Annotated in this window: 107 protein-coding genes, 1 tRNA gene, 2 pseudogenes and 1 CRISPR repeat array; of the genes and pseudogenes, 51 read left to right on the forward strand and 59 right to left on the reverse strand. The window is 58.2% G+C overall.

Annotated features, from left to right (window positions below; genetic code table 11):
* Positions 1 to 120: 120 nt before the first annotated feature.
* The 3 genes from ACVWYY_RS03210 to ACVWYY_RS03220 all read right to left on the reverse strand — a co-directional run bounded on the left by ACVWYY_RS03210 (position 121) and on the right by ACVWYY_RS03220 (position 3,326).
* Entirely contained in the window at positions 121 to 1,491 is a 1,371-nt protein-coding gene (locus ACVWYY_RS03210; RefSeq protein ID WP_457402873.1) for a cytochrome c biogenesis protein, read from the reverse strand.
* Between the two features lie 111 nt (positions 1,492 to 1,602).
* The gene (locus tag ACVWYY_RS03215) at positions 1,603 to 2,352 is read right to left on the reverse strand and encodes a cytochrome c biogenesis protein CcdA (RefSeq protein ID WP_457402875.1); all 750 of its coding nucleotides are present in this window, start codon (positions 2,350 to 2,352) and stop codon (positions 1,603 to 1,605) included.
* A gap of 80 nt (positions 2,353 to 2,432) precedes the next feature.
* Entirely contained in the window at positions 2,433 to 3,326 is an 894-nt protein-coding gene (locus tag ACVWYY_RS03220) for a prephenate/arogenate dehydrogenase (RefSeq protein WP_457439591.1), read from the reverse strand.
* Between the two features lie 509 nt (positions 3,327 to 3,835).
* Between ACVWYY_RS03220 and ACVWYY_RS03225 the strand changes: the two genes are divergently transcribed.
* A complete protein-coding gene (locus ACVWYY_RS03225; RefSeq protein WP_414330450.1) occupies positions 3,836 to 4,234 on the forward strand; it encodes a hypothetical protein in 399 nt (132 codons plus the stop codon).
* Here ACVWYY_RS03225 and ACVWYY_RS03230 read toward each other — a convergent pair.
* Positions 4,231 to 6,150: an ABC1 kinase family protein gene (locus ACVWYY_RS03230; RefSeq protein WP_011432269.1), complete on the reverse strand. Its 1,920-nt coding sequence runs from the start codon at positions 6,148 to 6,150 to the stop codon at positions 4,231 to 4,233. The genes ACVWYY_RS03225 and ACVWYY_RS03230 overlap by 4 nt on opposite strands.
* Positions 6,151 to 6,362: 212 nt before the next feature.
* Between ACVWYY_RS03230 and ACVWYY_RS03235 the strand changes: the two genes are divergently transcribed.
* On the forward strand, positions 6,363 to 7,241 hold the full coding sequence (locus ACVWYY_RS03235; protein WP_457439593.1) for a CPBP family intramembrane glutamic endopeptidase: 879 nt from the start codon (positions 6,363 to 6,365) through the stop codon (positions 7,239 to 7,241).
* A gap of 266 nt (positions 7,242 to 7,507) precedes the next feature.
* Positions 7,508 to 9,682 carry a caspase family protein gene (locus ACVWYY_RS03240; RefSeq protein WP_457439595.1) on the forward strand — a complete coding sequence of 725 codons (2,175 nt, stop codon included), beginning with the start codon at positions 7,508 to 7,510 and terminating at the stop codon, positions 9,680 to 9,682.
* Here ACVWYY_RS03240 and ACVWYY_RS03245 read toward each other — a convergent pair.
* Positions 9,679 to 10,374: a DUF1614 domain-containing protein gene (locus tag ACVWYY_RS03245; protein WP_457402882.1), complete on the reverse strand. Its 696-nt coding sequence runs from the start codon at positions 10,372 to 10,374 to the stop codon at positions 9,679 to 9,681. The genes ACVWYY_RS03240 and ACVWYY_RS03245 overlap by 4 nt on opposite strands.
* Positions 10,375 to 11,127: 753 nt before the next feature.
* Between ACVWYY_RS03245 and ACVWYY_RS03250 the strand changes: the two genes are divergently transcribed.
* Positions 11,128 to 11,400 (forward strand): hypothetical protein, encoded by a 273-nt coding sequence (locus ACVWYY_RS03250; RefSeq protein WP_011432262.1) that lies wholly within the window; start codon positions 11,128 to 11,130, stop codon positions 11,398 to 11,400.
* On the forward strand, positions 11,397 to 12,065 hold the full coding sequence (locus tag ACVWYY_RS03255; protein WP_457402884.1) for a putative CRISPR-associated protein: 669 nt from the start codon (positions 11,397 to 11,399) through the stop codon (positions 12,063 to 12,065). Before ACVWYY_RS03250 ends, ACVWYY_RS03255 begins: the two co-directional genes overlap by 4 nt.
* Positions 12,066 to 12,165: 100 nt before the next feature.
* Here ACVWYY_RS03255 and ACVWYY_RS03260 read toward each other — a convergent pair whose 3' ends face one another.
* Complete coding sequence (locus ACVWYY_RS03260; protein ID WP_011432260.1) at positions 12,166 to 13,560, reverse strand: malic enzyme-like NAD(P)-binding protein; 1,395 nt, start codon at positions 13,558 to 13,560, stop codon at positions 12,166 to 12,168.
* An 8-nt stretch (positions 13,561 to 13,568) separates the two neighbouring features.
* Between ACVWYY_RS03260 and ACVWYY_RS03265 the strand changes: the two genes are divergently transcribed.
* On the forward strand, positions 13,569 to 14,156 hold the full coding sequence (locus ACVWYY_RS03265; protein ID WP_011432259.1) for a chromophore lyase CpcT/CpeT: 588 nt from the start codon (positions 13,569 to 13,571) through the stop codon (positions 14,154 to 14,156).
* Between the two features lie 4 nt (positions 14,157 to 14,160).
* On the opposite strand, the gene ACVWYY_RS03270 is transcribed toward ACVWYY_RS03265, so the two are convergent.
* The 8 genes from ACVWYY_RS03270 to ACVWYY_RS03305 all read right to left on the reverse strand — a co-directional run bounded on the left by ACVWYY_RS03270 (position 14,161) and on the right by ACVWYY_RS03305 (position 20,504).
* Positions 14,161 to 14,463 (reverse strand): hypothetical protein, encoded by a 303-nt coding sequence (locus tag ACVWYY_RS03270; RefSeq protein WP_457402886.1) that lies wholly within the window; start codon positions 14,461 to 14,463, stop codon positions 14,161 to 14,163.
* Between the two features lie 107 nt (positions 14,464 to 14,570).
* On the reverse strand, positions 14,571 to 15,182 hold the full coding sequence (locus ACVWYY_RS03275) for an ATP-dependent Clp protease proteolytic subunit (RefSeq protein WP_011432257.1): 612 nt from the start codon (positions 15,180 to 15,182) through the stop codon (positions 14,571 to 14,573).
* Entirely contained in the window at positions 15,130 to 15,477 is a 348-nt protein-coding gene (locus ACVWYY_RS03280; RefSeq protein WP_414418101.1) for a Uma2 family endonuclease, read from the reverse strand. The genes ACVWYY_RS03275 and ACVWYY_RS03280 overlap by 53 nt, the downstream gene beginning before the upstream one ends.
* Before the next feature lie 37 nt (positions 15,478 to 15,514).
* Positions 15,515 to 15,784, reverse strand: coding sequence for a hypothetical protein (locus tag ACVWYY_RS03285; protein ID WP_457402888.1), 270 nt, complete (start codon positions 15,782 to 15,784; stop codon positions 15,515 to 15,517).
* Between the two features lie 17 nt (positions 15,785 to 15,801).
* The gene (locus ACVWYY_RS03290) at positions 15,802 to 16,437 is read right to left on the reverse strand and encodes an ATP-dependent Clp protease proteolytic subunit (protein ID WP_414349574.1); all 636 of its coding nucleotides are present in this window, start codon (positions 16,435 to 16,437) and stop codon (positions 15,802 to 15,804) included.
* A gap of 127 nt (positions 16,438 to 16,564) precedes the next feature.
* Positions 16,565 to 19,039, reverse strand: coding sequence for an ATP-dependent Clp protease ATP-binding subunit (locus ACVWYY_RS03295; protein WP_011432255.1), 2,475 nt, complete (start codon positions 19,037 to 19,039; stop codon positions 16,565 to 16,567).
* 118 nt (positions 19,040 to 19,157) lie between these two features.
* Positions 19,158 to 19,231, reverse strand: a tRNA-Arg gene (locus ACVWYY_RS03300).
* 175 nt (positions 19,232 to 19,406) lie between these two features.
* Positions 19,407 to 20,504, reverse strand: coding sequence for a tocopherol cyclase family protein (locus ACVWYY_RS03305; protein WP_457439597.1), 1,098 nt, complete (start codon positions 20,502 to 20,504; stop codon positions 19,407 to 19,409).
* Positions 20,505 to 20,708: 204 nt separating this feature from the next.
* On the opposite strand from ACVWYY_RS03305, the gene ACVWYY_RS03310 reads away from it, so the two are divergent.
* The 4 genes from ACVWYY_RS03310 to ACVWYY_RS03325 all read left to right on the forward strand — a co-directional run bounded on the left by ACVWYY_RS03310 (position 20,709) and on the right by ACVWYY_RS03325 (position 26,345).
* Positions 20,709 to 22,019 carry a CmpA/NrtA family ABC transporter substrate-binding protein gene (locus ACVWYY_RS03310; RefSeq protein WP_457439599.1) on the forward strand — a complete coding sequence of 437 codons (1,311 nt, stop codon included), beginning with the start codon at positions 20,709 to 20,711 and terminating at the stop codon, positions 22,017 to 22,019.
* A 521-nt stretch (positions 22,020 to 22,540) separates the two neighbouring features.
* Positions 22,541 to 23,368, forward strand: coding sequence for a nitrate ABC transporter permease (gene ntrB, locus ACVWYY_RS03315; protein ID WP_011432252.1), 828 nt, complete (start codon positions 22,541 to 22,543; stop codon positions 23,366 to 23,368).
* Positions 23,369 to 23,436: 68 nt separating this feature from the next.
* On the forward strand, positions 23,437 to 25,434 hold the full coding sequence (locus ACVWYY_RS03320; protein ID WP_457439601.1) for a nitrate ABC transporter ATP-binding protein: 1,998 nt from the start codon (positions 23,437 to 23,439) through the stop codon (positions 25,432 to 25,434).
* A gap of 71 nt (positions 25,435 to 25,505) precedes the next feature.
* Positions 25,506 to 26,345, forward strand: coding sequence for an ABC transporter ATP-binding protein (locus ACVWYY_RS03325; RefSeq protein ID WP_457439603.1), 840 nt, complete (start codon positions 25,506 to 25,508; stop codon positions 26,343 to 26,345).
* Positions 26,346 to 26,420: 75 nt separating this feature from the next.
* Here the strand turns inward: ACVWYY_RS03325 and ACVWYY_RS03330 are convergent, their stop codons facing one another.
* Positions 26,421 to 27,212 carry an ADP-ribosylglycohydrolase family protein gene (locus ACVWYY_RS03330; protein ID WP_457439605.1) on the reverse strand — a complete coding sequence of 264 codons (792 nt, stop codon included), beginning with the start codon at positions 27,210 to 27,212 and terminating at the stop codon, positions 26,421 to 26,423.
* A gap of 103 nt (positions 27,213 to 27,315) precedes the next feature.
* Positions 27,316 to 28,284 carry a CRISPR-associated ring nuclease Crn3/Csx3 gene (crn3, locus tag ACVWYY_RS03335; protein WP_011432248.1) on the reverse strand — a complete coding sequence of 323 codons (969 nt, stop codon included), beginning with the start codon at positions 28,282 to 28,284 and terminating at the stop codon, positions 27,316 to 27,318.
* Positions 28,285 to 28,449: 165 nt separating this feature from the next.
* Here crn3 and ACVWYY_RS03340 point away from each other — a divergent pair, with 165 nt between their 5' ends.
* On the forward strand, positions 28,450 to 29,871 hold the full coding sequence (locus ACVWYY_RS03340; RefSeq protein ID WP_457402902.1) for a TIGR03985 family CRISPR-associated protein: 1,422 nt from the start codon (positions 28,450 to 28,452) through the stop codon (positions 29,869 to 29,871).
* 11 nt (positions 29,872 to 29,882) lie between these two features.
* Positions 29,883 to 30,509, forward strand: coding sequence for a CRISPR-associated endonuclease Cas1 (gene cas1 / locus ACVWYY_RS03345; RefSeq protein ID WP_457388323.1), 627 nt, complete (start codon positions 29,883 to 29,885; stop codon positions 30,507 to 30,509).
* A 274-nt stretch (positions 30,510 to 30,783) separates the two neighbouring features.
* Positions 30,784 to 31,123: a CRISPR direct-repeat array (repeat unit 37 nt; unit sequence GTTGATCCCTACCTTTTCCCCGCAAGGGGACGGAAAC).
* A gap of 379 nt (positions 31,124 to 31,502) precedes the next feature.
* Here cas1 and cas6 read toward each other — a convergent pair.
* Complete coding sequence (gene cas6 / locus ACVWYY_RS03350; protein WP_041437102.1) at positions 31,503 to 32,645, reverse strand: CRISPR-associated endoribonuclease Cas6; 1,143 nt, start codon at positions 32,643 to 32,645, stop codon at positions 31,503 to 31,505.
* 559 nt (positions 32,646 to 33,204) lie between these two features.
* On the opposite strand from cas6, the gene cas10 (ACVWYY_RS03355) reads away from it, so the two are divergent.
* The 11 genes and pseudogenes from cas10 (ACVWYY_RS03355) to ACVWYY_RS03405 all read left to right on the forward strand — a co-directional run bounded on the left by cas10 (ACVWYY_RS03355) (position 33,205) and on the right by ACVWYY_RS03405 (position 43,695).
* Positions 33,205 to 35,415: a type III-B CRISPR-associated protein Cas10/Cmr2 gene (gene cas10 / locus ACVWYY_RS03355; protein ID WP_457402976.1), complete on the forward strand. Its 2,211-nt coding sequence runs from the start codon at positions 33,205 to 33,207 to the stop codon at positions 35,413 to 35,415.
* Positions 35,415 to 36,137, forward strand: a complete 723-nt coding sequence (locus ACVWYY_RS03360; protein WP_011432243.1) for an RAMP superfamily CRISPR-associated protein — start codon at positions 35,415 to 35,417, stop codon at positions 36,135 to 36,137. Before cas10 (ACVWYY_RS03355) ends, ACVWYY_RS03360 begins: the two co-directional genes overlap by 1 nt.
* Positions 36,137 to 37,368: pseudogene (gene csx10 / locus ACVWYY_RS03365) on the forward strand (type III-D CRISPR-associated RAMP protein Csx10). The gene ACVWYY_RS03360 and the pseudogene csx10 overlap by 1 nt, the downstream one beginning before the upstream one ends.
* A complete protein-coding gene (locus ACVWYY_RS03370) occupies positions 37,365 to 37,805 on the forward strand; it encodes a hypothetical protein (protein ID WP_414344023.1) in 441 nt (146 codons plus the stop codon). The pseudogene csx10 and the gene ACVWYY_RS03370 overlap by 4 nt, the downstream one beginning before the upstream one ends.
* Before the next feature lie 3 nt (positions 37,806 to 37,808).
* On the forward strand, positions 37,809 to 38,456 hold the full coding sequence (locus tag ACVWYY_RS03375; RefSeq protein ID WP_457402903.1) for a hypothetical protein: 648 nt from the start codon (positions 37,809 to 37,811) through the stop codon (positions 38,454 to 38,456).
* Between the two features lie 19 nt (positions 38,457 to 38,475).
* Positions 38,476 to 39,327 (forward strand): type III CRISPR-associated RAMP protein Csx7, encoded by an 852-nt coding sequence (csx7, locus tag ACVWYY_RS03380; protein WP_011432239.1) that lies wholly within the window; start codon positions 38,476 to 38,478, stop codon positions 39,325 to 39,327.
* A 166-nt stretch (positions 39,328 to 39,493) separates the two neighbouring features.
* Positions 39,494 to 40,468, forward strand: a complete 975-nt coding sequence (locus ACVWYY_RS03385) for an RAMP superfamily CRISPR-associated protein (RefSeq protein WP_457402905.1) — start codon at positions 39,494 to 39,496, stop codon at positions 40,466 to 40,468.
* On the forward strand, positions 40,465 to 40,917 hold the full coding sequence (locus tag ACVWYY_RS03390) for a hypothetical protein (RefSeq protein WP_011432237.1): 453 nt from the start codon (positions 40,465 to 40,467) through the stop codon (positions 40,915 to 40,917). The genes ACVWYY_RS03385 and ACVWYY_RS03390 overlap by 4 nt, the downstream gene beginning before the upstream one ends.
* A 122-nt stretch (positions 40,918 to 41,039) precedes the next feature.
* Positions 41,040 to 42,026 (forward strand): RAMP superfamily CRISPR-associated protein, encoded by a 987-nt coding sequence (locus tag ACVWYY_RS03395; protein WP_457402907.1) that lies wholly within the window; start codon positions 41,040 to 41,042, stop codon positions 42,024 to 42,026.
* Positions 42,027 to 42,036: 10 nt separating this feature from the next.
* On the forward strand, positions 42,037 to 42,789 hold the full coding sequence (locus ACVWYY_RS03400) for a hypothetical protein (RefSeq protein ID WP_457402909.1): 753 nt from the start codon (positions 42,037 to 42,039) through the stop codon (positions 42,787 to 42,789).
* A 9-nt stretch (positions 42,790 to 42,798) separates the two neighbouring features.
* A complete protein-coding gene (locus tag ACVWYY_RS03405) occupies positions 42,799 to 43,695 on the forward strand; it encodes a putative CRISPR-associated protein (protein WP_457402911.1) in 897 nt (298 codons plus the stop codon).
* A gap of 1,136 nt (positions 43,696 to 44,831) precedes the next feature.
* On the opposite strand, the gene ACVWYY_RS03410 is transcribed toward ACVWYY_RS03405, so the two are convergent.
* The 7 genes from ACVWYY_RS03410 to ACVWYY_RS03440 all read right to left on the reverse strand — a co-directional run bounded on the left by ACVWYY_RS03410 (position 44,832) and on the right by ACVWYY_RS03440 (position 51,214).
* Positions 44,832 to 45,518 (reverse strand): VanW family protein, encoded by a 687-nt coding sequence (locus ACVWYY_RS03410; RefSeq protein ID WP_457402913.1) that lies wholly within the window; start codon positions 45,516 to 45,518, stop codon positions 44,832 to 44,834.
* A 1-nt stretch (position 45,519) separates the two neighbouring features.
* The gene (locus tag ACVWYY_RS03415; RefSeq protein ID WP_457439608.1) at positions 45,520 to 46,344 is read right to left on the reverse strand and encodes an anti-sigma factor domain-containing protein; all 825 of its coding nucleotides are present in this window, start codon (positions 46,342 to 46,344) and stop codon (positions 45,520 to 45,522) included.
* Between the two features lie 48 nt (positions 46,345 to 46,392).
* Positions 46,393 to 47,034, reverse strand: a complete 642-nt coding sequence (locus ACVWYY_RS03420) for a sigma-70 family RNA polymerase sigma factor (RefSeq protein WP_457388306.1) — start codon at positions 47,032 to 47,034, stop codon at positions 46,393 to 46,395.
* An 83-nt stretch (positions 47,035 to 47,117) separates the two neighbouring features.
* The gene (locus tag ACVWYY_RS03425) at positions 47,118 to 47,735 is read right to left on the reverse strand and encodes an ABC transporter permease (protein WP_414344038.1); all 618 of its coding nucleotides are present in this window, start codon (positions 47,733 to 47,735) and stop codon (positions 47,118 to 47,120) included.
* Entirely contained in the window at positions 47,732 to 48,700 is a 969-nt protein-coding gene (locus ACVWYY_RS03430; protein ID WP_457402978.1) for an ABC transporter ATP-binding protein, read from the reverse strand. The genes ACVWYY_RS03425 and ACVWYY_RS03430 overlap by 4 nt, the downstream gene beginning before the upstream one ends.
* Before the next feature lie 26 nt (positions 48,701 to 48,726).
* A complete protein-coding gene (locus tag ACVWYY_RS03435) occupies positions 48,727 to 49,626 on the reverse strand; it encodes a glycine betaine ABC transporter substrate-binding protein (RefSeq protein ID WP_457385174.1) in 900 nt (299 codons plus the stop codon).
* Positions 49,627 to 49,969: 343 nt separating this feature from the next.
* The gene (locus ACVWYY_RS03440; RefSeq protein ID WP_457439610.1) at positions 49,970 to 51,214 is read right to left on the reverse strand and encodes an HhoA/HhoB/HtrA family serine endopeptidase; all 1,245 of its coding nucleotides are present in this window, start codon (positions 51,212 to 51,214) and stop codon (positions 49,970 to 49,972) included.
* A 284-nt stretch (positions 51,215 to 51,498) separates the two neighbouring features.
* Between ACVWYY_RS03440 and ACVWYY_RS03445 the strand changes: the two genes are divergently transcribed.
* Positions 51,499 to 52,206 carry a hypothetical protein gene (locus ACVWYY_RS03445; RefSeq protein ID WP_457439612.1) on the forward strand — a complete coding sequence of 236 codons (708 nt, stop codon included), beginning with the start codon at positions 51,499 to 51,501 and terminating at the stop codon, positions 52,204 to 52,206.
* Between the two features lie 25 nt (positions 52,207 to 52,231).
* Here the strand turns inward: ACVWYY_RS03445 and ACVWYY_RS03450 are convergent, their stop codons facing one another.
* The 6 genes from ACVWYY_RS03450 to ACVWYY_RS03475 all read right to left on the reverse strand — a co-directional run bounded on the left by ACVWYY_RS03450 (position 52,232) and on the right by ACVWYY_RS03475 (position 55,986).
* On the reverse strand, positions 52,232 to 52,921 hold the full coding sequence (locus ACVWYY_RS03450; RefSeq protein ID WP_457439614.1) for a V4R domain-containing protein: 690 nt from the start codon (positions 52,919 to 52,921) through the stop codon (positions 52,232 to 52,234).
* Positions 52,922 to 53,109: 188 nt separating this feature from the next.
* Positions 53,110 to 53,580, reverse strand: coding sequence for a phycobilisome protein (locus tag ACVWYY_RS03455; RefSeq protein WP_457439616.1), 471 nt, complete (start codon positions 53,578 to 53,580; stop codon positions 53,110 to 53,112).
* Positions 53,581 to 53,604: 24 nt separating this feature from the next.
* On the reverse strand, positions 53,605 to 54,192 hold the full coding sequence (locus ACVWYY_RS03460; RefSeq protein WP_457385156.1) for a hypothetical protein: 588 nt from the start codon (positions 54,190 to 54,192) through the stop codon (positions 53,605 to 53,607).
* Positions 54,193 to 54,253: 61 nt separating this feature from the next.
* The gene (locus tag ACVWYY_RS03465; protein ID WP_414406980.1) at positions 54,254 to 54,529 is read right to left on the reverse strand and encodes a hypothetical protein; all 276 of its coding nucleotides are present in this window, start codon (positions 54,527 to 54,529) and stop codon (positions 54,254 to 54,256) included.
* A 47-nt stretch (positions 54,530 to 54,576) separates the two neighbouring features.
* Positions 54,577 to 55,257 (reverse strand): V4R domain-containing protein, encoded by a 681-nt coding sequence (locus ACVWYY_RS03470; protein ID WP_414344053.1) that lies wholly within the window; start codon positions 55,255 to 55,257, stop codon positions 54,577 to 54,579.
* Positions 55,258 to 55,500: 243 nt separating this feature from the next.
* A complete protein-coding gene (locus ACVWYY_RS03475; RefSeq protein WP_414331883.1) occupies positions 55,501 to 55,986 on the reverse strand; it encodes a 2Fe-2S iron-sulfur cluster-binding protein in 486 nt (161 codons plus the stop codon).
* 585 nt (positions 55,987 to 56,571) lie between these two features.
* Between ACVWYY_RS03475 and ACVWYY_RS03480 the strand changes: the two genes are divergently transcribed.
* Positions 56,572 to 57,105, forward strand: a complete 534-nt coding sequence (locus ACVWYY_RS03480) for a phycobilisome rod-core linker polypeptide (RefSeq protein WP_457402921.1) — start codon at positions 56,572 to 56,574, stop codon at positions 57,103 to 57,105.
* On the opposite strand, the gene ACVWYY_RS03485 is transcribed toward ACVWYY_RS03480, so the two are convergent.
* Positions 57,102 to 58,112: an ABC transporter substrate-binding protein gene (locus tag ACVWYY_RS03485; protein ID WP_414344061.1), complete on the reverse strand. Its 1,011-nt coding sequence runs from the start codon at positions 58,110 to 58,112 to the stop codon at positions 57,102 to 57,104. The two genes, ACVWYY_RS03480 and ACVWYY_RS03485, sit on opposite strands and share 4 nt — an antisense overlap.
* Positions 58,113 to 58,287: 175 nt before the next feature.
* Here ACVWYY_RS03485 and cobA point away from each other — a divergent pair, with 175 nt between their 5' ends.
* The 3 genes from cobA (at position 58,288) to ACVWYY_RS03500 (ending at position 61,439) form a co-directional block, all read left to right on the forward strand.
* Positions 58,288 to 59,790 carry a uroporphyrinogen-III C-methyltransferase gene (gene cobA / locus ACVWYY_RS03490; RefSeq protein ID WP_457402923.1) on the forward strand — a complete coding sequence of 501 codons (1,503 nt, stop codon included), beginning with the start codon at positions 58,288 to 58,290 and terminating at the stop codon, positions 59,788 to 59,790.
* A gap of 117 nt (positions 59,791 to 59,907) precedes the next feature.
* Positions 59,908 to 60,732, forward strand: coding sequence for a 1,4-dihydroxy-2-naphthoyl-CoA synthase (gene menB, locus ACVWYY_RS03495; protein WP_011432215.1), 825 nt, complete (start codon positions 59,908 to 59,910; stop codon positions 60,730 to 60,732).
* A gap of 5 nt (positions 60,733 to 60,737) precedes the next feature.
* Positions 60,738 to 61,439: a DUF1614 domain-containing protein gene (locus tag ACVWYY_RS03500; protein WP_457402924.1), complete on the forward strand. Its 702-nt coding sequence runs from the start codon at positions 60,738 to 60,740 to the stop codon at positions 61,437 to 61,439.
* 111 nt (positions 61,440 to 61,550) lie between these two features.
* Here the strand turns inward: ACVWYY_RS03500 and ACVWYY_RS03505 are convergent, their stop codons facing one another.
* From ACVWYY_RS03505 to ACVWYY_RS03555, 11 genes are all read right to left on the reverse strand, one after another.
* Positions 61,551 to 61,775 (reverse strand): FeoC-like transcriptional regulator, encoded by a 225-nt coding sequence (locus ACVWYY_RS03505; protein ID WP_457402926.1) that lies wholly within the window; start codon positions 61,773 to 61,775, stop codon positions 61,551 to 61,553.
* Between the two features lie 3 nt (positions 61,776 to 61,778).
* Positions 61,779 to 64,070: a Fe(2+) transporter permease subunit FeoB gene (feoB, locus tag ACVWYY_RS03510; RefSeq protein WP_457402928.1), complete on the reverse strand. Its 2,292-nt coding sequence runs from the start codon at positions 64,068 to 64,070 to the stop codon at positions 61,779 to 61,781.
* The gene (locus ACVWYY_RS03515) at positions 64,067 to 64,561 is read right to left on the reverse strand and encodes a ferrous iron transport protein A (RefSeq protein ID WP_099812437.1); all 495 of its coding nucleotides are present in this window, start codon (positions 64,559 to 64,561) and stop codon (positions 64,067 to 64,069) included. Before ACVWYY_RS03515 ends, feoB begins: the two co-directional genes overlap by 4 nt.
* Positions 64,562 to 64,854: 293 nt before the next feature.
* On the reverse strand, positions 64,855 to 65,826 hold the full coding sequence (locus tag ACVWYY_RS03520; RefSeq protein ID WP_414421451.1) for a DUF3685 domain-containing protein: 972 nt from the start codon (positions 65,824 to 65,826) through the stop codon (positions 64,855 to 64,857).
* The gene (locus tag ACVWYY_RS03525; RefSeq protein WP_457402931.1) at positions 65,784 to 66,356 is read right to left on the reverse strand and encodes a hypothetical protein; all 573 of its coding nucleotides are present in this window, start codon (positions 66,354 to 66,356) and stop codon (positions 65,784 to 65,786) included. The genes ACVWYY_RS03520 and ACVWYY_RS03525 overlap by 43 nt, the downstream gene beginning before the upstream one ends.
* Before the next feature lie 410 nt (positions 66,357 to 66,766).
* Positions 66,767 to 67,726 (reverse strand): RAMP superfamily CRISPR-associated protein, encoded by a 960-nt coding sequence (locus ACVWYY_RS03530; RefSeq protein WP_457402933.1) that lies wholly within the window; start codon positions 67,724 to 67,726, stop codon positions 66,767 to 66,769.
* Positions 67,660 to 68,364, reverse strand: coding sequence for a type III-B CRISPR module-associated Cmr3 family protein (locus tag ACVWYY_RS03535; RefSeq protein ID WP_457402935.1), 705 nt, complete (start codon positions 68,362 to 68,364; stop codon positions 67,660 to 67,662). Before ACVWYY_RS03535 ends, ACVWYY_RS03530 begins: the two co-directional genes overlap by 67 nt.
* 39 nt (positions 68,365 to 68,403) lie before the next feature.
* Positions 68,404 to 68,775, reverse strand: coding sequence for a type III-B CRISPR module-associated Cmr3 family protein (locus ACVWYY_RS03540; protein WP_457402936.1), 372 nt, complete (start codon positions 68,773 to 68,775; stop codon positions 68,404 to 68,406).
* A gap of 310 nt (positions 68,776 to 69,085) precedes the next feature.
* Positions 69,086 to 70,948: a type III-B CRISPR-associated protein Cas10/Cmr2 gene (gene cas10, locus ACVWYY_RS03545; RefSeq protein WP_457402938.1), complete on the reverse strand. Its 1,863-nt coding sequence runs from the start codon at positions 70,946 to 70,948 to the stop codon at positions 69,086 to 69,088.
* A complete protein-coding gene (cas2, locus tag ACVWYY_RS03550; RefSeq protein WP_457439618.1) occupies positions 70,888 to 71,145 on the reverse strand; it encodes a CRISPR-associated endonuclease Cas2 in 258 nt (85 codons plus the stop codon). Before cas2 ends, cas10 (ACVWYY_RS03545) begins: the two co-directional genes overlap by 61 nt.
* A gap of 52 nt (positions 71,146 to 71,197) precedes the next feature.
* A complete protein-coding gene (locus ACVWYY_RS03555; RefSeq protein ID WP_414344071.1) occupies positions 71,198 to 71,464 on the reverse strand; it encodes a CRISPR-associated endonuclease Cas1 in 267 nt (88 codons plus the stop codon).
* 103 nt (positions 71,465 to 71,567) lie between these two features.
* Here ACVWYY_RS03555 and ACVWYY_RS03560 point away from each other — a divergent pair, with 103 nt between their 5' ends.
* Positions 71,568 to 71,828 carry a hypothetical protein gene (locus ACVWYY_RS03560; RefSeq protein ID WP_457402940.1) on the forward strand — a complete coding sequence of 87 codons (261 nt, stop codon included), beginning with the start codon at positions 71,568 to 71,570 and terminating at the stop codon, positions 71,826 to 71,828.
* A gap of 312 nt (positions 71,829 to 72,140) precedes the next feature.
* On the opposite strand, the gene ACVWYY_RS03565 is transcribed toward ACVWYY_RS03560, so the two are convergent.
* Both ACVWYY_RS03565 and ACVWYY_RS03570 read right to left on the reverse strand, forming a co-directional pair.
* Positions 72,141 to 72,977, reverse strand: coding sequence for a SpoIID/LytB domain-containing protein (locus tag ACVWYY_RS03565; RefSeq protein WP_457402942.1), 837 nt, complete (start codon positions 72,975 to 72,977; stop codon positions 72,141 to 72,143).
* A gap of 164 nt (positions 72,978 to 73,141) precedes the next feature.
* Positions 73,142 to 74,458, reverse strand: coding sequence for an MFS transporter (locus tag ACVWYY_RS03570; protein ID WP_457402944.1), 1,317 nt, complete (start codon positions 74,456 to 74,458; stop codon positions 73,142 to 73,144).
* 231 nt (positions 74,459 to 74,689) lie between these two features.
* On the opposite strand from ACVWYY_RS03570, the gene yidD reads away from it, so the two are divergent.
* Entirely contained in the window at positions 74,690 to 74,959 is a 270-nt protein-coding gene (yidD, locus tag ACVWYY_RS03575) for a membrane protein insertion efficiency factor YidD (RefSeq protein ID WP_011432210.1), read from the forward strand.
* A 17-nt stretch (positions 74,960 to 74,976) separates the two neighbouring features.
* Here the strand turns inward: yidD and ACVWYY_RS03580 are convergent, their stop codons facing one another.
* Positions 74,977 to 75,360, reverse strand: coding sequence for a RidA family protein (locus ACVWYY_RS03580; protein ID WP_011432209.1), 384 nt, complete (start codon positions 75,358 to 75,360; stop codon positions 74,977 to 74,979).
* 183 nt (positions 75,361 to 75,543) lie between these two features.
* Between ACVWYY_RS03580 and ACVWYY_RS03585 the strand changes: the two genes are divergently transcribed.
* Both ACVWYY_RS03585 and ACVWYY_RS03590 read left to right on the forward strand, forming a co-directional pair.
* Entirely contained in the window at positions 75,544 to 75,894 is a 351-nt protein-coding gene (locus ACVWYY_RS03585; protein WP_011432208.1) for a phenylpyruvate tautomerase MIF-related protein, read from the forward strand.
* Between the two features lie 80 nt (positions 75,895 to 75,974).
* A complete protein-coding gene (locus tag ACVWYY_RS03590; protein WP_457402946.1) occupies positions 75,975 to 76,721 on the forward strand; it encodes a TVP38/TMEM64 family protein in 747 nt (248 codons plus the stop codon).
* A gap of 473 nt (positions 76,722 to 77,194) precedes the next feature.
* Here the strand turns inward: ACVWYY_RS03590 and gshA are convergent, their stop codons facing one another.
* Positions 77,195 to 78,349, reverse strand: coding sequence for a glutamate--cysteine ligase (gene gshA, locus ACVWYY_RS03595; protein WP_414374961.1), 1,155 nt, complete (start codon positions 78,347 to 78,349; stop codon positions 77,195 to 77,197).
* 328 nt (positions 78,350 to 78,677) lie between these two features.
* On the opposite strand from gshA, the gene ACVWYY_RS03600 reads away from it, so the two are divergent.
* The 5 genes from ACVWYY_RS03600 (at position 78,678) to ACVWYY_RS03620 (ending at position 83,071) form a co-directional block, all read left to right on the forward strand.
* The gene (locus ACVWYY_RS03600; RefSeq protein WP_414350140.1) at positions 78,678 to 79,979 is read left to right on the forward strand and encodes a hypothetical protein; all 1,302 of its coding nucleotides are present in this window, start codon (positions 78,678 to 78,680) and stop codon (positions 79,977 to 79,979) included.
* Between the two features lie 57 nt (positions 79,980 to 80,036).
* Positions 80,037 to 80,489: a hypothetical protein gene (locus tag ACVWYY_RS03605; protein WP_414374957.1), complete on the forward strand. Its 453-nt coding sequence runs from the start codon at positions 80,037 to 80,039 to the stop codon at positions 80,487 to 80,489.
* A gap of 137 nt (positions 80,490 to 80,626) precedes the next feature.
* Positions 80,627 to 81,928, forward strand: coding sequence for a gamma-glutamyl phosphate reductase (locus tag ACVWYY_RS03610; protein ID WP_457402948.1), 1,302 nt, complete (start codon positions 80,627 to 80,629; stop codon positions 81,926 to 81,928).
* A gap of 135 nt (positions 81,929 to 82,063) precedes the next feature.
* Positions 82,064 to 82,705 (forward strand): hypothetical protein, encoded by a 642-nt coding sequence (locus tag ACVWYY_RS03615; RefSeq protein WP_011432202.1) that lies wholly within the window; start codon positions 82,064 to 82,066, stop codon positions 82,703 to 82,705.
* Positions 82,706 to 82,708: 3 nt separating this feature from the next.
* Positions 82,709 to 83,071, forward strand: a complete 363-nt coding sequence (locus ACVWYY_RS03620; protein WP_457402950.1) for a DUF3493 domain-containing protein — start codon at positions 82,709 to 82,711, stop codon at positions 83,069 to 83,071.
* 26 nt (positions 83,072 to 83,097) lie between these two features.
* Here the strand turns inward: ACVWYY_RS03620 and ACVWYY_RS03625 are convergent, their stop codons facing one another.
* Complete coding sequence (locus ACVWYY_RS03625) at positions 83,098 to 83,466, reverse strand: hypothetical protein (RefSeq protein ID WP_148202802.1); 369 nt, start codon at positions 83,464 to 83,466, stop codon at positions 83,098 to 83,100.
* Between the two features lie 237 nt (positions 83,467 to 83,703).
* Between ACVWYY_RS03625 and psaC the strand changes: the two genes are divergently transcribed.
* Complete coding sequence (gene psaC / locus ACVWYY_RS03630; RefSeq protein ID WP_011432199.1) at positions 83,704 to 83,952, forward strand: photosystem I iron-sulfur center protein PsaC; 249 nt, start codon at positions 83,704 to 83,706, stop codon at positions 83,950 to 83,952.
* A gap of 186 nt (positions 83,953 to 84,138) precedes the next feature.
* On the opposite strand, the gene nadD is transcribed toward psaC, so the two are convergent.
* Positions 84,139 to 84,747 (reverse strand): nicotinate-nucleotide adenylyltransferase, encoded by a 609-nt coding sequence (gene nadD, locus ACVWYY_RS03635; RefSeq protein ID WP_011432197.1) that lies wholly within the window; start codon positions 84,745 to 84,747, stop codon positions 84,139 to 84,141.
* The gene (ruvA, locus tag ACVWYY_RS03640; RefSeq protein ID WP_457402952.1) at positions 84,744 to 85,358 is read right to left on the reverse strand and encodes a Holliday junction branch migration protein RuvA; all 615 of its coding nucleotides are present in this window, start codon (positions 85,356 to 85,358) and stop codon (positions 84,744 to 84,746) included. Before ruvA ends, nadD begins: the two co-directional genes overlap by 4 nt.
* A 166-nt stretch (positions 85,359 to 85,524) precedes the next feature.
* Here ruvA and ACVWYY_RS03645 point away from each other — a divergent pair, with 166 nt between their 5' ends.
* From ACVWYY_RS03645 to lspA, 3 genes are all read left to right on the forward strand, one after another.
* The gene (locus tag ACVWYY_RS03645; protein ID WP_457388863.1) at positions 85,525 to 86,328 is read left to right on the forward strand and encodes an ABC transporter permease; all 804 of its coding nucleotides are present in this window, start codon (positions 85,525 to 85,527) and stop codon (positions 86,326 to 86,328) included.
* A 156-nt stretch (positions 86,329 to 86,484) separates the two neighbouring features.
* Positions 86,485 to 86,709, forward strand: coding sequence for a hypothetical protein (locus ACVWYY_RS03650; protein ID WP_148202686.1), 225 nt, complete (start codon positions 86,485 to 86,487; stop codon positions 86,707 to 86,709).
* A gap of 267 nt (positions 86,710 to 86,976) precedes the next feature.
* On the forward strand, positions 86,977 to 87,501 hold the full coding sequence (gene lspA, locus ACVWYY_RS03655; RefSeq protein ID WP_457402954.1) for a signal peptidase II: 525 nt from the start codon (positions 86,977 to 86,979) through the stop codon (positions 87,499 to 87,501).
* Between the two features lie 89 nt (positions 87,502 to 87,590).
* Here lspA and ACVWYY_RS03660 read toward each other — a convergent pair whose 3' ends face one another.
* Both ACVWYY_RS03660 and cruF read right to left on the reverse strand, forming a co-directional pair.
* On the reverse strand, positions 87,591 to 88,631 hold the full coding sequence (locus ACVWYY_RS03660; RefSeq protein WP_457402956.1) for a threonine aldolase family protein: 1,041 nt from the start codon (positions 88,629 to 88,631) through the stop codon (positions 87,591 to 87,593).
* A 47-nt stretch (positions 88,632 to 88,678) separates the two neighbouring features.
* The gene (cruF, locus tag ACVWYY_RS03665; RefSeq protein ID WP_457402957.1) at positions 88,679 to 89,740 is read right to left on the reverse strand and encodes a gamma-carotene 1'-hydroxylase CruF; all 1,062 of its coding nucleotides are present in this window, start codon (positions 89,738 to 89,740) and stop codon (positions 88,679 to 88,681) included.
* A 277-nt stretch (positions 89,741 to 90,017) separates the two neighbouring features.
* Here cruF and ACVWYY_RS03670 point away from each other — a divergent pair, with 277 nt between their 5' ends.
* On the forward strand, positions 90,018 to 90,857 hold the full coding sequence (locus ACVWYY_RS03670) for a M23 family metallopeptidase (protein ID WP_457402959.1): 840 nt from the start codon (positions 90,018 to 90,020) through the stop codon (positions 90,855 to 90,857).
* An 89-nt stretch (positions 90,858 to 90,946) separates the two neighbouring features.
* On the opposite strand, the gene ACVWYY_RS03675 is transcribed toward ACVWYY_RS03670, so the two are convergent.
* Together ACVWYY_RS03675 and ACVWYY_RS03680 are read right to left on the reverse strand one after the other, a co-directional pair.
* The gene (locus ACVWYY_RS03675; RefSeq protein ID WP_457402960.1) at positions 90,947 to 91,612 is read right to left on the reverse strand and encodes a hypothetical protein; all 666 of its coding nucleotides are present in this window, start codon (positions 91,610 to 91,612) and stop codon (positions 90,947 to 90,949) included.
* Positions 91,613 to 91,869: 257 nt separating this feature from the next.
* Entirely contained in the window at positions 91,870 to 92,418 is a 549-nt protein-coding gene (locus ACVWYY_RS03680; protein WP_457402962.1) for an NUDIX hydrolase, read from the reverse strand.
* A gap of 146 nt (positions 92,419 to 92,564) precedes the next feature.
* On the opposite strand from ACVWYY_RS03680, the gene trpE reads away from it, so the two are divergent.
* Complete coding sequence (trpE, locus tag ACVWYY_RS03685) at positions 92,565 to 94,085, forward strand: anthranilate synthase component I (protein WP_457402964.1); 1,521 nt, start codon at positions 92,565 to 92,567, stop codon at positions 94,083 to 94,085.
* A gap of 3 nt (positions 94,086 to 94,088) precedes the next feature.
* Positions 94,089 to 94,919: a phytanoyl-CoA dioxygenase family protein gene (locus tag ACVWYY_RS03690; RefSeq protein ID WP_457402966.1), complete on the forward strand. Its 831-nt coding sequence runs from the start codon at positions 94,089 to 94,091 to the stop codon at positions 94,917 to 94,919.
* Positions 94,920 to 95,284: 365 nt separating this feature from the next.
* Here the strand turns inward: ACVWYY_RS03690 and ACVWYY_RS03695 are convergent.
* Positions 95,285 to 95,468, reverse strand: a pseudogene (locus ACVWYY_RS03695) (hypothetical protein); the annotation flags it as partial.
* Positions 95,469 to 95,794: 326 nt separating this feature from the next.
* Between ACVWYY_RS03695 and chlG the strand changes: the two are divergent.
* Positions 95,795 to 96,901, forward strand: a complete 1,107-nt coding sequence (chlG, locus tag ACVWYY_RS03700; RefSeq protein ID WP_414332050.1) for a chlorophyll synthase ChlG — start codon at positions 95,795 to 95,797, stop codon at positions 96,899 to 96,901.
* A gap of 184 nt (positions 96,902 to 97,085) precedes the next feature.
* Complete coding sequence (locus ACVWYY_RS03705) at positions 97,086 to 97,547, forward strand: hypothetical protein (protein WP_414343398.1); 462 nt, start codon at positions 97,086 to 97,088, stop codon at positions 97,545 to 97,547.
* A 385-nt stretch (positions 97,548 to 97,932) separates the two neighbouring features.
* Here ACVWYY_RS03705 and ACVWYY_RS03710 read toward each other — a convergent pair whose 3' ends face one another.
* From ACVWYY_RS03710 to ACVWYY_RS03725, 4 genes are all read right to left on the reverse strand, one after another.
* Complete coding sequence (locus ACVWYY_RS03710) at positions 97,933 to 99,321, reverse strand: MFS transporter (protein WP_457439621.1); 1,389 nt, start codon at positions 99,319 to 99,321, stop codon at positions 97,933 to 97,935.
* A 79-nt stretch (positions 99,322 to 99,400) separates the two neighbouring features.
* The gene (locus ACVWYY_RS03715) at positions 99,401 to 100,141 is read right to left on the reverse strand and encodes a Uma2 family endonuclease (protein ID WP_011432178.1); all 741 of its coding nucleotides are present in this window, start codon (positions 100,139 to 100,141) and stop codon (positions 99,401 to 99,403) included.
* A gap of 40 nt (positions 100,142 to 100,181) precedes the next feature.
* Entirely contained in the window at positions 100,182 to 101,567 is a 1,386-nt protein-coding gene (locus ACVWYY_RS03720) for an aspartate ammonia-lyase (RefSeq protein WP_457402982.1), read from the reverse strand.
* A 41-nt stretch (positions 101,568 to 101,608) separates the two neighbouring features.
* The gene (locus ACVWYY_RS03725; RefSeq protein ID WP_011432176.1) at positions 101,609 to 101,920 is read right to left on the reverse strand and encodes a hypothetical protein; all 312 of its coding nucleotides are present in this window, start codon (positions 101,918 to 101,920) and stop codon (positions 101,609 to 101,611) included.
* Between the two features lie 310 nt (positions 101,921 to 102,230).
* Here ACVWYY_RS03725 and infC point away from each other — a divergent pair, with 310 nt between their 5' ends.
* The 4 genes from infC to raf1 all read left to right on the forward strand — a co-directional run bounded on the left by infC (position 102,231) and on the right by raf1 (position 106,559).
* Entirely contained in the window at positions 102,231 to 102,737 is a 507-nt protein-coding gene (gene infC, locus ACVWYY_RS03730; protein WP_457388865.1) for a translation initiation factor IF-3, read from the forward strand.
* A 15-nt stretch (positions 102,738 to 102,752) separates the two neighbouring features.
* Positions 102,753 to 103,217, forward strand: a complete 465-nt coding sequence (bcp, locus tag ACVWYY_RS03735; RefSeq protein WP_011432174.1) for a thioredoxin-dependent thiol peroxidase — start codon at positions 102,753 to 102,755, stop codon at positions 103,215 to 103,217.
* A gap of 126 nt (positions 103,218 to 103,343) precedes the next feature.
* The gene (locus ACVWYY_RS03740) at positions 103,344 to 105,290 is read left to right on the forward strand and encodes a serine/threonine-protein kinase (protein WP_457402970.1); all 1,947 of its coding nucleotides are present in this window, start codon (positions 103,344 to 103,346) and stop codon (positions 105,288 to 105,290) included.
* 165 nt (positions 105,291 to 105,455) lie between these two features.
* The gene (gene raf1, locus ACVWYY_RS03745) at positions 105,456 to 106,559 is read left to right on the forward strand and encodes a RuBisCO accumulation factor 1 (protein WP_457402972.1); all 1,104 of its coding nucleotides are present in this window, start codon (positions 105,456 to 105,458) and stop codon (positions 106,557 to 106,559) included.
* Positions 106,560 to 106,645: 86 nt separating this feature from the next.
* Here raf1 and proB read toward each other — a convergent pair whose 3' ends face one another.
* Positions 106,646 to 107,761, reverse strand: a complete 1,116-nt coding sequence (proB, locus tag ACVWYY_RS03750; RefSeq protein WP_041436197.1) for a glutamate 5-kinase — start codon at positions 107,759 to 107,761, stop codon at positions 106,646 to 106,648.
* 180 nt (positions 107,762 to 107,941) lie between these two features.
* Between proB and ACVWYY_RS03755 the strand changes: the two genes are divergently transcribed.
* Positions 107,942 to 108,384 (forward strand): RNA-guided endonuclease InsQ/TnpB family protein (locus ACVWYY_RS03755; protein ID WP_457439623.1); only part of this gene is annotated, 443 nt, incomplete at its 3' end.

A 108,384-nucleotide genomic window follows, 5' to 3' on the forward strand; every position in this document is an offset into this window, starting at 1 on the left:
TTTTCTGCTTTGCTTTGGCTACCATGTTGGCAGACTCGAAAGTAAACAGAAAGATCAACTGGTAGTAATCCGTACTGAACATATTATACATTATTATTATTTTCAGTATAGTTGAGCTTATTATTGACTAGAGTCATGCTCCACCAAGCGGTCGAATTCTCGCTCGAAGGTGACCAAGGCCCGGTTGGTTTTGCCCCCCAAGTAGAGCCCCGTCTCCGTTTGCAAAGCCCAGATTTGGCTGTAGCTGAAGTAGCTCATCACCACCCCCACCATCAACAGGCCAAATCCGAGATACACCGCAGGGATCCCTGGATCGGATTTAATTTGCAGTCCGGTAGCGCCGATCACCTCATCCAGATACAGAGTGAGGGGGTTGGGGAAGCGTTGGGGAGCGACCTCGTCGAGGGCCAAGCTCATGCCTTGGCGCAGGGATCCCATCCATTGCCCTTCAGTGTCGTAGAGCAGGGCTGTCCCCTGCAAATCCGGCAGCAGCAGCGTGAGGCCCTGGCTCATGTCCGGCTGGGTGGGCACAAAAGCGCCCCAGAGTTTGTTGCCTGCCTCGGTGCGCACCGGCACCACCGGGATTTGAAAAGAGGGGCTATTGTTGATGCGGATGCGGATGCTGTCGATGCTCCAATCGGCTTGGTAAAGGGTCACACCCCGGTAGGAGAGAGGATGGTTGACGGAAATGGTCTGACGTTTAACCTCCTGACCCTGATCCAAGATCGAGAGGTCGGAATAAAACTGCTTGACACGGCCATCGGCAGCGTAGTCAATCCAGAAGCGATTGGCCCGAATTTGCCAGGTGGGCAAGTGAGCGCGAGCCAGATCCCCTGCTCCGGTCAAGTGTTGAATAGAAGCCACGCCGCCGCTGGGAATGAGTTCTTGGGCCTTGAAGCCGCTAATGCTGCCCCAAATCGCCCCCAGCAAGATCAGCAGCATGCTGACATGCACCAAGATGGGGCCGATCCTGCCGATTAACCCCTTGCGGGCGTAGAGGTAATGGCCCTCCTGAAACACCAGATAGCCCTGTCGACGCAACTGCTGCGGCAGCCCTTGTAAGGATTGTTGGGGCAGATACGTCCAAAAGGGCAGGCGCTGAAAAGACTGCGGACGGGTGAGATAGCTCCAACGGCGAGCCACCTTGAGCATTGGCCACTGGCGCGTAAAGGAACAGGCGATAAGGCTGCTGCCGAACAGGATCAAAATGGCCAGAAACCAAGGGGTGCGGTAGACGTGATCCAATCCCAAGTTCAGGATCACCCGCCACGTGAGAAAGCCAAACAGGGCCGGATGCTCCGGATAGTGGGCTTGATAAAAAGCCGCTGTTTCCTCTTGCTCAATTACCGTGCCGGTGGCGCTCAAAACCGCAATCGCCAACAAAAGGCCAATGGCCAGGCGCAGATCCGCCAGCAGCGGCAGCAGCTCATGACGAAAGTACCGCCGCAGCGAGGAAACCCAGCGGGCAAGCGGGAGAGAGTATATGACCATGAGAAGTTTGTCGGCTCAAGATTCAGACCGCTGCTCTTGCCAGGCAAGGTGCAGTCCCCAACAGGGTGCTGTAGGTGTAGCCCCATCTTAGCCTGCAGAAGCAGGGATCCCTTAGGCCCAAGCCGACAAGATTGTTACGCTGCCGAACCCCACCAACATCACCCCACTGGCGTAGGTGAGCCAGCCCGACCAGCGCCGCAAGGCCAACAGTTGCTTCACCGCTCCGGTAAACACCCCCGCCAGGAGCAGGGGAAAGGCCAACCCCAGCCCGTAAGCCAGCAACAGCCCACCCCCTACCCATGGCTGCCCTGTGGTGGAAACCCAAGCCAGCAAAGCCACCAAAACCGGCGTACTGCAGGGAGAGGCCACCAGGCCAAAGGTTAACCCCAGCAACACTGCCCGGCCTAACCTGGGCCATTTCCCGGGGATCTCGAGGCGGTTAAACCCATCGGGAAAACGCAGGGGGAGCACCTCCAACAAGTTCAGCCCCATCAAGATGGCAATTCCCCCCGCCACAGTGGGCCCAAAGGATCCCGTTTGTCCGTAAACGCGACCCAGCAAAGCTGCCGACAAACCCAGCAGGGTCAGGGTAAAAGCCATGCCAGCCGCAAAACCCAGGGATTGAGCCCAGACCTGCAGCCGCCCTTCCCCAGCCGTTTCCTCAGAAGCGGGGGTGTAGCCGCCGATGTAGGCGATGGTCACCGGCAGCATAGACAGCGTGCAGGGGGAAAGACTGGTGAGCAAGCCCGCCAGACCCACCACCAACAGACTAACGGGAGAAAGGTGCTGCAGTTGAAACTGAACCAGCTCAGTTGCCCATTGTTCCAGTTGGTAAAGCCAAAGCTGAGCCGTGCTCAACATAAGCTCGATCTGTCCACATAAGCTCAAGGTAGCATGAACTCCCCCGCCCCCCTGGGATCCCCAGTCTTGGGGGAGTACGTCTACTGTCCATTCCCACCGCGCAGGTTGTGAGGAATTCCGCGAGGATGGTTGACGGGGAACTGCTGCCATTCCTGTTGAGCTCGTTGCAGCACCAGGAGCAATTCGTCCCACCTTTCGCCATCGATCAACTGCTCTATCTGTCGCAGCTGAGCTTGGTAGCTGCTCAGGGCAGTCAGCAGCGCCTGCCGGTTGTGGCGGGCCATCTCCAAACCCAATTGCGGGATCCCTCCGCCAACACGGCTGGTATCGCGGAATCCGCTGCTGGCCAAAGTGCGGGCCAATTCCAGAATCGCGGGATCCCCTTCTTGGCTAACCGCTGCGATCAAACTGGCGCTGACCATAACTGGCAAATGGCTGATCCAGGCCACCGCTCGGTCATGGCGGGCGGGATCCGTGAGGACAGCTTCTGCGCCAATGGCAACAACCAGCTCTTTCATTGCATCGAGAGCCTGAGGTTGGGTCTCGGCGATGGGAGTGAGCACGTAGGGCCGCCCCCGAAACAAGTCAGCTTCTGCCGCTTGGATCCCTTGCAGGCTTTTGCCGGCCATGGGGTGCCCCCCCACAAACCAGGGCCACAATTCGGTTGCCGGAGCAACGATGGGCTGCTTAACCGAGCCGACATCGCTCACCACGGTTTCTGCCGACAAATAAGGCAACAGGGCGGCTAGCGTGGCCAACACCTGCTCCAGAGGGGTACAGATCAGCACCATTTGCGGATCAAAGCGAGCCAACTGGGCCAACTCGGTTCCACAGCCTTGGACAGCACCCCGTTCCAGAGCCTGTTTGCAGGTGGCCGGGTTGCGGCTTATCCCCCAGACGGGATATCCCTTTTCGGTCAGTTTGAGGGCCAGGGATCCGCCGATCAACCCCAACCCGACAATGGCAATGCGCATAGTATCTCAGTAAGCCAGTGAAACTCCTTTTTGGACACCACCAACAACCGCTTCCAGGTGTAGTAGGAGGCCGCTCCCGTAGCTCAGCGATACTCGCCACCGGCGGGCAAGCCTAGTTCCTTCCGAAGCTCCCGCCGCAGCAGCTAAATTCTCGGCCAGGGACTGTCCACTTGTCCATTTTTAAGTCAATATAGGGGTAACATCCGGGCTTGCTTGCCCTGCGGATTCGTGGTAGCCAAACTGGCCTCCGACAGGAAAAACAAGGGCAGGCCTTGGATGTATTGGCAGGAGCTCGGCCCGCTGTGGACTGCTGTTGCGCCGAAGGGATCCCAGCCTTTCGTGCCGGCTCAGCGCAGTTCTTCTTCGCTTACTCAAGAGCAGGTGTCCCTCTTCTCAGCGATTCTCCAGAACTGTACCCATCGAGCCACTTTCACAGCGGGCTCGGCTTTTGGCCTGCGAGTTCCCGCTTTAACCCCCGTTGGGGAGCACTCTGTCGTTTAGGAGATTCTATGCCTAGTGAACCCAAAACCCGCAAGAGCCGTGAAAGCACTAACCCGCGCCCGCGCGACCGTCGTCGTGAATCGGCCAAAGGGAGCAAAGGGGCAGTTTCAGCCACCCATCTCTCCTTGCCGAAGTTAATTCAAGAGAATGCGGTGCTCCAATCTCGCAGCCAGTTGTTATTGATGTACAGTGACTTCCAAACCGAAATGCCCAACGATGGCAAAACCGGTGTGGGCACCTGGCTACAGTCTCGACTCAAGGAGCACGGCATGCCCAGCCTGCTGCGTTTTGGCCCCCGCTCCCGCCCCCAGGTTTTCCGCCGCGATGAATTTTCCGAGTGGATTACGCTGGCTCTGGCCTCTGTTAACCCCAACAGCGATACTGCCCCCCAAGAGCACCTGAGCTAGGCCGGAAGGGGAAGTTGAGCGGTAGAAGCAGAGGTTGCTGGCCCAGGGATCCCGCCACGCCCGTTGAGGGAAGAGGGTGAACTGGGCTTTTCTGTATCCGGCAACAGCAGGTCGCGGATGAGGCGGGCTGCCGAGCGTTGCAACCAGCGGGAGGCCAATTGACGGCCCAGTTGTTGAGCTTCCGGTTTGGCAGCCACCTTGGCAACAATCGGCAGAAGCTGCAGCGGCTGAAAGCTCGGGTTGCTGCTGAGGAGTTCCCACAGACGCTGCAAATGAGCCAAGCCATCTGAGCCACCCTGGGATCCCGAGCTGGAAAAGAGCACATCCACTAGGCGCTCCCGCAGGAAAGCGCCCCGCTCAGAAAAGATAAAATCAACGGCCTTTTCCAGGGATCCCTGTAGATCAAAATCCTCGCTGTTGACGGCGTTGCGCAGCAGGTTCTCCAGGCGGTTCCAGCGAAATTGCCCCTGGTTAAACAGCAGCTCCCGCAGGGATACGCGCAGCTCCGGGGCCGGGTCGGTGAGCAGGCGCTGAGCCACGTAGGGATAGGCCACGCTCAACACCTTAAAGTTGGGATCCAGGCCGATGGCGATCCCTTCCAGGGTGAGCAAAGAGCGGATGATCAAGGCGTAGTAGGCGGGAACTCGAAAGGGAAAGTCGTACATCACCCCCGAGAGCCGATCGGTGATGCTCTTGAAATTCAGTTCGGAGACCGATTTGCCCATCGCTTCGGCGAAGACAGCTTCCAGAGCAGGGATGATGGGAGTCAGGTCGGTATCTGGATCCAGGAACTCCAAGTCCACGTAGTCTTGGGCCAGCCCGGCAAAGTCTCGGTTTACCAAATGCACAATCGCCTTGATCAGGCCGTAGCGCTGATGGGGCGCGATGGTGCTCATCATGCCGAAATCGATATAGGCCAGCCGCCCGTCGTACATGGCCAAGAGGTTGCCCGGGTGGGGATCGGCGTGGAAAAAGCCATTTTCCAAAAGCTGCTTGAGGGAGCAATTGACACCGATCTCGATCAGGTGTCGCCCATCCAGCCCCGCAGCAGCGATTTTGTCAACCTGAGTCAGCTTGATGCCATCAATCCACTCCATCGTCAGCACCTTGGTGCGGGTGTACTCCCAGTAAATTTTGGGAGCGTAGATGGAGGGGTGACGGTACAGCGCCAGGAACCGCTCGGCATTGCGGCCCTCCTGCGTGTAGTCCATCTCTTCGTAAAGGCGCCCGGCAAACTCATCGACGATGCCCACCAGGTCGCTGCGGATGCGGCGGAAAGTGCGTTTGGCCCAGGCGGCCAGGCTGCGGACAATATACATGTCGAGAGAGATGCGCCCAATCAAGTCGGGCCGCTGCACCTTGACGGCGACTTTCTCCCCGCTGTGCAAGTAGGCCTGGTACACTTGCCCCAAGCTGGCGGCGGCAATCGGTTCAGGGCTGATCTCTCGAAAGATTTTGTCTATGGGTTTGCCGATCTCCGACTCGATGAGGGCAAAAGCAATGGCATTCTCGAAGGGGGGCAGCTCATCCTGCAGTTTGGCCAGCTCCTCCAGAAACAGGGGCGAAACCAGATCGGGACGGGTGGAGAGGGCTTGGCCGATTTTGATGGCTGTCGGCCCCAATTCCGTGAGGATCTCCCGTAGCCGGGCCGCATGTTTCGGGCGATTCTTCAGTTCTACTCCCCGCCAGCGATCCCAAAACACCCAGGCCAACAAGCCCAAAAAGGGGGTGATCAACTGAAACAGGCGCCGCACCACCAGATCCCAGCGCCCTCGATATTGCTTGGCCAACTGCTCTGGGTCGTAACGCAAGCTTGGCTCAGGAACCACCCCCAGATCTGCCGGAGGGATGGAGACAGCCCCAGAACCCAAGCCATCCTGCCTCGCTGCTATTGTCACTACCGGTGTTGCGCCCATAGATGCCCCAACGGATTCCGTAACACATCTTAACTTGCTGGCTCAGCCTGGCGACCCTCGGAGACAGCCACCAGCCTGCGCGATTGGGTTTGAAAAGGCGGGACGAACCTTCGGAATAAGGATCTTCAGTCTTCTCCCCGAGGAGTTGACAGCAGCCCACCTCTGGGGATCCCCGCCAAACCTAAAATGGGAAAACTGCGCTCTCTGCCTCTGTGTCTGGATCTCCCCCTCTACGGCCTGCCGAGCCGAGTGTGACCGGATTTGCAGCCCTTAAGGCGCGCCACGTGCTGTTGGCCTTCTTGGTGATCAACCTGGGGGTAGGCTTGGGAGCCATCGCCTTGGCCCAGCTGTTTCATCTCCCATCTGACGATCCTCTGCTGGCCGACTTTGTCTATTGCGCTACATTTGTCCTCACCTGTATCTGGAGCTGGCGACGGGGGCAGCAAGCCCATCTGCAGATGAGACGGCTGTGGGGCAACTGGCGGGCTGCTATTCCTTGGGGATCCCTGCTGCGGGTGGTGCCGGCTTTGCTGGTGCTCTCCCTGGGCACAACTTTGTTGATGCTCTACCTGGTATCCCTGCCTGCGCCGGAGCTGGCGGAGTCGATGCTGCACTCACTGGGGGAAGAGGATGGAGAAATGGCCTGGCCGCAGGTGTATCAGGGGTTGCGCTGGCTCTCGATTGGGGTGGTGGCCCCCATAACGGAGGAGTGGCTGTTTCGCGGCATCTTGCTACACCGCTGGGGCCTCAAGTGGGGCCTCTCCAGAGGTCTGCTGGCTTCTTCTGGGGTATTTGGCCTGCTGCACCCCAACCCCGTCGGGTTGACGGTGTTCGGCCTGGTGATGGGCCTGTTCTACCTGCAGACCCGCTCCCTGACCTTGCCTGTCTTGGCTCATGCCTTGAACAATCTCTTGGCTTTAGCGCTGGGATCCCTAGGAGGGGGAAGGATGGAACCAGCTGATCCAGTCGGGGCTTTCCACCTCTACTTTGGCCTGTTCTGTCTGGGGATAGCTGGGTTCATTTTGGTTCCCTTCGTCCGCTTCCATTGGCCGGAGCGTGGGGCTTGCTTGCCCTATTTCCTGAACCGCTGAGTATTGACTTCCTCACACTTTCCCTCCTGTCTGACGGACTTGTCTGACAGAAGAGCGCTGCCGTGGGATCCCCATGGGAAGTAGCGGAGGTTTGATTGATAAGGAATGCAAAGAAAACGCCAAAAACTGTCACTCGATCTCGGGAAAAAGCTGTGTGGATGGGGATATCCTGAAATAGGCAGCAACAGATTCCAGTGCAAAGTTTAGCTGTGGCTCGCTGGCCGATGGGGTAGTCGTTGGGCCGGGGGTCAGCCCAGAGGGTCAACATGGAAAGGCGGTCTTTTCTGCAAAAACTCCTCCTGGTTGCTGCCGGTCTTGGCCTATCCCCTGGCTGGTTGAGGGGCCGGGCTAAGCGATATGGGCAAGCTTTGGCGGCTGGCTCCCGCAAGCTGGCTGTTCTCATCGGTATTAACCGCTACCTTGGCGAGGGATCCGCGCTACAAGGGTGTTTGACAGATGTGGAGTTGCAGCGGGAGCTACTCCTCTATCGCTTTGGTTTTGACCCGGCAGACATTCTCACCCTTACCGATGGGGCAGCCACGCCGGCTGGGATCCAATCGGCCTTTGCAGAGCACTTGGGGGGTCAAGGTCACACGGCTGAAACGGTAGTGGTGCAGTTTAGCGGCTATGGCCAGTGGCGGCTGGGATCCGCGCCCAACTGTTGGCAGCCGGTGCTGCTGTTGTCTGGCTCTGAGGGAGTGGCAGCAATGGAGCTAGACAGCTTTTTCCGGCTTTTGGAAGGCTTGGGCACTGCCCAGATCACCACCCTTCTGGACTGTGGCTTTACCTATGTCTCGCCGTCGGTGCGAGGCAACTTGCAACTGCGTTCCCGTCCCCCAGCCGCGATCTCGGACTCCAAGGACTCCGTCCCGCTGGCGCGATCGGAGCCGCAGCGGGTTTGGCCGTCTCCGCCCAAGGGCTTGCTGATTTCGGCCACCACCCCGCAAGACTTGGCAGCAGAAGCCGCTTGGCCAGGATTCTATGCTGGGGTACTCACCTATCTGCTGACGCAGTACCTGTGGGAAACCACGCCTGCCACTCGTCTGCTGGTGGCCTTTAACCAAGTGGTTAGCCGGCGAGAGCTGGGCCTATTCGCCTGCCAACGCCCCACCTTGGAAGGCAAAGACACTGCTCGACACATCCACCCCTATTTTCTTGCGCCCACGCAGGCAGGGGTGAGCGGGGTAGTCCAAGAAGTGAAGGGGAATCGGGCTCAGGTGTGGTTAGGCGGGATCCCATCGGCGGCCCTGTGTGGTTTGCAGCCGGGTACTCTTTTGGTTCCCATTCCCGCCGATCCTTCCGCCTCTTCGCCGACGCCGCTGCTCATGCGTTCTCGCAGTGGGCTGTTGGCTCAGGTTCAGATGGCCAGTCCGGAAGGGCAGCTTCCCCCTGTGGGCACACCTTTGCGGGAGCAGCTGCGCGGCCTCTCCAGCACGCTCAAGCTTTTGGTTGGCCTAGAGGAGAACCTGGGCCGCATTGAAAAGGTGGATCTGACCAATGCCATTGCCGGCTATAGCTGGATGGAAACGGCCAACCCCCGCGAGCGACAGGTGGACTGTTTGTTGGGCCGCATCACCCCGGAAATGGCCGCTGCTTTTAGGACTCCGTCCCGCTGGCGCGAACGGTCGGACACCCTGCTCAAGCCTCTGGAAGTGAACAGCTACAGCCTGTTCTGGCCGGGGCGAGAATTGCTCCTGAATTCTTGTGGCCCGGCAGGAGAAGCCGCAGCAATGGCCGTCCAGCGGTTAGCTCCCCGTCTTGCCCATCTGCTGGCTGCCAAACGTTTGCGCACCACTCTCAATGCGGTTTCCTCTTCCTTGGCGGTGGTGGCGGAGTTGGCTGTCAAAGGTAGAGCTGCCAATCGCGCCAGCGGGACGGAGTCCTTAGCTCCCTCGTTGGCGGCACGCCTTGTCCAGTCCGCAACTTCCGCTCCTGCTGAGGTGGGTATGCAGCGGTTTACGCGAGGGGATCCCTTGCATCTCACCCTTTGCAACAACAGCGATCAGCATCTGTTCGGCTACCTGTTGCTGATCGACCCGACCGGACAACTGCACCTGCTGGCCCCCCTGCCTCAGGACAACTTCACCACACCTCTTCGCTTGGAAGCCAAGAGCAGTTTAACTTTGCCACCCTTGCCGGAGGTCGATGGCGAGCTGCGCTCTGCTGTGAGCTCTGACTTGCTCACCTGTCATGCCCAAGGGCTGACGGAGCTGTTGTTTGTGGCCAGCACCCGCCCCCTGTCCGCCAGCTTGGAAGCCCTCAAGGCTATGGCCCGCAAACTGGGGGTAGCCCGTTCGCCGATGTTGCTCAATGGGCCGCTGGAATGGACGCAAACGCTCCTCGAGGAGTTGACTCAGCGTGCCTCCGAAGGGGATCCCGACTTGCGTTGGCTGGATCCCGCCCAATCCATCACCCTTTCCCTTACCTATTTGCTGGTTTAGCTCAGCAGCAGGGCAAACAAGCCACAGAGGGCAATACCATCGAAAACCCCGGCCCCGCCAATGCTGAGAATGCCTGAGCAATTGCGCCGCAACACCTCCGGCAAGTGCAGGAGATCCGCCCCGATAAGGGTACCCAAAACCCCGCCGGCAAAGGCCACCGCTGGCGCCTGATCCCCAGCCCAGAACAAAGCGGCCAAGGCTGCTGTAGCTGGGGCAATTAGAGGATTCATCTGAATGCCGATCGCGCCAGCGGGACGGAGTCCTTTCCCGGGCACCACGTGGGAAGCATAGTAGCTGACCAAGGTTACCAGCGCCGTTACCGCCAGGATCAGCACGCTATCGGCCCGCCCAAATTGGTATAGGGCCAAGAGCACCGGGATCAGCCCCCCGCCCACGTTTAAGGCAATCACCGTCTCCTGGGAAAGCTTGGTCAAAGGGATCCCCCAGAACTGCCGCATCCACAAGCTAGCTAGGTCTTCTACCAGCGTCACCTCGCATTTCACCCGATAGAGGAGAATATTGACCGAGCTGCCCACCAGGATGGCCAGCAGCAGTAACAGCGCTCCCTCCCGCGAGAACCCCAGCTTTCCCACCGCCAGCGCCACCACATCCACTGCCAGCCCCAGCCAGAGGAAAGGCAGCAGCAACACCAGCATGAAAAACAACAGCAGCGAGACCGGCAGGTAGAACATGGCAGGGATCCCAACTTTTCTTCAGCCTATCAGGACTCGGTTCAACTTTTCTCAGCTGCGTGCCCCCTGAGAAAGTTAGGTTTGCAACTAAACTTTATTCGTTTCAGGATCTCAAAGGCCAAAAATGAGGTTGCGAATATCCCGATCGCGTTAGCGGGACGGAGTCCTTGAAATATTGCGGCCAGCCCTCCAGTCGCCAGGAGTTTTAGCCATAACGATTTGATAGCGCGGATCTCCATAAAACCGAATTTTGATGTGATTAGATTCTTCAACAGTCTCGAAGCAAAGGTCGCGCAGATACTGTTCAGTATGAATGTTCCACTTGCGGTAGTCTCTGAAGATGTAGCCCTACAGGACAGGCCGGCAGAGGTGCTGCAGATCCTGGGCTAGGCATGGCCCGCTACTACGGGAATGGGGGGATGCCTGCTGGCGAGACTCCGCCACACCAGGGATCCCAGCCCAACAGCCACTCTGGTCGCAGGGACGCCGTTCCCCAAGGCGCGGCAAACGAGCCCCAGCAGGACAGACCACAGCAAAACAACCAATACCCACAAGACTAGACCCAACAGCGGGCCCGCCAAGCCTGCTTCCAGATTGGTCAAAAACTGAAGGCCACCATCACCAACATCAAGGGCAACGAAGTTACTTTCCAGATTTGAAGATATCAGAGAAGATAGCAGAATCGGCAAAGTCCAGCTGCTCTGGGCGCAAAGCAAGACAGAGCTCTCGAAAAATTTGAGTTAACCGCCTATCATGCAGACCATCATCATGACTGTGGGCACCTCCTTGCTCACCAACCTTGACAAAGACCTGCAGCCGCAGCGCCCCTGGGTGGGACAAAAAACCATCGGGGATCCGGAGCAAGCGCTGGCCTGGATGAAAAGAACCGATCTGGAGCTGATCAGCGCCGATCGCGCCAGCGGGACGGAGTCCTTAACCAACACCTACTACCGCCTGGATCCCACCCCCGGCGATGCTTTGGTTCTGCTGCACTCCGCAATGGGCTGGAGTGTGCCCGGATTTTGAAGCTCTTCTTTGAAAGAGAACTGGGCCAACAACAGGTTTCTCTGGTGCCCCTTCCCGGCATCGACTACGAGCTAGAGGGATCCTCTCTGGAGCGGATGGCCGAGCTGTTGAAACAGTTGGCAGAGAGCGCCAAGGGGATCGTCACCTTTGCCGCCACCGGTGGGTTCAAAGCCCAAGCCATGATCATGGCTGTGGTGGGCAGCCAATTGGGGATCCCAGTTTGCTACATCCATGAGCAATACAAGTCTTTGGTCTACCTGCCCTACCTACAGCCGGAAGTTCAGCCCCGGATCCCTCGGGCAGGTCTTCCCGATCGCGCCAGCGGGACGGAGTCCTTTTCAGGCCGACCTCGCTCCGAAGTCATCCAGCTGCAGGTCGACAGCAGCCACCACCGTCCTCGCAGCTGGGTCAAGGTGGAAAAACTCCTGCGAGACATTCCCTGGGTGGATCTGGTCCGCTACGACCCGCACGCTTACTCTGCCCCCAAAAACAGCCTCAAAGCTGCAAACCGCAAAACAGAGGACGGCCGCCACATTCTGTGGATCCACCTCCACGAGAGCCAGGACACCCACCTTGCTGTCAGGGTAGAGACCACCGGTTACACCCCTGAGCACCTGGAGCAGGCCGCCGCTGAGTTGCGGGAGCGCTTGGGTCGTCTGGTGTGAGTTCCCCCCAGGGAAGGAACAGGCCAAGATCCACCCCCGGCCTTTCGCGAGGTGAGCGCGGGGCATTTTGTGGCTTGTCACCTGGTGCCCTAGGTAGCCCTCAAGGGATCCCGGCCACGCCGGTTTGGCGGGCAGCCTGGATTACCGCAGCGGCCACCTGAGGAACCACCCGCCCGTCGAAGACCGAGGGGATGATCCACTGGGGATCCAACTCTTCGGCAGGGATCAAGGCAGCAATGGCCTGAGCGGCAGCCACACACATCTCGGTGTTGATCTGCTTGGCGCGGCAGTCGAGGGCGCCGCGAAACACGCCCGGAAAGGCCAGCACGTTGTTGATTTGGTTGGGGTAGTCGCTGCGGCCCGTGGCCATCACTGCCACCCGATTGCCCACCAGCTCCGGCTGGATCTCGGGCACCGGGTTGGCCAGGGCAAAGACGATGGGATCCGGTGCCATTTTTTCTACCATCTCCACTGTCAGGGCATTGGCCACGCTCACCCCAATAAACACATCCGCTCCCACCAAGGCTTCCGCCAGGGATCCCTTCTCCTCGACGGCAATGGCCGCCTTCTCGGGGGTGAGATCGGAACGGGAGCGGCTAAGGATCCCTTGGCGGTCGCAGACCAGGATGTGGGCTGCCCCGGCCCGCCGCAGCAGTTGCGTCACGGCAATGCCGGCTGCCCCGGCCCCGTTGAGGACAATGCGCACCTCGTCTAGGCTCTTTTTCACCACTTTCAGGGCATTCAGCAGCGCCGCCAGCACCACAATGGCGGTGCCGTGCTGATCGTCGTGAAACACCGGCAGGTTGAGGCGGGCCTTGAGCTGAGACTCAATGGCAAAGCAGCGAGGGGCGCTGATGTCTTCCAGGTTAAAGCCGCCAAATCCCGGCGCCAGGCGCACCACCGTCTCTACAATTTCCCCCACCTCCTGAGTGGCCAGGCACAGAGGAAAGGCATCGATATCGGCAAAGCGCTTGAACAGCGCCGCCTTCCCCTCCATCACCGGCAAAGCTGCCTCCGGGCCGACATTCCCCAAGCCCAGCACCGCACTGCCATCGGTTACAATGCCTACACTGTTGCCCTTGATGGTGTACTCATAGACCGCGGCGGGGTTGGCAGCAATTTCTAGGGAAACCCGCCCCACCCCCGGCGTGTAGGCCATGGCCAGATCGGCGGCGCTCTCCAGGGGGCTTTTGGCCACCACCTGCAGCTTTCCCCCGCGGTGCAGCTCAAAGGTGCGGTCCACCACCCGCTCCACCTTCACATTGGCCAAGGAGGCAACGGCGGTGTAAATTTGCTGAGCATGCTCGCTGCTGACGGCATCTACACAGATTTCTCGCACCGTTTCTGCTGCCGATTGGTGGATGAGATCGATCTGGCTGAGGCTGCCTCCCACTTCCGCAATGGCCTGGGTGACGCGGGCTAGGGCTCCCGGCTGGTTGAGCAGGCGAATGCGCAGGGCAATGCTATAGCTAGAGCTGGGGGTAAGTTTTGTCATAGCTCCCTATGGTAGACGAAAAATCCGCTTCCGACTTGCACACCCTGGCCAACTGGCTGGAGGGCTACTACAGCAACCGCACCCAGGCGATGGCAGAGCCGGTGTGGTTTGTGCCGGTCAGCCTTTGGTACGTGCGCCTTCCCCACCTGTTCTCGGAGGGGATCGGCTTTTTTACCGAGCAATTTAACCAGCACACGCCGGGCCAGTTTTATCGCAGCCGGGTGCTCCAGGTATTGGGGGATCCCTTGCGGATCGAGAACTACAAATTGCGGGATCAAGCAGCTTGGGCAGGTGCCTCTCAGGATCCGCAGCGCTTGGCGCAGCTCTCCTTGGCCGACCTGGAGCATTTGCCCGGTTGTCGCATTTTGGTGGAAAAGCGCCCAGACTGCTACCACGGCGAAATGCTGCCAGGTGGAGAATGTCGTCTGAACCCCGGGGATAGCACCTATATCCACATCGAGTTCGACCTCACCCCCAGCGAATTCATCACCTGGGATCGGGGCTTTGACGCCGCCACTGGCCAACAAACCTGGGGATCCCGCGCCGGACCCTACCGCTACCAAAAAGGGATCCCACCGGCTCCTCTTCAGGTCTGAACCTTCAAAACAGGAAGGGAAACAGATCTCGAAACCCTTTGCGCAGCCTGAGCAAAAAGATCAGCCGCTCCACCTCTGGAGAGACAGATCCGGTTTCGGGCCGAGCTGCCAAGGCTTCCTGGAGTTCTAGAGCTTCGGCGGCGGTGAGGGGCTGATTATCGACCGGAGAGCGAGCCCGCAAATCTGGCTGGGCCCGCAACACCTCTTCCGGGATCTCATCGGCAGGGGGCAGTGCCCAAGCTTCCGGCCAAAGCAGCAGCAGACCCGCGCAGCAGCCCAGTCCTGCACTCCAGAGCCGTTGGCCCATCCGACCGGTTCTCCTAGCGTTGTCCACTGAACTCCACCCCTTGAAGGGATCCCTCCCAACCTTTCCCAACCCCTCGACCTGTTGCTGGGGGAAAGGGGGGGATCCCTTTAGCTGGCCATGGCTTCCGAGCGCTCTTGGATCACCCGATCCACGATGCCGTAAGCCTGAGCTTCCGTGGCCGAGAGGTAAAAGTCTCGCTCCACATCCCGCTCGATTTTCTCCAGCGGTTGGCCGGTGGTTTGCGCCAAGATCTCGTTCATGCGTCGTTTGACTCGCAGAGTTTCGCGGGCGCGAATTTCAATGTCGCTGGCTTGGCCTTGGATCGTGCCCAGCGAAGGCTGGTGCAGCATGATGCGGGAGTGGGGCAGGGCAAACCGCTTGCCCTTGGTGCCAGCAGCCAACAAAAAGGCTCCCATTGAAGCTGCTTGGCCCACGCAAACCGTAACGATATCTGGCTTGATGTGGTTCATGGTGTCGTAGATGGCCATGCCCGCCGTCACAGAGCCACCGGGAGAATTGATGTACATCACAATGTCCTTTTGCGGATCCTGCGAGTTGAGGTAGAGCATCACCCCCACGATGGTATTGGCCAAGCTATCGTCAATGGGCTCGCCGATAAACAAAATCCGCTCTTGGTACAGGCGATCGTCAAGGCTAATCCACTGGCTATAGGGCTCGCCGGGCAAACGGTAGGGAACCCGAGGCACTCCAATCGGCATAAGTTTCTCCTGGCAAAGTATGAAACACAGAACGACGCGCTTGTAAGATATCTTCCGCGCTCAAATCCAGCTGGGGCAAAACCGAGGAAACAATGCGTCCAGATCCAGTTTTGACCTCGCCTTCGTATTCTCCGCCAACCCAGCGCACCGCGGAAACGGACTGCTTGGCTGGATCCACAATCCAGTATTCCGGGATCCCACGGGCAGCGTAATCTTTGCGCTTGTCTTGATAATCGTGTTTTTCATTGTCTACTCCGGGGGAAACGACTTCCACCACCAACAGCGGCAGGGGCATGTGCAGGCAAGGATTCCGCAACCGTTTCCCAGCAAGCTCACATAGCGGGATGCAAAGCCATCACCTCTGGATTGCGAAACCGAGCCTTGGCTGCGGGCACTTCGACCTCAACTTGGCCCAAGCTCAGGCGTTGGATGGGCAAAAACTTGGGCAATTCCGCAACCAGAAACAGCTCAATGAGGGTGTTCATACGCTCCTCGGCTTCCCGAATGGACCCGTCTTCAGGTTCAACCCGTCCTTCATAAAGCCCGTCCGTGAGGCGTAGGTACTCCCCCACCGTCAAAGGCTGTACGGGAACTTGAACCATCGACGGATCCCTCTGCTTCAGTTTTTGGCTGTTGCCAACTTCGGCACGCCTTTGGAACTGGTCAGCACCTGATCGATGAGGCCGTAGGCTTTGGCCTCTTCTGGGGTCATGAAAAACAGCCGCTCCGTGTCCTTCTTGATGCGCTCCATAGGCTGGCCCGTGCTGCGGGACAGTTGCTCCAGCATCATGTTGCGCAAAGTCAGAATCTCGCGGGTGCGAATTTCGATGTCGCTGGCCTGTCCACGGGTGCCCCCATAGGGCTGGTGGAGCACGATCGTGGCATTGGGCAGACTGGCCCGAAATCCTTTGGCTCCTGCTGCCAATAACATGGCCGCCATCCCAATGGCATTGCCGATGCAGATAGTATGCACAGGCGGCTTGATGTAGTTCATGGTGTCCAGAATGGCAAAGGCCGCTGTGTCGTAGTTATAGGTGCCCGTCGAGTTGATGTACATCTTGATCGGCTTTTCCCGATCCTCGTACTGCAGATACAGCAGTTGCTCGATGATCAGCTTGGTGACGTTGGCATTCGACTCCTCTGCAAGGGGCAAGCCCAGGTAGACAATGCGCTCCTGCAGCAGCAGCGAAGCCAAATCTGGGGGTGGGGTACGAACCGGAGCGCCGCCATAGTAGTAGTAGGTCGATTGCACCATGCCAGAGATCTCCTACGCCTGGGTCTGTTCAACTGAAAAACACCAGAAAAACAACACTTGAGGACCACAAGGGATCCGCAGCATCCCAACGGATCCCTTGCAGTCTGAGGACCTCTCAAAGCCAGCTTTACTCCGCCCCTTGAGGCAAGAGAACCCGCTCCGGCTCCGTGACCAGCACCTTGGGCTTGCGCTCCTCATCCACATCGATGAGCACCTCCGATCCCTCCCGGACATGCCCAGTCAGGATCTCTTCCGCCAGGATGTCTTCCAGCAGGCGTTGGATGGCGCGGCGCAGCGGGCGTGCCCCGTAGCTGGGGTTATACCCCTCCTCCACCACCAAGTCTTTGAAGCGGTCGCTGACCGTAAGGCGGATTTTCTTCTCCGTCATGCGGTCAAACACTTCCTTGAGCAGGATGTCGGCAATCTGCTTCACCTCATCCTTGGTCAGTTGCCGGAAGACGATGATCTCGTCCACGCGGTTGAGGAACTCCGGACGGAAGTACTGCTTCAGCTCCTCATTCACCAGGTTGCGGATGCGGTTGTAGTTGGCATCCTCGTCGTTGGTGTTGAACTCGAAGCCGAGGCTGCCGCCGCCCTTCTCGATGACCTTCGAGCCGATGTTAGAGGTCATCACGATCAGGGTGTTCTTGAAGTCCACCGTGCGGCCTTTGGCATCGGTCAGGCGGCCATCCTCCAGGATTTGCAGCAATAGGTTAAACACATCCGGGTGCGCCTTCTCGATCTCATCGAAAAGCACCACCGTGTAGGGGCGACGCCGCACCGCCTCGGTGAGCTGACCCCCCTCGTTGTAGCCCACATAGCCCGGCGGGGATCCGATCAGCTTGCTGACCGTGTGCCGCTCCATGTATTCCGACATGTCGAGGCGGATCATGGCCGACTCGGAGCCGAAGAAGTAGGCTGCCAAAGCCTTGGTCAGCTCGGTTTTGCCCACCCCTGTTGGGCCGGAGAAGATGAAGCTGGCGATGGGGCGGTTGGGATTTTTCAGCCCCACCCGAGCGCGGCGGATGGCCCGGGAGATGGCCCGCACCGCTTCGTCTTGGCCGATGATGCGCTGGTGCAGGGTTTCTTCCATGTTCAGCAGCTTCACTGACTCGCTCTCGGTCAGCTTGGCCACCGGCACCCCCGTCCAGGCGCTGACCACTTGGGCCACGTCCTCTTCGGTTACCTCGGGCATTTCGCTGCGGCTGCTCTCCTCGGCTTTTTTGGCAGCGGCAATGGCGCGGATCTGCTGCTTGATCTCCATCTCCCGATCCCGCAGCTCACCAGCCTTGTCGAAGTTCTGGGCCCGCACCGCAGCGTCTTTCTCCTTGAGCACTCGCCGCAACTCTTGATCCAGCTCCCGGGCCGCCGGGGGCAGTTGAGAGTTGATCAGGCGCACCCGCGAAGCAGCCTCGTCGATCAAATCGATGGCCTTATCCGGCAGGAAGCGGTCGGAGATGTACTGGTCGGCCAGCTTGGCGGCTGCATCCAAGGCCGCATCGGAGATCTTCAGCTTGTGGTGCTGCTCGTAGCGCTCCCGCAAGCCAAACAGGATCTCGATGGTCTCGGAGACCGTCGGCTCGCCCACCATGATGGGCTGGAAGCGGCGCTCCAGAGCAGCATCCCGCTCGATGTGCTTGCGGTACTCATCCAGGGTGGTGGCGCCGATGCACTGCAGCTCGCCGCGGGCCAAAGCAGGCTTGAGGATGTTGGCGGCATCAATCGCCCCTTCGGCAGCCCCGGCCCCGATCAGGGTATGCACCTCGTCGATGACCAGGATGATGTTGCCGGCATTGCGGATCTCATCCATGATTTTCTTGAGGCGCTCTTCAAACTCGCCGCGGTACTTGGTGCCGGCCACCAGCAAGCCAATATCCAGGCTGATCACCCGCTTGTCGGCCAAAATATCCGGCACATCCCCCTGCACGATGCGCTGGGCCAAACCCTCGGCGATGGCGGTTTTGCCTACCCCCGGCTCGCCAATGAGGACGGGGTTGTTCTTGGTGCGGCGGCCCAGGATCTGGATCACCCGCTCGATCTCCCGCGTCCGACCGACCACCGGATCCAGCTTGCCCTCCTGGGCCAGTTGGGTGAGGTTGGAGCCGAATTCGTCCAGGGTGGGCGTTTTGGTGCGGCTGGAGGATCCCCCCCCCGCCGTCACTTCGGCGGTCTCGCCCAACATGCGGATCACCTGGGTGCGCACCTTGGAGAGATCCACCCCCAGGTTTTCCAAAACGCGGGCTGCCACCCCTTCCCCTTCTCGGATTAGGCCCAGGAGCAGGTGCTCAGTGCCGATGTAGTTGTGGCCGAGCTGGCGGGCCTCTTCTAGAGAGAGTTCCAGCACTCGCTTGGCGCGGGGAGTGAAAGGGATCTCGACGGCCACAAAACCGGATCCCCGACCGATGATTTTCTCGACCTCAATACGGGCGTCCTTCAAGTTCACTCCCATGGACTTGAGAACTTTGGCGGCGACCCCAGTGCCCTCGCCGATTAACCCCAACAAAATTTGCTCGGTGCCAACGAAATTGTGACCTAACCGTCTGGCTTCTTCTTGGGCCAGCATGATCACCTTGATGGCTTTTTCTGTAAAGCGTTCAAACATGATCCTCGGGCTCCCTACGCCTGCATCAAGGCGGACTTGATAGGGGTAATCCTAGCACAAGTTCAGGCGAAACCAAGGGACGGTAAATACCCCAGACGGAAGCTGTCTGGGGCCAAAACGCGCCTGGAGAGATTTGAACTCCCGACACCGTGGTCCGTAGCCACGTGCTCTAGTCCACTGAGCTACAGGCGCAAGAGGGGCGGGCCAACCACGGTTGACTGTCTGTCCATACTATCTGTCCATAGTTACTCAGATACTATCCAGTACTATCCAGAGACAGAGATGGACATCTATCAATGTGGCTTAGGCATTCTAGCACAAGAGCGTTCTTTGGAAAGTCCAGCGGGGGTGTAGATATCCGCCAGCGTTAACATTGCCCTTGCCAAGGTTGCCGGACTTCTCCCCCCACTTCGAGGCCGGCTTGGGAGCTGGTGGCCTTGATCACCGGCGTCCAGACTTGGCCGTTGCGCTGCCAAAGCTGTAGGTGCAGATGCCCTGCCAGGGTATCCCGACAGTTGCGCTGCATCCCTTCTGGGCCAGGGGCGAATACAGTTTGGCCAGGCCGCCGCGTGTGCCCTTCCAGCCGAATACACCAGAGGGCGCTCTCTCCCCGGATTCGCCAGGATCCCCAGGGATCCACTTGCCAAGTCAGATGAGCTTGCCCAGGCCGCCATTCCAAAAAGGGCTGGGATCCCCATCCATGCAAGCTGATCAGGGCCACTTCTTCGGGGCGGGTGAGCACCTGCCGCTCAGCTCCGGCACAGGTGAGGCTGAGACCGGGATGCTGGGGAAAGGCGTTGCACTGGATCCAAAACCAGCGGCGAGGAAAGTTTTGGCCCCAATTTTTTTCGGCGTAGGCGGGAGCCTGCTGAAATGCATAGCGCCTGCCTCTCCACTCCACCCAGCCGGTGGCCAAGCCATGGCTCATGAGGATCTGCCAGCCCGGCTCAAAGATGGGCAGATAAGACCAGGCTCCCATGGTGGCTCGGGGTGGGATCCCATAGGCAAAACGAGGCTGAATGCGGTAGAGCCAGCGAATAGGCTCAGAGCCCAAGGGATCCGGCAAAATCCCCTGATTGAGGTGGGCGGTGTATTGGTAGCCACTGGCGGTGCGCTGGAAGAAGGTGAAGGGATCCTGAAGGCCGCGACAGCCAGGGTCTGGGATCCCTGAGTGCCCCAAGGCCAGATGGGTTGAGCTGGCCCAAAAGCGGCGGGGATTGGGGAAGGTGCGCCAATGCAGCTCCTCCTCCGGCCCCAACACCTGAGCCATGCCCCCGCGCTTGGGATCGATGGCGTACATGAAGGCAAAGCTAATGGGCGGATCCCCGGGCAAGGTGACGCGGCTGTACCAGCCCTCAAAAAACCGCTCTGTGCAGCCATCCCAGTGATAGCCGGCATGGGGCAGGGATCCCCAATCTGTTGAGTTGTTTTGCCCAGAGCAAGCCGCCGTTGGAGGAAACGCCATTGAGACCTAAGCCATCGCAACAATGATAAACGGAAGTCTATGCTTACCAAAATAATAATTGTATTGTTTCTATATTTATTTGCCCTTAGGATATCAACCAAGCTGAGATTTAAGGATTTCTTGAGATTTCACGAAGGAAATCCGTGGGTCAGGCGACTTGAACCGGAAAGCTTCCATCTTGCCTTCACATATCCTTTCGATGAGGTGAGCATGACGTCACGTCGTAACTTTTTGCTGTCTGCGGGTGCGGCCACCGTGGGTGGACTCGTGAGTGGCAGCTTAGCACGGGCCAGCACAGGCTACTGGGTTGCCCAGGCCAGCGGCCCAGAAACCCCCAATCTCAGGTTAGGCTTTATACCGATTGTGGAGTCTGCCCCCCTGATCATCGCCAAGGAAAAGGGCTTTTTCGACAAGCACGGCATGACCGGTGTAGAGGTGTTAAAGCAGGCCAGTTGGCCGGCAGCCCGTGACAACGTGGTCATCGGCTCAGCGGGTGGGGGAATCGACGGTGGCCAGTGGCAGATGCCGATGCCTCACATGATCCACATTGGCGCCATCACCAACAATCAGCCGGTGCGCATGGCAGTTCTGTGTCAGTTGATCACCCAGGGGAACGGGATTGCCATTGCCGGAATGCATGCTGGCAAGGGTTTGGGGCTGGATATCTCGGGAGCCGCGGATTACATCAAAAACTTCAGCGCCAGCAACAAACGCAAATTCAAGGCCGCTCATACCTTCCCCAACGTCAATCAAGATTTTTGGATCCGTTACTGGTTTGCTGCTGGGGGGGTAGATCCGGATCAAGACATCGACCTGTTGGCGGTTCCCTCTGCCGAAACGGTGCAGGGAATGCGCAATGGCACCATGGATGCTTTTAGCACCGGGGATCCCTGGCCCTACCGGATTGTGGCCGATGGGATCGGGTTTATGGCGGCTCTTACTCAACAGATTTGGCCCTTTCACCCCGAAGAATACTTGGCCATTCGCGCCGACTGGGTGGAGCAAAACCCCAGAGCCACGCAAGCGGTTTTGATGGCGGTGATGGAAGCGCAGCAATGGTGCGACGATCCGGCCAACCGAGAAGAACTGACACGCATTCTCTCAGGGCGTGCCTACCTGAATGTGCCGGTTGAAGTTCTCACCCCTCCCTTTCAAGGCAACTACGAATTGGGAGACGGCAAGCCAGCTGTTCAAGATTTCAATGCCGGGCCCTTGTACTGGGAAGATGGCCGAGGCAGCGTCTCTTACCCCTATAAGAGCCATGACCTTTGGTTCCTGACGGAATCCTTGCGTTGGGGCTTCCACGCTCGCTTCCTTCCCGATCTGGATACTGCCCGTCGTCTGGTGGATGAAGTGAACCGTGAAGATCTCTGGCGTGAGGCCGCCCAGGCACTGGGGGTGAAGAACATCCCCAACAACACCTCGCGGGGAACAGAGCGTTTCTTTGACGGTGTGGTGTTTGACCCACAGGATCCGCAGGCTTACCTGAACAGCCTGAAAATCAAAAGGGTCTAGCTGAATAGCTTGATTGGGCCAAGTTCCTCACCTTCTTTCGCAGGAAGTCCATGGCTTACCGTTTCCTTGTTCGAATCTCTCGCGCGACAGGGATCCTGCCTACCTGTGGGATCCCACGAGGTCGAAAAAAGCTGTGCCGAGCTTTCTGCCCAAACGATGGAAAGTTGATGGATGCTATGAGCCTCGCACTTTTTGAATAACTTTGAATGCTATGTTGAGGATCGGCTATGTTGGCTCTACTTCACGTTCCGCGCGAACTCTTCAGGGATCCTCCTTTTGAGAGGCCGGCCCAGCCCCGCTGGGACAAGCTCATCCTTTCAATAGCCGTAGGAATCCTGAGTTTTCTGATTGTCGTGAGAGTTTTGTTGAGTTTGCAATCCCTGTGTTTGCCCATCCAACGAAAAGGCAAGGCCGATCCAAGCTCATGCTCTGTCTCCAACACGGTGTAGAACCCCTCGATCGGGGCGTTCCAAAAGCGCAACACCAGAGAACCTTGTAAAACCCTATCCTCTCCAGGAGCTATGACGACAACACTTTCTTCTCCGGCAAAATCTGCAACGGCGAAGTTCGATTTGGCGAAGTACCGAGATCAGATTCTCCCCCCTGTGGTGGGCATTGTTGGATTTCTGCTCATCTGGCAGATCTTGGCCAGTGCCAACCTAATTCGGCTGCCGGGGCCTTGGGATGTGTGGATGGACGAGCGCAGCCGATATCTGATCCTGCATCCTTTGTATCGCAACAGCGACCTCGACCAAGGGCTGCTGCGCCAAACCTTGGCCAGCCTACAAAGGGTGGCCATCGGCTATTGCAGTGCCGCTTTGGTGGGCATCACGTTGGGCATTTTGGTGGGAAGCAGTGTGTGGATCAACCGAGCTTTGGATCCCATTTTCCAATTTTTGCGCATGGTAGCTCCCTTGGCTTGGGTGCCCATATCTTTGGCTGCTTTGCAACGCAATGAGCCGGCTGCCCTGTTCGTTATTTTTATTACCTCAATTTGGCCCATTCTCATCAACACGGCTGTAGGGGTGAGACAGATCCCGGAAGACTACATCAACGTCTCCAAAGTGCTCAAGCTCTCCAAAGTGGACTTCTTTTTTAAGGTGTTGCTGCCCTCAGCCCTGCCCTACATGTTCACAGGTCTGCGCATCGGCATCGGCCTGTCTTGGCTGGCCATTATTGCCGCAGAGATTGTGATGTCGGGTGTGCCGGGGATCGGCTTTTTCATCTGGGATGCCTACCAGCAGAACTACGTTACGGAGATCATCGTTGCCGTCATCTACATCGGAGCGGTGGGATTGCTTTTGGATCGCCTGATGTCTGTTTTGCAAAACAAGATAGCCAACCAATGATGTGTTGGATGTGTTGTCAGTATGTGGTTGGTTTGAGGCTAGACGGGTGATAGGTTGGGAGGTTTTCTGTGTCTGTATTGGTCAGTGTGGAGCAGGTGGAAAAATCTTTTGCTCTGCCCGGAGGGCAGGAATACCTTGCTCTGAAAGGGATCGATCTGCAAATCCATCGAGGGGAGTTTGTCTCCTTAATCGGCCACTCCGGCTGTGGCAAATCCACCCTATTGAACATGGTGGCGGGGCTGTCTTTGCCTACGGGGGGGATCGTGGCTTTGGATGGGCATACCATCACCGCTCCCGGCCCCGATCGCATGGTGGTGTTTCAGCATTACTCGCTTTTGCCTTGGCTAACGGTTCGGCAAAACATTGCGCTGGCGGTGAATGCCGTTCTTAAAAAGCATTCTCCAGCCGAGCGTCAGCAGATCGTGGAAGAGCACATCGATCTGGTGGGTTTGCGCCACGCAGCAGATAAGCTCCCAGCCCAATTGTCCGGGGGTATGAAGCAGCGGGTGGCCATTGCCCGTGCCCTGGCTTTGCGGCCCAAAGTGTTGTTGTTGGATGAGCCATTTGGCGCTTTGGATGCGCTCACGCGCGGGAACTTGCAAGAGCAGTTAATGCGCATCTGTGAAGAACATCAGATGACCACTCTCATGGTCACCCACGATGTGGACGAAGCGGTTCTTCTGTCAGATCGTGTGGTCATGCTCACCAATGGGCCGGGATCCCGAATTGGGAACATTTTGACCATTGACATTCCTCGGCCCCGCCGTCGGCTGGATGTGGTCAACCATCCCAGCTACTACAGCTACCGCAGCGAGATCATCTACTTTTTGAACCAACAAAAACGCATCAAGCAATGGCGTGCTCGCCGAAGCACTGTGGTGGCCAGGCATGGCTTGGAAAAGATCAACTTGGAGATCGGCTTTGTGCCCCTCACTGCCTGCGCTCCGTTGGCTGTAGCTAAAGAAAAAGGGTTTTTTGCCAAACACGGCTTGGAAGAAGTGAATTTGGTGCGGGAAACCAGTTGGCGAGGGATCCAAGACGGCATTCAGGGAGGTTATCTGGATGCGGCCCAAATGCCCGCCGGTATGCCGGTGTGGATGTCCTTGGGTGGAGGGGATAACCCGCCTCAGCCGGTGGTTACGGCCCTCACCTTGACCCGCAACGGCAATGCTATCACCTTGCACAAGCGGTTCTATGAGCAAGGGATCCACACCCTCAGCCAGTTGAAGGCTTACATTCTGGATAGTCCCAGCCGTCGGCTTACCTTTGGGGTGGTGCATCCCAGCTCTATGCACAATTTGCTGTTGCGCTATTGGCTGGCAGCCGGCGGGATCCACCCGGATCACGATGTGGTACTGAAAACGCTGCCTCCGGCCCAGATGGTGGCCAACCTGACAGCCGGCAACATCGATGGGTACTGTGTGGGAGAGCCCTGGAATTTGCGGGCAGCCTTAGAGGGCAGTGGCTTTACGGTGGCTACAGATCTGGAGATTTGGCTGGGCCATCCCGGCAAAGTGTTGGGGGTGCGAGAAGATTGGGCCAGAGCCTACCCCAACACCCACATTGCCTTGGTGAAAGCGCTGTTGGAAGCCTGCCGCTACTGTGAAGACCCGGCCCATCACGACGAGATTCGCGAGCTGCTCAGCCGCCGCGCCTACCTGAGCACCGACCCATCCTACATTCATCTGGGGGATCCCCAGCGTCTAATCTGTGACTTGGACAGGCCGATGCGGGAATATGCCCACCACCGCTTCTTTCTGGGAGCCGGCAACCGTCCCAGCCGCACCGAGCATTTGTGGATGGTGAGCCAAATGGCCCGCTGGGGGGATCTGCCCTTCCCTCGCAACTGGGTGGAGATCGTGGAGCGGGTGTGTCAGGTGGGGGTATTCAGTACGGCAGCCCGCGAGCTGGGGCTGGATGTGTCTTACCAGCGGCAGCCCATTCAGTTGTTCGACGGGATCCCTTTTAATGGCGAGGATCCCCTGGCCTACCTCAACAGTTTGGCGATTAAGCACGATATTTATGTAGCCGAGGTTGCCTTAGATCGTCGTCCTGTGTTGCTCTAGATACCCACTTGGGCGCCCTTGCAAAAGCACATTCCCCGTTGTGAGAAAATCATGAGTTGGAGCACCCTACGATGACTGCCCTCTTGACAACCTCTACCCCAGCGAACGTAGCCGCAGAACCCTACCTAAGCCTTGAGAATGTCAGCAAGACCTACTCAACTCCCAAGGGGGATTATCCCGTCTTGCGAGATATCAACCTCAGTGTGAACGAGGGAGAGTTTGTCTGCTTGGTTGGGCATTCCGGCTGTGGCAAAACCACCCTGCTGAATATGGTTTCCGGATTTGCCCAGCCCACCAGTGGCTCGGTGAAGCTGAAAGGGCAGCCGATTACAGCTCCTGGCCCGGAGCGCATGGTGGTGTTTCAAGGGTATGCCCTGTTGCCCTGGCTCACAGTTTATGAAAACGTCTATTTGGCCGTTCGGTCGGTATTTCCCCACAAGAGCCAGTCGGAAAAGCATCGAATTGTGGAAGAACATTTGGATTTGGTGGGGCTGGGGGAAGCTGCTCAGAAATATCCCTCGCAAATTTCGGGAGGGATGAAACAGCGGGTAGCCATTGCCCGTGCACTGGCCATCCGTCCAGAAGTGCTGATTTTGGATGAACCCTTCGGAGCCTTGGATGCCATTACCAAAGAGGAGCTTCAAGAGGAGCTGTTGCGCATTTGGGATGAACATCGCTGCACGGTTTTGATGATTACCCACGATATTGATGAGGCGCTGTTCTTGGCCGACCGCTTGGTACTGATGACCAATGGCCCTGCAGCCACCATCGGGCAGATCGTGACCATTCCCTTCCCGCGCCCCCGGGATCGCGAGCGGATTCTTGAAGATCCGCAGTACTACCGCCTGCGCAACTCGGTTCTCAGCTATCTCTACGGCCATGAAGCCAACCCAGAGGCGGCTTACCGGTAAATCCAACCTGGAGCAGTTGACGGAGCGAGAGGGCGACAAGGCAACCCAAAACCCAAAAACCACACACCTTGGCCATCAGGTGCAGCCCCTGGTCAGGCGATCCGCAAACCTCTCTTGGAACTCGCACACAACGCTGTGCAACCGCTCGTCCAAAACGGCCAGCGTCTGGGATGCGATCTCGTCCGGCACGCCGCCGAAAAACGCCTCCGCAATGCCCCCGGCAATGCAGGCCATGGTGTCTGCGTCTCCACCAAGGGAGATGGCGTTGCGCACTGCGTCTTCAAAACCGTCTGCCTCTAGGAACGCGATGATCGACTGGGGCACCGAGCCCTGACAGGAGACATCGAAGCAGTAGTGCTCCCGGATATCGTCCAGCCGCTCGGATAGGCAGTATCCGAACTCTTGCTCGATGTACGTCTTGATGTCGGCCTTAGTGTACCCTGACCGGGCGAGAAACACGGCGGCTGCCGTAGCCTGAGCGCCGCGGATGCCCTCCGGGTGGTTGTGGGTTACCTCGGCACTGGCCCGCGCCTGGGCCAGCACTTCTTCCAGCGTGTTGCAGGCGATGCCAATGGGGCTAACCCGCATGGCGGCTCCGTTGCCCCAACTGTAGTACGGCTCACGGCAGCGATGCTCGGCCCAGTGGATGAAGCTGCTCCCGTACCCAGCCTCTGGGTAGGCGTGGAAGTACTCATGGTACCAATCGACGTAGCTACCGCCCCGCAGCAGCCGCTCGGCCACAGCGACCGTCAGAACCGTGTCATCGGTAAATTGGCTGGCCTCGACGAACAGCGGAAAGTTCTTCGTTTTGGTGCCCGAGTGCTCATGGACAGAGCCGATAACATCCCCGGCAATGGCTCCCAGCATCAGTACCCTCTCCTTTTTCTTTTCCCAGTTCTCAATCTCCCGGTTCTCAATCTCGCCGTTTCCGAAAAGGCTCGCCCGCCCATCCAATTCTGAATCCGCACCCCTAGGCAATCAAGCGGCGCACCGCCCGAAGCAGCTCCGCGGGGGGAGGAGAGTTGGGATCCCAGCGAATTTCCAACTCAGGTGAGTCTTTGAGCACTTGAGGAGGGCCGGGCGAGGTGTGCAGGATGGCCACACAGCGCAAATTGCCCCGGTCTCGACAAAACTCGTGCCAGAGAGGGATAGCCTCGGGATCCCGGCTGACCACCAGGTAGTGGGAGCAGGCTTCCAGGATCGGCTGCTTTTGCGGATCCACCTTGCCGCCCACATCCACAATCACCAAGCTCTTTTGCCGGCGCAAAGCCAGAATGGCCTGGGCATGGAAGCTGAAAAATTCGGGGGTAAAAGAGCCCCGGTACTGGTGCTTGAGGATCTTCGCCTCTTCTGGTGGCAAGTCTAAAGTCCAATTGCCTTCCCCATCCCAATGGGCCCGTTGCAGATAAATATCGGGATGCTCCGGCAGCAGAGCTTCGAAGAGGGCGCGGGCAAGACGGCTTTTGCCACTGTCGGGGGGGCCCACCACCATCACCGCCGCTGCCAATTCTGTTCGCGTCAGCGGGCCGTAGGCCTTGCCCGGCCTTCCCTGCACCCAGGGGATGACCTGGCCCACCCGCACTTCGGGGGTATGGCTGGAGACCACCACCGCGCCCAAGCGTGGGTCATAACAGGCCACCCAACGGGTGAAGTGGCACTCATGCACCAGCCAGCCATACAGCCAAATGGGGGCCCGCCCCGTCAGAACCACCCCCAACTGGGCATTGATCCCGGCAGGCAGCTGAAGCTGAGCCAAATCCTCTGGAAAAACCAGGCGATCCGGTCGGGTCAGCTCAATTTCGATGACCTGAAAAGACAGTTCCGAAGAATGGGATCTTCGAGGGTCCAAGGACTCCGTCCCGCTGGCGCGAAAGGACTCCGTCCCGCTGGCGCGAGCGGCCAGACAGCCGGAAAGCAAATGCAGTGCCACAGCAGCCATGGGCAGATTTGACGAGACAGGTTGACTTCAGTATGGAAGAGATTGGAAGTGGAAGGTTCCAACTCATGTCAGAGTGGTCAGGCTCTCACTTGCGCCTTGCTCCAAGAAAACCCCTGGCCTGGAGTGCCATCAACTGGTTGACCTAAGAACCGAGGGAACTGTCGGATGAGCGGATTTGAGCTGCCTTTGACGGTGGAAGTGTTGCGTTGGTTAGCGGGCGGTCAGTTGGCGGAGCGCCTGGAGCGGGCCGTGCGCCTGTGGGTACTGCTCCACTGCCTCCATGGCGAAAACCGCTGGCCAGACCTGCCGGAAACCTTTGGCTACACCCACATCCGGGATCGCTTGCTCTCACCACGGCACCCCAAGCAGGATCTGGCACAAGGGATCCCTTCACCCTGTCCTGATGTTGACTGCATTTGCTGGAAACCCTTGAGGTTTTGGCTGAAGGATCCCAACCTATTGGCCGCCTTAAAAGCAGAAGTTCCCGATCTGGAAGCGCTGCTATCTGCTCAACCCTTTCACAAGACCCATCGCACACTGCGCAAAGAGCTGGATTACCTGGCTGCCCGGGGTTGGCTGCAACAAATTCAGGCCAACTCTAGGCGGAGAGATAATTTTCGCTGCCGTGCGCCGGGGGATCGTCCCCAACTGCCCGTATCTTCATCGGCTTTGACCTTATCGGGCCATCAACTGGAACAGATCTATCACATCCTCAGCGATGTGGCCTTTGTACATCCAGATGTGCAGGTTTTGCTGGATGAAATCTGGGAAAATCAAAGGACTCCGTCCCGCTGGCGCGATCAGCACTCGCAGCGGCGGCTGTTTGTGTGGTTTGAGTACATCCTCTCAGACGAACAGCAAGAACGGGTGGATGAATATCAAAGCCAGCTAGAAGCCCTTTGGGCCAACCCAGAAGCGGGGGTGATCGGTTTTGACTACGCCACCCGCCAACATGGGATCCGACACGTTCTCACTTACCCAGTCTGTTTGTTCTATGCCCGCCGCGCCAAGTATTTGGCAGCCTTTGGCCAGCTCCCCACCCCCGAGGGATCCCTGGGCTGGCACAATTTTCGGCTGGATCGGATCCAGTCTGAGCGCTTGGCGGTGATCCCCTGGGGCGATCCTTCTATCCCGGCAGAGCTGGCAATCCGCAAACGGCAAAAGAAGCTGCCCAGCCCAGAGGAAGTCCAAGCAGCATGGGAAGAAGCCTGGGGATCCGATTTTTACCTGCCCAAGGCATTGTTGATCCTTCGATTTTCCCCGGAGTTTGCCCGTCGCTATGTGGAAAGCACAGTGCGACATCCCACCTTCCAGCCCATTGCCTACGAGCGGATCCCGGCTTTGGTGCAGCAGGCAGTGGCGGATGCGCGGGAGCGCGAACAGATTTTGAACATTGTCCGGCAAAGGCCGGCCAGCGACCGGTACTTCTGCGCCTGGGCACGGGTGGGAGATACCAATTTCACCATGCGCCTGCGGGATTGGCGGCCCAACGGCGAGGTGATCGCTCCCCTGGCCTACCGGGAACAGATGGCTCGAGAAGCTCAGGCAGAGCTGCAGTTTTATCGCCCCGACCTGAAGCTTTCTTGACCTTCCTGCCCATGACCACCCTCTACCTAACCGAGCCGGGGACTGTGGTTCACTGCCAAAACCAAACCCTGCTCATTCGCCGCCGTGGTCAAGAGCAGCTTTGCCGCCTTGCGGAGGTGGAGCTGGTGGTGGTGTTGCCCGGGATCCAATTGACCAGCGCAGCTTTGGCCCAACTGCTGGATCGAGGCATCGAAACCATTTTTTTGCGTGCGGATGGCGGTTTTCGCGGTCGCCTGCAGGGATCCTTCTCCACCAACTCTGAGATCCGTCTGGCCCAGTATCAGCGGGCCTACTCCCCCTGGGGGCTGAGGTGGGCCAAGGTGATTGTGCGCGGCAAGATTCGCAACCAACGGGCAATTCTACAACTGCACAACCGGGCTACCCGCGGCCAAATTGCCCCCTTACAGGAGGGTATTGATGTTATCGCCGCCTACCTGCAACAGTTGGATCGCTCCGTGTTCGAATGCCCACTGGACACTGCAGAGTTGGAAAACAAGCTGGAACAGTCGTGGTTGCCCCTGCTGAATCTCAAGGAAGACAGTCTGCGGGCCTACCCTTTGGATGCCGCGGCCAAGAAGCAGGCCAAAGTCTTCGGGGGGCCTCCCCCCTATGAGCCGCCGGACTACCTGATCTTCTGAGGCTCTCCACCGGGCCGAAATTGTAAAGTTTTGTGCGCGATCTGTCGGGGCGAGCCATCACCAGCCTGACTCTGCCGGCACGAGATTTTAAGGGAAACTTTAGATCTTTTGCCCCGATTGGCCCAAAAACGTGACATGATGGCCGTAGCAAGCTCAATTTCCCCGCTTGCGCTTGGCCGCGAGGACAATGTTAATATCTGTGTCGAGGAATCTCCGTACTCCCTCGCGAACGCACCTTGAAAACCTCATGAATTCAGGCTTTTCCGAGGGTAGGGTTTATCCCTACCTTTTCCCCGCAAGGGGACGGAAACGTTTTATAGAAGAGGCGAACTCCCCGGGCTGTGACCTGCGTTGATCCCTACCTTTTCCCCGCAAGGGGACGGAAACGTCTTTGCACGAGATACAAAGAACTCTTTGTTTCCCGTTGATCCCTACCTTTTCCCCGCAAGGGGACGGAAACGAAGACTACTCCAATAAGGAGGGTAGGCTATGTACAGTTGATCCCTACCTTTTCCCCGCAAGGGGACGGAAACTAGTACTTGGTCACCTCGGGTGGGGAGTAAAGCCCCTCCCATCCGTTGATCCCTACCTTTTCCCCGCAAGGGGACGGAAACTAGAGAGAAGCGAGTAATGAGCAAAGAGAAGTGAGGTTGATCTCTACCTTCTCCCTGCAAGAGCATGCCTCTAACCCCCAAAACCCTGAACTTTGCTGAATTTACTGAGCTTTAGGCGGTTTGGCAAAAGTCATTGAGAGGGATATAGTAGACCAAGTTTCCCCCTGATCCTTGAGTCCACCGCAACGGTTGCCGGGAAGTGAAGGGGGAAAGCGCTCGGGGGGTATTCCTCAGGGCTTTGTGGGATACCGCCTTCCTGCTTGGACTCCGTCCCGCTGACGCGAACAGAGATAGGCAGGATGCAATCGCTTCTTTCCTGAACCATGTTCAGGAGAGTTCAGCGTGAATGTATCAGGCTCAACAAAGTACCTCAAGTCATCTAGGGAAGACTGCTCGACGAGTAGTCCTGGGATCCAGACTGGAGAGAGCGGCGGGCCAGCTTGGCATAGGTCTTCACCGTCTCGTAGGGCATCTCCAAATCAGCGGCGATCTGTTGTAAGCTCTCTCCACCTTCGCGGCGGGCCAGGATCGTCGCCCACAGTTGGGCAGTTTTTTCGGCGCGGGATCCCCCTTGTCGTTGCCGCTGGCTGAGAAAGAGGGCGCTCAGCTCCTCGATCCGCTGGGCCACCTGCTCTTCCCGGGAAGGGACAGGGGAGGCGGGTAGCTCTTCGGCCAACCAACCCAGGCGGGTTTGCCCTAGCCCAAAGGGGGTTTTGTGGCCGGTGCCGCAGTAGGGGGCAAGGTGGATCAGGGCTTGGAGCTGCTGCTGCAACAGCTCAGGCGCACGGGAGGAGACAGCCAACTGCACACAGCCGATGAATCCCGTCACGGATCCCTGGCGACCTGCGGTGGTTTTGACCGATTCCAGACGGTGCCGCTGGATGATCACTTCCCCATCCACCCAATCCAGAAAAGGCTCCGCCTCGATGGGCAGACCGGAAAAATCGTTCCAACGGCGCAGATAGCTGTGGAACAGGTTGCGAGGGATCGGCAGCGGCAGATGGTGGCCCCGGTGGCGAAAGCTGGTGGGCGAGACGAAGGAAAGGCTCCAGGAGCGGGGGGAAAGAGGCTGCTCCAACAGTTGACGATAGGTGCGCGGGGGGATCGAGATCTGCCATCCCAGGATCTGCAGCGGGGATCCCCGCAATTCCAGCCAGGTGGGCAGCCGTTGGCACCACCCTCGCAGCCACTCCACCACCGGCGGGTTGAGGCCGGTGATCCACCAGCGGAAGGGGAGATGAGGCGGGATCAGCGGTCGCCCCCCCTGCTCGCGGAACGGCCCCATCAGCCGGGAGAGGGTAAAAGGTTTCTCCGATTCTCCATCGTGCAAATAGGCCGATAGCTGCGGGTCTGTCTCTTGCACCTGGCTCAAGAACCAGGCGTGCAGCCCTTTGGCATAGTGGGGATCCAGCAGGTAAGACCGAGGAGCCTGAACTTCCAAGGTGATCCCCACCAACTCGGATCCCGTCGGCCACTTGCCGTTCGCTTCTCTATCAGCAGATGGCTCTGAGAAACTCAGCATAGGCACAGCCCATTCCCAGTCCACAGCAACAATCAACACAAAACCCAACTTTCCATTGAGAAAATTTTAGAAGGGATCCCTTCTTATTGGGTTTACTCTCGAATTGCCCGTTGTACAGGCAGAAAAAATCTCACAATCTGAAGAAAGCCTTGAAATCGTCTGCAACCCATCGCACTCGATCTATACTGCTAGCAAGCTAGAGGACTGAAAACCATGAGGCGAGAGCGTTTATCGGATATGGCTGAAACAATCGGTAACCTCAATGGCATCTCTCGGCTTGATTCGATTGGTTACCCACCCAACCGGCAAACCCTTTTTTGAAGGGCTTTGGTCTTCCGCGAAGGATTAAAAATCGAGGCCAATTGCCCCCAGCCTTTAGGGATCTGTCCGTCGCAGCCGATGGAAGCCCTGTCCAAGACTTGTCTTCCTTTTTCGCATTTCGCAGGTGCTGCTCATGACCCCTACTTCTGCTCCCTCTCCCGTTCCTGTTGCCTTGGCCTGGTGCCTGGTGTGGGGAGAACAGCGGGATCCCCAGTTTGCCCTGGAGACCTTGCAGCAGATGCGGGCCGCCGTTCGCGCCGACAACGAGGCCGGGATCCCAGAAGAGCTACGGCCCATTTTGGCTCAGGTGCGCCAATTTCAGGAGAGCATGGCGGCGAAGACCTTTCCCAGAACCCCGGCGGAGCTGCAATCCCGCTACCCGGAGCTGTGGCAGCAGACAACCCGCATCGGCTTGGTTTACGGGGGGGCCACCAAGATCAAGAGCTATGTCTTCGAGTCGGCCAAGCTGTCGGAAATCCGCGGGGCCTCCGCTTTGTTGGATCGCATTAACCTGGTGGATCTGCCCGCCTTTTTCGGGGATCCCGAGCAAACCTACCTGGGATGGGAAGGTTTGGGGAAAGAGTCTCAAGCAGAGCTGAGGGCCTATGTGGCCGAGCAGATCCGGCCTTGGCTGCAGCAGCACTACCCGGCCTTGGCGCAAGCCCTGATCCCGGAGCTCATCATCTACTCCACCGGGGGCAATCTCCTGGCCTTTTGCCCGGCGGCCCATGTGGACGATCTCTGTGAGGCCATCGAGCGGCGCTACACCGAAGAAACCCTCACCGCTAACGCCTGCGCCGTGGGATCCGCCTTTCGGCTGCTGGAACTGCGCTACGGCCTGTTGCGGGATCCCATCGAACGCACCCCCTGGCTGGATTGGCTGGCGCAACACAAAACCCATCCCCTGGTGAGAGCCTATTTTGGGGATGGCAGCGAAGCCAGATTTCAAGACCGCAAAAGTTTCAACGAGTTGGTGGGTTACCTGGCCGCCCGCTTCAACCACCGCCGCAACGGCAATCCGGATCCCGGTCGCCCCAGCCGCGCCCATCCCGCCTTTTTTGAAACCCATCCCTACCTGCGCCGCGACAGCACCGACCGTCGCCCTGCCATCGCCAAAGCCGACCTGGTCGATCAGCCCTGGCTCTCGGAAGCCACCGCTCGCAAAGCCCTGGTGGGTCGCCAGGCCAAGCGCATTGAAACAGGCAAGCAAGGGTGGTTCCGCAAGTTCCCCACCTGGGATCCCGGCTTTGTGGAAAGCTGGGTAACGCGATTTGCCCGCTTTCTCAACTCTCCCGCCGGCGAGCCCTACCGGGAGCGCTATTTGCAGCCCCATCAGGGATCTGTCCAGGGGATCGGCGAGGCCCAATCTCTACGGGAAGTGGCCAACGCCAGCCTGGGCAGCCAGGGCTTTGTGGCTTACCTTTACGCCGATGGCAACGACATGGGGGGCTATGTGCAGCAGATCCAAACCCCAGAAGCCTACCGACAATTTAGCCGGGATGTTTCCGAGGCAACGGAAAAAGCCGTTTACCACGCCCTCGCCCAGCACCTGCAGGCCCATCGGCTGCACGGCCTATCCCCAGATCCGGAAACCGGCAGAGACCGCAACGGCGAGTGGATCCACCCCTTCGAGATCCTGACCATCGGCGGAGACGATGTGTTGGTGGTGGTGCCTGCCCACAAAGCCCTGGAAATTGCCGCCACCTTCTGTGAGCAGTTTGAGCAGCTCCTGCTGGACACCTCGGCAACCTATGCAGCTCAATCTTCCGGCAAGGTGCCTCACCGCTACCCGGCGGCAGATCGGAAGCTCTGTCGGCTCTCCGCCTCGGTGGGGGTGCTGATCGCCTCGGAAGACACCCCCATTTACTACGCCGAAAAGCTCACCGAACAACTGTTGAAATCCGCCAAGAGCTACGCGAAAAAGCTGAAGCCCAAAGACAAGGACTGCTCTGTGGCCACCATCGACTTTCTCTCGTTGAAGTCGGTCGCCCTGGTTGCCTCCAGCATCCAGGATTTTCGTCGGGAAGCTCTGGAGATCCGCCAGAACAGCCACACCCTCAAGCTCTACGCCGGCCCCTATACCGTCCCGGAAATCCACGGGTTGCTGAGAACGGTACAAGCCCTGCAGGAGGCCAATTTTCCTCGCTCCCAGCTTTATCAGATTCGCAGCTTCTTGGAAAAAGGCAAACGCACCGCCACCCTCAACTATCTCTATTTCCGCAGCCGCCTGGGCAAAAAGGGGCAGCCGCTGATGGAGGCTTTTGAGCGCACCTGGTGCAAGGCCAAAACCAACGACGGCCACCTTCCCCCCTGGATGTATGTTGAGCCACAGGTATCCTCGTCAACGCCAACCTATGAAACCATCTGGCGGGATCTGGTGGATTTGTACGCCTTTGTGCAAAAACAGCCCCAGGCCGAGGGTCGGCCCGTTCTGGCGGAGGTGGAGTGATGGTGAGACTGGCAGAGCTGCCCCAAGCGGGGCGAACGATCACCTCTATCCCTTTGAGGGCCACCCTCGCCTCTGCCCTGGCGGTGGGAGCCGGCGGCTCCAGCGGCTCCCTGGCGGATAAGCCCCTGCTCAAAGATGCCTTTGGCAGGCTGATCATTCCCGGCTCCCAACTGAAGGGGCGGCTGCGCCACGAGTGCGAGAAACTGGCCCGTGGCCTGGGCTGGGCCATTTGCCGCTCTCCCGACCCAGAGCGCATGTGTCCGCAGCGGGAGGGCAGCGCAGGAAATTTCCACCGCCCCGAATACCAGGTGGAGGGCTATGCCGGATCCCATTGTCTGGTCTGCCAGATATTCGGCAATCCGGCCCTGCCTGCCCGCCTGTGGGTGGAGGATCTCGTCTGCGAGGTGCCGCCAGCAGCTCTGGAACCAACCCTTCGCCCTGGGGTCACCCTCAACCGCCGCCGCCGCACCGCCGAGGATCAGCGGCTCTACCTCATTGAGACCTCTCCCGCGGCTGAGCTGACTTTTTCCGGATCCCTGCAGCTTTTGCCCGATTGCCCTTCCTGGGGCAAAACTCTCCTGTTGGCGGCCCTGCACCACCTGATCGCGCTGGGGGGCAGCAAATCCGCAGGTTTGGGCTGGCTGCACTGGGATCCTGGATCCCTGCAGGCTCTCCAGCCCACCGCAGCCGATTGGGCTTTCTTGGCCCAGGGAGGGAGCTGATGGAAGCCATTCAACTCACCCTAACGGCTCAGTCTCCCTTGGCCATCGGTCGGCAAAAGCCGGGCGGCTCCATCAGCGAGGCCCAGGATTACATTCCCGGCAGCGTGATTCGCGGTGCTCTGGCCGACCTCATGCTCAGCCAAACCCAACATCGCCCTGCCGAGGCGCTGGAAGGAGATTTGGCCGCCCTGTTTACGGCAGCTCGGCCTGCTGTGTTTACCCACGCCTATCCGGGATCCGGCAGCAAGGTCTTGCCGGCCACGGCCTTCAGCTCGAAAAACAATCCCGGCTTCCGCTCAGAGGCGGGCAAAACGGGGGTGTTCGACACGCTCCTGGATCGCTTCTGCTCACAGCGGCTGGGGATCCCGTTCGATCCCACAGAGCCGGACGGTTCCGGGGGAAGAGTGGAGCCCTTCGGGGGGTTCTACAGCCAGCAGGAGTCTGACCTGGGGCCCCGCTACGAACGAGCTGCTGTGTCCAAACGCCTGCTCACGCGGGTGGGGATCAACCGTCGCCGCGCCACTGCTGCCGACCAAATCCTCTACAGCCTAGAGGTGATGAACGAGGGCAAAGCCCGCCCCAATGGGCATCTGGAGCGCTCCCTTTTCAGCGGCTACATCTACCTGCGGGATCCCGAGCTGGCCGAGACCCTCACCCGCTACCTCAACGCCCACGCCCACCTGCTGCGCTTGGGAGGAGGGGTGTCGCGGGGATTGGGCCGGGTCAACGTCACGGCTCGGCGTCTGGCTGCTCCCCGGCCTTCCCTGGCCCAGCGGGTGGAAGCCTTCAACCAAAAGCTGCGGCAGCGCTGGCAACAATGGCAGGTGTTCGGGGATCCCTGGCAGCCCCTTCCGCCGGAGCGGCAGTATTTCTCCATTGGGCTGCAGTCGGGGGCCATTCTCAAAGAGCGCTGGCAACGCACCACCGTGCTCACCCCCCAGATGCTCCAGGAAGAGGCCAACTGCGAAGATGGATCCCTGGCTTTGGAGCTGGCCTTCAGCAGCTACGCCTATGTCTCCGGCTGGAACGCTGCCTGGGGTCTGTTCAAAGATGTAGAATTGGTAACCACGCAGGGCAGCGTCTTTCTGCTGAGCACCACGCAACTGGAGCGTTGGTCCCGATTTTGGCGGAGATGGAATACTGGGGGATTGGCGAACGCACTGCTGAAGGATTCGGCCAAATCGAAGTTTGCAGTCCGTTCCATCATCATTTCTGGGAGAACCCGCTATGACCTTCGCCACCAGCGAGATCACATCGGAACAAGAGCTCAAGATCCAACGGCAAATCCGGCTGGCCGAAGATGATCTGGTCGCCAGAATTCAAGCCGCCTTGGATAACTTCAGAGGTCTCAACAGATTGGAAGAGGCCCAATATCGCAACCTATTGCACGTGGCAGCTTCCACCGAAAGCTCAGAGGTGATCAAGAACTTTTTGCGCTACCAGGTGGGGCGCGATGACAAGTGGGGGCGGGGCAAAGACTCTTTGGCAGAAGCCATCATCAAAGACATCGACAACTGGATTCATCAAAGGGCTATAGCCATCGCCAGGGAAGCCGGAATTGAAAGAGCATCCCCCAAAGTCAACGAGATCAAAATTGACTTGATTCGGCGCTACCTGGGCTATGGGGCCCGCTACCTCAAGTACAAGCGAGAGGGAGGAGGATCCTAGACCGTGACCTACAGCAGTTTTACCCTTGAGAGAGCCATTTCGACCTTTCAGCTCAGGTCAAGAATCATCCATGGCCTGTTTGCAGAGGTTCCACCGACTGAGTGCTCCGATTACTTGAAAATAACCCTAGATCGCTATCTCGGCTTGGCCACCTCGGTCAACAGCGAAAAAGCCCGCTCCGAGTTTATCATCGCCCCTGTGCTGGGAGAGGTGAAGTACCTATGTCGGGATCAAATCTCGCTGTTTTCCGGCAAGGAATTCAACGTGGATCCCGAGAGGGGGTTGGTGGGCCTATGCGACTACATCATTTGCCTATCCCCTCTCCAACTCTACATTCAAGATCCGGTGGTGATTATCGTTGAGGCCAAAAAAGAAGACTTGATCGGGGGTCTGGGCCAGTGCGTTGCCGGTATGGTGGGGGCACAGGTCTTTAACAAGAACTCCAATTCTCAAGTAGACAGTGTCTATGGAGCAGTAACCTCAGGAACCAACTGGCGATTTGCAAAACTCGAGGGTGACCAACTCTTTATCGATGACAGGGAGTACTTTATCTCAGAAATTGCTCAGATCCTAGGGATCCTCTTGAGTTTTATTAGGGGCTCCGTCTCGCTTCGGGAATGGCAAACCTCTGCAGTACAAGCCTTAACTTGAGCAGCCATTTGAGGGAACAATGTTCGACGTTTTCAAAAACCGCTTGGAAATCACCGGCACCCTCACCACCGTGACCGCTCTGCACATCGGGGTGGGCCGCTCCACCGAACCCATCGGCTCGGATTTGCCGGTTCTCAAGGATGCGCTGGGCCGTCCGCTCATTCCCGGCTCCAGTTTGAAGGGGGCGATGCGCTCTCGCCTGGAAAGTTTCTTGCGGGGCATCAACCCAGAGCTGGCCAGGGATCCCGGCGAATTGACCAGCAGCGAGCAATTTCAGATCATCAACCAAATTAAAAATGACTACAAAGGGGACGATGCGGCTCTGACTCAAAAGCTCATTGAGGCCACCGACTGGGTCTCGCAGGTGTTTGGATCCCCTTGGTTGGCCGGCAAGGTGCAGATCCGAGATTTGCCCGTGGTGCCGGAAGCCTGGTTTGGCCAGTACCAAGAGCGGGATGGCGTGGCCATCGATCGGGATACGGAAACGGCGGCAGATGGCAAGCTGTACGACTTGCAAGTGGTGCCTGCCAGCACCCCCTTCCGGTTTCATGCCGTCGTCGAAAATGCCGAGGAATGGGAACTGGGCCTCTTGGCCATTGGCCTGCACCAATTGGAAACGGAACAGATCCCCCTGGGAGGGGGGCGCTCCCGTGGCTTGGGGGTTGTCCGCCTGCAGATCTCGGCAATCTATTGGTTCGACTCGGAAGGGGATCCAAGACGGCTGCTGGCCTACCTTCAAGAGCTGGTGGCCGGATCCCGACAGCCGCTCAGCCCGGAGCAGGCTGCCGCTTTGCGCCAAGACTGGGTGGAAGCCCTGGTTGCCAAATTAACAACGGCCTCTCAACGGCAATCGGTCGGCCCCCGCCGCTAGCCCTATTTCATGTCAGGAGGGATCCCGATGGTCTTCATGGACTCTACAACGGTTGGCGATACGGTCAGCGTTTTCCACCCCTATCGGTTGACAAACTGGACAGACTGCTTGCCGCCCCAAGCCCCTCAACCAAAAGCTCCTGTTCTGGTGTGAAGGATCCCAGGCTATGCACAAACGCTACGTTAACCATTGCACCCTCTGCCTCACCCTCAAGCCCGATGGCCCTGTTCTCATCAAGGCGGGCAAAGAAGGGGCTGACCCGACGAAGCCGGATATGGAGTTCGTCGAAACCTATCACGGCGGCGGGCGAACGGTCTATTTTCCCGGCAGCTCCCTCAAAGGGGCAATTCGCGCCCATGCGGAGCGCATCGTCCGAACGGTGGGCAGCGACAGACGTCCTGAGGGGGGAGGCTTCAAACTCTGGGCCAGCGATCCCCTCGACCAAAAGGCCAATCAATGGCTGGAAAAAATTGAAGAGCCCCACCAGGTTTACGCCCTTTCTTCCTTTACGGATCAGATGTTCGGCAACACAGCCATCGCCAGCCGGGTCCGCATCGAAGATGCCTATCCCAAGCCGGGAACCCCTCTGCGCCTGGAGGAACGTAATGGGGTGGCCATCGACCGCGTCTTCGGCTCAGTGGCGGTGGGGCCGTTCATCTATCAAGTGTGCGTAGAGGGATCCTTTCAAACCAAGATCCACCTGAAAAACTTTACCCTGGCCCAACTGGGTCTGCTGGGACTGGCGTTGCGGGATCTGGATGAAGGCTGGTTTGGCATCGGCTTTGCCAAGTCCCGCGGCATGGGCACCGTTCGGGTTGAGTACGAGTGGGCGGTGGTGGACTATCCGGGCTGCCTGGTGGATGAGGCAAACAAGCAGATTCGACTGCTGGGATCCCCCCTGACCTGGCCACAGGGATCCCTGTTGGGGGCGGGCGAATTTTTAACCCCCGAAGAGGCAGGCAAATACGGCTTCCCCAAACCCGATTGCCAAGCGGTGCCGGTGGGAGCGGAGCCAATGCCTTTGGGATTTGGGGCGCGGCTGACCTGGGATCAGACGTCTGAGGCCAAGGTGGAACATCTGCTCGCCACCGCCGTAAACAGTTGGGCCAAACTCCTGCAAGCGGAGGCCAAAGCCGTATGAAACCAGCCTACGTCGCCTCCCTCAAGATTCAAGATGGGGCAGAGTCCTCGCTTTCCCAAGTGCTCTCGGCTTGTTTTTCCACTTCTGAAAAAACCTACTCCTTTCTGCGCTGGCCCCATCGAGTCAGCGGCATTCAGGTGGGGATCCCGGCGGATCCCGTCTGTCCAGAGGGGCAAGTTTTCTCCCAACAAGGGGAACTGCGCTGGAAAAGCACCCCCCACGGCTGGGATCTGCTGTATCTGGGGATCCAAGCTCCCCCGGACTCCTTTATCCCTCTGCCGGGAGAGTGGCGGTGGGAGGATCACGCAGCCGACCTGTACGGATCCCAAAATCGAGAAACCCGCTTTCCCAAGCCCCTCAGCCATCCCCAAGATCTCAAGGTGGGCCAGCGCTACTTCCGAGATGAGCGAACTGCCCGCGTTCACTTTATTGCCCTGATTCCGAGGTGACCATGACCCCCCAAGGCCCTCGCCCATTGCCCAACCAGGCCGCATCTGCAAGATCGTCTGCCGGCAACAGCAGTCGAGGTGGAGGCAAACCAACCGTGTTTCCCAGTGGAGGCAAACCAACCGTGTTTCCCAAACCCTACGAGCTGATCCCGTTTCCCACCCAGCGCCCCACGCTGGAGCGGCCCGCCGGCCACGCCCAGTTCCATCCCGATAGGTTGCACGGCACCCTCTTCCTCACCCTAACGGTGCAGACTGCCGTCCACATCTCCACCGGCCACTTGGCCTTGGGCAGCGATGTCGGGGTGAAAGGGATCCCGGTGCTCAAAACCATGACCACCACTCCCAACGGAAGGCTTAAAATCCAGGGCAGCTCCCTCAAGGGGGCCATCCGGGCCATGTACGAGGCGATCACCAACAGCACCCTTGCGGTGATGACGAGCCGGTACAAAAATCAGATCCCCCCGGAGCGGCACCCCTGCCGCAACAAGGAGCAGCTTTGTCCGGCCAGCCGCGTTTTCGGTGCCCTGAACTGGCAGGGATTGGTGGAGTTCAGGGATGCCATTGCCACCAGTGCCGGATCCGGCGGCGGATCCCTGCCCCCCCTGTACCGTCCACGCCCGGATCAGTGCAAAGCTTATTTTCAGAGGGAAAACGGCAGAGTCATCGGGCGCAAGTTCTACTACACCCACAGAAACGCGTTGCAGAACAGTTCAAGGGGAACGCCCACCCAGCAAGCGATACAAAACACAGTTTTCAAAACCCAAATCCACTTCAAAAACCTCACCCCTGCCGAGCTGGGCACCTTGCTCACGATTTTGGGGCAGGATCCCAACCATCCCATGCTGCTGAAGGTGGGGGGCGGTAAGCCCGTGGGCCTGGGATCCCTGCAGGTCACCCTCGACAAGATCGAGCGGCCCGGCAACCTAAAAGATCGCTACAGCCGCTACGATCCCCCAGAAGCCGATACCCTGGAAGGAAAACGCCTCCAAGCCTTTGTGCAAGAGCAAATTCAAGCTGCCCAGGGCTACATCTTGCCCGAACAACTCAAGCGATTGGCCGCCATCCTGAGTCCCACTGCTCTGCGCGAGCCGCCCACCGGAGTGTACTGAGGGTTCCCCCATGCTGTCAGACACTGTCGATCTCAGCCCCCAATCTTGGGATCTCGCCCACGGCATCGCCCTGACCTTGGCCAAGGAAAGGGTGGATGTCAACGAGTTGAGCAAATGCGTCGCCTATCTGCGCTCGGTTGCCCATCACCCTGACGCGGGATCCCGCTTTTTCCGATTCACCGGCGAGCTGGTGCGGGAAAATGGCCTATGCCGTACCCAACAAACCAGAAGGTACCATCAGCTCATTGACGAAACCTGCAAAAGGTACTTGCAACCTCTGCAAGACAGGCCGGCGGAGATGCTGCAGATCCTGGGCTGGGCAGCCCGGCTGGCTCGCTACTACAAGGATGGAGGGATCCCCATTGGCGAGATTTCACCACCTCAGGGATCCCAACCCAACGACAACTCCGGTCACAAGGACTCCGTTCCCCAAGGGGCGGGAAACAAATCCCAGGACGACAGACAACAACAAAACCATCAACACCAACAAGACCAGGCCCAGCATCAGGCCCGCAAAGCCTGCTTCCAGATCGGGCAAAAGCTGAAGGCCACCATCACCAACATCAAGGGCAACGAAGTCACCTTCCAGATTCTGGACACAGACACCAAGCTCACCCAGAAGGAGCCCAAACGGGCGGGATCCCTCTCGGTGGGGCAAGAGGTGCAGGTGGAAGTTCTGGGTCTAAAGGAAGATGGCAGAATCCGCAAGGCCAAGCTGCTCTGGGCGCAAAGCGGAACAGAGCCCTCGAAAAATTCGAGTTAACCGCCTATCATGCAGACCATCATCATGACTGTGGGCACCTCCTTGCTCACCAACCTTGACAAAGACCTGCAGCCGCAGCGCCCCTGGGTGGGACAAAAAACCATTGGGGATCCCCAGCGTGCTCTGGCCTGGATGAAAGAAGCAGACCTGGAATTGATCAGCGCCGAAACCAACACCTACTTGCGGCTGGATCCCACCTCGAATGATGCCTTGATTTTGCTGCACTCAGAAACCCCCGACGGATTGGAGTGTGCCCAGATTTTGAAGCTCTTTTTTGAGCAAGAGCTGGGTCAGCAGCAGGTCTCTTTGGTTCCCCTTCCCGGCATCAACTACGAGCTAGAGGGATCCTCTCTGGAGCGGATGGCCGAGCTGTTGAAACAGTTGGCAGAGAGCGCCAAGGGGATCGTCACCTTTGCCGCTACCGGCGGGTTCAAAGCCCAAGCCATGATCATGGCTGTGGTGGGCAGCCAATTGGGGATCCCAGTTTGCTACATCCATGAGCAATACAAGTCTTTGGTCTACCTGCCCTACCTACAGCCGGAAGTTCAGCCCCGGATCCCTCGGGCAGATCTCCCCGATTCAGGCCGAGATCGCTCCCAGATCATCCAAATCCGAAGCGATGCCAGCCATCACCGACCCCGCAGTTGGGCCAAAGTGGAAAGACTCCTGCGAGACATTCCCTGGGTGGATCTGGTTCGATACGATCCACACGCCTACGCTGCCCCCAAAAACAGCGTCAAAGCCTCAAACCGCAAAACCGAAGATGGCCGCCACATTCTGTGGATCCACCTCCACGAGAGCCAGGACACCCACCTCGCTGTCAGAGTAGAAACCACCGGCTACACCCCCGAGCACCTAGAGCTGGCTGCCACCGAATTGCGGCAACGCTTGGGCCGTCTGCTTTGAGTGTTTCCATGAATCCCGCTTCCCCAAAGGGAAGTGACTTATCAGGTATAGGGTTTTTGCTACGCAAACCTACATAAAATAAGGTATCGCATTCGGAACAACGGTTGATCCGGGTGGCGTGGAAGTTGCTTGCGGCTCAGGATCGGTTCCATTAACAGGAAATTACCGAGTACAGCGTATTCGCTTCGACCATCATCCGTTTCAACTACCCCTGCCAAAAGTGCCAGATCAGATCTAGATCATCACGCCTGCAGTTATTAAGCTTGTCTGAGACACATATTACGAACAACGCGAAAAAAGGAAGTAATATGGTAGAACATGAAAGCCTGAATACACCAACCAAACTTCTCCTAGTTGGAGTGGAGATCCTTTTTGTCTGTGCCCTGTTTCTCATGCGTCTTGGAGTCGCCGGTTGGCTTCTAATGATGTTTGGAGCGCTGCTTATTTTGCTGCTTACTTTATGGGCATTTGTGCATATAGCTTTGATGATCACATTCATTAGCGTTTTTGAATCAAGAAAGAGCGATATTGCGCTCTACCTCGCGACTCATTTTTTCTATCTTTGGGCCTGGTTATTTCAATTCGATGGCGATGATACCAGTGTAAAGTGGACTATTCGTCTCCTCCCATGCACGAACTTTCTGGAGCCTCTCCTCCGGAAATGGGGCGGAGTTCTATTTTTAACCACGAGTATCGCTACATTTGTTTGCTATTTGATAATCTTCATTTTAATAGTTATTCGCTTGGCTCGATTAATTTTCCATTGAGTTTTCATTAATTCCACTGCCCCGAAAGGAAGCGACTTCCGCCGATTATAACCCTTGCCCAGAGCGGGATCCAGGGGCCTAGATCGACAGGGTCTCGTTTAAGGACTCCGTCCCGCTGGCGCGAACGGCTGCAATTTCCCCTTATTTTTCTCCGCCGAGGGGCCTGAAACCCTTGCCCAGAGCGGGATCGACCGGGTCAACGGAAGAATCAGGGTTTGAGGCTTGTCGCCGACCCTGTCGCTAACCATGTTGGTGTAGAAATTAACATGGATCCCTGTGTGGAGGTTGCTGGGGAGCTGCTCCTGAGACGCTGAAGCAGAGGGCCAATGGGGCGAAAAAAGGACTCCGTCCCGCTGGCGCGATGAGAGGCTAGGGAGCAACGACATAGCGATCTTGGGAGAGGCGCTCGTTACCCCGATACACGCTCACCTGCAAATGCTGGGGATCCAGCCGGTGCCCCTCTACACGGATGGGTGGGATCCTCAGGGCGTGGCGGGATCCCCGTCCCAGCACGGACACAATCAGGTTTTGGCCGCGGATCTGAACTCGTAGGCGCACCGGCCAGGGGAAAGGGTTGCGCAGCTTGAGGTCGGCCAAGCCGTACCAAACGGTGGCATCTAAGCCAGGGGGCACCGACTCTACCTGCCGGTAATGGGGGTGCCTCTCCACCACCTCCAGCCCTGCCAACAGAGCGGCATTGTAAAGGCTAGAGGACACCTGACAGATTCCTCCCCCAACCGAATCCAGGGTTTCGGCCACCATAAACACCGGCGCGGGCACATAGCCTCGTTCCAGGCTGCGCGGCCCCACCACTTGGTTGAAGGAAAAAATCACTTCTGCCTGTTCCTGTGAGCGTGTCGCAGGCATGATGTAAACTCCATCCAGGCTTTGGACGGCTCGGCGAATGTTGTGGAGCTGAGAAGGGGTACGCTCCCGCAAAGAAGTAACGTATTGGCTTAGGGTTGTTGGCGTGGGATCCGTCCACCACAAGGCCAGAAGGGCCAGTAGCGCCCCCACCAGCACAGCCAACCTCCGCAGGTCAACCCTTCCTCTCACCTCACACCTTGCCCGTCAGAAGGGGTTTCAAGGACTCCGTCCCGCTGGCGCGAGCGGGCAGTTGGCGGGAACCGGTCGCGACCAGCAGCTCTTGGGCGCGGGTACCTGCCGGCAACGTGCGGGATGGGCGTAGGGCCACCAGAGCAGAGCCTTGAGCATCCACCTGAAAGTCACCACAGTGGAGGAACTCGCCATTATCCAGCTTGAGCCAGAGGGAGTAGCGCTCCCCCGCCACCGGTTGGGGCAGATCCCGTGCGGCCAAGATAACCTCCTGCCAGTCTCCTGGGCGAAACAGCACATTGGCCGTCCCCACCTCCCCCTGCAAATGCACCAGACGGGATCCCGGCTGTTGCAGGAGATGAGACAATGCTCGCACCGGCTCTAACTGGGCTAGTTGCAGTGCTTGCCGCAGTCGCCAGTTGTCTAAGCTGAGCAGAACCAAAATTGCCGCCACCAAGCCTCCCAACCAGCGCCACCCCACCCCAAAAGCAGGCAGTGGAGAGTGAAGGGGGACTGCCATCTCCTGCTCGCGTAAGCCGATAGCCCCCACCTCTGCCATCACCTGGTCGCGCAAGCTGGCAGGCGGGAGTACTCCTGGCAATCCGTAGGGCAACAATTCCAAGGTTTCTTGCAAGGCTTGCAGTTCGGCCACCAGCCGAGGGTCTTGAGTTAGGCGTGCCTCTAGAGCACTCGCCTGCTCGGGAGACAAGTCCCCCAGCAGATAGCCGGCCAGTTCTTCCCGTTCCTCTGTTAAAGGGGGCGAGGTGGATAAGGACTCCGTCCCGCCGACGCGAAAGGACTCCGTCCCGCTGACGCGATCAGACATGGCCATCCTGACGACAGAACTCAACTCCAAACCTAGGACGCGGTCCCGCTAACGCGAGCAGAAACCCAGAAGGGCGCGCAGGGATCCCCGCAATTTGCAGAGAGCTTGGCGAGAGCGGGTCTTAACCGTCCCCAACGGGATCCCCAATTGGCGAGCAATGTCCGCCTGGCTCAACCCTTGGTAATAGAGCAACTCCAGGATCTGCCGTTGGTTTTCGGGCAATTGGCTGAGGGCCGCTTGCACCGCTTGCCGCCGCTCCTCGATGGAAACCTGCTCAAAAGGGAACCGAGTCTTGCTATCGGCGCTGAGAATGGTCTGCCAGCGTTTCAAAAGAAGTTGGTGGCTGCCCTGAGAACGCAGACGGTCAATGGCCCGCGAGCGGGTCAGGATGCACAAAAAACTGCTCAGGGATCCCCGCCGCTCGCGCGACTCGGACGGAGTCCTTGGATCACAGCCAACCTTGCGCCACAGCTCGACAAACACCTCCTGAGTCAGGTCTTCTGCCTCGGCCACGTGGCCCAGGATCTTGAAGGCCAGCCCATAGACCAAGCCGGCATAGCGATCGTAGAGCGCAGCCAGAGCAGCAGGTTGCCCCGCCTTGAGCGCTTCCATCAGCTCCCAATCGGCGCGGGATGACCAATCTCTCACCCGCTCACGCCAGCGGGACGGAGTCCCTGGTTGCTCACCCATGCTACACCCAGTTTCGCCCCACACAACTAGAGGATAAACCTGCCCGATCGCGCCAGCGGGACGGAGTCCTTAAGTCTACCCCCTCAGCCACGACGGGCCGCCCATTCCAGGCTGAGCAAGGCTGTGTTCACCAGCAAGGCCAGGGATCCCACCGCCAGGGATCCGGCCCAGATCTTGTCGTAGCGACCGGCCTGGGCAATGCCATCGAACAGCAGGGTTCCCAGTCCCCCTGCCCCAAACTTGGCGCCCACGGTGGCAATGGCAATGGCCACAATTGCCGCCAGCCGCAGCCCTGCCAAAACAATGGGCAGCATGAGCGGCACCTGCACCTGCCACCACCGTTGCCAGAGGTTCATCCCCATGCCCTTGGCAGCTTCCAGGATGGCAGGCTCGACCGAGCGCAGGCCCACGCAAAAATGGCGCACCAAGATCACCTGCGTGTAGATCACCATCGCCACCACCACCGAGCGGGCATTGAGGCCAAGCCAGGGCACCAACAAAATGATCAAAGCCAGGCTGGGCACTGTGTACAGGATGCTGAGGATCCCCATGACCGGCAGGGCCAACCAGCGCACGTGGTGAACCAGCAGAGCCAGCGGCACCGCCAGCACCACCGCCATGCCCAAGGTCATCCCCACCATTGCCAGATGCTCTTGGGTGAGCTGCCACATCAGGCCGGGGTGGTTGAGGAGATAGCTCACGCGGATCCCCCCTCCAGCATGGCCAAGCTGCGAATGTGATCCAAGGTCAAAACGCCGATGGCCCGCCCGTCCTCCCACACCGTCAGGGCTGCCGCCCCTGTGCGCAACAGCAGGGACAAGGCTTGCCGCAAAGTGGCCTGGGGCCTCACCATCGCTCCCTCTTGGATTTTGTGGTTGTGCGGGATCCCGGCCATCGCCGTTTCCACCCGCAGCACACTCAACTGCCGTACCATGTCATCTGCCCCCAGCAGTTCCCTGACAAAGGGAGTAGCCGGCTGGGTGAGCAGCCGAAAGGGAGTGTCGAACTGCACCACCCGCCCCTTCTGCATCACCAAAATGCGATCCGCCAGGCGCAGCGCCTCTTCCACATCGTGGGAGACGAACAGGATGGTTTTTTTCAATTGCCGTTGCAGGCGCAGGATCTCCTCTTGCAGCTTGCTGCGGGTAATGGCGTCGATGGCCCCAAAGGGCTCGTCCATCAGCAGCAGCCCTGGATCCCCGGCCAGCGCCCGAGCCAGACCGACCCGCTGTTGTTGTCCACCCGACAGTTGGGCAGGGTAGCGGTTTCTGTACTCATGGGGGGGCAAATTAACCAAGCTGAGCAGCTCGTCCACCCGCTCGCGGATGCGCTCCTTCGGCCACCCCAAAAGTCGCGGCACTACCGCCACATTCTGGGCCACCGTCATGTGGGGAAACAGCCCCGATTGCTGGATAACATAGCCGATCCGCTGCCGCAGAGCCGTGATGGGAAACTGGCGGATATCCCGCCCGTCCAAGCGAATCTGCCCTTGGGTGGGATCCAGCAAGCGATTCACCATTTTCAGAAGGGTGGTTTTGCCGCAGCCAGAAGGCCCCAGGATGACCACCAACTGGCCCGATTCTATGGAAAAACTGCACTCCTCCACAGCCGGCTGGGAACTGTGGGGAAAGCGCAGCGATACCCGCTCGAACTCGACGGTGCTCACCTCAGGGTCTCGTGCAACAGGCAAGGTTATTTCTTGAGAATGCCGGCTTCCACCAAGAAAGTTCTGGCCACCTCCGCCGGCTCCTTGCGGTTGCCGCTCACCTCGTAGTTCAACCGCTGCATCACCTCGTCCGTCAGCAGGGGGGAAAGGGCATTTAAGGCAGCGGCAATGCCGGGGTTGGCCTCTAGGGTGTCCTTGCGCACCACCGGCGCCACCTGGTAGGGGGGGAAAAGCTGCTTGTCATCCTCCAGCAGCACCAGGTCAAAGGCGGCAATTTCTCCATCGGTGCCGAAGGCCACTGCCACATCCGCTTCCCCATTGACCAAGCCCTGGTAGCGGAGGCCGGGATCCACTGCTTTGTAGGCCTTGAGCCGGAAATTACCGTAGACGGCTTGGATCCCAGGTAGGCCATCCTCGCGGGCTTGAAACTCCGGCGGCCCGATCATCACCAGCTCGCCCGCTTTGGCCACCATGTCCGAGATGGTGGCGATGCCCAGCTCAGCCGCTCTAGTTCGGGTCATGGCCAGGGCCTGGGTGTTGTTCAGGGGGGCGGGATCCAGCCAAATCAGTTGGAACTGGCTCTCGTACTCGCGGGCCACCGTCGCGTACACCTCTGCCGGGTCGCCGCTGCTGGGCAACTTGAGCACTGTCAGCAGGCCAGTGCCGGTGTACTCGGGGTAGAGATCGATCTCGCCGCTCAACAAGCCCGCATGGGCTACCGGTGTTCCGCCCAGGTTGAGCTTGCGCTCCACCGTGAACCCTGCCGCCTCCAGGGCTAAGGCGTACATTTCCCCCAAAATAAACTGCTCGGTAAAGTCCTTGGAGCCGACGGTAATGGGCTTGGCGAGGCCCCTCTGGGGAGCGAGAACAAGAACCGCCAGCCCCGACAGGGCCAGCAAAGCCAAGCGACGAGTGGTTTTCAGCATAGACAAGGTGAGAAGGGATCCCAGGCTAATGACAAGAGGCCCTGCCGAGAGCGTTCCGGCCTGGGCCAGGAAGTTTCGACTGTTAAGTCACCATTAAACCATTATTTTCCCTGAGCCGTAACTGCAAGAACCAACCGTAGAGATCGCCAGTACGGTCACTGCAAGTTGGTTTGAAATAGCCCAAGTGTTCAGCACCGCCCCAGCCCCTCTCCCAGGGGAAGAGGGAAGTTCACCCCCATTGAGAACAACCCTGCTGTGTCGCTGGGGTCAAGGACTCCGTCCCGCTGGCGCGATCGGAGGAGTGGTGAACAACGTCCAAAAGGACTCCGTCCCGCTGGCGCGATCAGCCTCCGCTGGGGGCCGGGAAAGAGCCTGTTACCGCGCGGATCTTCTGTCGCCGCCCGGCTCGCTCGATCTCCAGCTCCAGGGTGCTGCCCACCTCAGTGCGCTCCACCTCCTGTTGCACCTGATCGGCTGTGGTTACGGCACGACCATTGATGGAGAGAATGACATCCCCAGACCGCAGCCCTGCCCGTTCCGCCGGGGATCCCTGGATGACTTCGCCGATCAGCACGCCCTGATCCACCGTTATCAAAATGCGGCTATTGGGATCCTGGTTGAGGCGCTCCTTCAGCTCTGGAGTCAGCGTCAGCATGCGGATGCCCAGGTAGGGGTGATCCACCTTGCCGCGAGTGATCAACTGATTGGCCACCCGCTGGGCCGTCTCAATGGGGATGGCGAAGCCCAACCCTTGCGCTCCCTGGATGATGGCGGTGTTCACCCCTATCACCTCCCCTTGAGCGTTGAGCAGCGGGCCGCCGGAGTTGCCGGGGTTAATGGCCGCATCCGTTTGGATAAAAGATACCCGCTTGTCAGGCACCCGAATCTCCCCGCTGGAACGGCCCAAAGCGCTGATGATCCCAGCCGTAACGGTGTTATCCAAACCCAGGGGGTTGCCGATGGCAATGGCCCACTGGCCCGGCTCCAGGGTTTCCGAGCGCCCCAGCTTCACGGTCGGCAGGTTCTGGGCGTTGATCTTCACCACGGCGATGTCCGTAACCGGATCCGAACCGATTACCTGCCCATCAAAGCTGCGGGTATCCTTGAGCGTCACCGTTACCTTGTCGGATCCCTCGACCACATGGGCATTGGTGATGATCTGGCCGTCTGGGCTGATGATGAACCCAGAGCCGGTTCCCTGCTGTCGCCGCTGCCGAGGGATGGAAGGGATCGCTTGGCCAAAGAAATCCCGGAAAAAGGGATCGCTGAAAAACTCCTCCGGAAGAGGGGCAGGGGCGCGCACCGTCCGCTCAGCATCGATGCGAACCACCGCCGGCCCCACCTTTTGCGCCACATCGGCGATGAAATTCAGGTTCAGTTGGGGCGGGGTTGCCGTCGTCTGGGCAGATACCCCCTTGCCCCCCACCAGAGCCGCTCCCAGCCCAATGCCCAGCAGCACCAGCAGCACTGACGAGAGAAGAGACTTCCAAGTGGAGATGGCAAAAGGCTGGAAAGAGGATTGAGCAGGTTGGGCGGAAGCTTCTGACCCGGGAGAGGGCTGGCCCGGCATGGATGTGCTGCGCTTCATAGCTACAAGAAGAGGGTTGGGATGCTGCAAGACTTCGGCCCCACGCAGGGGGAGAAACCTAGGGCCTAATCTAACATGGACAGCAGGGATCCCAGAGTGGGCAACCCTAGCGTTTTTCCGTACTTCTATCTGGAGCGAAGAGCAGCGGAATCTGCTCACCTGAGGTAGCCCATTTCCATTCAGTTGGCTTTGATCAAGATAGGTAAAAGATAGGTAAGGCCCGAAAGGCTCCCGGTTTTGTCCGGTTTGCAGCTAGCGTAGGAATGATGAATGGGGGTAAGACCATGACCAACCCAGCCAGCCGCCTGTTGGCTCCTCTGCTTGGCGGATTGCTCTCAGCGCAGATGGCCGCCCCAGTTTTGGCCCAAATGGGGCCCTTGCCACCACCGCCTCCTGGAGAAGGATGGCGTCCTGTGAATCCTCGCCCCCTTCCCCCTGGCCCTCAACCCCTGCAGCCGAGCCAACCCTTTCAATTGCAAACCACTCTGCTGCTGCGCTCCGGGGATCTAATCCAAGCGGTGCATCGCTCTCCAGAAACCCTCTTGATTGCCCCTGGGGAAACCCGTGCCGTCAGCCTCAGCCTGGATACCCCTCTGCGGGACATCTACGGCAACATGGTCGTCCCGGCAGGGGCTGTTTTGGAAGGCCAATTTCAGCCGGTGAGCGGCGGCACCCAGTTTGTCTCGCGGGCCCTGATTTTCAACGGCCAATCCTACCCCCTCTATGCCCAGAGCCAGGTTATCCCGCTGCGCAAGGATCCCCGCCACACTTCCGGGGAAGCGATTGTGCAAGATGCCTTGATTGGGGCAGCTGCGGGGGCCATCTTGGGAGGCTTGTTCGGCGACCGCGTGATCTCGACGGAGAAAGTGCTGGGTGGAGCGGCGGCAGGGGCTGTCATCGGCAATGTAACGGCGCCGGAAGTGGCGGTGATCGACGCCAATGCCAACTTGACTCTGACGGTCACCCAAGATTTTCAGCCCTACCTGCCCTAGCGAGCCCCTGAAAACAGCTCTGGCCCTAGGGACTGGCCGTGAGCCGATCCAAAATCTCCTCGTGGGAGAGGCCCTTGCGCACCCACTCCTCGCAGTGGTGCAGCCGCTGGGCCGTACCGATGAGGAAGCGGTTGAGGTCGGCCCCTAGGGATTCGCAGGTGGTCTGTACGCAGATGAGATCCCGCCCCGAAAGCAAGGAGAAGAGGCTGGCCAGCATTCCCGCCTCCAAATATCCGGCAGGCTCTCGCCGTGCAGAAGGTTCCTCCGGGTTGAAGCTGGCGCGAGCGGCAAGGGCAAACCCGGAATTGCGGATCCCGGCCTGAACCAAGCCGTGGTCGGCGGCGGAAAAATCCAGCTCCAGGCGTCCCCAACCGTGGGTGGCCCAGAGATCGCTGAGGGCATCCAGGAAGATCCCCATCGGCAATTCCTGCAGCGGCTGCTGGTAGTAGCCGGAAAGCTCGTCTTCAATACGGCGGAAAAACGCCTCTCCCCAATCGCGGCCACAGTTGTAGAGAATGACGCGGGTGGCTTGGCCGGTTTCGTAGCGCAGGCCGGAGTAGAGAGCTTCCAGCAGGGGCATGGGAAAGGCCGCCAAGCGGTATCCTCCGCGGCTGTAGAGCAGTCCGGTGTGGATGTCGGGGCGGATGTAGTGGGCGGGGCTGAAGCAGTGTCCGGGCAAGATCTGGTCTTGCAGAATCTCTTGCAGGGAGATCATGGCTATTCTCGCAGTCAGGTGGACAAGAGGGCGGGGATGGATAGATTGGGGAGCGGCTGGAATTTTTGGCGTGAGGGAATGAATGATTAAGGAGTGAGCTGTATAAGCTGTATACAGTAAATCGGGAGAAGGAGGTCGCTATCGGAGGGCGCAGGGAACTTTGGTGAATAGATTGAGGGCGAATGGACCTAGTTAACCAGCATGGATTTGGCCAAAAGCAGATAAGGACGGATCATCTCGCTCTCTTCTGCCCCAAAGATGTGGGTCAGGGAGTCGAGCATTAACTTGTAGGCAGGCTGGCATTGGTCGCGCATCTTGAACGATTTCAGGATCGTCTCCAGCCAGTAGAGCAATTTATCCCGCAGATAGTCTTCGTCGTTGAGCAGCATGGCCATGCAGCAGTAGCGCCACACCATGCTCAGATCCCGGCGGCAGCGCTCCCAGGCCAGGTGACCATGCTGGCGGATTAAATTCGGCATCATCGGCTGAAACTTCTCCATCACCCGATCCAGCAACTCTTGTTCTTTGGCCTGCAGAACCTGGTAAAGGCGTACCCGCCTCGGGATCCCTTCCACGTAGGCGTGTAGAGTTTTCAACTCATCTGGGCGCAGATAGCGGCCCTCACTTTGGTGCATCAGCTCGGCAACCCTTGAATTCATAGATAGAGCCTCCTTCAGTGGGCTTCACACAAACATTTCCGCCAAGGTGAGAGCCCTCTCCGGCGGAACTGTGGGCAGGTCAACCTCCATCTCAGAAGAAGAAGGGGAAGGAGATTGGGCCTGAGAAGTGGCGCAGACAGCTTGTAGCTCTTGCCAGTAGGGGGCAAGCAAACCCTGCTGATCCGCTGGCAGGGATCCCTGAACCACTGCCCGTAGCTGAGCGAGCGCTTGCGGCAACCCTAGGTACTGTTCCATCGCACCAAGAGTTACCTGCTGCACAGGGGTGGGATCCCCCAGCAACAGACTCAGGCCCAGGGAGCGCAAACAAAAGGCCAATTGACGAGCCAAGAGGCGCTGAGCCGGGGTTAGAGAAGGTTCTGCCCCCTCTCTGGCGGGATTGCTGCTGGGCAACGCTGTCGCGACGGGGGTTGGCCCCTGCTGTTGCAAAACCTTTTGGATCCAGGTCAGCTCTTGCTGTTGTAAGACTTGGTAGAGCTCCAGCCGTTCTTCAAAAGAGAGCGAGTAACGAATCAGGTCTTGCAGATCGTCGGGTGTTAGGTAACCCCCTTCTCGATCGGCAATGCGCTCCGGCCAAGAGTGAAGGTCATCCATGGGTGAAGTCTCCTTAAAAACAGAGGGCAAAACAAAACCGAGATCCCTGAACAAACCAGAGCTAGAGCAAAGCTCCGCCAAACAAGGCGGCAAAATCCTCAAGGGTAAAGGGATCCTCCGCTGGCAATTCCGGCACCGGCTCCACCCATGGGCGGATGCCCGACCAATTGAAGCCGGCAAAAAACTGGCCCACCGACTGGGCAAAGAGCATGGGGGACTGCGGCGGCGGCTCTTGAGCAAAGGGAGCCTTGGCCGGGGGTCGGTTATCCCAGTTCAACCCCTGCAAGAAGAGCATCAGGGGCTGGGTTAGATCTCGAGCAGGATCTAGGGTGAGCATGTCAGCTTCTCCAAAGCGCTGAGGAACGACAGAACCACAAGCAAGCCTTACATTTGCTGTAAACGCTGCTCGATCTCGCGGGCGCTGGCCCCTTCGGTGATCCAAAAATTGGCGGCATCAATGCGTTCTTGCCCGCCCAACAGGAACTTGCAGTAGGTTTCCCCCATGGCGTAGCACTGGATCTCGATGCAGGCCAGCTCGCGGGAAGTCATAGCGGTGAAAAACCCGGCAAATAGCCCGGCATAGAGATGGCAAACCGGCTTGCCCACATCCCCTAGGGTGCGAGCCACCATCGAGTCAAACAAGTTGATAAACAGGAAGCCTTTTTGTTTGGATTCGGTTTCCACCTCCCACTTGCCCCAGCCCTGAGCCGTAAAAGGCCACCACCAAGTCTCCAGCAAAAACAAAAGGTTGGACTGTTTTACGCCAATCCCATACTCCCGCTCGTACCACTCGGAGAAGTGCTTGGCATCGCGGATGCCCCAATCTCTGCCAATGGTGTACATCACCGCCGCCGAAGCATCTCCCACTTCCCGTTCCAGGCCTGTTTGCAAGCCCACAATAAAGTCTTCGCTCAACAGCAGATTTTGGGTGTTGTTCCAATCGATAATCGTGCCCTGATCTCGGTTGAAGCGAAAGAAATCGCGGTAACTGTAGTGGGCATGCTTGTCGCGGCCCACAGGCAGGGTGACTGCAGGACGGGGATCCGGTCGAGATGTGGTGGCCATGGCGCTCTCCTGATAAAAAATGGATAATTCTAGATTGCAAAGCAACAGGATTTGGTGGGATTTGTAGGGATCAACTGGGCCAGACAATGCCAATGAGTCAACAAAATGAATGGCTAAGCATTCGATAAACTTGGTCAGCTATCTGAGGGATCCAACATTGTTCAATCCTTGGTTGATTGTCTATAAGTTGTCTATAAGACAATGCCCGCTGAGCCCAAGGGATCCCTGAATATCGACAATCCATCAAACTTCCCGAGTTTGGGCCAGCGTATTGCCAATGATGCGGAAGTCCTCATTTTCTAGCTGCTTAACAGTAGAGCGAGTGATGATCTTGCCCTGCTCCACCAAAACCTTCCCCGTCCGTGGGTGCAGCAGGTCTTGTTCGGCCCGCCGACCGATGAGCACTTCGATATCCCTCAGCGAGTTCACGTACATCCCCGGCGGCAGCTCCACCACCACGCCATCGGAAACCACCCGCGCCTGACAGGCCAGCCGGGAATTGCTGCGGGCGCTGGTAATGGTCTCCAGAGTCTTGGCCTCGCGGGGGGTGATGGGAGTGAGGCTTTCCATTCCCTCTTTGACGTAAACATGACAGGTGGCGCAGAGGCCGCGACCGTTACATTCCCGCGAAACCTGCAGCTCCTCCGACAAAATGGCCGACAGCAGATTGCTGTAGGTATCGACCTCTGAGACGCGAGATAAAGGCTCTAGCCGGATTTGTTTAACCATAGACGGGATCCACATTAAGGGCAGACAAAAAACCCCGGCGGGCAGGATCTACTGCATAAGCAACGCAAACCAATCACAAAAATTGATTGATCCCTTCCCCTGCAGCCCCCTTGCAGGTCTACAGCAACACCTGAGTCCCCAGTCAATCAAACCAGAGCACTTCACCAGAGCACTTCAAATGATGAGCCCTGCACCTGTGACCCTGGGAGAGGCTGCATTCTTTACTTAACTTATATTCTGGATCTGGAGCAGGTTATTCTGGATGGAAGTGTCATAATACTTAACTACGAATAAACACGGAATTTTTTTATCGGCTAGAAAGTTACAAAGTGAAATCACGTAAATTGGAGAAAATGACAATCCTTTCGTAAATATTTATCGCAGATCTCCCCCGGTCGTTCTGTCGGCAAGGTAAATCTTAAGTAGAACCTTCACGGTCTTTTATTGGCAATTTTGTTACAGAAGGATGTGCTGAAGTTTGCCGTAAAAGCGTATTGAGCCATTCGCTACTCTCTTGGCCATTTCTTTAAAATAGCCCCTCGTTTTGTCTGTTTTTGTCAGTTCTGTCGATTGGGAGCTAGGGTTATGGAATCGCGCCAGCGCCGGCAGGATCCGCAAACGTTGCAAAACCTGTTGCGGGCTGCCTACCAACAGCTTTTGGAACGCCAGCCCTACCAGCACGAGAAAACAGGAGAGCTGGAGAAAATCGAGCAGGACTTCTTGCGGGGGCGGATCGGGATTAAGCGCTTGGTTCGCCAGATTGGGGGATCCCGTCTTTATCAGCGGCTGTTTTTCAGTGCCGGCTGCAACACCCGCTGTGTAGAGCAGGGTTTCAAGCACTTTTTGGGGCGGGCCCCGGCCAGCAAAGCTGAGGTGGCCACCTACCACGATATTCTGGTGCACCAGGGCTTGCAGGCCATGGTCAATGCCTTTATCGACTCGGAGGAGTACCGCCACCATTTCGGCAACGACCATCTGCCCCACCCCCGCCAACGGCTGAGCGGCCACCCACCTTTGGCCTACTTGCTGACAAACCAAATGCACCGGCGCCATGAGCTGGGGATGCAGGGATCCCCGCTTTTGCACAGTTTGGCGGCGATGGAAGTGGGGATCCCTTAGGCAGTGGGGCCGGGGAGGAAGTCGAGGGTATAGGCTTGGCGAACCTCCAGACCCGCTGCGCCGATCCCCAGGGCCACCATCTCCTGAAAGTAGGTTTGCCAGCGCTGGTGGGTCATGGCGCCGATCCCCAGCGTGGCGGCATCTCCACTGGTGAGAAGGCCGTAGTCTTTTAGGGCTTGGTGGGCGTAGGCCAGGAGGGCCTCGCTCATGTTGGGGTTGTCTTGGCGGATGAGGCGATTGCCGGGGCGGGGATCCTCTAGGTAGCTCTGCCAGCCCTGGATGGAGGCAGCTACAAATTTTCGCACCTGCTCCGGGTGCTGTTCGGCAAAGGGGCGGGTGGTCTCCAGGGTGGTGGCGTAGGGGGAATAGCCGTAGTCGGCCAGCAGAAAAACGACGGGATCAAAGCCCCCCTCCTGGCGCACGCGGAAGGGCTCGGAGGTCACATAGCCCTGCTGGGCAGAAGACTTGTCCAGCAAGAAGGGCGTGAGGCTGAGGTTGTAGGGGCGCTTCTGCTCGTCGGTAAAGCCAAATTTGGCCCGCAAAAAAGGCCAGTAGGTGAGGTTGGCCCCCGGTGACACCCAGATGGGCTTGCCCCGCAGGTCTTCCAGGCGCTCGATGCCCACCCCTGGATGGGCCAAGAGACACTGGGGATCCTTCTGGAAAAAGGCGGCCACGGTGAGAACAGGGATCCCAGCTTGCAGAGCCGCCAGAGCGTCGGGGCTGCCGCCGAGCACAAAATCTGCCGCTCCCCCGGCTAGCAGTTGCAGCACGTTAACCGCCGTTCCCCCCATGCGGATTTCCACCTGCAGACCGTAGTCGGCGTAGATGCCGGTGGCCAGGGCTTGGTAAAAGCCGCCGTGTTCGGCCTGGGCGTACCAGTTGGTGACCAGTCGCAAGGGCCGGGATCTGGCCGAAGAGGGGCGGGAGCCCGCTCCTACTGCTAGCAGAGCAGCTCCACTGGCCAAAAAACGCCGCCGCGGCCAAGGCTCTGGAGTTACACCGGACATAGGCAGGGATCCTCAGGCAGCCACGCTTTCAGTATCTCGCAAGTAGACCAGTTTTTCCTCAGGCTGGCCACCCCTTGGAAGAGGAGCTGTTGGGAGGCGTCTTCGATTTATATTTGCAAAGCAAGCGGGATCCCCTTCTTACAAGGGGCAAGATCGACATTCCAAGGGGTAGGGCATGGGCAAGGTGTATCTAGTGGGGGCAGGGCTGGGCGGGCGGGCGGGCCTGACGCAGGGAGCACTGGAGATCCTACGGCAGGCTGAGGCTATCTGGATCGACGAGCTGGTGGATGAGCGCTTGTTGGCAGAGTTGCCGCCGCAGGCGCAGGTGTGGCGACGCTCTGGGCCAGGAAGCCTCCAGGAGGGCATCCACTGGCTCATCCAGCGCTGCCGAGAAGGCAAACAGGTGGTTCACCTCAAGTCAGGGGATCCCTTGATCTTTGGCCGCGCTCGCGAGGAGATCCAAGCCCTTAGGGAGGCGGGCTGTCCCTTTGAGATTTGGCCGGGGTTGTCGTCGGCCCTGGCTGGCCCCCTCTGGGCAGGGATCCCGTTAACGGATAAACACTTGAGCCGCGCTTTTGCCGTTCTCACCGCCCACGAGCTGGAAGCTCTGCCCTGGGGCGCTTTGGCCCAGTTGGATACTTTGGTGATTTTGATGGGATCCCGGCAGCGACAGCACATTGGCGCACGGCTGGTGGAGTCTGGGATCCCGGCAGACCGACCGGTGGCCTTGATCTGGGGGGCGGGGCAAGCAGAGCAGCAGGTGTGGGTGGGCACCTTGGCGGAGCTGCAGCAGGAGGCGGGTCAGGCAAAGTTGCCGGGCCTACTGGTGGTTGGGGAGGTGGTGCGGCTGCGGCAGGACTTTTTGCCGGGGATCCCACCCTTGCCGCCACCGGCTCCTTTGGCAGGCAAGACGGTGCTGGTTACCCGTTCTGAGGGGCAATCGCCAGCTTTTCGGGAGCTGCTGCAGGCCCAGGGGGCGCGGGTGCTGGAGATGCCCACCCTGGTGATCCAGCCGCCCACGAGCTGGGATCCCTTGGATACAGCCATTGCCAACCTGGAACAATTCGACTGGCTGCTGCTGACCTCTGCCAATGGAGTGCAGGCTTTCTTTGAGCGGCTGCAGCGGCAGGGGCGAGATAGCCGAGCACTCCACTCCCTGCAAGTGGCGGTGGTGGGATCCAAAACCGCTTCCGTGCTGGCCCAGTACGGCATTCGCCCGGATCTGATGCCCTCCGAGTTTGTGGCCGAAGCCCTGCTACCCATTTGGCCGCAGCCAGTGCAGGGGCAGCGCATCCTCTTTCCCCGCGTTGAGTCAGGAGGGCGGGAGGAGCTGGTACAGGGGTTGCGGCAGCGAGGAGCAGAGGTGGTGGAGGTGGCCGCCTATCAGTCCGCCTGTCCGGCGACAGCGGATCCCCAGGTGGTGGAGGCTCTGAAGGCCCGTCAGGTGGACATCCTCACCTTTGCCAGCTCCAAGACGGTGCAGCATTTTGCCCACTTGATCCAGCAGGCAGGGCTAGGCCCTGAGATCTGGGATCCACCCGTGCAGATTGCCGCCATTGGCCCCAAGACGGCCGCAACCTGCAAGGCTGCATTTGGTCGAGTGGACATCGCAGCCCAGGAGTATACTTTGGAAGGATTGGTGGAAGCCCTCATCCAAGCGACCAACCGTTCTACCTAGCCTTTTCAGGCCGTTCGCGGTAGCGGTGCAGAGTACCCAGGTGCTCCTCATAGTGAGCCCCCATCAGCCAAACGGAACTCTCCTGGCCCGGCATCCCAATAGATACACCCAGACACCATGTGGCAGACGGCCAAGCTCTACGAAGACATTCTTTACGAAAAAACGGATGGCATTGCCAAGATCACCATCAACCGTCCCCACAAGCGCAACGCCTTCCGCCCCAAGACCATTGCCGAGCTGATTGATGCGTTTGCCGATGTGCGAGAGGATCCCAGGATTGGAGTAGTGCTCTTAACAGGCGCCGGGCCCCATACCGATGGGAAGTATGCCTTCTGCGCCGGCGGGGATCAAAGCGTACGGGGCGAGGCCGGTTACCTGGATGAGGCCGGGATCCCTCGTCTCAATGTGCTGGATCTGCAGCGCATCATCCGCTCTTTGCCCAAGGTGGTGATTGCCCTAGTGGCAGGCTACGCCATTGGGGGTGGCCATGTTTTGCATCTCATCTGCGACCTGACCATTGCCGCCGATAATGCCATCTTTGGGCAAACCGGCCCTAGGGTGGGCAGCTTCGATGGGGGCTTTGGGGCCGCCTACCTGGCGCGAGTGGTGGGGCAAAAAAAAGCCCGCGAGATTTGGTTCCTCTGCCGCCAATACACCGCAGCCCAAGCCCTAGAGATGGGTCTGGTCAATGCCGTGGTGCCAGTGGAAGAGCTAGAAGCTGAAGGGATCCGCTGGGCGCAAGAAATTCTCCAGCACAGCCCCTTAGCCATCCGCTGCCTCAAAGCCGCCTTCAACGCCGACTGCGATGGGCAGGTGGGGCTGCAGGAGCTGGCCGGAGATGCGACGTTGCTGTTCTACATGACCGAAGAAGCTGCTGAGGGCAAACGCGCCTTTTTGGAAAAGCGCCCACCTAACTTTCGCCAGTTTCCCTGGCTGCCATAGTTTGTTTGTTTTCATTAATTCCACTTCCCCGAAGGGAAGCGACTGCCTATCTACTCTTTTTACTCCTGCTCTTAGCCTTCCCGTTTCTCTGGTTGGTGGTTACCCTAGATGCGGTTCAAGTTGCTGTTGCAAAGCTCGGATTTTCTCCTAACCTATCTCTTGTGCTGCCGACCCTAGTAATTATTGGGAGTACGATTAATATCCCCCTTTATGAGAGAGTTTCCAAAGTAGCTATGGTACCTGATTTGGATCGATTGTGGACGATGCGCTTCTTTTGGGGTATTCCCTTAAGGCGAATTGAACAGAAAACGATTGTGGCGTTGAATGTCGGGGGTGGTCTGATTCCAACCCTATTGGCCATTTATCAGTTTACCTGTGTTTCGCCAATTTTGATTGTGCTTGTCACGGCTGTGGTGACAATAGTTAGTTATTATTCTGCCCAGGTGGTGCCGGGGATTGGGATTCAAGTGAATGCCTTGATTGCTCCCCTAACGGCGGCGATGACTTCTGTGCTATTAACGGCGGGGTCTGATGTTGTGGCAGCACCGATTGCCTTTGCTGGTGGTGTATTGGGAACACTAATTGGGGCTGACCTGTTACACCTGCCCCAAATTGAGCGGATGACTCCAGGCATTCTTAGTATTGGTGGGGCTGGGGTTTTTGATGGTATTGCGCTGTGCGGTTTATTCGCCGTTTTGCTGACTTAGAAATTACTCAGAAATTCCAACAATTCACTTAATTGGTACATTCGGTTGGCTCGTAATTTATTCTGAAAAACGTTCTGAACAACACGACTTATCCCTAAAATTGATCCCCCATTAAGGTGGTTTTTCTACCCACTCGTACAGTTCTAAATCCGTTGAGGCGCAGGAGTGACAGCCCCCACACTTCCGCTGGTGTACGGGGCGCACCCGCCCTTTGCGAATTAATACATCCAGGATCGGACGGAGGGCATCGGCATCCATTTGCCAGTGTTGACATAATTTGGTCAACGAAACTTGCCGGTGCGTTTGCAGATAACGTTGTAGGTCTTGCAAGAGCATCCCTTACCTCCCGGAGGGTACCCGCCGCAAACGGGGGCTACTGACGGCACGCAATCCCCACAAAACCCCCAACTGTACCAGCATGAGTCCCAATACCCACAACAGGGAACGTGCGGGGTGTTCATTAAAAGTCATGAACTGGTAATAAAAGGTGGCAACCCAATAGGCCAGCCCGGTTGTCCAACAAGCGATAAACACCGTCCAGCCTAGATTGGTTTCCCGATAAACCGCCGCCGTTGCCGACACACAGGGGAAATACAGCAGGACAAACAGCAAAAACGCAATCGCCGCCGTGGTACTGCCAAAACGGAGAGCCATTTGACCAAAGGTAGTCGTCTGCACCCCCAATTCCTCCGCCACTGCCTCCTCATCCCCACTCCTGCTGACTACCCCCATCCCCAGCGGGTCCAGCAACTGCTCCCCTAGGGCGGCAAAATTTTGGGGAATGCTGGCAACTGCTTCCTGGAGACCACCCCACAGGTCAAATGCCGCCGGTGGTTCCCCACTATCTGCCGCTTCCGCCTGCGCCAACTGCCCATAGAGGGAATTCATCGTCCCCACCATCACCTCCTTGGCAAACGTCCCGGTAAATATCCCCACCGTTGCCGGCCAATTCTCCGGTTGCACGCCCATCGGTGCAAATACCGGCGTAATCTGCCGCCCAACCGCACTGAGCAGGGAATCGGTACTGTCCTGTTTCCCAAAGGAACCATCCGTTCCCACCGAATTTAAAAAGCCCAAAATCACCACCATCACGATAATCATCCGCCCCGCTTTGGTAATAAACGCTTGCAACCGTCCCCAGGCGTGGATGGCTACCCCCTTGAGCGTGGGCAAATGGTAGGGCGGCAATTCCATAATGAAGGGAGCCGCTATCCCCTGTAGCAGGGTGCTTTTCATCACCAAACCCGTAAACACCGCCGCCCCAATACCAATCAGGTAAAGCAGAAACACCACATTTTGGGCATTTTTCGGAAAAAACGCCGCCCCAAACAGGGCATACACGGACAGCCGCGCCCCGCAGGACATAAACGGGTTCATCAGAATCGTCATCAACCGATCCCGCCGATTTTCCAGGGTACGGGTCGCCATAATGGCGGGGATATTGCACCCAAACCCCACCAGCATCGGCACAAAGGACTTCCCCGGCAAGCCAATCCACCGCATCAGCCGGTCCATCACAAACGCCGCCCGCGCCAAATACCCGGAATCCTCCAACACCGATAAAAAGACAAACAATAAGCCAATTTGGGGAATGAAGGTCGCCGTCGTTTGAATGCCACCCCCCACCCCGTCCGCCAACAGCCCAATCAACCAGCCGGGTGCATGGAGTTGGGTCAACAGATGCGCCGTGCCCTTCACCGCAATCGTGCCCACCCCTATATCAAAAAAATCCACAAAGGCTCCCCCCACATTCATCGCCACGAAGAACATGAGGTACATCACCCCGAGGAAGATGGGAATCCCCAGCCACCGGTGCAACACCCAGCGGTCAATCCGATCCGAAAGCGTTTGGCTAACCTGCCCAGCGAAAGTGACCGTCGCCCCCATCACCTCCCGAATCCAGGTGTAACGGACATCGGCAACCAAGAGGTCAATGTCTTCCCCCAAGGTTTGAAAAATCTCCTGCCGATGGGTTTCTAACACCGGTGCAACGTTCGCCCCATCCACCGCTTGCAACCCGTACAGCACCGCCCAAGGGGAACCCAGACCTGCTGTATAGGAAAGTTCGGTAAAGGCTTGCTCGATCACCGGGGGATAAACAGGGCGCACCCCCGCCCCCTGCGGCTGGGTCAATGCCTGCCGGATGACTGCCTTAAGTTCTGCCACCCCCCGCCCCCGATGGGCACACAAAGGCACGACCGGACAGCCCAACCGCTGTTGCAAACCAGCCACGTCAATCCGTATCCCCCGCCCTTCCGCTTGATCCATCATGTTCAGGGCAATTACCAGCGGCACCCCCATTTCCAAAAGCTGGGTCGTCAGGTAAAGATTCCGCTCCAGATTGCTGGCATCCAGGATATTCACCACCAGGTTGGCTTCACCGCTGAGCAGGTAATCCCGTGCCACCTGTTCATCCAGCCCCGTGCCCCCCGCTGCCACATCCAGGGAATAAATCCCCGGCAAATCCACCACCGTCACCGTTTGCCCCTGATCCCGGTAGGTGCCCTCCTTGCGTTCCACCGTCACCCCGGGCCAATTCCCCACCCGTTGGCGCGCCCCCGTCAAGGCATTGAATAGGGTCGTTTTCCCACAGTTGGGATTTCCCAGTAAGGCAATCGTCCGCTTGCTCATTGCCCATCGCTCCCTAAATTTGCTTCTCCCTCCACCGGCACTACCTGTAATGCCGCCGCTTCCCCTTTGCGCAGACTCAGGGCAAACCCCCGCACCTCAATTTCCGTCGGGTCTCCCAAGGGCGCATGGCGTTTCACCTGCAGGATCGTCCCCGGCGTTAAGCCCATCCCCAGCAATTTCCGCTTGTAATCCCCCGCTCCCGGCGCATAGCCCACCACCCGCACCCGACTGCCAATAGTCGCCTCCCCCAAGGTCATCCTGGGCATTGCCGCCTCCCATCGCTCGACACCAATCCGTTCCGCCATACCCGCCCCCAACCCCCACCGCTGACCTTGACATTCCACCAGCACCGACCCGGAATCCAGATGGCTCAGCACCGTCAGCACCGCCCCCTGGGTAATGCCCATGCCCACCAACCGGGGATTGGCATCATCACAATCCACCCGCACCACCCGCACCCGTTCCCCTGCCCGCATTTGAGATAGGGGCATTATTTGCAAATTACCTTCACTAGCAATTCCCGGCTTAGCCCGGCTCACTGCCGCCTCGTTGACATAGGTAAAACCCAGTTTTTGACCGTTATTTCCCGGCTGACTCCCTGAATGTGGCACCAGAACCTCCTTGATTATTAGTGGCGTTTGTAATAACTTTAGACCTGAACATAATAAATATCATTCTCAATTCAATTCAATTAACACAAAGGCAACCCGACGGCGCCCCTGCCTTAAGCAAGTTTTAATGCTCAGGACGCCAAATTGTTATCAAATATTACGGATGGGATGGATTATAACTGGGAGGATTCTTGGGAGCGATTGTTTTGCAATGTACTGCCAATACCCTGCAAAATCCCCCGCCCAATCAAGCCCAAGCCCCGCCCAATGATCCGGGTGAGCAGGTAGGCACTGGTACGGCCAATGTAATTTGCCACCGCCCGCAGTATGGGTGCCACCGCATCTTGAAACTCCAACCAGAGGGTGACCAGCCAGGGAATGCCCCGGAGTTGGGCCAGTTCCGCCGTGCGCCCCGCATACACCGGGTACAGGACAATCGCCTGGTCTTGGATACGCAAAAGTTGATAACAACTCTCAAAAATCGCCCGGGGTTCGTCCCAGTAGCGTTGCCAGCGGTAGCGTTGGGAAAGTTGGTTGCGGAGCCGTTCGGTTTCCCGGGTAGAGAGCAGGTTGCGGCGATAAAACCGTTGCTTCACCGATTCATGGTGGGGAAAGCAGTTGAGCAGGGGTTGCACCACCCCGTTGGCGACCTGGATCACCAGATTTTCCAGGAGGATGGCGGCGTGGTCGCTGGCGATTTGGCTGTTGGCCGCATACAAGACCCCATCAATGCCCAGGGGCGTTTGAAAGAGATGAAAGCTAAAAAGGTCCTTGACCAGGGGAATTTTGTCTAAAATCAGGGCGCGCACCGTGTCCCGTTGTGCTAGGAGGATGTCAATCACATCCTGCCCGTCAATGGTGTAATAACGTCCGACAAAATCCGTCAGGGCTTCCTGCCACAGCCGTTCCACCAACTCGGGGCAACGGGGGGTCAGTGCCTCGGGGGTGATGCGGGCTTCGAGCAATTCCGCCAGCAGGGCTTCCCACCGATTGAGAATGGTATTCCACAGTTCCCGTTGTTTTTCAAACCGGAGCAGGTCGGTTTCCAATAATAGATTGCTGGTGTTGGTCAGGGGTTGGTTGAATTTTTGCCGCACCTGGCTCAATCGTTCCCCACTGGGGAGGGCAGGGGGGGGAGTCGCCACGGCGGGGGGGCCAACACGGCTCCCGGTCGCCACAGCCAGGTGATCAACCGGCGGGCGGCGTGCAATTCCCGGATGCGCCCCCGGGTGATCTGGGTTGCCAGCCAGGGACGGGGACGTTGGGCCCATTGCTGGCATTGCGCCAGGGCCGTCTCAATTTGCGCCAAACCCTGGGTATACAACTCGGAACGCCAGCGGGGGGTGAGGATGGCCGGTTGCAACCAGGGGGAATAGCCCCCCAAAATGGCCTGCATCCATTGCCAGAGGGTCGCCGCCGGGGTGTACCGTTCCACATACGCCGCTAGCCCCAGTTGTTGAAATTGTAAAAGCTGATCCCGGCTCACCGGGGGGCCCAGGGCGAGGATGGGCAGGTGGGGGTAACGGCGGCGCAGGGATTGGCACAGGGGAATGTCCACCGGTTTCAAATCCACCACCAGCAAATTCACCAGGGGTTGGGTCTGTTGCAACCGTTCGCTCAAGAGATTTTGCAAATCCCCCGGTTGGTCGCTGGCCAAAGTTTGGATCCGCTGCATTAATTCTCTGGAATCTAAGGAATTATTTTCGTTAACCAGTTGTCCCAATAAAGAAGTCCAGACAGGAACTGTTCTCTGTCTTACTTTACCCTCTTGAGCATTGGACTGGTTAACATATCCTATGGCCGAGAGTAAGCCAAAAACTCTCAGGTGCTGGGAAAGTCGGAGCACTGCGTTGAGATCTTCCTGAGAAAGAGACTGTTTCCCCTGAGATTTTATGTACTGTTGGATGTGTTTATAGGCTAGCAGGCTGATATGCTCCGGGCGCACGCCTGTTGGTTGTCGCTCAGACGACGTAGGAACAGGGGATCTGTCTATTGGCGGGTTGGAAGATATAGCTTTGCTCTCCAATTTGGGATTTGGAGGAGCGGGCTTAGGAGAGCTCTTGGCGTACTTGTTTTTCGACATCCTTAAACTCCTGCGGTGTTTTCAGATTTGGCTTGTAGAGCGGGCGGAGAAGCATTGGAGACCCATCCTTGAACCCAGCCTCGTCCAACGTTGGCTTGTCCTCCTACTTGGAACAAACCTTGAAGAATGTTGATCAAAATCTCATGTTCTTGGGTGAGATCTTGCTGATAGGGCAGGGGGCTATATCCCCAAGTAAAATAAAGAATCGTGTCACGAGGGATGCACACATCTGTCCAAAACACTTCTGCCGAGCCTACTTGGTTAGCTCCTTCAGGATCTTCCTGAATCTTGTTACGGATCTGCGTCCAAAGGGAGTGCTCCATCAAGATCTGGAAATCGCTGTCGGGAAGAATGATCCGATTGTGTTTCCAGGTTTTTTGGGTATCCCCCTGTAAAACAGTAGGCCACTCCCCAACCAGTGAGAAGGTTTGCCCTTCAGGGAGTTTCTCAACATGCACTTCTGCGTCTGCCACAACATAAACGCCAGGTTTTGTTCCTACAGGGGTTCTGGGGAGAACTGGAAGAGGCTGACGGCACAGCAAGGCGTGATCTCGCAGTAGGGAATGACAGCTCACCCAACAGAAAACGGAATCGGATCCCTCTAGAGACATGGTGCGCATCGGCACCCACAGTAAACGGGCATCTCCAAACCAGACTTGGTGAACCCCCATCTGGCCGTCTTTTTGGAGTTCCCGTCCAAAGAGGGTATCAGCGATTTCTGGATCTTGGAGTGTCACCTCGTTCCGCAGGCTTCCTCGTAAAGAGGATCCTGGGATGTAGGGAAAGTTGGTGTGAGATTCACGGGCAATTTCCAGGATATTGCCTAAGTCGCCTTCTCCACCGCAATGGATGGGGGCAAGGCTGTAAAGATAGCCAACGCGAAAGTCAGGTTGAATCATTTTACAATTCCCCACAAAAGTGTTCCGTAATTCAACGATGCAAAAGTCTGCAACTGGGCGCATGGGTTACCCACAAGCTGCCTTGGCAGTGGTGGATCCTCCTTGAAGTGATACACTGTGCCGGCGGGGATGAAAGCCCGTTGAGGTAGCAGCGCAAAGTCTAATCGCTCACTGCCCTGTCGCCGAACCGCAGAAATTCCACCCCATAGCAAGGCCCGATCCGTGGCGCATCCCGCCAGATAAGGCTGCCACTGGGAGGGATAGGCCTGATAGATGCGGGGATCCGCTTCAGGCTGCGCTAGGCCCGGAGTGAGGAGATAAGCCACCCGACCCGTCCCCTGCCGAAACCGCTCCCAATCGATGCCGGGATCCCAATCTTCCAGAGGCGTGACCAGGGCGCGATGTCCCTCTCCGCCCAAGCGAACGGTGGTGGCCGGGATCCGAGCACTGATGGCTGCCGCCAATCGCCACCCCCACCGCAGCCGGGTTGCCACCTCGGTAAAGTAGCCCGCCTCCTCTTTCACTTGGCGAGTGTCAGATTTGATGTCGATGTGAGGTAGTACCTGGGTATCCCAGGGATCCTCATGAAAGTCGTCGGCCTGGGGCAAGGATCCCTGTAGATAGGCACTCAGCGCCGAGGCCCGCATCCAGGGATAGGGACGACCTTTGATGTACTCCCCTTTTTTGAGAGGCGGAGGCACCAGGGGCGGGAGTTTTTGATCATCCCAGCCGATAGATTTTCAAGGATCCCCCTCGACCGGCTGCAGACGAGAGTACTTGTCTCCCCGGATTTTCTCCTCGAAGTTATCTTCTCGGATAGCGTCTGGATCAGCATGGGGATCCGATTGACCCGTAGCCAGGAGATCCTTGGGAGCGAGTAGCCAGAGCGTATCTTGCTCATCCAGGAGAAATGGCCCTAGGAACTTGAGATTTCGAGCCTTGTCTGAGGTGTAGGGCAGGGCGGAGCGTAGCGCTTGAAAGATCGTGGTGGGCATAGGGGGAAATAATCCTTTCGCCCAGGATCCCTCGCCAGGAGAAAAAGGTTTGCTCTCGCGAAAGAGCAGCACATCCATAGGCTCTAGGGCGTACCAGTACAGTTGAGTTTCAGACATAAGAATTACCTGCCTTGTGGAAATAAATCTTCGACACAGAAGGTGACCTCAGAGAAAGCCAAAGGAGAGAGGCAATCACGCTCTTTAACCACTTGCACTTCTTGATAAAAACCTTCCGCAAGGTGTGATAAAGAGCGCTCTCCTTGGCCTTGACATCAACAACCCAGTCATCCCAGATCCCGGCTTTAATAACTCCACCCGGTCGGCATCGGTCAACACACCGTTTTCGATCATGTGATGGTAATCTTCAACTCTCCAGGGGTGAATATTTCGTAACTTGGCTTTGTCTTGTAACCGCATCTCGATCCTCTTACTTTGCCTCAATTTCCTGAGGTTTTTTGATCCAATCATCTCGTTGTTTTTTCTTGTCTATCCAAAAGGCTGAGAATCTCAAGAGATTACCCAAATCTCTAGGAGTGGTGCCCAGAGCCTCTGACTTGCCTTGAAACTCGAATGCCCAGCTTTCCCAGGCATTGATCCAGTTCACCAAAAGCTCCCGAACAGGTTCCAGCTTCTCAGCTCGGTCTAGTCGCGCCAAAATCGTGGTGGTGGCCAGCTTAAACAGCTTGTTATTTGCAGAGATCACACAGCGCAGCGGCAGTTCTTCGGCCAAACGATATAGCACTGGCCCCAGATCCAGTTCCGGCCCTTGCTTTAACCAGTCCCACCATTGCTCCAGCAGTTTCCCTTTCATGAGAGCTTCCAGGGTATTCCCGGATTGGTAAATGACCCGGAAGCAAAGACCATCCTTGCCAGGGATCTTCTTGGCTCGATGCTTCTCAGCTTCCCAGAGATTTTCCAGGACGGTGGGCAGAGGGATCCCTTTGTTGGCGATCACCACGCCGATGCTCATGGTGGCTCCTTCGCCCATGGTGAAAAGGGGACGATTGGGCAGGCCGGAGAGATCTTTACCCGGCTGGGGATGCCAAAATCCTCCTTCAAATCTGAACTCGTCTTTGGGATCCCGTTTCCCACACCAATTCCCACACCAAGCTGCGCGCAGGAAGAGGAGATATTCGGGCAGATCTTCTAAGGGCAAGAGAGCCATGACATCGTCTCCGCCACTGTAGACCACCCGACCACAGAAGCGTTTCTCCGTCAGGTAAGGAACCAGCCGATTGGAGAAATCCAACAAGGCCCGATTAAGCCCCACGTGGGTGGCTGGCCCCATGCGCTTTTTGACATTCTTCAAAAGCTGCTGCCACTCCAAGCCATTTTTCTTCAATTGATCGGCAACTCCTTCGGCCAGGTAGGTTTCGTAGGGGTGCAGCCTGGAGCCGCTGACATACTTGCCCATGTTGTCTCCATCCGCCAGTACAATCACCCACCAGTCGGAGGGACTGCCCCCGGTTAGACCCACCTGTCGATGGGCTTGATCCACGGCTTCTCGCAATAGGGCAATATCTTCAGGATCCTGGAGCCCCAGATCGTCCACCAGCCATCTGCTGGAAAACATCACTCCGTTGTAGGGTGCTTCTCCCCTCGTCCGCTGGGAGAGGGGTTGGGGATCAGGAATCATTTGCTCATCCGTCTTCGGCACCTGAAAAGGGCGGCGCGTCAGGGATCCAAATCGATCCCGATATTCCGGCAGAACTTGTCGGATCTGCTTCTCCAACACGTGCCAATACTGTTTCACCTTTTCGGGAGCATCATGGGCAAAGCGGGCTGCTGCAATGGAGCTGAGGTTGGGAAACCGGATCAGGTTTTCCAGATCGTCCTCTTCTTCGGCTACTCCCAGAGAGTTGGCAATGCCCCCATACTTCCAGGCCATGCGTTTGGTCAGTTCCACCGCGTTCAACATCTCCGAGCCGTTGAAAAGCCCCGGATAAACTTCGGCCATCAGTTTCCAGAACATGCGCAGGGATCCCGCCGGCAACCCTGCCCCTTCACGGAATCGATCCCGATAGAGCAAATTGGGGTGAACCGCGCTGTACATGCCTGAGAGGGTAGACCGCTCCCCAGGGGCCACCGGGATCTGCCAGGTGCGGGTATTTTTAATAGCCTGAATCGACTGACCCAAACGCGCTTGCAAGCTGCCCCACCAGGTGCCCACATTCAAATTCCCATAGGCTTTTTCTTCAGGGTTGGTCGGCAATTCAACTCGGCTTTGGGCTAGAGTTTGCTGGGATTCTTTCCAGGACTTGTAGTCGGGATCTTTAGTTTTGGCTTGCAAAGGCTTGTCGGGATCCCCCAGCGGAACCAGAGTCCAATAGCTTTCCCAAGTATGATCAAGTCTTGGTACTGATGCTGCTCCAGTCGGCATTCAAAGACGCTGTACTGAACCCGCCGGCCATAGCCTTCAAGCAAGTCAGAGACTTTCTTGCGTCGTTTGTTGTCGGGGATGTCGTAGGTGATGACGTAGAGCTGCATGTGGGATCCCCTCAGTGGATGAGGAACGGCAAGTAAACAGGGATCTGATCATTTACAAACTGCTTGTAGGTCTGCACCTGCCGGTTGATGACGGCCCAGCACAGTACCCCATGTGGGAAAGATAGGCGATGGGGATGTTGCGCTCTAGGCAACTCTGGATCAGTTGGGTTGTGACTTGGGCATGGCCAAAGATCAAAATCTGATCCAAGTGGGGCAATTGAGCCTGTTGAAGAACAGCTCCAGCCCGTTTGACAACCAGGCGTTCCTGGTCGAGGCTGAGGTAGCAATCCTGTTGGGACACATAGAGTGTTCTACCCATGAGGCCACTCCCAGAAGCCTAAAATTGAAGCTGAGGTGGGAACAAAACGGGGTCTTCTTCAAGTTAAAAGTCAGGCCCAAAAATGCTGTAAGGGAAGATGCGAATGGCGAAAAAGCAGAGCAGGGTTTCTGGTGTGGGATCCGTTCGTGACGGTGCGCTCCTGATGAAAGATCTGCAAACCCTGAGACACTACGGCATCTTTGGGGATCTGGTGTATCGTTGGGGCTACTATCTCGGCTCTAGCACCATGACCGAAGTGGAGTTCAACGCCGCCCTCAGCGAGGGGATCCCAAAGCCCAAGAGGTCTTTCAGGCCCAAAAGCCGCGGTTCGGTTGACGCAGACGAGCATGACTCTAGTCAATAATAAGCTCAACTATACTGAAAATAATGTATAATATGTTCAGTACGGATTACTACCAGTTGATCTTTCTGTTTACTTTCGAGTCTGCCAACATGGTAGCCAAAGCAAAGCAGAAAATTGGTAGTAAGACGACACGGAAACTGCGCTTTGGGTATTCTACTCAAAGCTTTGCGGGATACCGCCATTCTGTTTGGACTCCGTCCCGCTAACGCGAATGGAAACAAACAGAATGCTATCGCTGCATAGTTGAACAGTGATGTTCAGCAATGTTCAGCGTAAATGTATCAGACAGAGCAAATCAGGGCACTGAAGGTCTCACTCTGGCAAACGAGCAAAGCTGACCCCTCGGTAGTAGTAGGCCAAAATTTGGCGGTAAGTCCAGCCTCGGCGGGCCAATTCTTGGGCGCCCCACTGGCTCATGCCAATGCCATGCCCAAACTTGGGATAGGGGCTGACATCCGGTAAGCTCATCAAATAAGGGATCCCACTCACCCCGACGGTTTGGCCGCCGCTGCTGGCGCTGTACATGGCATTGACAAACTGACCCCCATACACCATGACCACACCACGGGTGGCTTGTGTTGCTTCCAGGGCGGCTGCCGACCGCTGGGAAAGCCCTCGATACACCTGGGAGCGAGTATCGCTAAACACATCAAACCAACCGCGGGAATTGCGATGGTAGAGAACGTAGCTGCGGGCTGCCACCGCTTGCGCCTTCAGGGCTTCTGGGAAGAACCGGGATCCCATTTCTGCATCCACCACACTGGCCACATAGTCTTCTAGATCCACGTAGTTGATGGCCATCACCATGTTGTAGCCAGTCAAGAGCACCTTGCCGGAGTACCAGCGGCCATTCACTGCCACCAGGCCACCCTCCTGAGGTTCGATGAACAGCACCGGGTCAACCACCCCATGCAGACGCACCCCTTGAGGGCTGGGCTGAGCCAAAAACCCTTGCATAGGGGGCAGATCTGCCAGCACCTCTCCCCGACCGTTGATCAGTTGGGCAGGGAGAGAAACGCCTACCACCAGAGGGGCAGTGGTATCGGCCAATTGCACTCGCACTGTCACCCCCCAGACAGACTCCACCCATCCCCAGAAGGCACTGACCACCAGGGATCCCAGCAGGGCCAGCCAATGCCGCGCTTCCATAATCCGTATCCAGAGTTGCCTTTTGTACACCAACTCCAACTTAGGATAGGGCGAGTTTCCAGAAATGGGCCGGTTTGTCTGTAGAAACTGCAGAGGGCTTGAGTCTCAATTCAGGTGTGGATCAGGTGTGGAGCAGGGGGGATCTGATAGAGATATGAGACTATCTATGAACGGGATCCCGTTTCCAGCGGAGCGGGCCGATCCGGCGGCTCCAGAGGGTCGGGTTCTTGCGACCCAAGCCGATTGCGGCCGCCCTCTAGATGGACCGAAGAGCTAGCCGGCCCCAGGCCCAAGGCAAAGCGCAGCGAGTCCCCCGGTCGCCCATTGGAGAAGAAGAGAAAAGAACCCAAGGAAGCCAAGGAAAGAAGAGCCGCATAGCCAAACATGGCTCGATAGCCGGATCCCGCTGCTAAGGTGCCCAAAAGGGGCCCCGCCAGGCCAATGCCCAAATCAAACCCGCACATCACCAAGCTAAACAGGCGACCCCGCTCCGCCGGCTCCGAGCGATCGGCCACGAGGGCAGAGATGAGAGGGATCAAAGTCCCAAAACCGCAACCCACCACGATCCCAGCAGCCAGAAAAGCGCCGGTGCTGTTGGCAACAATCAGGATCCCCATTGCCAAGGCATAGGTGGCCAAGCTGAGGGAGATAAATGGCCCCCGCCCATAGCGATCGGAAGCGCGACCGGTGAGCAGGCGCACTCCAAAGCTGGCAAAGGCCACTGCCGTATAAAAAAGACCTGGATTCAGGGGAGCTCCGGCTTCTTGGATTAACAAGGCCACAAAGGTGGTCTGGGTGCCGAAGGCCAACCCCACCAAAAACATCACCCAAGCGAGGGAGCGCACCTTCGGGCTGCCCAGAAAGCTCCAGAAGGCTCCGTCCATCGGCAGGGATCCCCAATGCTCACGCCGCTGTTCTCGAACCAGTTGGGTACAAAGAAAGCCCACCAACCCCAGCAGAGCAGAGAAGAGAAACGAAGGGCCATAGCCGGCAAACTCCTGCAAAAAGCCGCCCAAAGCAGGGCCAATGGCTGCGCCGATCGGATTGACCAAACTCATGTAGCCCAGGATCTCACCCCGTTTTTCTTCTGGGGCAAAATCCACCACCAAAGTCACATAGGCCGTGGCAAAAGCGGCGATGCTAACCCCATGAAAGGCTCGCACCAGCGCTACCCATGGGATCCAATCGGAGAGCCAGTATCCTATGGGGGCCATCCCCACCACCCCCATGCCGATAAGCAGCACGATCTGCCGGCTGTGGCCATCCGCCAGGCGACCCAACGCAGGGCGAAAGGCCAGCAACCCAATCGAAAAGGCCCCCATTACCCAGCCCACTTGCTGGCTGGTGCCACCGGCATCTCTGACGTAGAGAGGCAACGTGGGCAGCAGCGAGGATAAACTGGCCCAAAAGAGCAGCCCAGCCACAAACAAAATGCCCAAGTTGCGCCGCTGTGCCGGCTGCAGCTGCCCGAATACCCTCACGCCAACTCCTTATGCAAAATGGAACTCAAAGCGTTCTCCCAGAACCGCGCCCTAGGATAAGCCCACCTTCGCCGGATCCCTCAGCCCGAAATATTTAGGTGCTAACCTTTCTGATTGTAACCGTATGGTCTGGGGCTGGGAACCGGCCCTGCTCGCCTTTGCAGGCGCCTCCAGTCTGGGATAACAGCTAACCTCAAGTTACCTAGAGATGCGCTTTTTGGACTCCGACCCATGCCTGAACGATCGGATCCCCTCACTCGCAGCTTGATTGCCCTGATCCGGGGTTACCAGGTGGGTATTTCTCCTTGGCTGCCGCCTGCTTGTCGCTACTACCCCACCTGCTCCCAGTACACCTTGGAAGCGGTGCGGCGCTACGGTGCCCTACGAGGGGGTTGGCTGGGGATCCGTCGCCTCTGTCGCTGTCATCCCTGGCACCCAGGGGGCTACGATCCAGTTCCCGATTTGCCGGGATCCGCGCCGACCCAGAAACCATTCCGCTAGCCGGACTCAGGAGACATTTAGGTCGATTGTGGGTAGCAGGCCACAACCTCGATTTCTACTCGGGCATTGAGGGGCAGGCGGGCCACCTGTACGCAAGAGCGGGCCGGAGCCGGATCGGTGGCAAAAAACTCTCGATAAACCTCGTTCATGGCCGCAAAGTCCTCCATATCGGCCAGGAAAACCGTTGTCTTCACCACATTGGCGAGAGTGGTGCCCCCCGCTTCCAGCACTGCCTGCACGTTCAGCAACGCCTGCCGAGTTTGAGAAACAATGTCCTCCCCCACCAGTTTGCCGGTTTTGGGATCCAGGCCCACCTGTCCGGCGGTGAACAGAAACGGCCCCAGAGCAGTAACGCCCTGGCTGTAAGGGCCGACAGGAGCGGGGGCAGCCTCAGTTTGCACAGCACAATGGCCTGGCCCGATTTGGCCCTGCTGGTGGCCGATCTCTGGCTTGGCCGGCTTCGTCTGCTCCATAGAGGTTTGCCCAACTCTGTCGCTACGCTACCACAGGTGGATTGCCGAAGAGCGGGGCTGAGAATGCCAAGATGAATTTCAAGATGAATTTGTTGATAGGGAGAGGGATCCATGCCTTTGATCAAGCTGCAAACGTCTGTGCAACCAGAAATCGCCGCAGTAGAGGAACTGCTTAAGGTGCTGTCTGCTGCTCTATCGGAACAGTTGGGCAAGTCGGAAGCCTACGTGATGACCGCCTTTGAGGGTGGGATCCCGATGACCTTTGCTGGCAGTGGGGATCCCTGTTGTTACCTAGAAATCAAGAGTATCGGGCAATTTTCCGCCCAACAAACCCGGGCCATGAGCGAGTTTTTTTGTGGCACCATCGAGGCCCGATTGGGGATCCCCAAGAAGAGGATTTACATTGAGTTCAGCGATGCCAAAGGCTATCTTTGGGGATGGAACGGCACGACTTTCGGGTAAAGATACTTCCCCCACTCCAAGAGCTGTCTACTCTGGCTTGCCCTAGCTCGCCTCACAAGAACTTTGTAGGAGTTTAGCCAATGGAAGAGCTACCTCAACTCAACACAAATCCCCAAAAGCAGCGGATTTTGCTTAAGCTTGCTACCGGCTTGGGCTTGGCCATTTTTATCTTTTGGGCAGCCCATCGATTGGGATTTTTTGGAGTTATTCAAGACTGGCTCGCCGAAGCTCTGGCTTGGATTGAAAGCTTGGGGTTGCTGGGGCCAATCCTCTTCATTGCCATTTACATTGTAGCGACGGTGCTGCTTCTACCAGCCTCGGTGCTGACCTTGGGGGCAGGGGCCGTGTTCGGGTTGCTGGCCGGAACTGTGTACGTGCTGATCGGGGCAACCATTGGAGCCAACTTGGCTTTTTTAATCGGGCGCTACTTGGCGCGGGAACAGGTGGTGAAATGGATTGAGGGAAACGCCAAGTTTGCGGCCATCGATCGAGCGTTGGGACGTGAGGGATGGAAAATAGTCGGCCTGATTCGGCTGTCGCCTGCGTTTCCCTTCAATGTGCTCAACTACGCCCTGGGGCTGACCCGAATTTCTTTTCTGGATAACTTGTTGGGCACTGCCGGGATCGTGCCGGGCACTTTTATGTATGTGTACATCGGCTCGTTGGCGGGATCCCTGGCCAACATGGAAGGCAGGGAGTTGGATCCTCAGGCTCAAACCGCCCAATGGGTCGTTCGCCTCGTGGGGCTCATCGCCACCGTAGCTGCTACCCTCTACGTCACTCGCATTGCCCGCAAAGCCCTACAAGAAGCGGTGGAGCCTGCCTAGGGAATTGCATTTTAAACAAGAATGAAATCTGTTGCATTGCTTCCCAACTCCTCTCTCTCTGGGAGAAGGACTGGAGGTGGTCGCAGAAGCGGCGCGGAGCGTTTGGGCAGCAGTAGGAGTGTCTCAATCCAGTTTGAAATGACTATAAGTTGGCTCGGCGAGCTAGTGTGTAGAAAGCACCGGGTTGAGAACACTCACCGTTGGGCAGAGGCTTAGCCAACAACTTGGCAGAGGGTTTCCTGCCTGATACATTTACGCTGAACACTGCTGAACATCACTGTTCAACTATGCAGCGATAGCATTCTGTTTGTTTCCAAACAGAATGGCGGTATCCCGCAAAGCTTTGAGTAGAATACCCAAAGCGCAGTTTCCGTGTCGTCTTACTACCAATTTTCTGCTTTGCTTTGGCTACCATGTTGGCAGACTCGAAAGTAAACAGAAAGATCAACTGGTAGTAATCCGTACTGAACATATTATACATTATTTTCAGTATAGTTGAGCTTATTATTGACTAGAGTCATGCTCTCTCGGTCTTGTTCGGCCAGCTCCTGGATGGCCTGTTGGTACACCTGGGCAGGTGTGGATCCCTGGTTGACTTGCTTCAGCCAGCGTTGGGCCTCATTGCCCTGGTGGAGCAGAGTTTGCAAGGGAGCTAGAAAACAGCCTAAGCCCTGAGGTTGGCCAATGCGCCAAGCTTCGGTCAGCAGCTCTTCGATCCACTCTTGGGCCGCCCGTTCCCGGCCTGTCCGCCAATCGACCAAATGAGATTGCAGCGATTCTCGGGCAGCAGCCTGCTCGTTGGCCTCGCAAAGGCTCTCCAGCTCTGTCGGGGTAAAGGGCCCCCGCAAGGGATCCAGCGCTTCCGGCTGGGCCAGCAACTGCCAGAGACGGGCTTCCACCAAGGCGGTAATGGCCAGAACCATCACCGGATCCCCCACCAGATCGCAAATGCGCAGCTCCACCCGGTTGAGATGGTAGGGCCGCTCCGGGCCGTTGGGTCGCACCGAGGCCCACAGGTGGCGCACATTCTGCATGGTGCCCAAGGCTAGCTGCTCCTGGATCCAGGCAATGTAGTGGGCGTGATCCCGGAAGAAGGGCACCTGAGCCGGCGTTTTGGGGAACACCTGCCAACGGCTGGAGTGGGATCCCGTCACCCGTCCGTCCAGAAAAGGAGAGGAAGCGCTCAGAGCTAGGTAGAGAGATGCTTCCGCTCGCAGCAGGCGACAGGCCCGGAAGATGGCCTCGGTACCTGGCAGGCCAACATTGATGTGAATGCTAGCAGTTACCACCCGCGTGCCATAGGTGCGCTCGATGTAGTCGTGGTAGGGGTTGCCGGGATCCGACCGCTCGAAGTGGTCGCTGCCGCCCAAAGCTAGCGTGCTCCCTGGCAGAAGGGTGTAAGGGCCAAGACGGCGCAAAAATTGCCGCAACTGTAGGCGAGGCCGCAACAAGGCACAGAGCAGGTCTTCGTAGCGGCGAAGGGGAGGGGTGATATACTCCACGTTGCGCCGATCCGGCTCCCGCACAAACCCTGGCAAAGCCTGGCAAATGCGATCCGACAAGCCCACCACTTCCCCGGCGGCGGTGCCGGTGTACATTTCCACCTCAAAGCCCTTGGTCAACAGCACAGGCCAGCCTCCAGCCGCAGCCTCACCAGTCTAACCTTTCCTTTCTCCCCTCATTGTCCTAGGTTTTGGCAGGGAATTGGCCGGTGGTGGGGAAGTTTCTCGACCTGTTCTAGAGCCGTTTTATAATATTTACACTCTCACTCTTAGAGGGTGTCAATTGAACCAAGCGGTATCTCAAAAGTCCTAGACTTTGGCAAGGAATCCACAGGGCCTTAGGGTGGAGATCAAAAAGGAACTACGACCTCTGGCAGGTGAACCTTGCCGATGATTACCAAGATGATTACCAAGAAGAAATCGAAGTGACATCTCCGTCTTTAAAGATTCAGCGATGAGCTTTCCTCTCAGTCATCTGTTGCAGCGAGGTCGGCAGCATCTTGCCCCTTTTTTAGGGCAAATCTTGTTGCCCAGCTTGGCCTTGACGGTGCTGCAGATCTTCATGATCCCGTTCTGGAGTGAGGAGAGCGACTATGCTTCTGCCTTCACAGCCCTGAGTCAGCGGGATAGCTATTGGTATCTCAGCATTGTGCGGCGGGGGTACCAGTTTGTGGGTTTCGACAAGATTGCCTATGAGCAGAGCAACGTAGCTTTTTTCCCCGGCTATCCCCTGGCAGTGGCCGCAATCAGTCACCTTGTGGGAGTTGACCCTGAACTGGGGCTCTACCTCACCGCCCAGCTCTTTTGCTGGCTGATGTGGGTTTACCTTTTCCTGCTTTACCGCAGGTGGCAAATTCCCCCCCTCTGGCAAATTTTGGCCAGTTTGCTCATCTTCTTTTATCCCACCAGCTTTTACCTGGTCGTGGGCTACAGCGAATCTTTGTTTATGGCCAGCCTACTGGGTTTTCTCTACTGGTCAATTCACGGGGGCCGTCCCCTGCTGATGCTCCTGGCTGGGATCCACGGCTTGGTGATGAGTGCTACTCGGATTGTCGGCTTGCCGGTGGCGCTGCTCCCTTTTTTGAATCTCCTGAAAGCGGGGGAGAGAACCCAAGCCCGCCGTTGGTTTTGGACGAGTATGGCAGCGAGCTTGGCTCTGTTGGGTGGCCTGGGCTTTTTTCTCTACTGTCAGCTCCGCTTCGGACGCTGGGATCTCTACCTGGAAATGCAGCGTTACTTTACCGGCGTGAAAGCCAATTATCAAGCTATTTTCCAAGCTCGCACATATGTCCTTTCCGCCGAACGCTGGCAAAGCTTACTCTCTCTTTCTGCACCGATGAAAGACCCTGGGCTGTGGGCTGACGCTCTTAGCCAACTGTTTGTGTCTGCCACCCTGGGATCCCTGCTTGTTACAGGTTTAATGGATGCGGCAGGAGTTATGGCAGGTAGAAGCCAGTGTTGGCGGGAGCGGCTGGGATTTCATCTGGCTGCTTGGGCCATGTTTTACATTGCCCTGACGGGTACGAGCCCCTTGGGCCAGCGAAGCATGAGCCGCTATTGCCTGCCGGTTCACATCCTGCAGGTGCTGGCGTTGGTGCATTGGGCCAAACACACCGATTTCAGCTTCATCCCCCAAAGGGTGCTTGGCTATCTTGGCACTATCCTGAAGCTGGGCTACGGGCTTCTAGCTTTGATCTTCCTCGCCCTCAACCAAATCCTCACCTGGCGCTACGTCCACCATCTCTGGGTGGCTTGACTCCGCTTTCCTGAAGATAGGATGTGAGGGATCCCAACTTCTCACCGGCTGAGAGCTGTGGCCTTCTCTTCTCCCCGCAAGTCTCCCCGTCAAAAATCAGCCTCGCGTGTCGCTCAGACCCTTGAGCCCACCAAAATTTACCCCTGCCCGTGCTGCCACCAAGGTCAGTTACGCCTGATCACCCTAACCGAAGCCTTTGGGTGTAGCCGTTGCCAGCATATTTTTGCCATTACCCCCGACCGCCTGTACATCGAGCAACTGGCCGTTTCTTATCCCTATCGCAAAATGTGGTTCTGGAACGGCTACCAATGGGTGTTGCGGCGGGAAAACACCCTACAGGGATCCGCGCTCTTGGGCCTCACCCTCAGCTTGGGCATTGTCTTGGCGGTTGGGTTCATCGGCGCAGTGCTCTTCCCAAACCAAACCCAGTTGCTCAGTTGGTTCATGATTCTCGGCTTGTTGCTAACGCTGCTGATGGTAACGGCGATCCTGCTGCTGCGGCGGCCCTGAGGTGAGTGAGATTTTCTCCAGCGACTGGTCTCCAGAATTGGCAGCCCCAGCACTTGTGGATCCAACCATTTCTTGTTAGCAGTGGTCTGGAGAACGCAGCGGGTCTGTCTCTAATGGGCTAGGCGGGAGAAGTTCAAGTGACAGATTTCGGTTCAGACTTTGACTTAGGTACCACTCTGCGACAGGTACGCCGCTTACTACCGCAGATGCAGCGGTTGAGCAGCCAAACCAAGCGCCAGGCCCTGCTGGCTCTCTCGCGGTGTTTGTTGGAGCGCTCCGATCTGCTCCTGGAAGCCAATACCCTCGACCTGGAAAGTTGCCGCGAGCAAACCGTACCGGAGTGGATCCTCAACGGCCTGAAGCTCACCCCCGAGCGTCTACAGCGATCCGCCCAGTTGCTGACTCTCCTGGCCCAGCAGCCGGATCCCATTGGCAAGCTGGAGAAAGGGCACCGCCAGGAGAATGGCCTGTTTATTGGCCGCTACCGCGTCCCGTTGGGGTTGATTGCTCTGGTCTACGAAATCTACCCCGAGTTTGCCTTAAATGGCATTGGCATGTGCCTAAAAACAGGAAATGGCGTGATTTTGGCCAGCAGCGGTCCCATCCAGAAAACTCACCAGGCTATGGTCAACCTGTTGGCAGAGACGGCTTATGAGCACGGGATCCCGGAAGGGGCCATTCAAACCTTGCCCGCCCAAGACCGAACCGCAGATCCCCAAGCAGATTCCCCACTGTTGCCGTTGCTACAGCAAACCCGCTACCTCGACCTGGTGATTCCCTGCGGTCGCCCCGGCTGGGTGGAGTTCCTGTTGCAGGCCAGCAAAGTGCCGACTCTGGCCACCCATTTGGGCTACGGCCACATCTATCTGGATCGCACTGCCCCTTGGCCCTTGGTCAAATCGGCTTTGTTGGATCCCCTCGCCCAGTATGGCTCAGAAGGGATCCCCATCTATCAGCCTCTCACCCTCTGGCTGCTGATCCACACCGATTGGGCCACCAACCATCTGACCGCCTTGATTGAGGACTTGCTGGGTCACGGGATTGCTGTACAGGCAGCCGCCCCCATTCTGGAACAGTTCCCGCAGCTCCAGCCGCTTGGGCAAGGCTTTGACTCGACAGAACGGCCTCATCTGCGCCTGCAGCCCATTGCCGACCTGACGGAGGCGATCGCCTGGATTAACAAAAATGGTTGCCGTCAATCGGAGACGATCCTCACCGATAGCCAATCGGCGGCCCAGCGCTTTCTCCAGGAAGTAGATGCCGCCCTGATCCACATCAACACTTCCCCCCTCTCGGCAGGCCGGGGAGCTGGGATCCCCACGTTGGGAGCGTTTCGCGACCTGTCTTTGGGCATTTCTACCCAGCGGCTGCACGTGCGCGGGCCCATCGACGTGGAAGCCCTGACAACGGTGAAGGTGGTGGCTCAGGGCGATCTGTAGAGCCGGGCAGCAACCCAACTGATGCGCCAAGGTTGGCCGGTCTGCCCAAGATCCAAGAGCTGGGATGAGGCTGGAGAATGAGAATGTAGATCGCCATCAGCTCAACATCCAACTGAGCCCAAAGGGAGGACTTTTTTGGGGATCGACCTTCGCAGTTACGTGTTTTTGGATCGGCTGCAACCCCAGTATGCTGCTTATCTGGGCACAGTAGCCTACGGCTTTTTGCCCCTGCCTGGGGACACTTCTTTGTGGGTCGAGATTTCCCCCGGCATCGAGATCAACCGCGTTATGGATATTGCCCTGAAGGCCACCTCGGTGAGGCCGGGGCTGCAGGTGGTGGAACGCCTCTACGGCCTTCTGGAAGTACACTCCAGCAACCAAGGGGATACCCGCACCGCCGGACGGGCGATTCTGGCTGCCTTGGGGGTGAGTGAACAGGAGCGCCTCAAGCCCCGCATCATCTCCAGCCAGATCATCCGCAACATCGATCCCCACCAAACCCAGTTGATTAACCGTTCCCGCCGTGGCCAAATGCTCCTGGCTGGCCAAACCCTCTATATCCTGGAGGTGCAACCGGCAGGCTATGCCCCCCTGGCTGCCAACGAGGCAGAAAAATCTGCCCAGATCAACATCCTAGAAGTGATGCCTTTCGGTAGCTTTGGCCGCGTGTACTTGGGAGGGGAAGAGCGAGATATTCTGGCCGCCTGCCGCGCTGCCGAAGCCGTTTTGGCGGGGGTTTCCGGTCGGGAGCCCCTCTTGTTGCCTGAGGAGGTGTAGCCAATGGCAGACTCCGATCCCAAGCCAAGATCGCCCCTGTCGCAACGCCGGGATCCCTCTTCAGCAGAGCAGGTGAGGCTGTTGACGGAGCTGGCCGCTCCCTACCGCAGCTTGCGGCGCTTCATCTACTTGGCGGTGGGGTTCTCGGCTACCATCGGGGCGTTTGTGTTTTTCTTTCGAGCCCTGGCCGGGCGAGACTTAAGCACCACCTTGCCCAGCTTGGCCTTACAGTTGGGGATCCTGGCCGGCGCCATCGGCCTAAACAGGCTGGAAAACCGCTCTCACCAGAAGGTGATCAGACAGGTCAAACAACGCTTGGGCATGCAGCAAGACTCCCAGGAGCCCCAACGGTCGGCGGACAGTTAGCCCGCCCATTCCCCGCAGCCCCTTTCTCAATCCAGATCAAAGTCATCATCATCCGCGTCAGCACTGCGCAGATAGCGGCGCTGAGTTTGGCGAGCGGGATCCCCTTGTGACCACTTTTGGACAATTTGGACACCCAGAAAGGTCAGAAAGGCCCCCAAAGCCACAAACGTGAGAAGTGGGATCGCCAGGATCACCACTGCGCCCAGGACATAGATAGCCACCTTGGGCAGAGACGGATCCACCCCCCAGCGGTGGCTGCGCACCCAGTCGGTGAGCTGCTGATCCCAGCGGCGTAGGCGAGGGACGTTTTCCTCGAAGATCTCCAGCAAAATTGGCCCCAGACGACGCAGATTGCCCTGAGTTTGCCTTCGCCAATCTTGCACCGAACGCCCCATGTTCAGGATCCCTTGTCCTGTGATCTTCAGGCCGATCCTAGCCCAACCCTAGCAACCTTCCCATCAGCTCAGAGGACGACCCCACCGGATGTAAATTTGTTTGAACATTTGGATCGGAGATTTTGGAGGCTTCCCAGGACTACTGTACACTGAGGGCACTTGCGCAGCGATGCTGCTGCCCTGCGGATTCGGTAAACCTCTTTTTAACGTTTCAACCTGCTCGACTGGAGAACGCTAATGGCTCACTCGGTCAAGATCTACGACACCTGCATCGGCTGCACTCAGTGTGTGCGGGCTTGTCCCACCGACGTGTTGGAGATGGTGCCCTGGAAGGGGAACAACAAGGCTGGCATGATCGCTGCCGCTCCCCGCACCGAAGACTGCGTTGGCTGCAAACGCTGTGAAACCGCTTGTCCCACCGATTTTCTGAGCATTCGAGTCTACCTTGGCCCCGAAACCACCCGCAGCATGGGCTTAGCCTACTGATGGGGGCACCTGGCCGCAACCCCACTCTCAACTGCCCACAGAGCACAAGCATTCCAGAGTACCAGAAAAGCAGTTTACTTCCCAACCCAGTTCCAGCCTTTCCCTCTTCCGGGGAGAGGCTGTGGCGTATGGCAGATCTTAAGCTGTTTGGTGACTCTAGAGGGGGGATCCGCCCCCTTTTTTCCTTTAGGGCTGCAGATAGAGGCGGTGCTGACGGATATAGTGCTCCACAGCAGGGGGCACCAGGTAGCGGATAGACCCTCCCTTTTGGATTTGCTGTCGCAGGTAGGTGGAAGAGAGCGTCAGGGTAGGGGCTTCCAGGATTTGGGCTTGGATGGGCAGCTTTGCGGCCACCGCCTGCAGCACCTGGGCGGCATCGCCGGCATCCACCCGTGGGGCAACAATCCAATGGCAGAGGCGGGCCAGTTCTTCCGCTTGATACCACTGGGGCAGGTCCCGCAGAGCATCCACGCCGATGATCCAGTACCACTGGGTATTGGGTTGCTCCTGGATGAGGGTGCGCAGTGTCTCGATGGTGTAGGAGCGCCCCGAACGGCGGATCTCCAGCTCTGAGCAGGCGAAGCGCTCGTGGTCGGCAATGGCCAGCTTGACCATCGCCAAGCGGTCGGCTTTGCTGGCGCCAGGGGCCAGAGGCTTGTGGGGGGGATCCCCGGCGGGCATCCACAGCACCTGATCCAGGTCAAACTGCCAAAGAGCTTGTTCTGCCATGATCAAGTGGCCATGGTGCACAGGGTTGAAGGTTCCGCCCAGAATGGCAATGCGGCGGTGCTTCATGGCTGCTGGCTCAGGTAGGTGATGGCATCCCGCAGCCAATCTTCTGTTGGGCGGGGGTGAGTGGGCAGAGCTTGCAGGGCGGCCTGAATTTCCTGAGCGCTGTAGCCCAGAGCCAGCAAGGCCATTTCCACCTCTTCCCGGATGGGCATGGGCGGTCCCCCGGCCAAGGGTTGATCCGCAACTCCCACCCCCTGTCGCCAGTGAGCCAGCTTGGTTTTCAGCTCCAAGACCAGCCGTTGGGCCGTTTTATGACCTACCCCCGGCGTGAGGGAGAGCAGGCGTACGTTTTCGGTCACCACCGCCTGAACCAGCTCCGGCAGGCCGAAGGTATTCAGCAAGGCCAAGCCCAAAGCCGGCCCCACCCCCGAGACTTTGATGAGTTCCACAAACAAATCGCGCTCGGCTGGCGAACCAAACCCGTACAACACCAGCTCGGTCTCTCGCACCACCAAATGGGTGAACACCCGGACGGGCTCCCCCACTGCGGGCAGTTGCTTGAGAAAACGTCCTGGGGCCTTGACGCGATAGCCGATCCCCTGCACCTCAACGGTGAGGCTGCTGCGCTCTCCCCATTCGATGGCCACAAGGTGGCCGCTTAAAAACGCGATCATGCTGCGAGTTTAATCTGGGTTTGGGATGCTCTGCTCGACTGGAGCTCCAAAGTCGGCCAAGCAATCTAAAGTCCTTGCCAAAGGCTGCTTCCCTACAAGGCTATTTCACAGACCATTTCTCTACCTGTAGACTGTTCCCCATCCAGCTCTGTATTCTCCCTCATCCATGCCGATTCGCCCTTTTCCCATCGGCCAATGGCTTTGGATCCTGTTCTCGCTGGGGGTGCTGCTCTTTCTCCATCTTCCTCTGCTGGTGATCGTCCTTTATGCCTTCAGCCCCGATGAGGCGACCTTGCGCTTCCCTTTGCCGGGGCTGACCTGGCGTTGGTTTGCCGTGGCCTGGGGGCGGGCAGATATTTGGCGGGCCTTGTTTTTGTCTTTGCGGGTGGCTGTGCTGGCTACCGGAGTGGCGGTGGTGCTGGGATCCCTGGCGGCAGCAGCAGTCTATCGCAGCCGATTTTTTGGCCGCGAGACGATCTCATTTTTGGTGTTGCTGCCCATCGCCTTGCCGGGCATTGTCTCCGGGATCGCCTTGCGCTCGGCGATCCATTTGCTGCATATCCCTTTCAGCTTTTGGACAATTGTTATCGGCCATGCCACCTTTTGCCTGGTGGTGGTGTACAACAACGTGCTGGCCCGGTTTCGCCGCATGGGACGCTCTCAACTGGAGGCTTCTGCCGACTTGGGGGCCAATCCTCTGCAAACCTTTCGGTACATCCTTCTGCCCGAACTGGCCTCGGCCCTATTGGCGGGATCCCTGCTGGCGTTTGCCCTGTCTTTCGATGAGATTATCGTCACCACCTTCACCGCCGGCCAGCAGCAAACCTTGCCGATTTGGGTGTTTAGCCAGCTCACCAAGCCTCGGCAGCGCCCGGTGATCAGCGTGGTGGCTCTGGGGGTGATTGGCCTGACGGTGCTCCCCATTTGGCTGATCCATCACTTGACCCAAGAGAAAACCACGACTCGCTGATGGCTCTTTCCAGCCTCATGCAAGGTTTGCACTTGGAGGGATCCCTAAGTATTGGCCGGAGTCGCTGTAACAGCAAGGAAACGCTGGCCCTGGTTGATCGCAGAGCCCTTGTGAGAAAATGTAACAAGCATTTCATTTGTGAAAATTGAGGTATCTATGGCTGTCACTCGTGCCGGACGCGCCCCTCTCGTGCGGGGCAGCAGCGAGGGAAATCCTGCCAAGTTCATGGAAATGGCCAGCGCTTTGCTCAACACCCGCACCCGCCAAGGCAGCGGCAAAAAGGTTCAGGATCGCTCCTCCTACGGCAAAGCGGGCAACCCGCAAGAGTTCATGCAGATGGCCAGCGAATTGCGCCGATCCCTGGAGCAGCAGGGGCGGTAGCCGATCTTGTCCACCGTCAAACCTAGGCCCTCCCCGTCCAGTTGCCTAAGCTGGACGGTTTTCTTGCTGCTCCTCTCAAGCCAGAGGCGGCCAATCGCTTCTGAGGCCACTCACCTACAGTTGGATCCCGTTACAGGCCCAACTTCGAGTCCAGAGCTCCGCCCTTGAGCTTCTGTGCAATGAGCCGGCAGAAGAGCAGCATGTCAGGATGGGAAAAGTGCTCATCGGGGCGCTCTTGCCGGTGGACGTGATTGAGGCCAAGACGACATGAAAAACAAAGGCTTTTGGCTGGCCGGGATCCTGGGGGTAATCTTGGATCAGGCGACCAAGCACTGGGCAGTGGAACGGCTGCTGCCGGGGCCAGAGCTTGAGCTGTGGCCAGGGGTGTTTCACCTCACCTACGTGGAGAATACCGGCGCTGCTTGGAGCCTGTTTGAAGATTCGGCAGAGCTCTTGAAGTGGATCTCGCTGGGGGTGGCGCTGGCGTTGGCGCTGCTGGCCATTCGCGGCGGGATCCTGGGCCGATGGGAACAGGCCGGCTATGGCTTGGTGTGGGCAGGAGCGGTGGGGAACGGCATCGACCGCTTCGTCAACGGCTATGTGGTGGATTTTTTCAATTTGATCTGGATTCGCTTTCCGGTATTCAACGTGGCGGATGTGGCCATCAACCTTGGGGTGGCCTGTCTGCTGATTGGTCTGCTACAGGACAACTCGAAGAAAACGGGATCGACTTCCGCCTCGCCCTGCCTGGAGAAAAAGCCCGGTCGCGACAGCACCCACTTTAAGGATTGACGAGCCGATGAACAGCCTTCAGGGATCCCTTGGGATGCTCAGGCCTTTGGCCAGGGGGATCCCCGGTCAGCTGCAAGGACTCCGTCCGCCTATTGCAAACGGCTGGCTTGCTGGGCCACCTGGCAGAAGCGCTCGACATCTGCGGGCAAAGTGTTAAAAGCTGTCACCAGGCGGATTAAGTGGTGACCTTCCCCCAGCCAGCGGTAAAACCGAAACCCCGCCTGCTCCAGGGCCTGGAGAACCGGCTCCGGCAGCTCGATAAAAACCTCATTGGCCTCGGTAGGATACACCAACTTGGCTCCCGGCAGGGATCCCAGTCCCTGCGCCAACCGTTGGGCCATTGCGTTGGCATGGCGGGCATTGCGCAGCCACACCCCATCCTGGAGATAGGCCTGCAATTGGGCAGACAAAAAGCGCATCTTCGAGAGCAGATGGCCACTGCGCTTGCGGCGAAACTCAAAATCGCCCACCTGATTTGGATGAAAAAACACCACCGCTTCCGCAGCCCAGGCCCCATTTTTGGTGGCCCCAAAGGACAGCACATCCACCCCCGCTTTCCAGGTCATCTCGGCAGGGGTGCAACCCAAACCAACCAGGGCATTGGCAAAGCGGGCCCCATCCATATGCACCTTAAGGCCAAAGTGATGGGCCAAATCCGCCAGGGATCCAAGCTGCTCCAAGGAGTAGAGGGTGCCAGCCTCAGTGGCTTGCGTCAGGCTGAGGCAGGCAGGCTGCACGTGATGAACCACCCCAAACCCCGCCCGCTCCAGGGCTGCTTTTAAGTTGCCCCAGTCAATACGGCCTTGCTCTCCGGGGATCCCCACCAACTTGGCCCCACCTGTAAACAGCTCTGGCGCTCCACATTCGTCCAGATTGATGTGGGCCTCGGGATGGCAATAAATCGCCCCGTAGGGCGGGGTGAGCACCGAAAGGGCCAAGGCGTTGGCAGCAGATCCCGTTGCCACCGGAAACACCGCCACTTCATGCTCAAAGATCTCGGCAAAGAGCCTCTGCACCTGCGCTGTGCATTCGTCTCCTCCATAGGGCATGGCGGATCCCCGGTTGAGGGCCAACAGGGCTTCCATCACCTCAGGACAAGCGCCTGTAACATTGTCGCTGCAAAAGTTCATGGCATGGACAACCCAAGGGATCTCGCCGAGGAAGGGTTAGGGCCGGCTTACTTCGCGCCAACCCAACCGGGATCCTCCAAAGTATCCCAGTCCCGACCTGCCTCTCCCTCGACCGCTTGCAATGGCGGGACAGAGTCCTTTTGGGGATGGGAAGGCGGCTCAGGCTGGTCGCGATAGCGGGACGGAGTCCTTTCGCAATAGCGGGATGGGGTCTTTGCACTCCACCACAACCCCAAAGCAGGCCCCAACCCCAACAACAGGCCCAGCCCCGCCGGCGCAACAATGCCGGAGCCCAGGCTCATCAACAGGGCAAAAGCAAAATTAGCTACATAGAGCACCAGCGGCCCCACCAACTGGCGGCGGTCAAGGATGGGTTGATCCTCGCCCCACAGCAGATTGGCCACCGTCATGAAGGCAGCCCCAGTCAGCATCCAACCACCGAAGTTTTGCAGCGGCATACCGAAGAAGGGCCCCGGCTGAAACCACGTCCAAAACGGGATCAAGCCGCGGGTCATGGCCGGATCCAGCACGAAGTCCCAGGCGGTGAGCAGCAGGGCCCCCAACATGATGGCCTCGAAGTGGATCAACCAGTGGCGCTGGGTTTGCAGAGCCACACGCGCCAACAAATAGGACGACAACCCCACATAAAACCAAGACAGAGGGATGGTAAAAGGCACCAACCCGGCAATCTTATAGCCCAGCCCACTCAGGTAGCCGTAGTTGCCAAAGGGGATCCCAGTGCTGGTGCCCAACAGCTCACTGCCCAAGGAAATGCCCACCGCCGGGATCAAAAACATCAATAGGCGCCGCACCCCCAACAGCCGGGATCCCATCAGAGCTGCTGCCAGCGCGCCGAACACCATGTAGGCCACGCCGCCGTTGCCCATGCTCAAGGAGAAGGCTTGAAGGCCAATGGGGGGCAAACTGGCCACCCACTCGGGATGCGGTACAACCCAGAGCAACCCTGCCAACCCAAAAAGCAAAGACAGAATGTGTAAACCCAGAGCCAAAGCTTCCAGCCGCCGCCAAATCGAGCCGGATAGGGGCAGAACGCTCTGCCCATGGAAAGGCAGGCCGACGAGAACACCAGAGGACGAGAACCAACGCATGAGAAACTCCCGAAGAGTGGTTAAGCGAAGCCGCTCTGTCTCCTTGCAACCCATACGGCGGCTGAGGGAAAAAGCGGATGGCCCCAAGAGAGAGCCCGAAGCCAAGAACAAGCCCGCTTGCTTGCAGGCCGGCCTACTTGGGATGGCCCTCTGGGCAGGGATGTCACCACCGCTAACGGTGACACTGCTGATATTTTGCTGTCTATTGTATCAATTCGTAAACATATCGCCCGTTTTTCCTCAGGTCTCCTCCCCGTCTTCGCCGCAGGGATCCCGGGTGGGGGTGTACGCCCAGTTGGCTCGTGCTGTGGAGCGCCAGGACTGGGTGCAAGCCCTGCGGCTGGTGGATCTCTTACGAGAGCACACGGAAGATCCCGCCCAGCGTCAGGATCTGGAAGACTATCGGCTGGAGCTGGAAAAATATCGTTCTGCTTATGGGGATCCGCCGCCGCCCCAGTGGCCGTTTTTGCACAAGCCCTTTGTTGGGGAATTTCCTGTCACCAACCTCTTCGACCATGACTTGCCTTTGGGGGAGAGGGATGGCAACAGACGGTTTGTGAGTGGGCAAGGCCAAGTTTGGATCCCTGGCCCGCTGCACCCCTGTGGCAAAAGCGATGGCCATGCCGGTTATGACTGGGAGATGCCGGTGGGCACCCCGATCCTGGCCGCTGCCGCAGGACGGGTCACCGTGGCCCGTGAGGAGCCGGAGTTTTTTTGCCCCAGCTTGGGCCGACCGGTCAGGGGGTTGCGGGTGCGCCTTTTGCACGAGCCAGAACTCTCGGAGGGGGAGAGAACAGACGGGAGAGCACTTCCCCGCTGGGAGACCCTCTACGCCCACCTCAGTCAAATCGGGGTGCAGGAGGGGCAAGTGGTGGCCGCAGGAGCAGTCATCGGCCTATCGGGAGACAGCGGCTGTGCCAGCGGGCCCCATCTTCATTTCGAGGTACGTCGCTTCGACAACACCAACTCCGGCCAACCAGCTGCCGTCGATCCCTATGGGTGGTTTGGGTCTGGCCTGGATCCCTGGAGCATTCATCCCCTTGGGGCCGAAAGCCTGTTCCTTTGGCAGGTGGGACAAGCCCCCAGTTTGGGAGCTTGCTGGCAAGGGCAGCGATAGCCGAGACGGACATCCGCTCTGGGCGAGACCTCGCTGACAAAGATGGATATTGACAGGCAGATTCACAACAGTCACAACAGATGATGGACTTATAGATCTCGACGGACAAAGCCATCCCCCTCCCATTGGTAGAGGGTAGCCCTCAAGTCACGGCTGGCATCGGGCGGGCTTGAGATGACCAGGATCCCTTGCGGGCTGACCCGCAGGCTGGCATTGCTCAGATCCGTCACGCTCAGCAGTGGCACAAGTCCCTCAGGCCGGTGTTCCAAGACCAAGACAGAGCGCAGCAGGCTGATGCCCCCTCGCTCGGTGAGGAGCACCAACTTGGGCTGTGGGCTGGAGGTAATGTCCGTGCGCAGGTGAGCCTCCACCAACCGCCCTGGGATCGGCTCAGCCGTGTGGAGCAGACGAAAGCTATACCCCCCCTGATGCTCGAAGCTGAGAACGCGCACCACCGGCTCTACGGTGGGCTGCCGCTGAATCTGAAACACAGCCACCACATCCTGGCGAGATGGAGAGGTTAGGCTGGCCGGGAACAGGCGCAGGTTTTCACCGCGATTGCCGCGAATAAAATCCCACCAAATGGATTGATTGAATAAAGCCACAACCCCACCTCGAGCAGCGCCGCCCTCAGAAGGAACCGGCAGCAGCGGAAGCACAGGCTGGGGATAGGCAGGAACAGCAGCAACCGGTAGAGTGGCAGCCAAGGCCGCTCCCCAGGCTATTCGACCACAGGAATACAGCAGTTTCCGCATATTTCCTCACTCCTCGCCCCTAAAATTCTAAAGGACTCCAAGGTTCTCCCAGTCAACCAAACAGCCGGGATACAGGGATCCCTTTTATGTCGAACGCAACCTCGATCTCACCTTGATCTCGCCTGGCAATGGGCTACCAAGTTAGGGTGAAAAGCCTGGAGCTTCCTCTGTAGCCAACAAAGTCGGCTTGGAACGACGCCCCGCCAATTGGAAAGGATCCCCCAGGAGCAAGGGGCAGCCCCCCCCGACGGAGGGCTCTATTTTTCGGCAGCCAAAAACAATTGGGCCCGCCAAAAGCAGGCAATGGACTTGCTGTCCAAATCCATTCCCAAACGGGACATTTCTGTAAGCTCAGAAGCAGAAAACTCCACTACGGTAATATCTTCATCCTCATCCTTATCGGGAGGGGAATCCAGCACTTCCAGCTCCCGCGCCAAATAGGCATACATAATCTCGCTGGAATAGCCGGGGCACAAATAAAATTGGCCAAGGGGATCCCAGCGATGGGCCCGCAGGCCGGTTTCTTCTTCCAGCTCGCGGCGAATGGTGTCATCGGGATGCTCCCCTGGCTCGACTGTGCCTGCCGGAAATTCATAAAGGTAGGAGGCAACCGCAAAGCGATATTGACGAATGCAGACGAACTTGCCTGCTGCAGTTACAGGCACGGCCACCACCCCCCCGGGATGGATGAGGTACTCCCGCTCCCCCTCTTTGCCGTTGGGAAAACGCAAACGCTGGCTGACGAAGGTGTATTTGTGGCCTTGATAGCGCAGGCGCTCGCGAATCACCTGAGATGGGTTTTGCATGGCAAGGGATCCCGAGAGTAGAGCCGCTCTCAGCTTAATGGTTTTCGGCGCTGTTGCAACCGGGCAATCCAGAGGGATTCACACATCCCTGGGATCCTCTGTCTGGGATAGAGTCAGGAAAAGCAGGGATCCAAAAGTTGCAGGCCATGATTTACCCTCCCTTGAAGGAGTTTCTTGCCCTTACCCAACAGGGCAACTTCATCCCGGTGTACCAGGAATGGGTGGCGGATTTGGAAACGCCGGTTTCTGCCTGGTATCGGGTCTGTGCCGGCCAGCCCTACAACTTTCTCCTGGAGTCGGTGGAGGGGGGGGAGCAGGTAGCCCGCTACAGCTTCCTGGGCTGCGACCCCCTGTGGGTATTGGAAATACGGGGAGATCAAGCCCTACAGCGCTACCGCGATGGCCGACAGGAGCACCACCAAGGGGATCCCTTCGCAATTTTGGCCCGCTGCTTGCAGCCCTATGAGCCGGTGCATTTGCCGGAATTGCCCAGCAGCATCGGCGGCCTGTTTGGCTACTGGGGCTACGAGCTGATTCGCTGGATTGAGCCCAAGGTGCCCATCCACCCCCTGCAGCCGGGGGATCCCCCTGATGCCGTTTTGATGCAGGTGGACAGCATCCTGCTCTTTGACCAGGTGAAGCGCAAGATCTGGGTGGTGGCCTTCGCCGATACCCGTCACCACGCTGCCGAGGAAGCCTATGCCCAAGCCTGCCGGCGGGTGGAAAAGCTGATGCAGCAGCTCAGCGCTCCTCTTTCCCTGGCCCATCTGCACCTCAACTGGAAGCCCCACCTGTCGGAAAGGACTCCGTCCCGCTGGCGCGAACAAATCCCCCCCAGCACCCTGAGCCGCCCAGCCTACTGCCAAGCGGTGGAACGGGCTAAGGACTACATCCGCGCCGGAGATATCTTCCAGGTGGTGCTCTCGCAGCGGTTTACCGTCTCCCTTGCCGGGGATCCCTTTTGCCTCTACCGCTCGTTGCGGCTGATTAACCCTTCCCCTTACATGGCGTTTTTGCAGTTTGGGGATCTCTGCCTCATCGGCTCCAGCCCAGAGGTGATGGTCAAACTCAGCCGGGTGGGAGAAGACCGCATCGCCACCGTGCGCCCCATTGCCGGCACCCGCCCCCGTGGCACCACCCCTCAGGAAGACCGGCAGTTAGAGCAAGAGCTGTTGGCAGATCCGAAAGAACGGGCCGAACATGTGATGCTGGTGGATCTGGCCCGCAATGACCTGGGACGGGTCTGCCAACTGGGATCTGTGCAGGTGGACGACCTGATGCAGATCGAGCGCTACAGCCATGTGATGCACATCGTCAGCAACGTGGTGGGGCGGCTGGATCCCCAGTACAGCGCCTGGGATCTGCTGCGGGCCACCTTCCCTGCCGGCACTGTTACCGGCGCCCCCAAAATCCGCGCCATGCAGATTATTCATGAGCTGGAAGGATGCCGCCGCGGGCCCTATGCCGGCGCCTATGGCTACTACGACTTTTCCGGCCAACTGAACACCGCCATCACCATCCGCACCCTGCTGGTTCATCAGGGCCAGGTGAGCTTGCAGGCCGGGGCAGGTATTGTAGCCGACTCGGATCCGGAGCGGGAATACCAAGAATGTCTAAACAAAGCGCGGGGCATGTTAATGGCTGTGGCCAGTTTGCAGGAGACCTAGCCCATGTTGGCCCAGTTGCGCTTCAGCCCTGCGGTTCGCGTCAGCGGGACGGAGTCCTTACAGGAGCTCCAGCAGCCGGATCCAGAGACCGTAGAGCAGGCTTTTGAACTGTTTTCCACAGAGGGCTATCTGGTGTTGCCGGAGATCTTTCCCCCCGAGCTCATCGACAAGTTGCACAGCAGCTTTCTGGCCACCTACAGCCGCTACTGCACCCACGAGCACCACGCTGATGCCCTGTTGGTGGGCAATAGACGGGTGATGGTAACGGTTCGCCTGGAGGGCCCCTTCAACGATCCCCTCCTCTATGCCCATCCTCTGATCTTGCCCATCCTGAAGCGGATTTTGGGGCCGGAGTTGATCTTGAGCGGGCTGGGGGCGGTGGTCTCTCTGCCGGGATCCGCCGATCAACAAGTTCACCGGGATCTGTCTCATCTGTTTGGCGACGAGACCTTGGATGCGATCATTCCTTGCTATGCCCTGAATTTGCTCATTCCTCTGGTGGATGTCAACGAAGAGAACGGCATGACCCGTCTCTGGCCCGGTAGCCATGCGGTCTTCGATGCCCACTATACCGAGCTGGCCCAGCAGATGCCCTTTGTCGATCCGCCCCTGGCCAAGGGATCCTGCCTCCTGTTCGACTACCGCCTGATTCATCTGGGTCGGGCCAATCGCTCGCCCGCTCCCCGTCCTCTTCTCTACAACACCTACAGCCGCGCTTGGTTTCGGGATCCCATCAATTACACTCAGCAACCTCCCCTGGTGATCCCGGCCCAAGAAAAAGAGCGGATCCCAGCCGAGCATCAGCGCCTATTCGTGACGGCACAGATTGTGTAGACGGCCCGGAACTGCGAGCTGACCGAAAACTCGGCGGCTCAGGCCCCGGCATTTATGCCTAGGGATAAGCTACCGTCTCCTGATAGGATGTGAGTATCGCTCCACCCATTTATAGAAAGGTGCAGTGCTGAAGGTGAAGTAGAAGTATCTGGGGTGTTTCCACATCCCAGTAGCTGGTGCGTTCGCCTTGGCGGCGCGAAGCGCTTTGGCGTCCCCCACGGTGCTGCGGTATAAGCCACATGCTCGGTGTAGCTCAGTCAGTGGGAGTTGTTTTGCTGGCTGAGAGCGGATCCTCTGGCTTTAGCCGTGGGGAGAACGTCAACCTGATACATTTACGCTGAACACTGCTGAACATCACTGTTCAACTATGCAGCGATAGCATTCTGTTTGTTTCCAACCAGAATGGCGGTATCCCGCAAAGCTTTGAGTAGAATACCCAAAGCGCAGTTTCCGTGTCGTCTTACTACCAATTTTCTGCTTTGCTTTGGCTACCATGTTGGCAGACTCGAAAGTAAACAGAAAGATCAACTGGTAGTAATCCGTACTGAACATATTATACATTATTTTCAGTATAGTTGAGCTTATTATTGACTAGAGTCATGCTCTCCTCTTGTTTGAGGAATCCGGTCAGCTAGACCGCCGAGAAGCGACGCCCTCTATGTATCAGCATGAGGGTCAGGATGAAAGGCGGAAACCCTTGCTATGGTAAACACAGAGCGGTGGGGCATCCCGTTCTTAAAGCTCAGGAAATGTCCTTAACAGGAGTCACTGAGAAGCTCGTACTCTATGCATCAGCATGAGTGCGGGAGTATGTCACGATGTCTCAGAATGGGGGTGGTTATCCCCGTTATTGCAGTTTGATTGCGCATCCCACCATGAGCGAAAAGATCCCTCAAGATCCCTCCTCGCCGGAAATGGCGGCTGAGATGGCCTTTGCTGCAGAGCCCAGTTTAGAGGAGGTAGGAGCTACTGCGGAAGAAACCACCCCAGACTCGGATCCCGGCAAGGGATCCCCTGGCACCGGCGGGTCGAATGCGCAGCGTGTCCGCCAACTGCTGGGCATGAAAGGGGCAGAGGTGGAGTCTCGCTCCATTTGGCAGTTGCACCTGCAGCTGATGAAACCGGTTACCTGGATTCCTTTGGTGTGGGGCCTGATTCCAGGAGCGGCTTCCTCGGGTCACTTCACCTGGACTTGGGAGAATGTGGCTCTCATTTTGGTGGGCATGATTCTGGCGGGCCCCCTGATGACGGGCTATACCCAAACGGTGAACGAATACTACGACCGCGAGATCGACGCCATCAACGAGCCCTACCGCCCGATCCCTTCGGGGGCCATCTCTCTGCAGCGGGTGGTTATCCAGATCTGGGTGCTGCTGATCTTGGGGTTGGGCTTGGCCTACGCTCTGGACTGGTACACGGGCCATGACTTCCCGGTGATCACCTGCATTGCCTTGGCGGGAGCCCTCATTGCCTACATTTACTCGGCGCCCCCCCTGAAGCTCAAGCGCAACGGCTGGCTGGGCAACTATGCCCTTGGTGCCAGCTACATCGCCCTGCCCTGGTGGACAGGCCACGCCTTGTTCGGCGAGCTAAACTGGACGGTCTGCATCCTGACGCTGATCTACAGCTTGGCCGGGCTGGGGATTGCTGTGGTCAACGATTTCAAAAGCATCGAGGGGGATAGGCAGTTTGGCTTGGCCTCTTTGCCGGTGATGTTTGGGGCGATGGGGGCCGCTTGGATCTCGGTGCTGATGATCGACCTATTTCAGTTCGGCATGGCCTCATTTTTGCTGGGGGCGGGCCTAAAACTTTACGCGGCCCTTTTGGTGCTGCTGATCATCCCCCAAATAACCTTCCAAGATATGTACCTCCTGCGGGATCCCTTGAACAACGATGTGAAATACCAAGCCAGCGCGCAGCCCTTTTTGGTGTTGGGCATGTTGGTGGTCGGGCTGGCGTTGGGCCGCTCGGGGCTGTGGTAGTCGAGCCGACGGCAAAGTGCCCATCTTGGCAACAGAGGTGACGGCTTCCGCCCTGGGTTCGGCCCGACATCTGGGCCAAGATCAAGTCAAGATCAAGTTAAGTTGAGCCAGGGATCCATCCCCTGCAAGGATCGTTGGCGGATCCCTGGAAGCTGTTATGGCCCTGGGCCAAAGGAGATATCCAATGAAGCTGTTGTTTCCCCTCCAACTCGGCCTAAGCCTGGCTTTGCTCTTGGGGCCGCTGGCCGTCTCTCCCGCCCAAGCGCAGCGGATCGTCATCGACGGGCGGGGGATCGTGGTAGAACCCAGCACAGGTGGCTCGGTGATCCTCAATCCCGACCAGCCGGTCTTTTCTCCAATCTTGCCCTCTGCAGTTCCTTTTTCCATCGATGAAGAAGGCAAGATCGTCTCTGCCCCTGGCTACCGCTGCAGTGCGGCTACTGCTGCCGACAACTCCCCCATCATCTGTCGCTCCCAGTTCAACCGCAACGACGTGGTGGTGTATGAGCGGGACGGCCAATCCAACACCTTCCTTGTGAACATCGACAACACGGTGACCCGGCCCTCCGGCAGTGGGCTGCGGATTGTGCCCAACCCTGAACCGGCGACTCCCTCGGGTAGCGGCCTGCGCATCATCCTAGACTGAGGGCAGGGATCCCTTCACCTCTTGTCCAGTTGCAACCGCAGCATTTGCTCTGCATCCTAGAGAGGTTTGGCGAAGAAATAGCCCTGGCCATACTCGCAGTTCAACAGCCTCATTGGTGCAGTCGCTGTAGGGTTTCGATCCCCTCGGCAGTGACGTCCATTCCCAGGCTGCGGGCCAAGGTGATGATCAGGCAATGGTCTCGGCATTTTCTTCATTCGGCCCCCAGCGCGAGATGAAGGAGCGATCGATTTTCAGGCCATTTTTTCAGGCCATTGATGAGGTAATCCTGCAGGCGGCTGAGAGAGGAGTAGCCTGGGCCGAAGATCAAAACCCCCGCAATTGCGCCAGTTGCTCTGCCGCTAGAAACCGTAGCCTATTTTGCGGTCTAAGGAGATCTTTCGGTGCTGGGGTGGTATTGTTGCCGTCTTTCTTCCAATTCCATCAGGATCTGCTGATGACGCTGCCGGGTGATTGGGTAGAACCACACCAGCAAGATCCCGCCGATCAAAGCCACTCCCGGTAAGGGGCCAATGGCAACGCGAATGGCTAACAAAGCCGATTCCGGCTGGATGGGCAGGGCCTCTCCGGCCACCGAAGGCACGAAGCCGGCCCAATCCAGAGCTTGCCCCACGAAAAACAGCCCCAGTGCCAAGCCCACCTTTTGTAAGAAGACCATAAAAGCGTAGAAGATCCCCTCCCGCCGCTCCCCGGTTTGCAGCTCATCCAGGTCGATCACATCCGGCAACATCGACCAAGGGCCGAGATAGGCTGTAGCAGAAACCCCAATGCCGGCCAACAGAGCCAGCCCAATCATGATCCCCTGCTGCCCGGGCTGGAGAAAAAACAGGCCTGCCTGCGAGATCAGCCAAAACCCCGCCCCAATGAGGTACATGGTGCGCTTGTCCAGATGGGTGCTCAGTTGGGTCCAACCGAACAGCGTCAGCACTGCGATCCCCTGTACCGCCAGTACCACCAAGGAAATCCACACCTCCGGCAGGCCCATCCAGAAGACGATGAAATAAGGGATGATTGTGGCTGTGAACTGAAACGCTAGCCAAGAACACAGGTAGATGCCGCTGACAAACAGGTAGGGGCGGTTGCTGAAGGCCACCCGCAGTTGTTGAACCAGGGGCATGGGATCCCGTTGGGATGGATACCGTTCTCGCACCCCCCAAAAACAGATCAGCAAGGGCACAGCCGAGATCACTCCAAAACAGGCTCCGGCCAGCAGATGGCCGGCAGCCCGATCCGGCAGCAGGTTGACCAAGAGCGGAAAGGTAACCACCGCAACCATGCTGCCCCCTACAGAGAAGGCAAAGCGGAATTGGTTGAGCTGGGTGCGCTCGTCGTAATCCTGGGTCAGCTCCGCTGTCAGGGAGGCGTAGGGAATATTGGCCGCAGAGTAGAAGGTATTGAACAAGAGCGACACCGCCAGGTAGTAGGCAAACAGGGGGCCAATCCGACCGGGAAAAGGGATCCACCACTGGGCCAGGAACGTGAGGCCAAAGGGGAGGGCTGCAAACAGCAGCCAGGGGCGGCGACGGCCCCAACGGGTGCGGGTGCGGTCGCTGAGGATGCCGATGATGGGATCGTTGATGGCATCCCAAAAGCGAGTGATGGCGTAGATGCTGCCGGCTAGGCCTGCTGCCATGCCAACGGTATTGGTGAGAAAGGGCAGCAGGAAAAAGATGAGGATGTTGGCCGTCATGCCTGTGCCCAGATCCCCCACCCCATAGGCCAGCTTCGTCCACAAACTGAGTCGCTGTCTGGTCATCATGTCCCCCTGGAATGCCAGGATTCCAGTGTAGGGGGTAGGTGGAGATTTCTTTTTTGGGGATCCCTGGAAAAGCTGATCAAAATTCAGGGTCTTCTCCCAGTTCCCGTAGCCGCTGGGCCAGTCGTTCGGCTCGGGAGCGTTCCAATTCTGCCCGCTGCCGTTCCAATTCAGCCCGTTGCCGTTCCAATTCAGCCCGCTGCCGTTCTAGTTCAGCTCCCGTAGGCAACAATTGCCCTGCCCTATCATACCAGCGCACCCAAAAGCGTTCTCGCCCCTCGTAGGATCCCCACCACCGACCGATACTCAAGTCCAAATCGGGCAACAGAATTGGGGGATGTTCTCCAGCGCCTGAGCCGGGGAGCAGCTCATAGTGTCCGCCCTGGAGTTGATAAACATTCAGCTCATCGGTCTCTAGCTCGAAGGTGACGTAGTAGGGGATCCGCAGCCGCCTTTCGTAGAGCTGGAATTTGGCTTGTCCGGGTTTTTCTTCCCCCTGGTCGTTGCAGATGATCTCCAAGATGAGAATAGGCAAGATATTCCCTTCATCCCAAACCACATAACTTTTGCGGGCAGTGCCATCCCGCCAACGGGGAACCCCCAGCACCAGAAACAAATCTGGAACAATGACCTGCCGGGGTAGGGCGTAGTAAAGGCCCATATTGCAAGCCACAAAAAAGTCTTGCCGATCTGACCAGTGCAGCAGCAGCGGTTCCCGGAGGAGGGGGTATTGGCGGCCTTGATCCTCGTTGTCCAAGGGGGTGTCGTCTGTATCAGGCAAGTCGTGCTGGGTGGGCCAGCGATAGGGGGCGATGGTCATGGCCAGGCAGGAGCAGTATGCCTCCACTGTAGCGAATGGGTTAGGACTGCATTTGGCTCATGGCTTCCAGATCCAGCACCTTGGCCACCTGTTCCGGGGTCATCAAGTTGCGCTCTAAGACAATTTGCCGAATGGGCTGGCCGGTTTCCAAAGAAGCCTTGGCCACTTCTGCAGCTTGCAAATAGCCGATGTAGGGGTTGAGGGCGGTCACCAAAGCCAGCGTCCCTTCTGCGTAGCTACGGCAGCGCTCCGGTTTGGGGGTGATGCCTTGAATACAGCGCTCGGCAAAGACCCGCAGGCTGCTGTTCAGAATCTGCAGGCTGTGCAGGAGGTCATAGGCAATCAGGGGCATCATCACGTTCAGCTCAAATTGCCCCGCTTGGGCTGCGAGGGTGATGGCGGTATCCAGCCCAATCACCTGGAAACAGACCATGTTCAACATCTCGGCTATCACCGGGTTGTACTTGCCAGGCATGATGGAAGAGCCGGGCTGCACCGGCGGCAGTTGGATCTCCTTCAGGCCGGTCTTGGGGCCAGAATCCATCAGCCGCAGGTCGTTGGCCAGCTTGATGCCATCTTGGGCCAGGTTGCGCAGGGATCCCGACAGATGCACAAAGGGGGCCATGCTCTGCATCGCCGCCATGGGGTGGGGAGCAGGGGTGAGGGGCAACTGGGTATACTCTGCCAGCCGTTGCACCACCTTTTGCCGGTACTGGGGATGAGTGTTGAGGCCGGTGCCGACGGCGCTTCCCCCCAGCCCCAAGCTGCACAGGGCCTGGCTGGCCTCCTCAATCCAGCGACGGTGTTGGGCAAAGATGGCCGCGTAGGCGCCGAAGCTATCCCCCAGCCGCACTGGCACCGCATCCTGCAAATGGGTGCGACCGGCCTTGAGGATGCCGCGAAACTCTTGGGCCTTCTGCTCCAGCGCCGCTACCAAATTGTCCAGCGTGCCCAGAAAATCCCGTCGCACCCGCAGCAGGGCAGCCAGACGAATGGCGGTGGGGATGACATCGTTGGTGGACTGGCCGTAGTTGACATGGTCGTTGGGGCTGACCCGCTCGTAGCGGCCCTTGGGCTCCCCCAGGATCTCCAGAGCGCGGTTGGCCAGCACTTCGTTGACGTTCATGTGGTGGGAGGTGCCCGCCCCCGCCTGGTACACATCCACCACAAATTGATCCCGCAGGGATCCCTGGAGGATCTCATCCGCCGCTTGGACAATCGCCTTGGCCACCTCTGCCGGAATGCACCCCAGCTCGCCGTTGACCTCCGCCGCCGCCTTTTTAATCAGCACGCAGGCCTCCACATACTCTGGCAGGGGCTTGAGGCCGCTGATGGGGAAGTTCTCCAGGGCACGGGCGGTCTGGATGCCGTAGTAAACCGACTGGGGTAGTTGCCGCTCCCCCATTGAGTCTCGTTCGCTGCGCACCTCAGCCAAGGCTTTTCCTCCCCCGTTCGCGGATCCTTGGGCTAGCTTCCGGCAGCCTTCTCTGAGGGTGTCTCGACGGCTGCAGATAAGTTTTGTAAAGTAGCCTGCAACTGCTGGCTGAGGCGCTCGTTGTTCTCTGCCAAGACCAACACCATGGCCGCACAGGCCAGATGCACCCCCGCTCGAAATTCTGCCGAAGACTTGTACTGGATCAGCGCTTCGCTATCCCCTTCCCGCGGGCTGAGGATGAGCTGAACCGACTTTTGGGCCAACTCTGTCAGTTCCCGTTCCGTTAAACCGAGCTGCACCGCTTCTGCCCTCCCTGCTGGCCGACAAACAACCTTTGATCCCATCAGGATCGCCACTTTGGTATCCTACCGCGGTTGTTGCCCCAATCTGGCAGGATCCCCAAGTGAGCGGGCCTTGACAACGCTTGACGGCTCTAGAAAGAGACGGAAAATGCCGGTTAGTATAGGTGCAGCCTGCCTTGGCCTGCGGGCCAGTGGCCGACTTTGATTGGAGAGTCCAAACTCAGGGTTCGGCACTGCTCCGAAGGGGGCTAGTCCTACTTAGCATTTGTCTTGTGTTGTTATTTCGTTGAGAGAGGAAAACTTGACCGTAGAGCGTCCACCTGACCGCTTCCCCCGCAAGCAGCGCGCAGAGCTGCCGGCTATCAACGAGCGCATCCGCTTCCCCAAAATCCGCCTTATCGATACCGACGGCACTCAGTTGGGGATCATGAGCCCGCGCGAAGCCCTGCGCCTGGCAGAAGAAAAAGATCTGGACTTGGTCTTGGTGAGCGAAAAGGCCGACCCGCCCGTCTGCCGCATCATGGACTACGGCAAGTTCAAGTTTGAGAAGGAGAAGAAAGAACGGGAGGCCCGCAAGAAGCAACACACTGCCGAGATCAAGGAAGTGAAGTTTCGCTACAACATCGGCGAGCACGACTACAACGTGCGCCTGCGCAGCGCCCAACAGTTCTTGGGGGATGGAGACAAGGTGAAAGCCACGGTGATGTTCCGCGGTCGTGAGGCCCAGCACGCCGAGTTGGGGGAAGAATTGCTGCACCGCTTGTTCAAAGACTTACAAGAAGTGGCGGAAATGCAGCAGCCCCCCCAAAAGGAAGGGCGAAACATCACGATGATTCTCTCTCCCAAAAAATCGGTCTGAGGAGGGATCCCACCCATGCCCCTTGCCGTTGGGGATCCGGCTCCGGAGTTCACCCTGCCCGATGCCGAGGGCAATCCCATCAGCTTGAGCCAGTTGCGGGGACAGCGGGTGGTGCTCTATTTTTACCCGCGGGACAACACCCCCGGCTGCACCCAAGAAGCCTGCGGCTTTCGGGATGCCTACGCTGACTATCAAGCCCACGGCATCGCCATCTTGGGGGTGAGCGCCGACGATGCCCGTTCCCACCAAAAATTTGCCCAGAAGCTGCAACTGCCCTTCCCCCTGTTGGTGGATGAGGGGGCCAAGGTGGCCAGGGCTTACGGGGTCTATGGGCCGAAAAAGTTCATGGGCAAAGAGTACAACGGCATTCACCGCACCACTTTTGTTATTGATCCGGAGGGGAAGATCGAGGCCGTTATCACCAAGGTCAAGGTGGAAACCCACGCAGCGGAGCTGCTCAAGCAGTTGACCGGCTCTTAGGCTTTCCGGTGGGAGTTCGGCAGACCTGCTGCTGGGCTCGTTGTTCTGGAACCTGAGCCAAGACGGGAACGAAAAGAGCAAAAAAAGATGTAAAGTGCCGGTATTGATTCCTCGTGGGCTAGGGCCGTGTCCCGACGCAGCCGTACCCTCAAGTCGATTCACGACAGCTACCAAATGTTGGGTTTGGCCGGCCAAGGGCAGTACGGGCGTGTATTCTGTGCCCGTCCCCGTCAAGGAGGAGACCTGGTGGCCCTGAAGGAGCTGCCGGCGGAGCGCTTTCCCACCCAAAATCTGCTGCGGGAGCTGCGCCATCTGCTCACCCTCAACCACCCCAACATTACCCGCTGCTACGCCCTCGAACATGCCCGCGAAGGTCGCTACCTGGTGTTGGAGTACTGCGAGGGAGGCACGCTGCGGGAGCTGATCGACCAGGTGGAGCAAGGGCTGTGGCTGCCGGTCAAGCAGGTTTTGGGCTTTGTGGATCAGATTTTGGCCGGGTTAGATCATGCCCACCGGCAGGGGGTGATCCACTGCGATGTCAAGCCCGAGAACATCCTGCTCAAGCCCACGCCCCAGGGCTGGCAACTGAAGTTGACGGATTTTGGCATCGCCCGTCGCCTGCAGCCTGCTGCCGGCGAGATCACCGCCACCGGATCCCCTGCCTACATGGCCCCGGAGCGGTTTTATGGCCAGTTCAGTCCCGCTTCCGATCTCTACGCGGTGGGGATCATCCTGGTGGAGCTGCTGACGGGCCGACGGCCTTTTTCCGGATCTCCCGGCCAGTTGATGCACGCCCACCTCAACCAGCCGTTTGTCTGTCCAGAAGGGATCCCTGCCCCGCTGCGGGAGGTGCTGGAGATAGCCCTACGCAAGTTGCCCTTGCGGCGGTTCCGCACTGCTGCCCAAATGCGGTCGGCTTTGGCGGTGGTTGCCCAAGAGTGGCAAGAGCCGGCCAGTTGTTGGGTTGGCCCTCGCCTGCCCAGATGGCCGCCCCCTGGGGTACAGGTTTGGGATCTGCCGGATCTGGGCTCTGTTGACACTGGCGGGATGGAGTTCCTGGCCGAGCAAAAGTTCTGCATCTGCGAGGATCCCAGCGGCTCCAGATCCCCGCTGCTGTTGCGGGTGACCCCCCAGAGGCTGGAATGGCTGGAGCTCCAGAACCTTGCCCTGGGATCCCCTGCTTTGGCCCGTTTTTCCCTGGACGAGCCAATTCGGGCGGTGCTGCCCTTGAACACCTTCCCGGAAGCCCTGGCCTTCTCCCGAAGCAGCCTTTTGCACCTCAGCCCCAGCCGCATCCGCACCTTGCTCAGCTTTGAGGAGGATTGGCAGGCCACCTGGCTGGCAGAGCGACAGGAGCTGGTCTGGGCCACCGCCCAAGAGTTGGGGGCCGTACAATGGCAGCCGGCCACGTCGACAGGAACACAGCCTTTCCCCGATTCCCGCTGCTATTTTCGTTGGCCTTGGCAGGGATCCCTGTCCCGCTTGCTGGCCCTCTCGGAGCATCTGGTTTTGTTGACAGGTGTGGGGCAGCAGTGGGTGGAGATGAGCCTCTTGCCCTATCCCAAGGGACACCATCCCACTGTCGCGACCGGCTGGTCTCTGCAGACGGGATCCCAGCCCATTCGCTATCGCCTGCCCTTGGATCCCCAAGGGGGGGTGATCAGCTTGGGAGAACGGTTGCTCTTTGCGGCAACAGATGAGGGAAGGGAAGGCCAGCAAGGTTGCTGCCCCTATCTCCACTCGGTGCAGGTGAATCCGCTGCGGGTGCGCCGCTGGTTCTTGAAAGGGCAACCTGTCCAGATGGCCAAGGCCCCTTGGGGCGTGCTGCTGCTGTGTCGAGAGGGCGAGCAATCCACTTCCCTCTGGCTGTACAGTGAAAAAGGGGATCCCTTGGCCCAAGTAGCTGTGCCTAACGGCTCACAGGTGTTGCAGGTGGGCCAAAGGGGCAAGATTTGGCTGCAGGTGCCCAAAGCAGAGAAATCTCACCTGTCTCAGCTTTGGCAATTGGATCTGAACTGCTTGCCGGTGAGTGGACAGCCTTCCCAGGTGATGCTGTGCGACCCAGCGATCTAGAGTTTCGCCAAGGACTCCGTCCCGCTGTCGCGACCGGACTCGGCCAGAACCGCTATCAGCCCTTAAGATCAAGTTTGAAGATCAAGTTTGGCCAGATGCCCGGCCAGCTCTGCTGGGCTGTGGACCAGGGGAGTGGTGATCTGTCCAGCCTGTTGGAGAACAAGCATGAGTCAGTATCTGCCGGAACCTGCTGCTGTGGAGGAGGATCCCAGCTTGTTGGTAGAGCGGCTGCGCCGCAAAGAGGGCCGGTGGCTGGATTGGGCCAAGGCCTGTCAAGCTTTGCAACGACAGAAAATGACTCCCCAGGCCATCTTCGAGGCAACCGGGTTTGAGCCCATTCACCAAAACCAGATCCTTGTTGCGGCCCAGGTTTACGAAGGGATGGCCAAAGCAGGAGCCAGCCCAGAAGTTCTGGGGCATTTTGCCCATAAAGGCAGCGATATCCTCTACGAGTTGCGCATTCTCTCCCCACAGGATCGGGTTCGGGTGGCGGAATTCATCTTCAGTCGCCATTTGCATGCCGCTGATGCTCACGAGATCGCCCGCGCCGTGAAAAATTATGCCCAGCTCCAGCAGCTCCCGGAAGGGTTTACGGATCACCCCGGCGATGCGGTGGCCTATCAAGCCTGGCGGACGGCCCAGCAAACCCGCGATCTGCAGGAGCGAACTCGGGCTATCGGTCGAGCGTTTCAGTATGTCCACAGTGATACAGCCCGCCGACAGGTGGAGCAGCTCTTGTCCACGATTGCCACCAGCTCCCGCCCCCAACGCAGCGTTTTGCCCAAGCTGTCGGTGTTTCGCCTGGAAGAAGATCTGCCGCGCCTGCTGCCGGTGGCCGGATCCCTGCCTCTTGCAACTGCCGCCTGGGAAGGGATCCCCCCCAGCGAGCCGCAAGGGCCCTTTGGCTGGGTCAACAGCCCGGCGGAGCAGACTTGGATGGCCTTGCCTGCTTGGCCGGTGATTCAAAAGGCCGGGGATCCGGTGATCCTTCAGGTGGAAAACCGGCTTTTGGGATCCCTGTTGGGTTTGCCGGTGCCTGCCGGTGAAGAACAGGATCCGGTTTTGCTGGTGGTCGATCGCGCCGCTCGGGTTTGGGAGGGAGCTCAGATGGCGGGATTTTTCCTGGTGGATCGGGCCGGATCCCTGGCGGTGGAGTGGATAGAAGACTCGCCCTCCTCTCCCCTGTTGGGCCAGGTGCTGATGGCCGTGCGCCCCCCGCGGGTTTTCGATGAGGTGCTGGCTCAGGATCCCTGGCAGTTGGAAGAATAGGCGTTGGGATCCCGCCGTTGTAGCCATTCGTGCTAGTGGTGCAGAGCACCGCGCCTGGACTCGCCCCCATGGCCTCACCCATGGCCTCAATTGAGCAAGGCCAAGTTATCCCGGTGGACGGCAGTATCAACCCCTTCGTAGCCCAGGATGCGGGGAATCTCGGCGGTTTTTTTGCCCTTAATCTGCCGCAGCTCCTCGGCGCTGTAGTTCACCAGGCCCCGCGCCACCTCCTGGCCGCTGGGATCGCACAGGCGCACGGCAGCCCCCGCCTCAAACTCCCCAGAAATGGCTGTGATCCCTGCCGGCAACAGCGAGCGCCCTTGCTCGCACACCGCTCGTACCGCCCCCTCATCCAAAGTCAAAGATCCCTCGGGGATGAGGCCGTAGGCAATCCATCGCTTGCGGGCGCTGGCGGGCTGAGGAGCCGGATCAAAGCGGGTGCCGATGGCCTCGCCGGCCAGAATTGCCGGGATCTGCTCAGGCCGTTTGCCATTGGTGATCACCACCGTTACCCCTGCAGCTGTAGCAATTTGAGCAGCGGTCAGTTTGGTGGCCATGCCGCCGGTGCCCCAGCCGCTTTTCCCCTGGGCTTCGGCCTTCACCTGTAGCGGGATCCCGGGCAACACCCGCTCAATGGGCTGGGCAGAGGGATCTCGGTTGGGGTCAGCCGAATAGAGCTTGTCCACATCGGTGAGCAGGATAAGCCACTTGGCCTGCACCATGCTGGCCACTAACGCCGAAAGCGAGTCGTTATCGCCGAATTTCAGCTCCTCCACTGCCACCGTGTCGTTTTCATTGACGATGGGAATAACCCCCATCTGCAGCAGTTGGGCAAAAGTGCGATTGGCGTTCACGTAGCGGCTGCGCTCCACCAGATCGCCGCGGGTGAGCAGCACTTGGGCAATTGGCTGGTTCAGAGCCGAGAAGAGGTCATCGTAAAGGCGGATCAACCGCCCCTGTCCCACCGCAGCCACCGCCTGCTTCTCGGCAATAGCCGTCGGTCGTTGCCGCCAGCCAAGGCGAGCACAGCCCACCCCCACCGCCCCAGAGGAGACCAAGATCACCGCATACCCCTGCCTGCGCAGGTGGGTCAGCACCTCCACCAGCGGCCCCAACACCGAAAGACGCAACAAGCCGGTCTGAGTATCTGTCAGGCTGGAGGTGCCGATCTTCACCACCACCGTCACGTCTGTTGTTGCCATCGCCGCTCTCAACCCATCCTCCCACCCCTCTATTCACCATAGCGCCACCATAGCGGAGTCAAGACGCAGCTGTATTGACCAAAAGGCGCGGCAAGCCCCGTCCTTCAGGGCAGGGAAGGATAGCGCGAACCGTAGCCTATATCGTTGTCATCACGCATAGGTCAAGAATACGATTGAGCGGTGCAACGACTTCAAGCCTTCAAGTACGAATTGCTGCCCAACGGCCAGCAGGAACGGCAGATGCGCCGCTTTGCTGGCTCCTGCTGGTTCGTCTACAACAAAGCACTGGCGTTGCAGAAGGAGCGTCACGAGCAAGGTCAGAAAAAGCTAGGCTATGCGGGCTTGTGCCAGCTGCTCACCGAGTGGCGCCACAGCGCAGATACAGCGTGGCTGGCGGATGCGCCGGTGCATCCGCTGCAACAGGCGCTCCAGGATTTGGAGCGGGCCTACAGCCACTTCTTCGCCCAACGCGCCGGCTTCCCGAAGTTCAAGAAAAAAGGCCGGTCGGACAGTTTCCGTTATCCCGAGCCCAAGCAAATCCAGCTGGACCAGGCCAACAGCCGCATCTTTCTGCCCAAACTTGGCTGGCTGCGTTATCGCAATAGCCGAGAAGTGCTAGGCAC

Source organism: Thermostichus sp. MS-CIW-34, assembly GCF_054060435.1.

Coding starts and splice junctions, on each gene's coding strand:
- ACVWYY_RS03210 (WP_457402873.1), bottom strand. CDS start 1,491: ATGGTCATATACTCTCTCCCGCTTGCCCGCTGGGTTTCCTCGCTGCGG.
- ACVWYY_RS03215 (WP_457402875.1), bottom strand. CDS start 2,352: ATGTTGAGCACGGCTCAGCTTTGGCTTTACCAACTGGAACAATGGGCA.
- ACVWYY_RS03220 (WP_457439591.1), bottom strand. CDS start 3,326: ATGCGCATTGCCATTGTCGGGTTGGGGTTGATCGGCGGATCCCTGGCC.
- ACVWYY_RS03225 (WP_414330450.1), top strand. CDS start 3,836: ATGCCTAGTGAACCCAAAACCCGCAAGAGCCGTGAAAGCACTAACCCG.
- ACVWYY_RS03230 (WP_011432269.1), bottom strand. CDS start 6,150: ATGGGCGCAACACCGGTAGTGACAATAGCAGCGAGGCAGGATGGCTTG.
- ACVWYY_RS03240 (WP_457439595.1), top strand. CDS start 7,508: ATGGAAAGGCGGTCTTTTCTGCAAAAACTCCTCCTGGTTGCTGCCGGT.
- ACVWYY_RS03245 (WP_457402882.1), bottom strand. CDS start 10,374: ATGTTCTACCTGCCGGTCTCGCTGCTGTTGTTTTTCATGCTGGTGTTG.
- ACVWYY_RS03250 (WP_011432262.1), top strand. CDS start 11,128: ATGCAGACCATCATCATGACTGTGGGCACCTCCTTGCTCACCAACCTT.
- ACVWYY_RS03260 (WP_011432260.1), bottom strand. CDS start 13,560: ATGACAAAACTTACCCCCAGCTCTAGCTATAGCATTGCCCTGCGCATT.
- ACVWYY_RS03265 (WP_011432259.1), top strand. CDS start 13,569: ATGGTAGACGAAAAATCCGCTTCCGACTTGCACACCCTGGCCAACTGG.
- ACVWYY_RS03270 (WP_457402886.1), bottom strand. CDS start 14,463: ATGGGCCAACGGCTCTGGAGTGCAGGACTGGGCTGCTGCGCGGGTCTG.
- ACVWYY_RS03275 (WP_011432257.1), bottom strand. CDS start 15,182: ATGCCGATTGGAGTGCCTCGGGTTCCCTACCGTTTGCCCGGCGAGCCC.
- ACVWYY_RS03280 (WP_414418101.1), bottom strand. CDS start 15,477: ATGCCCCTGCCGCTGTTGGTGGTGGAAGTCGTTTCCCCCGGAGTAGAC.
- ACVWYY_RS03285 (WP_457402888.1), bottom strand. CDS start 15,784: ATGGTTCAAGTTCCCGTACAGCCTTTGACGGTGGGGGAGTACCTACGC.
- ACVWYY_RS03290 (WP_414349574.1), bottom strand. CDS start 16,437: ATGGTGCAATCGACCTACTACTACTATGGCGGCGCTCCGGTTCGTACC.
- ACVWYY_RS03295 (WP_011432255.1), bottom strand. CDS start 19,039: ATGTTTGAACGCTTTACAGAAAAAGCCATCAAGGTGATCATGCTGGCC.
- ACVWYY_RS03305 (WP_457439597.1), bottom strand. CDS start 20,504: ATGGCGTTTCCTCCAACGGCGGCTTGCTCTGGGCAAAACAACTCAACA.
- ntrB (WP_011432252.1), top strand. CDS start 22,541: ATGACGACAACACTTTCTTCTCCGGCAAAATCTGCAACGGCGAAGTTC.
- ACVWYY_RS03325 (WP_457439603.1), top strand. CDS start 25,506: ATGACTGCCCTCTTGACAACCTCTACCCCAGCGAACGTAGCCGCAGAA.
- ACVWYY_RS03330 (WP_457439605.1), bottom strand. CDS start 27,212: ATGCTGGGAGCCATTGCCGGGGATGTTATCGGCTCTGTCCATGAGCAC.
- crn3 (WP_011432248.1), bottom strand. CDS start 28,284: ATGGCTGCTGTGGCACTGCATTTGCTTTCCGGCTGTCTGGCCGCTCGC.
- ACVWYY_RS03340 (WP_457402902.1), top strand. CDS start 28,450: ATGAGCGGATTTGAGCTGCCTTTGACGGTGGAAGTGTTGCGTTGGTTA.
- cas1 (WP_457388323.1), top strand. CDS start 29,883: ATGACCACCCTCTACCTAACCGAGCCGGGGACTGTGGTTCACTGCCAA.
- cas6 (WP_041437102.1), bottom strand. CDS start 32,645: ATGCTGAGTTTCTCAGAGCCATCTGCTGATAGAGAAGCGAACGGCAAG.
- cas10 (WP_457402976.1), top strand. CDS start 33,205: ATGCGGGCCGCCGTTCGCGCCGACAACGAGGCCGGGATCCCAGAAGAG.
- ACVWYY_RS03360 (WP_011432243.1), top strand. CDS start 35,415: ATGGTGAGACTGGCAGAGCTGCCCCAAGCGGGGCGAACGATCACCTCT.
- ACVWYY_RS03370 (WP_414344023.1), top strand. CDS start 37,365: ATGACCTTCGCCACCAGCGAGATCACATCGGAACAAGAGCTCAAGATC.
- csx7 (WP_011432239.1), top strand. CDS start 38,476: ATGTTCGACGTTTTCAAAAACCGCTTGGAAATCACCGGCACCCTCACC.
- ACVWYY_RS03385 (WP_457402905.1), top strand. CDS start 39,494: ATGCACAAACGCTACGTTAACCATTGCACCCTCTGCCTCACCCTCAAG.
- ACVWYY_RS03390 (WP_011432237.1), top strand. CDS start 40,465: ATGAAACCAGCCTACGTCGCCTCCCTCAAGATTCAAGATGGGGCAGAG.
- ACVWYY_RS03400 (WP_457402909.1), top strand. CDS start 42,037: ATGCTGTCAGACACTGTCGATCTCAGCCCCCAATCTTGGGATCTCGCC.
- ACVWYY_RS03405 (WP_457402911.1), top strand. CDS start 42,799: ATGCAGACCATCATCATGACTGTGGGCACCTCCTTGCTCACCAACCTT.
- ACVWYY_RS03415 (WP_457439608.1), bottom strand. CDS start 46,344: ATGTCTGATCGCGTCAGCGGGACGGAGTCCTTTCGCGTCGGCGGGACG.
- ACVWYY_RS03420 (WP_457388306.1), bottom strand. CDS start 47,034: ATGGGTGAGCAACCAGGGACTCCGTCCCGCTGGCGTGAGCGGGTGAGA.
- ACVWYY_RS03435 (WP_457385174.1), bottom strand. CDS start 49,626: ATGCTGAAAACCACTCGTCGCTTGGCTTTGCTGGCCCTGTCGGGGCTG.
- ACVWYY_RS03440 (WP_457439610.1), bottom strand. CDS start 51,214: ATGAAGCGCAGCACATCCATGCCGGGCCAGCCCTCTCCCGGGTCAGAA.
- ACVWYY_RS03445 (WP_457439612.1), top strand. CDS start 51,499: ATGACCAACCCAGCCAGCCGCCTGTTGGCTCCTCTGCTTGGCGGATTG.
- ACVWYY_RS03450 (WP_457439614.1), bottom strand. CDS start 52,921: ATGATCTCCCTGCAAGAGATTCTGCAAGACCAGATCTTGCCCGGACAC.
- ACVWYY_RS03455 (WP_457439616.1), bottom strand. CDS start 53,580: ATGAATTCAAGGGTTGCCGAGCTGATGCACCAAAGTGAGGGCCGCTAT.
- ACVWYY_RS03460 (WP_457385156.1), bottom strand. CDS start 54,192: ATGGATGACCTTCACTCTTGGCCGGAGCGCATTGCCGATCGAGAAGGG.
- ACVWYY_RS03465 (WP_414406980.1), bottom strand. CDS start 54,529: ATGCTCACCCTAGATCCTGCTCGAGATCTAACCCAGCCCCTGATGCTC.
- ACVWYY_RS03470 (WP_414344053.1), bottom strand. CDS start 55,257: ATGGCCACCACATCTCGACCGGATCCCCGTCCTGCAGTCACCCTGCCT.
- ACVWYY_RS03475 (WP_414331883.1), bottom strand. CDS start 55,986: ATGGTTAAACAAATCCGGCTAGAGCCTTTATCTCGCGTCTCAGAGGTC.
- ACVWYY_RS03480 (WP_457402921.1), top strand. CDS start 56,572: ATGGAATCGCGCCAGCGCCGGCAGGATCCGCAAACGTTGCAAAACCTG.
- ACVWYY_RS03485 (WP_414344061.1), bottom strand. CDS start 58,112: ATGTCCGGTGTAACTCCAGAGCCTTGGCCGCGGCGGCGTTTTTTGGCC.
- cobA (WP_457402923.1), top strand. CDS start 58,288: ATGGGCAAGGTGTATCTAGTGGGGGCAGGGCTGGGCGGGCGGGCGGGC.
- menB (WP_011432215.1), top strand. CDS start 59,908: ATGTGGCAGACGGCCAAGCTCTACGAAGACATTCTTTACGAAAAAACG.
- ACVWYY_RS03505 (WP_457402926.1), bottom strand. CDS start 61,775: ATGCTCTTGCAAGACCTACAACGTTATCTGCAAACGCACCGGCAAGTT.
- feoB (WP_457402928.1), bottom strand. CDS start 64,070: ATGAGCAAGCGGACGATTGCCTTACTGGGAAATCCCAACTGTGGGAAA.
- ACVWYY_RS03515 (WP_099812437.1), bottom strand. CDS start 64,561: ATGCCCCTATCTCAAATGCGGGCAGGGGAACGGGTGCGGGTGGTGCGG.
- ACVWYY_RS03525 (WP_457402931.1), bottom strand. CDS start 66,356: ATGCAGCGGATCCAAACTTTGGCCAGCGACCAACCGGGGGATTTGCAA.
- ACVWYY_RS03530 (WP_457402933.1), bottom strand. CDS start 67,726: ATGCGCCCAGTTGCAGACTTTTGCATCGTTGAATTACGGAACACTTTT.
- ACVWYY_RS03540 (WP_457402936.1), bottom strand. CDS start 68,775: ATGTCTGAAACTCAACTGTACTGGTACGCCCTAGAGCCTATGGATGTG.
- cas2 (WP_457439618.1), bottom strand. CDS start 71,145: ATGCAGCTCTACGTCATCACCTACGACATCCCCGACAACAAACGACGC.
- ACVWYY_RS03555 (WP_414344071.1), bottom strand. CDS start 71,464: ATGGGTAGAACACTCTATGTGTCCCAACAGGATTGCTACCTCAGCCTC.
- ACVWYY_RS03560 (WP_457402940.1), top strand. CDS start 71,568: ATGGCGAAAAAGCAGAGCAGGGTTTCTGGTGTGGGATCCGTTCGTGAC.
- ACVWYY_RS03565 (WP_457402942.1), bottom strand. CDS start 72,977: ATGGAAGCGCGGCATTGGCTGGCCCTGCTGGGATCCCTGGTGGTCAGT.
- yidD (WP_011432210.1), top strand. CDS start 74,690: ATGCCTGAACGATCGGATCCCCTCACTCGCAGCTTGATTGCCCTGATC.
- ACVWYY_RS03585 (WP_011432208.1), top strand. CDS start 75,544: ATGCCTTTGATCAAGCTGCAAACGTCTGTGCAACCAGAAATCGCCGCA.
- ACVWYY_RS03590 (WP_457402946.1), top strand. CDS start 75,975: ATGGAAGAGCTACCTCAACTCAACACAAATCCCCAAAAGCAGCGGATT.
- ACVWYY_RS03600 (WP_414350140.1), top strand. CDS start 78,678: ATGAGCTTTCCTCTCAGTCATCTGTTGCAGCGAGGTCGGCAGCATCTT.
- ACVWYY_RS03620 (WP_457402950.1), top strand. CDS start 82,709: ATGGCAGACTCCGATCCCAAGCCAAGATCGCCCCTGTCGCAACGCCGG.
- ACVWYY_RS03625 (WP_148202802.1), bottom strand. CDS start 83,466: ATGGGGCGTTCGGTGCAAGATTGGCGAAGGCAAACTCAGGGCAATCTG.
- psaC (WP_011432199.1), top strand. CDS start 83,704: ATGGCTCACTCGGTCAAGATCTACGACACCTGCATCGGCTGCACTCAG.
- nadD (WP_011432197.1), bottom strand. CDS start 84,747: ATGAAGCACCGCCGCATTGCCATTCTGGGCGGAACCTTCAACCCTGTG.
- ruvA (WP_457402952.1), bottom strand. CDS start 85,358: ATGATCGCGTTTTTAAGCGGCCACCTTGTGGCCATCGAATGGGGAGAG.
- ACVWYY_RS03645 (WP_457388863.1), top strand. CDS start 85,525: ATGCCGATTCGCCCTTTTCCCATCGGCCAATGGCTTTGGATCCTGTTC.
- ACVWYY_RS03650 (WP_148202686.1), top strand. CDS start 86,485: ATGGCTGTCACTCGTGCCGGACGCGCCCCTCTCGTGCGGGGCAGCAGC.
- lspA (WP_457402954.1), top strand. CDS start 86,977: ATGAAAAACAAAGGCTTTTGGCTGGCCGGGATCCTGGGGGTAATCTTG.
- ACVWYY_RS03660 (WP_457402956.1), bottom strand. CDS start 88,631: ATGAACTTTTGCAGCGACAATGTTACAGGCGCTTGTCCTGAGGTGATG.
- cruF (WP_457402957.1), bottom strand. CDS start 89,740: ATGCGTTGGTTCTCGTCCTCTGGTGTTCTCGTCGGCCTGCCTTTCCAT.
- ACVWYY_RS03675 (WP_457402960.1), bottom strand. CDS start 91,612: ATGCGGAAACTGCTGTATTCCTGTGGTCGAATAGCCTGGGGAGCGGCC.
- ACVWYY_RS03680 (WP_457402962.1), bottom strand. CDS start 92,418: ATGCAAAACCCATCTCAGGTGATTCGCGAGCGCCTGCGCTATCAAGGC.
- trpE (WP_457402964.1), top strand. CDS start 92,565: ATGATTTACCCTCCCTTGAAGGAGTTTCTTGCCCTTACCCAACAGGGC.
- ACVWYY_RS03690 (WP_457402966.1), top strand. CDS start 94,089: ATGTTGGCCCAGTTGCGCTTCAGCCCTGCGGTTCGCGTCAGCGGGACG.
- chlG (WP_414332050.1), top strand. CDS start 95,795: ATGAGCGAAAAGATCCCTCAAGATCCCTCCTCGCCGGAAATGGCGGCT.
- ACVWYY_RS03705 (WP_414343398.1), top strand. CDS start 97,086: ATGAAGCTGTTGTTTCCCCTCCAACTCGGCCTAAGCCTGGCTTTGCTC.
- ACVWYY_RS03710 (WP_457439621.1), bottom strand. CDS start 99,321: ATGACCAGACAGCGACTCAGTTTGTGGACGAAGCTGGCCTATGGGGTG.
- ACVWYY_RS03715 (WP_011432178.1), bottom strand. CDS start 100,141: ATGACCATCGCCCCCTATCGCTGGCCCACCCAGCACGACTTGCCTGAT.
- ACVWYY_RS03725 (WP_011432176.1), bottom strand. CDS start 101,920: ATGGGATCAAAGGTTGTTTGTCGGCCAGCAGGGAGGGCAGAAGCGGTG.
- bcp (WP_011432174.1), top strand. CDS start 102,753: ATGCCCCTTGCCGTTGGGGATCCGGCTCCGGAGTTCACCCTGCCCGAT.
- raf1 (WP_457402972.1), top strand. CDS start 105,456: ATGAGTCAGTATCTGCCGGAACCTGCTGCTGTGGAGGAGGATCCCAGC.
- proB (WP_041436197.1), bottom strand. CDS start 107,761: ATGGCAACAACAGACGTGACGGTGGTGGTGAAGATCGGCACCTCCAGC.